Source organism: Fibrella musci (assembly GCF_041321105.1).
Lineage (GTDB): Bacteria > Bacteroidota > Bacteroidia > Cytophagales > Spirosomataceae > Fibrella > Fibrella musci.
This window is the reverse complement of the sequence record NZ_JBGGWD010000004.1, coordinates 1-115,343: the sequence shown is the minus strand read 5'-3', so window position 1 is coordinate 115,343 and position 115,343 is coordinate 1. Positions and strand designations below refer to the sequence as shown.

The window sequence follows — 115,343 nt, the reverse complement described above, 5'->3', positions numbered from 1 at the left end:
TGTCAAACGGTTGTTCCATGCGAAGGGATTATCAATTTACAACCCGACTCTCTGGTCAGGTCAGTTTATACGGTCAATTTGGTGTGCGCCGCCGCGTAGAACTGCTCGATGGCACCGTTGAGTCGGAGAAGGTCAAATTCAGTAATCGAAACGGCCTGTTGCGCCTGCACCAGCATCCGGACCAACTCCTGCACCTGATCGAGTGGAACGCCGCTCTTTCGGGTAAGCAATTCCGTAAAATCCGCATCGAGGGCCTGCGTGTTGAGCAAATACCGTTCGCGAATATCGGCCAGAAAGTACTGAATTTTCTTGCGGGCTACATTATCATGGTTGCCCTGCTGGAAATACATCCGCCCCACGGTCTGCGCAAATTCCAGCGACCGGTTTTTGGGCAACTCCACCACCGGAATAATGCGCTGGGTACGTTTCCCCGCAAAGAAAACGTACAGAATCAGCCCCCAGAGGCCAATCAGGTACGCCCAGTTGAGGGCAGGCTGCCGCTTGATGTAGCGCAACAGCGATTGTTCCTCTTCCCCAAAACGCCCCTGCTTCTGGTACTCGTCCCAGAAGGTAGGTTGAGCGGGCAGGAATGAAAACGCCTTGACCATGTAATCGCTGGAGGCGTCTTGCAGCACATAATAATTGGTGAACGCCAGCGGCAGGTTATGGATGTAGAACGTACCCCGACCGTGCGGAATCTTCAGGAAGACCGCCTCGTTGCGGGCATTGCGCGCCAGCACGGTAATGGCCGAGTTGGGCTTTTTTACAACCAGAAAGTTCCGGCCATCGTCGTGTTTGAAGCCATACCCTCCTTTACGAGCCAACGCGGGCAGCACAAAATTGGAGCGCAGCGTCGAATCGGCTCTGAGTGGATTTTTCAGGTCGGCTTTAAAGCCCAGCGCCCGGCTGAGGGTATCCGAAAATTCGTAGGCCGACAGGAAAGCCGTGTTGCCTTTGGCCACGTAACGCAGCAACTCACGGGTATCGAGCGCCCCCACGTTGAATGTCTGGCAAACGGCGACGTAGTTACTGCGGCCGGGCAGTTTGGTCTCCGTCAGCAGGTTGTAGGGCGGCAGACGGGTACTCTGCACCGACGCCTCCCGCATCAGGCTGGGTAACAGTTCAAAGGTAGCCTGCGCGCCAAACGGAATTTTGTCGTCGTTCCGGTACGTCGGGTTCCAGTCGATGGGTTTGGGTTTGTAGTATTCAAACAGCACAAACGCCACCACCGTAGCCAGCAGAATGACAATATATTTGTTAGGTCGCATAAGGGAAAGACGCTCGTAAGACGCATTCGAAGGCGGCACCGGCACGGTTGGCGGTCGTGCCCGAACGGAATTCGGCTCTACGAGTTAAATGCCTTGAATTCTTCCTGGATTCGGGTAAAGCGCGTTTCATCGACGGGAAAATCGCCATACCAGACGTACTCAAAATGGGTAGTCAACTGCTCGAAACCCAGCCGGGCAGGGTTGCCGGTGAGTTCGTAGGCATACTGCCGATTGGTTTTGTTGGGTTGCCAGCGAATCAGGCCATTATCGGTGAGGCGCTTGAGCGTTTGCAGGTACAGCAGCCTGACAGCCAGCCGATAGTTGCGCCCGCGCACGGCCTCGTCGATCCGGTCGGTGAAGTTGATGGCGTGGATGTCTTCTTCCAGCGTAGTGTAGTCGAGGCCCAGGTTACGGGCCCGGCCCGGAAACAACCGGTTGAGCACTTCGGCTTTATAAAGTAGCCAGATCACCAGCCCCGCAATGACCAGCATCAACACATATTGCCCCACACTCCGGTACGCCCGGGTTCGTAGCAACTCGCCTACCTTCATCCAAAACCAACCCCAGAACTGATCCCACAGGCTAGCCGTAGGCGGTACGTCGTCGCCGTAGCGATACTCGCGGCTGTTCTGCAATTTTTCCCGCAAATCCGTATCGACGGAACGTACCTGAACCGGCGCCTGATCATTAGCGGCGGCATAGGTTACCGTATCCTGAGGATTCTTGGCGTCTTCCGGGGTAATCACTACCTGTTTCCCCTGCGTCGGATCAACTTTCGTCGAATCCTGTGCCCATAACGGCAGTGCCGTCAGGCAAAGCAGGCAGCAGGCATAGCAGCGCAGATAGCGCGTTGCGGTTGGGTTGGCAATAGGCATTGTGGCTTGTCAAACAAGTGGCTTAATACTCGCCCTCTTCTTCAGCCGCCCGGCGCACTGAGGCGGGCAGGTCATTGGCCGATGAATTTGCAGGCTGACCGATGCGGTCGATGGCGCGGTCGAGGCTGCTTCCTTCTTTTTCTTCCATCAGGTTAAAGTACTGAACCGCCGCTGCCGTGGCCGACAACGATTGAAGAATGGCCGTACCTACTGAACCGAAAGCCGTGGTCAATGTGGCCAGCAACGTGGCCTCCTTAAGCAAACCAGCGCCAAACAGCCCACCCACAATGCCGGCCGGAATGGTAAACACCATGCCGATGATACCCGCTACGATACCCATAACCAGCAGCAGACCGGCCGTTGCCCACCAATTGTCGCTGATCAATTTAAAGCTACGGCTGATAGCCTGCCCCACGTCGGTCCGTTCGAACACCAGAATCGGTGTAGCGAGCGACAGCGCCACCATCACGTAGAACCCTGGCAGAATTAGCAATACAAACGCAACCGCCATAATAATAGACGACGCAATGGTGAGCATGATGCCCGACCCGATAAACCCTTGCACTTCGGCCCAGACCTCGCTCACGGTAATTGGCCGGTCGGGGTTTTTCCGGTACAGCTGAATGTATGAATACGTGACGAGGCTCACCAGCACGTACCCAACCAGTTGAAAAGCGAAACCGACCAGTGCCCCCCCCGAGAATATCCGGCCGTAGAATTCAATGATCTGGTCGGGGGTCTTAATTGACGTGGCCGATCCCAGCACGCCCGCCTGTGCGTAGCCCGAGATAATGCCACCCACCAGCGCTACCGGCCCCACAATGTAAAGCAGCGCCAGGCCTAACCCCCGGATGTTTTCGGTCAGGAACGAAAACGTAGTATTGATTTTCTCGCCAAAATCGCGGCGTTGTTCAAAGATGATCATGCGCAACAGGAATAGAGTGGTACGGAAGAAGTAAAGCGTGGTTCAAGGGATCTGTTGGATCGGCGTTTCGACACCTCTTTTATTCAGTTTAATGGGGTAAAGGATGAAATACCAGATAATAAACGCCGCCGACGTTCCAATAATCAACAAACTTAGGACAGGCGGCAAGGTGAGGCGGGTAACGAAGCTTTCCAGAAAGCCCGCCATGATGAAGATCGGCACTAGCCCAACCACAATTTTCAACCCCTGCTTGGCACCCCGCTTGAAAGATTCCATCCGGGTGAACGTACCTGGAAACAGCAGGCTGTTGCCCATCGTGAGGCCCGCGCAGCCCGCGATCACGATGGCCGATATTTCGAGGGTGCCATGAATCCAGATTTTCAGAAACGAGTCGAGCAGCAGACCGCGTTCGTAGAAAAAGGCCTGAAAAGCACCCAGCATCACCCCGTTGTAAAACAGCAACATCACCGTCCCGATGGAGGCCACAACCCCCGCGACAAACGCCCGGAACGATACACCAATGTTGTTGAGCGTAATCTGGAAAAACATCGACGATTGATCGCTCTTGCCGTAAACGCCCAGCGGATCACCTTTCTTGATGTTTTCGAGGGTCATGTTTACGTATTCGTCGCCCAGGATAAGCCGCACAAAGGTGGGATCGTTGAGCGCCGACAGCCACCCGATGAAGCAGGCTACCCCAAACAGAATGGCCGATACGGCCAGCAGCCGGTGCGACTGGTAGAAGAGCGTGGGTAACTCGCGCGTCCAGAAGGCCACAAACCGGCCCCGCTCTTCGCGCCGGTTCTGCATCAGCCCCCGGTGCATCTGCGCAGCCAGCCCGTTGAGGTAGCGCGTCACATTGGCGTTGGGGTAAAACGTGCGGGCATACGACAGGTCATCGGTCAGTTCCACATACCGGGCGGTCAGTTCGTCCGGATCGGTCGTCGGGTTCTGCTCAATCTCGGTCCACTTGTCGGTATTCCGTTTTACGAAAGCAGCTTCGCGCATGGTTGTAGTCGATTCTGAGGTTAATAGTACTGAAAAAAGGACGAAGTAGAAACAAAAACTTGTCGTTGGGCATTAGCTTCGCATCGTCGGTCCACAGGCCTGCAATGTCGTAAGCGTTGCGGCTGCGGTCAGTTGTCAGTTGCTTTCGGAGCTATTACCCATCCACCTATGGCCATTGCAATAAACACATCACAAAATGTACTGCTTGAGTATGAACCCGCCAGTATCGGCGACCGTATCCTGGCCACCGTCATTGATTATGTGGTTATTATCGGCTGGCTTTTGCTCACCGTCGCCCTCCCGGCCAGTTTAGGTTGGACGGGCCCAGGCAGGATGAGCATCGTATATTACATAGTGGTGGTTGGGTTGCCTGTCCTCTTCTACGATTTCCTGTGCGAGTGGCTCCTCAACGGGCAGAGCCTCGGCAAAATCGCGATGAAAATCCGGGTGGTGATGATGGACGGCACACAGCCGGGCATTGGGGCGTACCTGCTCCGTTGGCTGCTCCGCCTGATCGACACACGCATTTTCAGCGGGCTGGTCGCGGTTGTCTGCGTGGCGGCCAATGGTAAAGGGCAACGCCTCGGCGACATGGCAGCGGGCACGACGGTCATCCGTCTGAAACCCAAAGTCAACCTCAGCGACATTACGTATTCGCAATTACCCGAGAATTACCGCGTTACTTTTCCAGAAGCCGCTCAGCTGTCGGATCAGGACATTGGGGTTATCCGTGAAGTACTTCAGCGGGGCTCGTCGGATGCGGTCTTGCGGACGGCCGAAAAAATTAAAGACGTTCTTTCCATTAACAGTAGCCTGGATAGCTATCAACTGCTTCACGCCGTTGTCAACGATTACCAATACCTGGCTATGCAGGACTAAATCAATGCACAATGAATAATGTACGATGTACAATGGATAGTGCGGTTCGCATTAGTCATTCATTGTACATCGTACATTATTCATTGTGCATTAACTAACCATGCTTGACTCGATAAAATCGCTTTCCCAGCAATACGCCGCCGATGCGGTTCAGACCCGTCGGCACCTTCACGCCCACCCCGAGCTGTCGTTCAACGAACGCGAAACCGCCCGGTTTGTGGCCCGTGAGCTTACGGCCTTGGGCCTTGAGCCGCAGGAAGGCGTGGCCGATACGGGCGTGGTGGCGCTCATTACAGGTACGTTGCCCGGCAACCGTGAGCGGGTCGTAGGTCTGCGCGCCGACATGGACGCCCTGCCCATTCACGAAGCCAACGACGTACCCTACAAATCGACGGTCGAGGGGGTGATGCACGCCTGCGGCCACGACGTGCACACGGCTAGTTTGCTGGGTACGGCCCGCATTCTGACCCAATTACGCGATCAGTTTTCGGGAACAATCAAGCTGGTATTTCAGCCGGCCGAAGAGAAAGCCCCCGGTGGCGCTTCGCTGATGATTAAAGAAGGCGTGCTCGACAACCCACGGCCGGCGGGTATGATCGGTCAGCACGTGGCACCCAACGTACCTGTGGGCAAAATCGGGTTTCGGGAAGGCATGTACATGGCCAGTACCGACGAAATTTACATGACCGTACGCGGCAAAGGAGGCCACGCCGCCATGCCCGACAACCTTGTCGACCCGGTGCTGATTGCCTCGCACATCATTGTGGCCTTGCAGCAGATCATCAGCCGTAACCGGCCACCTGCCAGCCCGTCGGTGCTATCGTTTGGGCGGTTCATTGCCGATGGTGTCACCAACGTGATTCCCAACTACGTGGAGATCGAGGGTACGTTCCGGTGCATGAACGAAGAGTGGCGCGAGAAGGGCGCGGCGCAGATGCAGAAAATGGCTGAAACAATGGCCGAAGCGATGGGCGGCACCTGTGAGTTCACCCGCGTGAAAGGCTATCCGTTCCTGAAAAATCACCCCGAACTGACCCGTCGCCTACGTACCCAGGCCGAAGCCTACATGGGCCGCGAAAACGTGGTCGATCTGGATTTGTGGATGGCGGGCGAAGATTTTGCTTTCTACTCGCAGGTGGTTGACTCGTGCTTTTACCGCCTTGGCACCCGCAACGAAGCCCGTGGCATCACCAGCGGGGTTCACACGCCTACGTTCGATATCGACGAAAGTGCCCTTGCTATCGGTCCCGGCCTCATGGCCTGGCTCGCCGTGCAGGAGTTGCAGGGTTAATGAATAATGCACGATGTACAATGCACAATGGGCTGGCGCATCAATACAGCAGCGCCAGCCCATTGTGCATTGTACATCGTGCATTATTCATTACCAGCCTTCCCACTCAGCTTCTGGTGTAGCTGACTGCCGTCGCCGTAGAGAATATCGCCAATGCGCCAGTTGCCGTTTTCGTTCCGCAAAAGAAACGTGAACGTCTTCTTCGCGCCCAGGTTCGAAAATGTCACCTGCACTTCGGCTTCGTTGTTTTTGACCACGGCAGGTTGAATAATAAACTCCTTCACGTCCGTATCCTGCGCATCGTAGAGCGGATCGGCGTCGAGGCGACCCAACTCGCCCCGCGAGGTGCTTTTGGCGTCGCGCCAGATCAGGTTGGCCAGCTCACTGGTAAAATATTGCCGAATACGCGTACGACTTTCTGACTGATAAAAGGGGCTTTTCTGGGCATCGTGGGCCGCGTATAGCGCCGCCACCACATCCTGCGCCGAGCGCGTCGGCATAGGCGGGTTGGCCGAGTTCGTAACGGAAGGGGCTGTAGGAGCCGTTACCGAATCACTAACCGCCGATGCATTAGCCGCCCGGCTCACACTATCGGCCGCAGCCTGCTGGGCCTGTTCGTTTTGGGGCGATGAACAGGCCGCCATCCAACTTAGTCCAGCAATTACATAAAAAGCACGAAAACGGGGCATACAGGTCAATAAGGTGCTATACAAACATACAAGCCTGATTCATTTGTTCGGCGTTGCCGGCCAGCGTTGGGCATCCATTTACTCTACGGTGTGGGGCAAGCCAACCAACCCGCTACCCATTCGATAATAAATCTTCTTGATAATGTACCATAACTAACTCTTTGTTGTTATAATTGTACGCTAAACAATAATTGTTAAGCTAATTACCTTCATCAACAAATGAGCAGTGGCGGCATTGGAGTTGGTTAGCCTCCGATGCTGCCCGCTGCTCCCTCCGGTTATGGAAGCGATGCTTGTTTCGGACCCCGCCACCCAAGCGCTGGCCGTTGCCCAACACGATCAGCCCACAGCAGATTTTTTACCCCTTAACGGCACCGATTACGTCGAACTGTACGTAAGCAATGCCCGGCAGGCGGCCCACTACTTCCAGACCGCCTTCGGGTTTCAGCCGCTGGCGCATGCCGGGCTGTCGACTGGCCTCCGCGACCGCGAATCGTATGTGGTAGAGCAGGGCAAAATTCGGCTCGTACTCACATCACCCCTGCACGGCGGCACCGACATTGGCGCTCACCTCGACAAACACGGCGACGGCGTGCGCGTGGTAGCGTTCTGGGTCGATGATGCAACGGCGGCTTTCCGGGAAACGACTCAACGCGGGGCCGTTCCGTTTCTGAAACCGACCCGCGAGGAAGACCGCTTCGGGTACGTTGTCCGGTCGGGTATTCACACGTACGGCGATACGGTGCACCTATTTGTAGAGCGCACCGATTATGCGGGCGTTTTCCTGCCCGGTTACGAAGCGTGGCAGCCGACCTACCAACCTGCCTCAACAGGTTTGCTCTACGTAGATCATATGGTGGGCAATGTAGGCTGGAACGAGATGAATCAGTGGGTTAACTTCTACGCAAACGTTATGGGTTTCAGCCAGTTGGTTTCGTTCGACGATAAAGACATCTCGACCGACTACACGGCCCTGATGAGTAAGGTGATGAGCAACGGAAATGGCCGCGTGAAATTTCCGATCAACGAGCCCGCCGAAGGCAAGAAGAAATCGCAGATTGAAGAGTACATCGATTTCTATGGTGGGGCGGGTATTCAGCACATGGCCGTGGCAACCGACGATATCGTGGCGACCGTAACGGCCCTACGCGATCGGGGCGTCGAGTTTCTACGCGTGCCCGACACATACTACGACGACCTGAAGGAGCGTGTCGGCGAGATCGACGAGGAAATCGAAACGCTGCGTCCGCTGGGTATTCTGGTTGACCGCGACGAAGAAGGGTATCTGCTTCAGTTGTTCACGAAGCCCATCTGCCCGCGTCCCACGTTGTTTTTCGAGATTATTCAGCGCAAGGGAGCGCGCTCGTTTGGCAAAGGCAATTTCAAAGCCCTTTTCGAAGCCATCGAACGCGAACAGGAATTACGAGGTACGTTGTAAATTTTTAACGCAAAGACGCGAAGGTACACGCAAAGGGCGCGAAGGTATAAATGCTAATTGCCTTGGCGACCTTCGCGTACTCTTTGCGCCTTTGCGTTAACTTTTCTTTCCATGCATCAGGATTACGCTAAATACACCCCCGACGAGCAGGCGGTTTGGGAATTGCTCTTTACCCGGCAGATGGCCCAGTTGCCGGGGCGGGCGTCGCAGGCCTATATGGATGGGATTGTGGCGACGGGCTTCCCCAACAAGCGCATTCCCAACTTTGAGAAAGACCTGAACCCGCGCTTGCTGCCCCTGACCGGCTGGCGGGTGGTGGCCGTGCCGGGCCTGATTGGCAATCGTGAGTTTTTCGAGCTCATGGCCGACCGGCAGTTTCCGGCCACGACCTGGGTACGTTCGCGCGAACAGCTCGACTACCTGCCCGAGCCCGATATGTTTCACGACACCTTCGGGCACGTACCCGTGCTGACCAATCAGTCGTTCTGCGATTTTCTGGCCTCGCTGAGTCGGCTGGCCCTGAGCCATGTCGACAATGAAGAAGCCATTGAGATGATCGCCCGGCTCTACTGGTACACGGTGGAATTTGGCCTGATTCGGGAACGCGATGCGTCGGGCAACAGCCACCTGCGGATTTATGGCGGGGGGATTCTGTCGTCGCCCGGCGAGACCGTCTATGCCCTTGAAAGCAACGTACCCAAACGGCTTGACTACGATGTAACAACGCTCCTGCAAACGCCGTACATCATCGATCATTTTCAGGAACAATACTTCGTAATCGACTCCTACGAGCAGTTGTACGAATCAGTGCCGACGATTGAAATCCGGCTGGAAGAGCTACTGGCTGCCAAGGTCTAGGCGGCATCTAACGGGAAGAATGCCCATTTCTGCGTAATATTGGTCATTGTTCATTGTGCTTTGCCAATTGAAATGACGCACCCTTCCGACGAGCGCGCTTATTTTTTTAAGATTGATACCGCTATCAAGCGGATCCGGTACGCCCTGCAAAAACGCTTTACCGACGCGGGTTTCGACCTCACGGTCGACCAATGGGTGCTGATCGATCACCTGCATCGGAACCCCGGCATCAGCCAGAACCAGTTAGGCGAACTGACGACCAAAGACGCGCCCACCGTGACGCGCATCATCGACATCCTGACCAAAAAAGGCCTCGCCGAACGCCGGATGTCCGACGACGACCGCCGCAAATTCCTGATTTCATTGACGCCCTCTGGCGAAGGCATCTATGCGCAACTTCTGCCAATGGTGGTTGACATCAGGCGGCAGGGTTGGGGCGAACTTAGCGACGAAGATTACCAGCACTTTACGCGCATCATGGATTCGATTTATCGTAATTTTAGCGCATAACGTTACAACCAGCGCGCCTCTGTCGGGGTCATGGTGACGACGAACCAACTCTGCCTGTATGCGACGCCACTACCTGTATATCTTGCTGTTGCTTCTGACCGACTGTCTGCCATCGTGCACACCGGGTTGCGGCCCCGATGCCGACCAGGAACCGAGACTTACGATCTACTTCAGTTCAGCGTCGCAAAAGCCACTAACGGCGCGAAATGTAGTCACCAGCATTCAGGGCATTGACGGGGCACAGGAGTTGCGCGACCCAACCCGAACGCACCCCACAGATCTAGATCAGCCCACTAGCTCAGTGTCGTACAACGTACCGTATAGCCTGGCCGCTGACCAAACCCGCTACGTGCTGACGTCGGCTACCCGTTTCGATACGCTTACGGTCAACTACCGGCGCATATTTTCGTACAAAGACGACGATTGCGGCTACTGGGTCGACGTGCAACCACCCATTGGCTTTACGAATCCGGACCCAACGGGGCTTCCCACTACTGGCCTTGGTGCCCGATCGACCCTGGGTAAGGTTACCAGCGTATATTACGAAGGCACCCGCTTAGACCACAATGTCTTCAACAGCCGCTACACCAGAAGCGACATCACCGTCAGTATCACGCTGCCATGAAACAACGGGCTCTATTAGTCCTGGGTACGTTGCTGTTGGCGGTGACGACGCAGGCGCAGGATACCATTCCGCTGTATTCGGCGGCGCTGGCTCAGCAAAAAGCGAAGCTGGTCCAATCGCGTCGGCCGTGGATCGGTACCGATCTGTCGCGGGGCATCTGGTGGGCGTATTCGGCCCTCAATTGGCAGCAGACGCCGGTCTATTACCGACCGGTATCCGTGAGTTTGTACTGGCCCGTTCGGCCCCGTCAGCTCGAAGACCGGAACGCTTACGTAAGCGTTGGCTACGCAACCTATGCCGGTACGTTGCGCCGGACAGTTTATCAGCGTGGCCAAAGTGCACACCTGCGAGCGGGCATCGAAATCAGACGAAAGGGGCTTTTGCTAGGCTACGGAGCCATATTGGCGGGCTGGTCGGGCGATGGGTCGATTTTATTCAAAGGCCCGGCTTTCGGCGATTATCTGCAACCAACCGGCTCCCTGAGTGGGCTGGCGTTCGGTGGTGAGGCACACCTTGGGCGCGAAATTGAGTTGGGGCCCCGGCTGGCCCTGCGGCTGTCGTTACGCACGACGCTACTGGCTAAGACGAATAACGCACTCACCATTGAGCCCCCTTACCTGTCAGGCATCGACTGGCTCAAGATGGCTAAAACGGGCGGTATCGGTTTAAGCGCTGGTCTCAATCTGGTTTATCAGCTATGAAGTCGTTCGCCTACATCGGGACCCTGCTGCTGCTCAGCCAGTGCAACCCGCCCTGCGCCAACGAGTTGCCCCGTATCCGAGTCGATGTATCGGTCACCCCGGGTCGACGGGTAGAGCGTTGGCAGGCACTGGGCCAAAGAGAACCTTTTACCGTTTCTGGACCCGTTACCGGGCGGCAAGTGCTTGAATTACCGGTCGATCTGAACGCTACAGCCACCCGCTATACAGTACAGATCGACGGCAAGCCGGATACTCTGACGGTTCGCTATGCGGTTCAATTGAGTGATCCATCGGATAAATGCGGCTACAGCCTACGGCTGACACGCCCGACTCAGGAACTGGCGGCACAACGGGCGCTTGGCCCCGTCGAGGCCGTTTATTACGACGGCGATCCACTCCCGCCCAACCTGCCTGTGCAGTATGGTCAGCCGGGGTCTGTTCGGGTACAATTAAGCCTGTAGCCGCCACGCCCCGATGAAAAAAGCTGTTTACATAGCGCTCTGCCTGGCCCTGATCACGAACGTCTCCTGGGCGCAGTCTGCTTCGCCCGAAGCGCCAATCGCTCCGCGTCGGCTGCAACTTGGCCTCGATGTGGCAAAAATGCCTGTCTCCTGGATTGGGCGTATTCCCTCACAGCGGGAATCGTTCTACACCATCGAACCTCTCATTCGGCTGGAGCACCCCGACCGACGGCATTGGTGGCAAGGCCAACTGGGCGTCACCCGATACACGGGTGCGGTTTCTGGGCAAACGTACCTGAACCTGACGGGTGGCTTCCTGAAAGCGGGCGTGGAGTGGGTACATGGACCGAAATGGACACAGGCCGCTTTGTTGACAGCTTCGGTTTGGCAAACCAACGGCAACGTGCGCATTCCGGCCGGAACCTTCGGTGAAACAGTGATTCCTATCCCTACCGCAACAGGAGGCACTATAGGTGTAGAGGGCCAAACCAATCGCGACTTTGGCCTGGGTGAGCGGTGGCTGGTGCGCGTCTGCATCCATTACGGTCTGTTCCACAATCGCCTGCCAACGCAATCTATGCCTCCCCCCTACCTGCCAGGACTTGGGCGGTACGTTGGTTTTACTCAATCTGGCGAGCGCGCCGCACCGATTGCGCTGACGGGTGGTGTTGCCCTGAAACTGCTTTACTCGCTACCCTTACGTTGAACGTACCGGGCACAGCCCCAACAGCCTGTCGAATAGTTGTGTAGCTTTGTTAGCATGACAACCATTTCTGCCGATAGCCTGCCACAACTGGCTTTTTACCGCTACATGATCGGGTCGGTTGGCCCGCGCCCCATTGCGTTCGCCAGCACCATCAGCGCCGACGGGCATGTAAACCTCAGTCCGTTCAGCTTTTTCAATGTCGTTGGGTCCAACCCGCCGATGCTTATGTTCGTACCAAACCTCAACCGGCATGGGCACAAAAAGCACTCATTGCTGAACGTAGAAGAGGTGCCCGAAGTGGTCATCAACGTAGTGAGCCACCGCATGGTCGAGCAGATGTCGCTGGCTAGTGCCGAATACGATCGGCACGTCAATGAGTTTGTCAAAGCGGGTTTTACCGAAGTGCCGTCTGACCGGGTACGTCCGCCGCGCGTGGCCGAGTCGCCGGCCGCTTTTGAGTGCGTAGTTCGGCAGCTTATCCCGACGGGCGATAGCCCCGGTGCCGGTACGATCGTGCTGGCCGAAGTGCTGACGGCTCATTTTCACGACGACATTTTCACTGAAAACGGGCTGATCGACCCGCATAAGATCGATTTGGTTGGCCGCATGGGCGCCGACTGGTACTGCCGGGCCAATGGCGAGGCGCTGTTTGAAGTGGCGCGCCCCAAAGTCGGCATTGGCTACGATGGGCTGCCCGTCGCCATCCGTAACAGCCGCATCCTGACCGGTAATGACCTGGGCAAGCTTGGCAGTTACGAGGCCTTCCCGACACCCGACGAGATTCGTGACTATGGGCAAACGGAAGCGATTCGATCGCTCCGAGACGAAGCCAGCAACGGATGCCAGTACCTGCCCGATTTGCTGCACCACTGCGCCCATCAGTTGCTGCAACAGCATCAGGTTCGGGAGGCGTGGCTAACATTGCTACAATGATCAGGTACGTTGCCCCACCGGCGATTTGTCCACTTACCTAATAGTCTAAACATATCGCCTACTCATGACGTTTCGATGCTACCAACAAAACGTTATGAACATGAATAATTCTGCAACCCGAGCGGGCCTGGTCGGTATCACCACGGTCTGCCTGTTATTAGTGGCCATTGGCCTACTGACCGTGGTCACGAGTTGCTCAACCGACAGCACCGACAAAGTCAAGCAAGCTAACGACAAGCGCATCGACGCGCAGGCAGCAGTTTTCAGTGCCGAAGCCAAAGACGATGCCAAAAGCATGGCCGACAAGATGGTCGATCTGGCCAGTATGCAACAAACGGCCAATCAACTAAGCCAGGAAGCGGCGCGGCGGGCAACTAATCCGCAGGTGAAAGCCTATGCGCAACGGGTTATCTCTGCCAATCAACAGGCCGATAGCGACTTGCGCCGTCTGGCAAACGAACTTAAGATTGAGTTACCTGCGACGCTGTCCAACGAAGGCAAAGACCGGTTGACTGATTTACAGCATGCCGAGCCGGGTGTTGCGCTTGATCTGAAATACCTAGATGAAATGGGAAAAGTGGCGAAGAAATCGGCCAACGCAGCCGACGATCTGGCCGATGCGGGCACAACCGATGCGGTAAGAAGCTATGGCAAGAAGCTGAAGAAAACGCAGGAAGATGCCGACGATGCTATCAAGCAATTGAAAAACGTCATCAATTAGCAAACAAACAGCTTTTCAGCCTAGAACTGGAAGTAGATGAACTGATTCGACGTGAAGACGCCGAAGAAGTAGATCACCAGCACCAGCACGGTCATCAGCGCGAAAAATCGGGGCGTGCTGCGTGTCGGGATTGTCAGGTACGTTGATTCCTTCACCAGCAGAAAGGCAATCAGGGCTACGCTGAACCAAAGTTCGGCGCTGTTGAGCGGCGACGGAACCTCATTACCCGGCGAGAACCTGACAATCTTTTTCAGAATCAACACAGCTGACCGGACGCTGGTTGCCCGGAAGAATACCCAAGTCAGCATCACGAGTGCGAAGGTAATCAGCACGTTACCCACGTGCCACAGCCGCCCAGTGGGTGCAAAACCGGCTTGCTGAGTAATGGGCCGATCGCTTGCTTTGCCCAGCCATTTGTCGCGCAGACCAGCCCCGACCTGGTACGCCCCATGCAAACCACCCCAGATGACATAGGTCCAGTTGGCCCCGTGCCATAGACCCGACGCCAGAAACACGATCATCTGGTTCAGGTTTCGCCGAAACTCGCCTTTGCGGTTACCACCCAGTGGAATGTAAAGATAATCACGAAACCAGGTCGACAGAGACAGGTGCCACCGCCGCCAGAACTCGGTAATGGAATGAGCCACATACGGCGCTTTGAAGTTCTCCATCAGCGTGAAGCCCATCACCCGGGCCGTTCCGATCGCGATGTCGGAATAAGCCGAAAAGTCGCAATAGATCTGGAAAGTGTAAAAGAACGTGGCGATTAGCAGGCTCATCCCGCTGTGGCTCGCGGGGTCGGCATAGGCCGGGTCGACCATCATGGCGATTCGGTCGGCAATGACGCACTTCTTGAAAAAGCCAAAAGCCATGCGCATCAGCCCGGCTTTGATATTTTCGAAATCGTAGGCAAAATGTGTGTGGAACTGATGCAGCACGTTCTGTGGCCGCTCGATCGGCCCCGCCACCAACTGCGGATAGAACATCACATACAGCGCATAAATACCAAAATGTCGCTCGGCTTTCTGGTTACCCCGGTACACCTCGATGGTGTAGCTCATCGCCTGAAACGTATGGAATGATAAGCCAATAGGCAAAATCCCCATGTTGTCTTTATAGGACGACACACCGCTTTGCCCAAACACTTCGATTACTTTCAGAAACAGTCGGTTAGCCACGTGGGTAACGCGCTCGGCTAATACAGGCAAATCGAGGTGATTGAACACCCAGGCGATGTTTTCAGTAAAAAAACCCAGGTACTTGAAAAACGCCAGAATCCCGACGTTCGACAGCAGCGACAGAATCAGCAGCCATTTGCGCCCGCGCCCAACGGGTGTTTTTTCCAGCCAGATCCCCGCGATGTAGTCGATCACGATGGTCAGGAAAAGGATGAAAATGTAGGTAGGCTGAAAAACGGCGTAGAAGTAACAACTCGCAATCAGCAACAGTGACCACCGCCCATTGCCTTTTGGCAGGCTGTAATAGGTTAAGGTGACTACGGTGAAATAAAGAAGAAACTGAAGTGAATCAAACAGCATAGGTGGGACGTAGCTCGTTGGTCAGAGGCAGCGGTTCAGTGCTCGGGTACGTGACGCTGAATAGAGGTCGGTGCGGCTTGCCCAACCACTAGCTGCTTCACAGCCTGAATTGCAAATAACGTAAAACCGCTCACCAAAAAGATTTCTATTCCGTAATCGAGCAGGTACGTTGGTCGATCTATCTGGCGAAAGCTATAAAAGAAAGGCTGCCCGATTCGCCACCAGAACGACGAATGAACGGCGGCCAGCACGTTAAAGACAATCAGAGCGCCCATTACTCGCCCATTGGTAAGGTCAACCATCACGAACAGCAGTGGCAACATAGTCAGATAGGCGTAGTTGCTGATGGCGTTGTGCTGCACGACGGTCGTCCAACTAAAAATCAGGATGTAGAACAGGGCAACTGTATGCCGGGCATCGGTTTGTAATTGACCGAGCTGATGACGCCGGTAAAGCACGTAGCCCGTCAGGCCAACGGTGGTGAGCAAGCCCACATAACTTTCTACGTTCTGGAAACGGTTAATGGCTTCGCCGATAAAGGGAGCCAACACCGAACGCAGGTTGGGGGCTTTCAGGTAAGCGCCTTCTTCAAGCGGCTGTTGGATAAACAGCAGATCGGCTTTCCAGAAATAAAACAGCGCCACGGGCAGGCCAAGCAGTGCACAGGCCCCAACAAACTGCATTTTTTTTCGCGCCATAAAAAACAGCGGTACGCCCATCAGGACAAACAACGCCTTGGTCGACAGCAGCCCCAGGGCAAACCACAACCCGGCTCTGAACGACTGATTGTTGGCGAGAGCTTTCCCGGCCAGCAAGGCAAAAATCCACAGCACCACGTCTTCCTGCCCACTTGTTACACAGAACACGAACGACACGGGTAATAGATAATACATCAGACAACGGAACAGCCGGGCGGGTCGCTTTTCGGGGCTTAAAAGCTCGCGATACGTCAGCCAGACGGCCAGCAGTTCGAAGAGGGTCATAGCCAGCACGATCACTTTGGGGTCGCGCCATAACCAGACAAACGGGGCCAGCCAATAGCCAAATAGTGGGCTGTAGGGGCAAATCACATCGCGATACAGCATTTTCCCATACGCCGCAGCTTTGGCAATGGGATAGTAGTACCCGCGCACATCTGACTGAGGACTAAAGCCCTGCGACACATAAATGACCAGGAATGGCACTAGGCGCAGAACCAGCCAGAATACTGGTAACCAAGGTATATTGGGCCGTGCTAGCTCGCTTTCGATACGCTGCCGTTGCCAGAGAACAAGAACAAGAATCACCGCCAGTAGCAGTGAGGCAACCAATTTAGCGTAGAGTATAAACATAAAAAGCCTCACCAGCAATCGGGTCGCTGGCTATCGAGCAGCCGAAAAGATCGTCAATTCCTACAAAAATAGCGGATTCCCGACAGCAATACCCCCATCCTATCGTAAGGCCTTACTGATTATGTACTATGAACATTCTGTACAGTCACCTGTTATCTTTGCGCCCGCTATGATCGCTCACCGCTATGCAGTTGCGATCAATAGGCTTCTATGGAAGATAAAAAAAGCTTAGACAAGGTTTCCGCCGCTGGTTTACTGGTAGCCTTGGGCATCATCTATGGCGACATCGGTACGTCGCCTCTCTATACGCTTCGCGCCATTGTTGGTCCTACCAACGTCATTGATGCCGAAGTTGTCCGTGGAGCGCTCTCCTGCATTTTCTGGACGCTCACCCTTCAGACCACCGTTAAGTACGTAATCCTGATTCTGCGAGCCGATAACCGGGGCGAAGGTGGGATTTTCGCGCTCTACGCCCTGGTTCGCCGCCACGCCCGCTGGCTCACGTTGCCCGCCATCATCGGGGGGTCGGCGCTGCTGGCCGACGGGATCATCACCCCACCCATTTCCGTTACGTCGGCGGTGGAGGGGTTGCGTCAGCTGTATCCCACCATCACAGAGAGTCAGATCGTTACCATCGTTATTGGTATCCTGACGGTGCTCTTCCTGATTCAGGCCTTCGGCACAAGTGTAGTCGGAACGGCGTTTGGACCGGTTATGATGGTGTGGTTCGGTATGTTGGCGGTGCTGGGTATCGGCAGTATTGCGCAGGACCCAAGCATTTTTGTGTCGCTCAATCCCTACTATGCCTACGAACTGCTGGTCGAGTATCCGGGTGGTTTCTGGCTGCTGGGGTCGGTCTTTCTGTGTACGACCGGGGCCGAGGCGCTGTATTCCGACATGGGCCACTGCGGACGGGCCAATATCCGGGTAAGCTGGGCGTTTGTCAAAGTCTGCCTGCTGCTGAATTATTTGGGGCAGGGCGTCTGGCTTGTCAACCACGCCAACGAGAATCTCAACGAGCGTATTCCGTTCTTCCAGTTGATGCCCGGCTGGTTCCTGACTGTTGGGATTATCATCGCTACGTCGGCTACGGTTATCGCGTCTCAGGCCCTTATCAGCGGCTCATTTACACTTATCAGCGAAGCCATCCGGCTCAATTTCTGGCCTAAAGTTCGGCTCCGTTACCCGTCGGTTCAGAAAGGGCAGCTCTACGTACCCAGCATCAACCTGTTGCTTTGGTTGGGTTGTGTCGGTATCGTGCTTTATTTCCGCGAGTCGAGCAATATGGAAGCGGCTTACGGCCTGGCCATTACGCTCACCATGCTGATGACCACGATGCTGATGGCCTATTACCTCTATAGTAAGAAGTATCAGGCCTGGGGTGTGGTGCTGTTTCTATCGGTATATCTGGCCATCGAAGGCTCGTTTTTGGTGGCTAACCTCATCAAATTCCCGCATGGTGGGTACGTGTCGCTGCTGATCGGTGCTACGATTGCCGGTGTAATGTACATCTGGTTACAGGCCTTCCAGATCAAACTACGCCTGACCGAATACGTTCGGATTGATCATTACCTGCAATCGCTGAAAGAGCTGAGCCGCGATATCAGCATACCGAAATATGCCACGCACATCGTATTCATGAGCAACGCGGCGCGGCAGTCGGAGATCGAATCGAAGATTATTTACTCGATTTTTCAGAAACGCCCTAAACGCGCCGACATATACTGGTTTGTGCACGTCGACACCACTGACGACCCCTATACGATGGAGTATAAGGTAAACACGATTGCGCCCGACGATGCCTACAAAATCACGTTTAAGCTCGGCTTCCGGGTCGAGCAGCGCATCAACCTGTTTCTGCGCAAGGTAATCGAAGACATGGTGCGCAATAAGGAGGTAGACATTACCAGCCGCTACGAATCGCTCAACCGCCAGAACGTCATCGGCGACTTCCGGTTTGTGGTGCTCGAAAAATTCCTGTCGTTCGAAAACGACCTGCCTACCTTCGAGCGCCTCATTATGAATGCCTATTTCTCGATCAAAGGGTTCACAACACCAGAAGACCGCTGGTTTGGTCTTGACAGCAGTTCGGTGAAAGTCGAAAAAGTCCCGCTCGTGATCCGTCCCGTCGAGAACGTTACCCTGAAACGAATTCCATCGTAGAGACGCAACCCCTTGCGTCTCACTGGCGTCAGCAATTTGAAAAAGGCTGGCGCGGATTGAGACGCAAGGGGCGGTCCGCCGCTGCGGTTGCGTCTCTACATTACACACAATTATGAAGCTTCTTATCACCGGCGGGGCCGGATTTGTTGGGTCGTCGCTCGCCATTGCGCTGAAGAAAAACTACCCCGATTACACCATTTATTGCCTCGATAACCTCAAACGGCGCGGCTCAGAACTTAACATCTCGCGGTTGAAGCAGGCTGGTGTCGAGTTTGTACATGGCGATATTCGTAGCAAAGAAGATTTTGACGCCCTGCCTGCCGTCGATACCGTCATCGAAGCCTCAGCCGAGCCATCAGTACTGGCGGGCCTGGATGGTACGCCCGATTACCTCATCAATACCAATCTGTTTGGTACGGTCAACTGCCTCAATTACGCGCTGAAGCATAAGGCGGCCTTTATCTTCCTGTCGACCAGCCGGATTTATCCCATCAAAACGCTTGAAACGCTCAACTTTAACGAAGGCGATACGCGTTTTGAGCTAGTCGATGAGCAGCCGGTACCGGGTGTATCGGCCAAAGGCATTGCCGAGAATTTTCCGCTCGATGGCGCCCGGTCACTCTACGGCACCACCAAGCTGGCGTCGGAGCTGATTATTCAGGAGTATAACGAGTTTTACGGCCTCAAGACGGTCATTAACCGGTGCGGGGTGATTACCGGTCCCTGGCAGATGGGTAAGATCGATCAGGGCGTGATGGTGCTCTGGATCGCCAAGCACTATTTCGAGCAGCAACTGGCGTACATCGGCTATGGCGGAACGGGCAAACAAACCCGCGACATGTTGCATGTGGATGACCTGTATCGTCTAATCGACTGGCAACTACACAACCTCGATACCGTCAACGGCGAGATTCTGAATGCAGGTGGCGGGGTCGAATGCAGCGCCTCGTTGCAGGAACTGACCAAGATTTGCCAAGATGTAACCGGCAAGACCATTCCTATCCGGCAGGTGACCGAAAACCGAGCCGCCGACATTCGCCTATACATCACCGACAACACAAAGGTAACCGCCCTGACCGGCTGGAAACCCGAAAAGACGATGCAGGATATCGTCTCTGATATCCACGTTTGGCTCGACGAAAACCGGGCCGCGCTGGAGCCTATACTCAAATAGCTACTGCGCTTTATAAGCGGTAAACTAGCCTGAAAGCAGGTCTATTAGACAATCCTCGTGTTGCCTGATAGACCTGCTTTTTTTGTGGAAAACGTACCCAGCCACGCTTCCATGTCCCCTCTTACTTTCGTATATTAGGGTATCCTTCCTGACTACTAAACCTTCCAACGTATGAAAACCATTTCGCTGCTCGTCTACGAAGATGCGGTGTTGGCCTCTGTCTCGGGCGTGATCGATCTGCTCATGGCTACCAATCAATTCGTTCAGCAGTTGGGCCGCCCCGCCCCGTTCCGACTGGAACTGGTCAGCGAAAAAGGGCATCCGATTCAGTTGGCCGTACCAGCTCAATTCCTCTGCTCGTGCACCCTCGACGAAGCCACCGACAGCGAGCTCATCATCGTGCCGGCCTTTTATATGGATCCAGAAGCGGCCATCGCTCGTAACAGAGCCCTCATCGATTGGCTGGCCGCGCGGTATGCCGCTGGCACCGAAATCGCCAGCATGTGCGTAGGAAGTTTCTTTCTGGCCGAGGCCGGTTTGCTCACGGGCAAAACCTGTGCCTCGCACTGGAAATCGGTTGATGAGATGCGGCAGCGTTACCCCGATGTGCAGGTCCTTACCGACACGGTCATGACCGATCACGATCGGATTTATACCAGTGGTGGTGCGCTGCTGTCGTGGAACTTGGTGCTGTATCTGATCGAGAAATTCTGCGGCCGCGATGTATGCATCGGCATTAGTCGCCTTTTTAACATCGATCTTGATCGGGTCAGTCAGTCGTACTTTGCGGTGTTTCAGGGACAGCGGCAACATGAAGACGAAGGCATATTGCGGGCTCAGACGTTTATCGAGACCCATTTCCACCTGCCGCTCACGGTCGATCAAATCGCCGAACAGGCCAATATGAGTAAGCGTAACTTCATTCGGCGGTTTAAGCAGGCCACGCAAAATACGCCGCAGGAATATCTGCAACGGGTGAAGGTCGAATCGGCCAAGAAAGCACTGGAAAAAGACACAAACGACATCACTACGGTTATGTATGACGTAGGTTACAACGATGCCAAAACATTCAGAAAAGTATTTCGGCAAGTAACAGGCCTTACTCCACAGGCTTATCGTCGTAAATACAACCGAACCGGGCTGGCTGTCGCCTGACGTTTTCCACTGACTCGCGCAGGTTCAACAGCCTGCCACACTGCTGCTTATCAATGACTATTTACTGCCACGTGCATCTAGCCGATTCTGACAAAGAATCATTGCTCAACGCTCTATCGCCTACCGATCAGTGCTTTTTCGCTCAAGATCTATCCCCCGCCGAACAGCAGGTACGTTGTGGAGAAGCTGAGGTTATTTTTGGTAACGTACCTACAGATTGGCTGACCGACAACGCCAACCTACGCTGGCTCCAATTGAATTCAGCAGGCCTTAATCCCTACAACCGGTTCGATTGGTCGCAACTTCCTGAGGTAACCGTAACGAATCTGCACGGCTTTTTTGGGCAATCCTGTGCCGAAACGGCATTGGCGGGCATTCTGGCGTTGTATCGCGGGATCGCGCCGCTAGTCGACTACCAACGCGATCACGAATGGGTAGGCAGTAAACTCCGTCCGTCGCTACATGTCTTGTCGGGTAAACGAGCGTTGGTGTTGGGGGCGGGTGCCATAGGCCAGACAACGGGGCGGTTGCTGGAAGCGTTTGGCTGCGCAGTTACCTATGTACGCCGTACTGAAGCGCCTACGTTTGCGGATCTGGACGCGCTATTGCCCAAAGCGGATCTGGTGGTAGGTACGTTGCCCGAAACAGCCGAAACCATCAATATGCTCGATGCCACACGGCTAGGCCTGATGAAACGGGGAAGCGTGCTGGTGAATGTCGGCCGCGGGTCGCTATTAGACGAACGGGCTTTAATCGACCTGCTCACGCATGGTTATCTGGCTGGTGCTGTGCTTGACGTGACCGCCGTGGAACCCCTGCCTGCAGATCACCCACTTTGGGATCTGCCAAACGTTATCTTAACCCAGCATACAAGCGGTGGGTACGCCGACGAAAAACGCGATATGGTGGGTGTTTTTATTAATAACCTTCACGCCTATAAATCAGGACAGCCTTTGGCTAATGAAGTTGACTTTAGCCGCGGCTATTGAAACGATACCGGCAAAACGGACGTACCTAGAGTATAAATAAAAAGGCCAGTCTGACAGCAGACTGGCCTTTTCTATTGCGTTACGCTAACGATTTATACCGTCTGGCGTTTTTTGCTTTTGGTGAATTGCTCGCGCGATTCGGTGATCGTTTCGAGTTCTTCCTGCGAACCGACAATGGCACTCTGGTAACGACGTACCCCCGTACCGGCCGGGATCAGGTGACCTACGATTACGTTCTCTTTCAGGCCTTCGAGGTTGTCCTGCTTGCCACGAATCGAGGCTTCGCTCAACACTTTCGTCGTTTCCTGGAATGAAGCCGCCGAGATGAAGCTGTCGGTACCCAGCGATGCCTGCGTAATACCTTGCAGAATCGGCTGTGATACGGCTGCCATGGCATCCCGCACCGTTGCGATCTTCATGTCGCGACGTTTCAGGCTTGAGTTCTCGTCACGCAGGCGACGGGCTGAAATGATCTGACCGGGTTTCAGGCTTTCTGAATCACCAGCATCAGTTACCACTTTCGCATCCATCATCTTGTCGTTTTCCTGACGGAACAACCATTTGTCGACAACCTGATTTTCGAGGAAGTTGGTATCGCCTGAATCGGTGATCTCAACTTTCTGCATCATCTGCCGAACAATCGACTCGATGTGCTTATCGTTAATTTTCACCCCTTGCAGACGGTATACTTCCTGAATCTCGTTCACGAGGTATTCCTGCACAGCCGTTGGGCCTTTAATCGCCAGAATGTCGCTTGGCGTAATGGCACCATCCGACAGCGGCGCACCAGCCCGTACGAAGTCATTTTCCTGTACAAGGATAAACTTCGACAGAGGCACCAGATACTTCTTCCGCGTGCCGTCTTTCGATTCGATGAAGATCTCGCGGTTACCACGTTTAATAGCGCCGTATGATACGATACCATCGATCTCCGATACGACCGCCGGGTTCGACGGGTTACGGGCTTCGAACAGTTCCGTTACACGCGGCAGACCACCCGTAATATCGCGGGTTTTACCCACGTTACGCGGAATCTTCGCCAGTGGCTGACCAGCGATGATCGACTGACCACTCTTCACAACCAGACGTGAGCCTACGGGTAGGTTATAACCTTTCTCCGTCGTGTCGTCCAGCAGGGTAGTCGTGCCGTTCACCACAATGGCCGGGTTCTTCGCCTTGTCACGGGTTTCGATGATAACCATCTCCTGGAAGCCAGTCTGTTCGTCAAACTCTTCGCGGTAGGTGATACCTTCCTCGATAGCGTCAAACGAAATTGAACCGGTCAGTTCTGACAGAATCACGGCGTTGTACGGATCCCAGGCGCACAGTTCGTCGCCTTTTTTCACCATATCGCCCTCTTTCACCCGCAGGAACGCGCCATACGGTACGTTGTTGCTGATGAACACCAGGTTCGGATCAGTCGGCGAAACGATTTTGATTTCACCCGAACGACCCATTACGACCGTCTGGGGATTGCCTTCGTTATCCTGCGACTCAACCGTCCGCATTTCTTCGAACTGAATCATCCCGTCGAATTTCGCCTTCAAGGCGGCATCAACGGCAATGTTCGACGCCGTACCACCTACGTGGAACGTACGGAGCGTCAGCTGTGTACCCGGCTCACCGATCGACTGCGAGGCAATTACACCCACAGCTTCACCGATGTCGACCATCCGACCTGTTGCCAGGTTGCGGCCGTAGCACTTGGCACATACACCTACTTTCGCCTCACACGTCAGCACCGACCGGATTTCAACCATCTCGATGCTCGTTTCGTCGATCTCAGCGGCAATTTCTTCCGTGATCAACTCACCGGCACCAACCAGCAGCAACGGTTCGCCTTCTTCGTTTTTCTTCAGCGGATCGTAGATATCGTGTACCGAGGTACGTCCCAGAATCCGTTCCGACAGCGGTTCAACGATATCTTCGTTGTCCTTGAGGGCCTGAATCTGAATACCACGCAACGTACCACAGTCATTCTCACTGACGATTACGTCCTGGGCTACGTCGTGCAGACGACGCGTCAGGTAACCGGCATCGGCCGTTTTCAAGGCGGTATCAGCCAGACCTTTCCGGGCACCGTGCGTCGAGATAAAGTACTCCAATACGTCGAGGCCTTCTTTGAAGTTCGACAGAATCGGGTTTTCGATAATCTCGCCGACTGACCCTTGCAGGTTTTTCTGTGGCTTGGCCATCAGACCCCGCATACCACCCAACTGACGAATCTGCTCCCGCGAACCACGCGCTCCCGAGTGCATCATCATGTAGATGGAGTTGAAGCCCTGCTGATCGGCCTCCAACTGTTTCATCAGCGTTTCGGTCACGCGTGAGTTTACGCGCGTCCAGATGTCGATGACCTGGTTATACCGTTCGTTTTCCGTGATGAGACCCATCAGGTAGTTGTCCCATACGCCTTGCACGGCTTGCTTGGCCTCGTCGACCAGTTCCTGCTTGGCATCCGGAATCTTCACATCGCTCAGACCGATCGACAGACCGCCCCGGAAGGCCATCTGGAAACCGAGTTCTTTGATATCATCAAGGAATGCCGCCGTTTTGGCCACACCCGCGATTTTGAAGATCAGAGCAATGATCTGCTGGAGTTTCTTCTTCGTCAACAGTTCGTTGATGAAGCCTACTTCTTCAGGTACGTGCTGGTTGAAAAGCACCCGACCGGCTACGGTCTCGATGACTTTCGACTCCAGCTCGCCCAACTCGTTGCGGACATTCACCCGGCACTTGATGTTGGCGTGCTTCGACAGTTTGCCTTCGTTGACCGCGATAACTACCTCTTCGGGGCCGTAGAAGGTCATGCCTTCACCACCCACGGGGTATTCTTCGGTCGCCTTACGGCCTTTCGTTACGTAATATAGGCCCAACACCATGTCCTGCGAGGGTACCGTGATCGGCGCGCCGTTGGCAGGGTTCAGGATGTTGTGCGAAGCCAGCATCAGCAGCGACGCTTCCAGTACGGCTTCCTGACCCAGTGGCACGTGAACAGCCATCTGGTCACCGTCAAAGTCAGCGTTGAAGGCTGTTGTTACCAGCGGGTGCAATTGAATAGCTTTACCCTCGATCAGCTTCGGCTGGAACGCCTGAATACCCAGACGGTGCAGGGTCGGCGCCCGGTTGAGGAGTACAGGGTGACCTTTCAGCACGTTTTCCAGAATGTCCCAGATAACAGGATCTTTCCGGTCAACGATTTTCTTGGCCGATTTCACCGTTTTCACGATGCCCCGCTCGATCAACTTACGGATAATGAACGGTTTGAACAGCTCGGCAGCCATGTCTTTCGGCAGGCCGCACTCGTGCATTTTCAATTCCGGACCTACCACAATGACCGAACGACCCGAGTAGTCAACACGCTTACCGAGCAGGTTTTGCCGGAAACGACCCTGCTTACCCTTCAACATGTCGGACAGTGACTTCAGCGCACGGTTACCCTCCGAACGAACGGCGTTTACCTTACGTGAGTTGTCAAACAGTGAATCGACGGCTTCCTGAAGCATCCGCTTCTCGTTCCGCAGAATTACCTCAGGCGCTTTGATCTCGATCAGGCGCTTCAGACGGTTGTTCCGGATGATTACCCGACGATACAGATCATTCAGATCGGACGTAGCAAACCGGCCACCATCAAGGGGGACAAGCGGGCGTAGTTCGGGCGGAATCACCGGCACCATGCGGATGATCATCCACTCGGGGCGGTTTTCAACCCGACCGTTAGCCTCCCGGAACGCTTCAACGACTTTCAGACGCTTCAACGCCTCTGCTTTCCGCTGTTGCGACGTATCCGTAGCGGCAGCGTGGCGGAGGTTATACGACAGCGAATCCAGTTCAAGGCGCGACAGCAGCATTTCCAGCGCGTCGGCACCCATCTTAGCGATAAACTTATTCGGGTCTTTGTCGTCGAGGTGTTGGTTGGTCGCCGGCAGCTTGTCGATGATGTCGAGGTACTCGTCTTCCGTCAGGAAATCGAGTTCATTGATGCCATCAGCGGCTTTGATACCAGCCTGCACGACCACATACCGCTCGTAATAAATGATCTGATCGAGCTTCTTGGTAGACAGCCCGAGCAGGTAACCAATCTTGTTGGGAAGGCTACGGAAATACCAGATGTGCGCTACGGGCACCACCAGTTCGATGTGGCCCATACGCTCCCGGCGTACTTTCTTCTCCGTTACTTCCACACCGCAGCGATCACAGATAATGCCTTTATAGCGAATCCGCTTGTACTTACCGCAGTGGCACTCCCAGTCTTTCACCGGCCCGAAGATCCGCTCGCAGAACAACCCGCCCATTTCAGGCTTGTAGGTCCGGTAGTTGATCGTCTCGGGCTGAGTGACTTCGCCGTATGAACTCTCCAGAATGGACTCGGGCGACGCCAGGCTGATCGTTACGCTGGAGAAGTCGCTGTTGAGCTTCTTGTTCTTTTTGAAAGACATTGGTTGGAGATTTAACTGTTTCTGTTGTCAGTCCTCAGTCCACTGTCTTCTGTTACGCTACGTCAGAACGAAGCAACAGAAAACAGTGGACTGAGGACTTTTCAACTATTTACTCTAAAGTGATTTCCAGTGCCAGACCACGCAACTCGTGAACGAGTACGTTGAATGATTCCGGGATGTTTGGTTTCGGCAGGTTCTCGCCTTTCACGATGGCTTCGTATGCCTTGGCACGGCCTACTACGTCATCGGATTTAACGGTCAGGATTTCCTGTAGGATGTTCGACGCCCCAAAGGCCTCCAACGCCCACACTTCCATCTCGCCGAAGCGCTGACCACCAAACTGTGCCTTACCACCCAGCGGCTGCTGCGTAATGAGCGAGTAGGGCCCAATCGAACGGGCGTGCATCTTGTCATCAACCAGGTGACCCAGTTTCAGCATGTAGATGATACCTACCGTTACTTTCTGATCGAAGCGCTCGCCCGTCAGACCGTTGTACAGGTACGTCCGGCCAAATTCAGGCAACCCGGCTTCCGTCAGTTCGTCGGCAACCTGCTGCTCGGTAGCACCGTCGAAAATCGGCGTAGCGTATTTGCGGTTCAGTTTCTGACCCGCCCAGGCCAATACCGTTTCGTAGATCTGCCCGAGGTTCATCCGGGAAGGTACACCCAATGGGTTCAGCACGATGTCGACCGGCGTCCCATCTTCCAGGAACGGCATGTCTTCATCCCGCACGATCCGGGCAACTACCCCTTTGTTACCGTGGCGACCAGCCATTTTATCACCCACTTTCAGCTTACGCTTCTTGGCGATATATACTTTGGCCAGTTTCACGATACCTGCTGGCAGTTCGTCACCCACTTCAAGGGTAAACCGTTCGCGTTTGAAGCGACCCGTGATCTCGTTGCGGCGCGTGTTATAGTTTTTCACTAATCGCACTAGCAACTCGTTCGTCTCAGCGTCGTCGGTCCAGTTTTCCAGTACCAGATCGCCCAGCAGGTTCACCTCTTCAGGCACCGCGTAACCGCTTTCGTCGCGGTACGGGTTTTTGTCGGGGAACAGGTTGTCGGTGATGTTCTTCCGGCTGAACTTCGTGCCTTTGCTGATGATCTCATCACCGAAGCGATGTTTCACGCCAGCACTGGTTTTGCCGTCGAGCAGTTCAACCAGTTTGTCGATCCCCCGCGAACGGAAGGCCGTCAGATCCCGGCTGTACTTCTTCATCAGCACTTTCAACTCTTCCTTGTGCTTACCCCGATCTTCTTTCGAGGGACGTGAGAACAGTTTAGTGTCGATAACAACCCCTTTCAACGACGGCGGTGCCTTTTTCGAAGCATCCTTCACGTCGCCGGCTTTATCGCCAAAAATGGCGCGGAGCAGTTTCTCTTCCGGCGTCGGATCGCTCTCCCCTTTCGGCGTAATCTTGCCGATCAGGATATCACCTTCCTTCACCTCCGTACCCACACGCACGATACCGTTCTCATCGAGGTTCCGCACTGTTTCTTCCGAAACGTTCGGGATCTCCGAGGTCAGTTCTTCTTCACCACGTTTGGTGTCACGTACCTCCAGTTCAAACTCTTCAATGTGGATCGACGTGAAAATGTCTTCGCGCACAACGCGCTCCGAAATCACGATGGCATCCTCGAAGTTGTAACCCTGCCAAGGCATGAAGGCAACCTTCATGTTGCGGCCCAGCGCCAGTTCGCCCGTCTGAGTGGCGTACCCTTCGCAGAGCACTTCCCCTTTTTTCACCTTCTGTCCTTTCAGAACGATCGGCTTCAGGTTGATGCAGGTATCCTGGTTGGTCCGGCGGAATTTGATGAGGTTGTACGTTTTCACGTCTTCATCAAACGTCACCAGGCTGGTGTCTTTATCCAGGTTGTACCGAACAACGATCTTGGTCGAATCAACAAAGTCAATTACCCCGTCCGTTTCAGCCACAACCAATGCCCGCGAGTCAACGGCAACCCGGCCTTCCAGACCCGTACCCACGATGGGGGCTTCGGGACGGAGCAGGGGCACCGCCTGACGTTGCATGTTCGATCCCATCAGGGCACGGTTGGCGTCATCGTGCTCCAGGAACGGAATCATCGACGCCGCCACCGACACAATCTGGTTAGGGGCAATATCCATGAACGATACGCTCGTCGGCTCCGACATCGGGAAGTCACCTTCAAAACGGGCTTTCAGGCGATCCACTTTAAAGTTGCCTTTATTGTCGACAGCCGAGCTTGCCTGCGCGATGTAATGTGAATCTTCCTCTTCAGCCGTGAGGTACATCACCGGCTTATCGGGCACTTTACCGTTTTCAACAATCCGGTAAGGCGTTTCGATGAAGCCCATGCTGTTCACTTTGGCGTATACGCAAAGCGATGAGATCAGCCCGATGTTCGGTCCTTCTGGCGTTTCGATCGTACACAGGCGACCGTAGTGCGTATAGTGTACGTCACGTACCTCGAAACCAGCCCGTTCGCGAGACAGACCGCCTGGCCCGAGTGCCGACATCCGACGCTTGTGCGTCACCTCAGCCAACGGGTTGGTTTGGTCCATAAACTGCGACAGCTGATTGGTACCGAAGAACGAGTTAATCACCGACGACAGCGTCCGGGCGTTGATCAGATCAACCGGCTTGAAGTCTTCGTTATCGCGCACGTTCATCCGCTCTTTGATTGTCCGGGCCATACGAGCCAGACCGACACCAAATTGCGCATACAATTGCTCACCAACGGTACGTACCCGACGGTTGCTCAAGTGGTCAATATCATCGACAACCGCTTTGGCGTTGATCAGACCGATGAGGTATTTCACGATTGAGACAATGTCTTCAGTCGTCAATACTTTCGTGTCGATCGCTACGTCCAGACCGAGTTTCTTGTTGATCCGATATCGGCCAACATCACCCAGGTCATAGCGTTTATCCGAGAAGAACAGGCTTTGGATCACCTCCCGTGCCGACTGTTCGTCGGGCGCTTCGGTGTTCCGCAGTTGCCGATAGATCTGCTCAACGGCTTCTTTCTCCGAGTTCGAGCTATCCTTCTGGAGCGTATTATAAATGATGTTGTAATCGGCCACGTTCATATCTTCCTTGTGCAGGATGATTGATTTCTGGCCCGATTCAACAATCGTATCAATGTCATCAGCACCGATCACCGAGTCGCGCTCCATGAGCACTTCGTTCCGGCTAATCGATACTACCTCACCCGTATCTTCATCAACGAAGTCTTCGGTCCAGGTACGTAGCACCCGTGCCGCCAGCCGACGACCAATGGCCTTCTTCAGCGTATTGGGGGTAGCGTTAATCTCTTCCGACAGCCCAAACAGATCCAGAATGTCTTTATCTGATCCAAAGCCGATAGCCCGCAACAACGTCGTCACCGGGAATTTCTTTTTCCGGTCGATGTACGCATACATCACGTTGTTTACGTCGGTCGAGAATTCAATCCAGGACCCCTTAAATGGAATGATCCGGGCTGAATACAGTTTAGTGCCGTTAGTGTGTTTGCTCATCGAGAAAAACACGCCCGGCGAACGGTGCAACTGCGAAACAATGACCCGCTCGGCTCCGTTTATCACAAACGACGCCTTCTCGGTCATGTACGGGATGTTGCCCAAAAACACGTCCTGCTCGATGGTCTCGAAGTCTTCGTTGTCGGGGTCACTGTTCGACAGCCGTAGTTTCGCCTTCAGCGGAACGGAATAGGTCAGCCCCCGGTCGATACACTCATCAACAGAGTATTTCGGCGGATCAACTGAGTAATCAATAAATTCCAGCGTGAAATTTTCGCGCGAATCCGAGATTGGGAAATTTTCCTGGAATACCTTGTACAACCCTTCCTGCGAACGGCTGTCTGAAGGTGTGTCCAACTGAAAGAAGTCACGGAATGATTTCAGCTGAATATCCAGAAAGTCGGGATAGTCAACTACAGGCTGAATCGTCGCAAAGTTCTTGCGTGTGTTGGTGTTTTTAGCGTTTGTAGCCAAGGCTCTTCTGCGTTTAGTTGAGCGACTGATTCTGTACTAAAAAACCCCCTTCCAATACGAAATCTGGTAACGTATATAAAAGGGCGTAAAAAAGCAACACCGCCCGCCAAAAATTAGTTTTAACGGGGCGACGTATGTAGATAAAAAGTCTCCAAGCAGAAAAAGACCTGACAGTTTGCCAGGCCTTTTCTGCTTGGAGTATGGTAGATCGGCTGTATGCTTACTTAACTTCTACTTCAGCACCAGCTTCTTCCAATTGCTTACGGAGTGCTTCGGCTTCGTCCTTAGCAACACCTTCTTTAACCGGCTTCGGCGCACCGTCAACCAGTTCTTTTGCCTCTTTCAGGCCCAGACCCGTCAGGTCTTTCACCAGCTTCACAACGGCCAGTTTACCGGCGCCGGGAGCTTTCAGAATCACGTCGAAAGAGGTTTTTTCTGCAGCAGCAGGAGCGGCATCACCAGCACCAGCACCACCACCGGCTACCATAACGGGAGCTGCGGCTGCGGGCTCAATGCCATACTCATCTTTCAGGATAGCAGCCAGCTCGTTTACTTCTTTAACCGTCAGGTTAACAAGCTGCTCAGCGAATGCTTTCAAATCTGCCATTTTCGTATTGGAAAATTAAGTTGTTACAAGATTGATTGAAAAAATGAAACGTCGGGCTTATTGTTCGTCGCGCTCCGACAGCGTCTTCAGGATACCAGCCAGTTTGCCGCCACCGCTCGAAAGGGCCGAAACCACATTCTTCGCAGGTGATTGCAAGAGGCCAATGATGTCGCCGATAAGCTCGGTACGGCTCTTCAGGTTGATGAGCGTGTCGAGTTGATCAGCCCCTACGAACACGCTGTAGTCAACCGAAGCACCCTTCAGTTTCAGCTTGTCGTTGGTCTTGCGGAACTCCTTGATGAGCTTAGCGGCTGCTTTACCATTCTCCGGGTGAAACATCACGCCTGAGAATCCTTTCAGCACTTCGCCGTCAAAAGGAGTATAATCTGTGCTTGTTACCGTTTCGAGCGCCTTCTTGATCAAGGTGTTCTTTACCACCACGTATTCGATACCATTCTCGAAACATTTCCGACGCAGGTCGTTGGTTTCGGCAACCGACATGCCAGAGGCGTCGGTGATGTAGAAATACGGGATTGACTGGAACTTCTGACTCAGCTCGTCGATGATCGCGCCTTTTTCTTCTCTTGTCATTGTTTACAGCCCGGCAACGGTAGTTTTGTCAATGCTAACACTCGGACTCATCGTGCTCGACAGATAGATCGTCTGCACATAAGTACCTTTTGATGAAGAGGGCTTCAGGCGCAGCAGCGTGGCGATGATCTCCTGAGCGTTCTCAGCGATCTTCTCCGGCGTGAATGATACTTTGCCGATGCTCGTGTGGATGATGCCGGTTTTGTCGACTTTGAAATCGATTTTACCAGCTTTCACTTCCGTCACGGCTTTCCCTACTTCCAACGTAACCGTACCCGATTTAGGGTTCGGCATCAGACCACGAGGACCCAGTACACGACCCAGACGACCAACTTTAGCCATCACCGTCGGCATCGTGATAATCACGTCAACGTCGGTCCAGCCTTGCTCGATTTTCTGGATGTAATCGTCCAAGCCTACATAATCTGCTCCGGCTTCTTTGGCCTCTGCTTCCTTGTCAGGTGTGCAGAGAACCAGAACCCGTACCGTTTTGCCTGTGCCGTGTGGCAGCGTTGCTACCCCCCGAACCATTTGGTCCGCTTTACGCGGATCAACACCCAGGCGAACGTCGATGTCTACAGAAGCGTCGAATTTAGTGTACGAAATTTCTTTCAGGATTTCAGCCGCTTTCTCAAGCGAGTAAACCTGCGTAGCATCGTACTTAGACTGCGCTTCTTTTTGTTTCTTTGTCAACTTTGCCATAATTCGTTAAGATGCCTAAGGCAAGTTTGCTACGCCTCCCAAGGGGCCGTTCCCGTTACCGTGATACCCATGCTACGAGCCGTACCCGCAACCTGTTTCATGGCCGACTCGACCGTAAAGCAGTTCAAATCGGGCATTTTAGTCTCGGCAATGGTACGTACCTGATCCCAGTTCACCGAACCTACTTTGTTCCGGTTAGGCTGTGCCGATCCACCTTTCAGTTTAGCGGCCTCAAGCAACATAATCGGCGCGGGCGGGGTCTTGATGACGAAGTCAAACGACTTGTCTTTGTAGTACGTAATGAGTACCGGCAAAACCATACCCATCTTGTCCTGCGTCCGACCGTTGAACTGCTTGCAGAATTCCATGATATTCAAACCCTTGGAACCCAGCGCAGGACCGATTGGAGGAGACGGGTTGGCTTGGCCACCCTTTACCTGCAACTTAACGTAGCCAGCTACTTCTTTTGCCATTGTTAGTACTTAGTTAATCAGTCGTATCAGGTACGTTGGCCTCGAGTAGTGTCATAGCCTAATCGGGGAGTCGGCGCCTGCCAGCGGACTGTTGTGGTGTCTTATCGCCTCGAATGGAAGCCTCGGCGGCAAAACGTGAGAACCAACGACTGTTAGCTCTCTTTATCAACTTGTGCGTAACTCAATTCAACAGGGGTACTCCGACCGAAGATCTTCACGACAACGTTCAGTTTCTTCCGATCATCAAACACCTCTTCAACGGTACCAATGAAGCCGCTAAACGGCCCATCGACTACCTTCACCGACTCACCTTTCAGGTAAGCGACCGTCGGCGTAGCTGCCTCCTGGGTTTCTTCTTCTACTTTGCCCAGAATGCGTTTCACTTCGGCTTCGCGCAGTGGAACCGGGATCTTCGAGTTCCCCGAACCAGTGTTCCCCAAAAAGCCGATTACCCCCGGCATGTTGGTAATCAGATCGAGCGCGCGGGCATTGCCCAAGTCGGCCGAAATCAGGATATAGCCAGGAAAGAACGACTTCTCGCGAATCCGTTTTTTGCCATTCCGCATTTCGTATACCTTCTCGGAAGGAATTAATACCTGCGGAATCACTTCCGACAGATTCTGCCGGTGGATTTCGTTGTCGAGATACGACTTAACCTTTTTCTCCTGCCCGGATACTGCCCGAATGACGTACCAGTTGATGCCAGTGCCCATGCTAAATGGTGGTAATTAAAATGACTGGTAGAAGAGGTTGAGTACGTTCTCAAAAACGTAGTCGACCAGTCCGACCATAAGCGCGAAAATCAGCGAAGCCACCAGTACCAGCGTCGAACTGCCCTGTAATTCGCTGAATTTCGGCCAAGTCACATTGTGTTGAACTTCTTCCCAAGACAACTTGAGGAAGGATGTCACCTTGTCCATTGTATGTAAGGATTGGCACGGGTGGAGAGATTCGAACTCCCATCAACGGTTTTGGAGACCGCTATTCTACCCTTGAACTACACCCGTGTATTGTATGCCCCGCCGAAACGGACTGCAAAGATCGGAAATTCTTATCAAAAAACAAGTGCACTCCCTTGCGGAAATGCACTTGTTTATGATTCAATCGATTAGTCGAGGATTTCCGTTACCTGACCGGCACCTACGGTACGGCCACCTTCACGAATAGCGAAGCGAAGACCTTTCTCCATAGCGATTTTGTTGATCAGGGTAACTTCGATAGTGATGTTATCACCAGGCATTACCATCTCAACGCCAGCAGGCAGTACGATTTCGCCCGTTACGTCCGTGGTGCGGAAGTAGAACTGCGGACGGTACTTGTTGAAGAACGGCGTGTGACGGCCACCTTCTTCTTTCGACAGTACGTACACCTCAGCCTTAAATTTGGCGTGGGGCGTTACTGAGCCGGGCTTGCAAATAACCATACCACGACGGATATCGGTTTTTTCAATACCACGGAGCAGCAGACCTACGTTGTCACCGGCTTCGCCACGGTCCAGAATTTTCCGGAACATTTCTACACCTGTTACAACTGACTTCAGGTTTTCGGCACCCATCCCGAGGATTTCAACCGGCTCACCTGAGTTGATCACACCACGCTCGATACGACCCGTGGCAACCGTACCACGACCTGTGATCGAGAATACGTCTTCCACCGGCATCAGGAACGGCAGATCGGTCTGACGCGGAGGCAGGGGAATGAATGAGTCTACCGAGTCCATCAATTCTTCGATAGTTTTCACCCACTTCTCGTCGCCATTCAAGCCACCCAGTGCAGAACCCTGGATAACAGGAATGTTGTCGCCGTCGAAGTTATAGAAGCTCAACAGCTCGCGGATTTCCATCTCAACGAGTTCGAGGAGTTCAGGATCATCAACCATATCCACCTTGTTCATGAAAACAACAAGCTGGGGTACACCTACCTGACGGGCGAGCAGGATGTGCTCACGAGTCTGGGGCATGGGACCGTCGGTTGCAGCTACTACCAGAATGGCACCGTCCATCTGAGCGGCACCCGTTACCATGTTCTTCACATAGTCAGCGTGGCCTGGGCAGTCAACGTGTGCATAGTGGCGGTTAGCCGTTGCATATTCTACGTGTGAGGTGTTGATCGTGATACCACGCTCTTTTTCCTCAGGGGCATTATCAATCGACGAGAAGTCCCGCATTGCAGCCAGGCCCTTTCCGGCGAGTACTTTCGTAATGGCTGCCGTCAGCGTCGTCTTGCCGTGGTCAACGTGACCAATCGTACCGATGTTGACGTGCGGTTTCGAGCGGTCAAAATTCTCCTTTGCCATGTCTAAAAACGCTTAGATTAACTATTGTTAGTGTTAGTTGATTTGCCCTTACGCAAAAGGTGCCCCCAAAGAAGCACCCTTCTAAAGCTACCCCAACAGAGCAATATTTGGCAGCTTAGAGCCTTCTATCGGATTTGAACCGACGACCTCTTCCTTACCAAGGAAGTGCTCTACCACTGAGCTAAGAAGGCAGTTACTTTGTGACCCTCTATCGGATTAGAACCGATGTCCTTCCCGCCAGGCGGGATGCTCTACCACTGAGCTAAGAAGGCAAACTTTGGTAATTCACTGAGCGGGAGACGAGGTTCGAACTCGCGACCTATAGCTTGGAAGGCTATCGCTCTACCAACTGAGCTACTCCCGCAACACTTCATCAGTTTAGAAGTCTTCGGTTTACAGTTACCAACAAACGTTTTCACTGTAAACTGAAGACTTCTAAACTGACAACTTTTTTGTGGGGAGTGGAGGATTCGAACCTCCGAAGGCGTACGCCAGCAGATTTACAGTCTGATCCATTTGGCCACTCTGGAAACTCCCCAAGTCAATCAATAAAGAACGATTCCTAGCCGTTTCCCGGTTTGGAGTTGCAAAAGTACGACGATTTTGGCCGTTGTCAACAGGTCGCGCAAAAATTCTTTAACACTTCTGCAAAACAAAGCCGCAGCATACCTGCTACGGCTTTGTTTTGGCTAACCTCATCCAAAGATATTAGATGGTGATGCCGAAGCTAAGTGGCCGCAAACTAGGCCCCCGGTTGTCCTGAAACGTATTGGTAAGGTGGTATTTGACGAAGAAGTTCAGGCCTGCTACGCCGATATTTCCCTGTAACCCATACTGCAGGTTGTTGAGGAAATAGCTGTTATGATCGCGGATCACATCGTTGTTTTCCAGCTTGATTTTGGTGTAACTATCGAGCCGGTAACCAATGAAGCCCCCGAAGCCAATACTGAAAGCCCGTTTGCGGCTGTTATTGTAGATTGAGAACTGCGGCACCACCGGAATTTCCAGATTACAGATGGTGAGCTTGCTCTTTTCTAGTTGGGCTGGGTACGTTTGGAAAGCCACATTGTTGGCTTCACGCTCGAGCCTCACGTTCTGCTGAAACATGAAGTTGTTCCAGGCGAACTGCAACCCATAGCGCACGCTGATACGGATATGATCATTCCTGACGATAGACGGGTTCTGGGTAAGGCTGATGGCGAAGTAGCGCGATCCAAGCGGGCTCAGTTCAAACGAACCACCGTTGTAGAGGGCGTCTGTTGGCCCATTGAGCCACGTGTTCAGGCCAATGTGGAAATCGGTATTTACTTTCCAGTTGGAGCGAGACGAATAGGTACGTGTGGTACGCGTCCGCGAATTGCGTTCCCGCTGGTAGTCGGTCGACGAATCATTGCCATTGTCCTCATCGTTTTTAACACTGATCGTTACGTTGCCGCCTGACTTTTGCACTACGATCAGTGTATCGCGCAGATAACGTTTGCCATTCTGTTCATTGATAGCGTAGACCTGGCCTTCAGGCACGGAGTCGAGCTTGCTGACCATTTCTCTAACAATCTGGTTCAGATCGTATTGTGTGATCTTTTTCAACTCTTCCTTGGTTGGCGCGTAGATGGCCACGCGAGACGATGAACCAAACCGAATAATGAGTGAATCGGCGGGCATGGCCAGCGCTTTCTGGGCGATGGCCATGAAGCAGCATAGTGTGAATAAAGTTCTCATGGTTCTAAACTGTTTTCGTTGCGAAGACTTTCCCGTACGCCATTGACCAGTCGGCCCAGACCGGTTCTGGGTTCGGCCGCCGGCCGCGTGGGGGTAGCGCGGGCAAACACCTCGCCACTTTTTATCTGTTTCACTTTATCAAAGAATTGGCTCAGGTTGGGCGTGTTCTGAACTGCGTCCGTTTTTGTCGGTTGTACCGTTGCCAGCTTAACCGGTTCTGGGTCTGCGATGGTAAGCACGACCGTCCGGCCTGTCGGCACTTTTTCTACTTCGACAGTTGGCTGGATTTTCTCCGTTTTTGCAACAATCGGTGCTTCCACAGGAGTTACGGACACCGTCTCAGGTACATTATCCGTAACAGGAGCTTTTGGCGTGGGCTGTTCGGTGGGCTTACTATTCTCCCGGCTTGTGTTCGCCTGCGCTACGTATTCGGCGGTTTTTGCAGGACGCGTAGTTCTCTCAGTTGCCTGAGTCGTTTCTGGCGAAGCATCGGCGCCGGTGGTTAACGCATCCGTTTGTGCGCCTGTGGGCTGTGACTCACTGTTCCGGGCTGTTGGCTGAACCGCTGAATTTCCGGCCCGAGCAACTTGGTGGCCCATCGGCTTGACGGTATCGCCAACGCGAGACCAGCTTAACCAAGCGATACTCAGCAAAACGCTGGCAGCTACGCCATACCACCAGCCTGCCAGTCTGCGTTTGGGCGCGGCCACAGGCAGTGGAGTTGCATTCATTCGGGTTTGCAAACGACCGAATACATCGGCACCGGGTGCTACCTCGGCATCGCGAAGCTTCCGGGCGAAAAGGTCATCAACTGGCTGCTTTTCCATAGTGGTTAGCTGGCTTATAGTCTATCTCCAGACGCCGGATTTTATCCTGCAACAAAGCCCGCGCTCTGGATAATTGTGATTTTGAGGTGCCTTCGCTGATTCCCGTCAGTTCGGCTATTTCAGCGTGACTATACCCTTCGATGGCATACAGGTTAAACACGGTACGGTACCCGTCGGGTAATTGGGCAACCAGTCGAATCAGGGCCTCAGCGTCGAGGTTCGCGTCGGCCAGTTCGTAGTCGGGTTCACCGCCCAAATCGTCCAGCGGAACCTCCTGCCGCCACGCTTTATTCTTGCGGAGATACATCAGCGATTCGGTCACCATCACTCGACGTACCCAGCCTTCAAAACTTCCCTCTTTCCTGAACTGGTCAATCCGTTCAAACACGCGCATAAACCCTTCGATCAACACGTCCTCGGCATCGTCGCGGTTGGCAACGTACCTGAGGCAAACGGCCATCATACGAGCCGCATACTTCTCGTAGGCTATTTTCTGCGCGCGGGCCTCCCTCTGTTGCAACGCAACCACTAGCTCATTCTCCGAGAAGTAGTATGGTATAGACGAGGCCATGATTCCCTTGTTTGTAGCGAAGATGCATTTGGTTTGGGCTCTGGTTGCATGAGGCTCAATAAAAAATCCCAACCTTTTCAGATCGGGATTTAAAAACTTGATAGGCTCGTCTTAATCAAGTCGGTGCTCACAGGTTCGGATCGTACCGGATGCCAGCCACATAATGCAACCATACAACACGCGACAGACGAAAATTGATGGCGGAAATAAGGATCACACCCAGTGATACGACCAATGCGTATACCCAGCCGGGCGGATTGTCGAGCAGGTAAAACAGGGTGAACCCGAGTACCAGCGCCAGCCCCCCTGAAAAGGCGTAGCTGACATACATGGCTCCGATGAAATAGCCCGGTTCGACTTCGAATCGTAATCCGCAATGCGGACAGAATTCATTCATTTCACCAAACCCAAACGGTGCATATAACGGGGTTTTGAAAATTTTACCCTGTCTACACCTAGGACATAGCCCGGCGGACACGGCTTGCAATTTCGAGACGTTGGCCATGCTCTTTTTTACTGGTGCGATACCAGAGATAGCTAACAACGGCTACGATGAGGTAGGGCGCTGCCAGCAAGTACAAGATTCCTACATTCAGATCAGACGCGACTACGCTCCGACCGTTGCTTACGGTGCTTTCTACCACACTCCGGCACATAGCACATTGTGCCATCAGATCAGTTTGGCCGAGTAAGCCCAAGCCAAGCATTAACGCCCAACTCCATGTTTTCATCGTTCCAAGTCGTTTTAATGGGTGTAATAAGGACGAATCATCAGATAGACGATTACGCCGGTTGTACTCACATAAAACCAGATAGGCAGCGCCCAGCGAGTCATTTGCTTATGCAGAACAAATTGCTTGGTCCAGGCAAAATACACGGCTCTCAACACAAACCACAAGACCACAACCGACAACACAATGTGTGAGATCAGCAAAAAGTAATAGACAGGACGTACCCAGCCTTGTCCACCATACGGCGTTGACTCGTTCGACATATGGTAGAGTACGTAGCTCACCAAAAAGACTGCTCCCAGCGAGAACGCCATTGTCATAGCGGCACGGTGCGCAGGTACGTTCTTCTGACGAATAAAGTAGTAACCTACCAATAGCAACACCGATGTAATGGAATTGATTACTCCGTTGATGTGTGGTAGGTACGTTGTCCAGGCACCCAGATCCACTTTCTGGCGAATACCCAGTAAGATCGCCACCACAATCGGTATAGCCACCGAAATGACGTTGATCAGTCGGTTGGCACTTTTCTCTTTTTTTATCAGCGTGGAGGTTTCCATAGGTTACGCTTCCTTCTTGTAGATATCGAGCAAGACACGAATCTCGGCGATCAGCCGTTCAATGTCTTCTTTGTTGGTGCCATCGTAGAAGCCCCTGATAATGCCCTGTTTATCCACTAAAACCAACTTTTCGCTGTGGATAAAAGTTTCGTCTGGTTTGCCATAGCTAACGCCATGATCGACCACTGGCAGAAAGTAGCCTCGCTGCGCCAGATTGTAGATCACGCCCTTGTCACCCGTCAGGAAATACCATTTGCCTGGTATCGCCCCGTAACGCTGAGCGTATGCCTTTAACTCCTTGGGCTGATCGTTCACCGGATCGACCGAATAGGATAGGAAGACGATGTCGGAGTTGTCTTTGAACAGCTCCTGCACTCGCGTCAGGTTCGACTGTATTTTAGGGCAGATGGTGCCACAACGCGTGAAGAAGAAATCAGCGATGTGAATCTTGTTCTTTGCCAGCGCTTCCGTTGCAGGCTTACCGTCCTGATCAATTAGTGTGAACGGCGGAATGGTTCGGAAGAGCGTATCTTCCCGTTTGTTGCCGTCGGCATCAGCCACGGTGTGCATAACAGGCACACCCCGTGTCGAGTCGATTACCGGAATGAATCGGGGTAACGTGTAATGGTTTTGCGTACACGCTCTAAGCAGTATATACGCAAAAGCCGGGGCCATCAACGTTACGAGGAGGGTCCCGGCTTTCTGGTACTTAGTCATTCTGTTTTATCGAAGCTCGAAGATCGAACCACCTTCATACATGAGGGCTAACAGCAACCAGCAGATAAAGATGATCGGAAGCAGAATCGCCCAGATCAGGCTCTTCACTTCGTGTTTAAGATGCATAAACTCGCCCACGATGTAGAACGCTTTTACGATCGTCATCCCTACGAAAATGGCAACCCGAAGGTGGTTGGCAGGCAGCGTAAAGGCAATCAAAAATTCAAAGCCGGTAATGATCGACAGGATAATGAATGTCCGCCAGATCGCTTTGGTATTAGCGGGCGGTGGCGCTACGTCAGTACCACCGTGGTTATCCGAGTAAGGTGTATTTGCCATGTTTGCAAAGAGAATAGCGATTTCAACAGTCGTTTAAACCAGGTAGAAGAAGGTAAACACGAACACCCAGACGAGATCGACAAAGTGCCAGTACAGACCTACTTTCTCAACCATCTCATAGTGACCACGACGTGCATACATACCAGTCGCCGTCCGGTAGAAGATAAGAATGTTCAGTACCACTCCTGAGAACACGTGCGTACCGTGGAACCCTGTGATGAAGAAAAACAGGTCAGCAAAGGCCGGGGGGCCATACTGATTTTCGGTTAGGTTGGCACCAAAAATTGTGCGCGATACCCATTCGCCACCGATCAGTTCGCGGAAGGTTGAGCCTTGCTCTGTACCGTGGATAAAGTGTGACCATTCCCAAGCCTGGCTACTCAGGAAAGCAAAGCCGCCCAGAATTGTCCAGAGCATGTATTTCTCCACATCGGCCTGATCGCGACGGTGCCCAGCTTCAACGGCAAGTACCATCGTTACCGACGAGAAGATGAGAATAAAGGTCATGATACCCACAAATATCAAGGGTGCATTCATTCCGTGCAGGAATGGAAGCGCATTGAATACTTGGTCGGGAACCGGCCAATACATATTCGAGAAATGGAACGGCACCCCATGGATGGCCGGGTCGTATGCCGGGTAGCTGTAACGAATGAGTCCGTAGGTTACGAGCAGTGCCGAGAACGTGAAGGTATCCGAGATGAGGAAGAACCACATCATCAATTTACCATAGCTGGCGTTCATGGGTTCTACCCCACCCATCCAGGCTTTCTTATCAAATAGTACCGACTCGTCGGTTGTTGTCGCTGTAGCCGCCATGCGTACCGAAGCAGATTAATGGAAATAGAGTAAAAAGAAATATAAGTAAAGCCAAAGGGCATCCAGAAAATGCCAGTACGTCGTTGCAATCTGAATTTGATCCAGTGCTTTGGCGTGTATCCGAAACCGGTACGCCGCTACCAGTGCAAACACCAGTACAATAAGCCCTGAGATCAAATGGAAACCGTGCATTCCTGTAAACACATAAATGAACGAGCCTGCCGGGTTACCTACAAAGTAAACATTGTTGCGCACCAGCTCGACCCATCCCTGAAACTGCATGTACAGGAAGACCATTCCGAGCGCAAAAGTAATAGATATCGCTATCCTCAGTGCGTTGAAATTGTCTTTTTTGGCGGCAAAGTAGGCCCAATGCATCGTTAAACTACTCACAAGTAGTACAACTGTGCTATAACCAAACACAGCTGGCACTGTAAACTCGAGCCAGTTACCTTCTGCCCGACGAACCAGATAGGCACTGGTAAAGGAGGCAAAAAGCATGACTATACTCACAATGAACAACCACAGTATAAACTTACGCGGGTTCACCGAGAGCGTTTCTTCCGGCTCTTCTTCGAGCCATTTTATATCTTCAGTTTCTTCCTGCATGTTAAAGTCGGTCTAACACAAACGCGATCTGCACTATAGGTAAATACGCAAACGCCGCAAACATCAGCCGTTTAGCTGCACCAATAGATGGATTGGTTACCAGCATACCATTCAGAACAGTTAGCCCAACGGCTGAACCCAATGCAATCCATGCGGAGGCGGCGCCAATGAAGCCCCAACTATGCGCATACCAGCCCAAAGGCAGCAACCACACGGTGAAAGCCAGTATGACAAGTGCTGTGCTGGCAGTGGCTGGCCGTTTCAGCGGTAACAACTTGAATCCTGCTTTTCCGTAATCTTCATCAAGGACCCAGGCCACAGCCCAGAAATGGGTAAACTGCCAGATAAACTGCACTGCAAATAACCACCACGCTTCAGGCGATAACGTACCTGCGGCGGCTACCCAGCCAATCAGTGGAGGCAAGCCACCTGGAATAGCCCCTACATATACCGCGATAGAGCCAACTCGCTTCAGCGGGGTATATACGAAGCCATACAACAAAAATGAAACAAATGAGATACCAGCTGTCAGTGGGTTAAACCACAGAGTTTGCATGAAAAGCCCGGCAAACAACAGCACGGCCACAAACACCAGCGCTTTCTGTTTACTGATTCGTCCAGACGGCAGCGGTCTACCGCCCGTACGCTTCATTAAGCGATCAAACTCCACTTCCAGAACCTGATTGACAGCATTAGCCGCACCCGTAATCAGCAAGCCACTCAGCGTAAACAGCAGAATTGCACCGACATCATAGGGTCGTGGGGCCGCCATCATGTAACCCAGCGCGGCGGAAAACCCAACCAACAACGAAAGCCGCAACTTCGTGAGGGCCAGATAATCTTTCCAGGTAGCCGCTTTCGGTCGAAGACGGGGGGAATCGAGTGTGGGGTGATCTGTTTGATTCATAACGTGGTGTTGCTATACCTGCTCATACCGAACTTCCGAACGGGCTGAATTGATTAGCAACGTCTCCTTCTTTACAAACAGAATGACCAAGAACTGAATTCCAAGTGCCACTACAGCTAACGTTAAATGTACTGGCTGCGCCCAGGCGGGTATTGCCCAATAAGCCATAACGACCCCGGTCAATATCTCCACAAAGATTAACAGCACCATAGCTGTACCAAATGACCTTAGTAAGCTTCCAGTTGGCAACTTCTTTGTAGGCCAGATCCAAACTATCTGTGTAGCTAACACTACCAGCGAAAAACTTCGGTGGATGTAAAAGCGAATCCCTAATTCGTCGATCCAGCGAAAACGCTGTTGGGCTCCTAACTGATCTGCCACTTCATCTACCATTTCACGTACCTGCGTACCAAGCAGTATTTGAAGCAATAGCAGAACGGAGCTAATCAACAACCAACGTTGGCCCGTTTCAGACAGCGTTGTACGATCGTCAACCAACAAGCTTGCGCGGCTGCGCGCCATTACATACATAAGCACGCCAACAATAACGATGGCCAGCAACATATGTAAGGTAATCAACCAGGTCGCCAGCACACTCGAAACGACTTTCGCGCCTAACCAGCCCTGAAAGCCCACCAGCAAAAGGGCCAAAAAACTATAGCCTACGATGGCGCGATCTTTACGCCAGTAGGCTACAGTAGAGGCTATGAATGTCAGGAAGATAAAAACGCCGATTAAGGCCCCCAGTAGCCGGTTCAGGTACTCTGTCCACGTTTTTACTACGTTGAACTCAGTGTCTGCATAACCCCGGTGACTGTATATCTCCTGATAGTTTGCTGGCAACTCATTGACGTTGGTTGGAGGAACCCACTGACCGAAGCACTTAGGCCAATCGGGACACCCCATTCCGGAGCCGGTACTCCTGACGACGCCACCTACCAAAATTAATAAGTAGACTGCTATTACCGTCAGGAGTGCCAGCCGCCGAAACGAACGCTCATTAATGAGGTTGCTTAAACTGGTCATTGAAGTTTTGGGCTTCAATCGCTTTCTCCAGTGAAATCAATTCATTCTCATGCGGAAGATTTGATTCAGGGGTTTGCGAGTACGGTACGTTCTGCGGAATGAAATCGTCATTCGCACCAGGCTTGCTGTAATCATACGGCCAACGGTACACAGCAGGAATTTCGCCCGGCCAGTTACCATGACCCGGAATAACCGGTGTTGTCCACTCCAGCGTGTTCGACTTCCAGGGGTTCTGAGACGCTTTACGTCCTTTGAACAGGCTATAAACGAAGTTGAACAAGAAGATAAACTGCGCCGAGAATGTCAGAATAGCCGCAATACTGATGAAGGCGTTCATATCCTGGAAAATGTTCTTGGTAAAGTCGTAGCTCGTGAACGCGTAGTAACGACGGGGGAAACCAGCGATACCGATGTAGTGCATCGGGAAGAACACGCAGTAGATTCCAATGAACGTCATCCAGAAGTGAACGTACCCAAGCTTGTCGTTCATCATCCGACCAAACATTTTGGGGAACCAGTGGTAAACACCCGCCAGCAGACCAAAAGCAGAAGAGGCTCCCATTACCAAGTGGAAGTGAGCCACTACGAAGTAGGTATCGTGCAATTGAATATCCAGCGCAGAGTTACCAAGAATCAGACCTGTCACCCCACCTGAAATGAAGAAGGATACAAGACCAATTGAGAACAACATAGCGGGTGTAAACCGGATGTTACCACGCCATAAGGTTGTAATGTAGTTAAACGCTTTCACTGCCGAAGGAACGGCGATAATCAGCGTCAGGAACATAAACACCGATCCAAGGAAGGGGTTCATACCCGTTACGAACATGTGGTGAGCCCACACGATGAACGCCAGGAAGGCAATCCCCATCATTGACGCAATCATGGCACGGTAGCCAAAGATTGGCTTACGCGAGTTCGTAGCAATGATTTCAGAAGTGATACCCAAGGCGGGCAGCATCACAATGTATACCTCAGGGTGACCCAGGAACCAGAACAAGTGCTGGAACAAAATAGGGCTACCACCAACGTTCGGAAGCGCCTCTCCACCAATGTAAATGTCAGACAAGTAGAAGCTCGTACCGAAGCTCCGATCGAAGATCAGCAATAGAGCTGCTGACAGCAGAACGGGGAACGAGATCAGACCAAGCACAGCTGTCAGGAAGAATGCCCAAATTGTCAGTGGCAATTTGCTAAACGACATACCCCGCGTACGCAGGTTAATTACCGTTGTGATGTAGTTAATACCACCTAGCAACTGCGACACAATGAACAGCGCCATACTTGCAAGCCAAAGCGTCATACCAGCCTGAGAACCCATATGGGCTTGGGGAAGAGCGCTAAGCGGCGGGTAAACTACCCACCCACCAGCTGCAGGACCTGTTTCCAAGAAAAGCGAAACGAACATTACCAGACTGGCCATAAAGAAGAACCAGTATGAGAGCATGTTCAGAAAGCCCGATGCCATGTCACGAGCACCTACCTGTAGGGGAATCAAAAAGTTAGAGAACGTACCGCTCAAACCAGCTGTCAATACGAAGAACACCATGATAGTGCCATGCATCGTAACAAGAGCAAGATAAAAGTCTGGCGATAGCTTTCCTGTCTCATCAATCCAGTTCCCGATCAATGGGCGCAGAAATTCCATCTTCATGGCAGGGAAGCCTAGCTGAAGGCGGAAGATTACGGAGAAGCTGATGCCGATGATTGCCCAGAGAATACCTGTAATCAAATACTGCTTGGCAATTGTCTTGTGGTCTTCGGCGAAAACGTACTTTCTCCAAAAGTTCAGTTCGTGGTCGTGGTGATCGTGCTCAGCCACTTGAACCGCAGTCGTAGAAAGTGCTCCTGTAGTTGCCATAGATTAGTAGCTTTTGTTGTTTTGAAGAAATTAACGTAATGCCGCGCTTCCTGTACCACCAACGCCCGCTGCTGAAGCTGTTGTTGTGCTATCCGTCTGTGCAGGCAAATATTTGGCCGCTTTCGCTTTCAGGTTCGCCGGAATGCGTGACGCATATTCTGGGTACGTTGTCAGCAAAGGCTTTTGCTCAGCACACCACTTTTTCCATGAAGCTTCATCCTCAACAATCAGATTCATCTTCATTGAGAAGTGACCACGACCACACACCTCGGTGCAGGCAATTTCATATTTGAAATTCTGATCGCCTGTTTCGTTGCGCATTTGCTCCGTCGTTTTCTCAGGCTTAAACCAGAAACGAGTAGGCATGCCCGGTACGGCATCCATTTTCACCCGCATGTGCGGAATGAATACGCTATGCAATACGTCACGAGCGCGAATCTTAATCAACACCGGCTTACCAACAGGAATGTGCAACTCATTACCCGTGAAGTCGTCGAATGCAGCTTCATCTGAGTAATCAATTCCTACTTCATTGTTGTTGTCGGTTAGCTTGTAGTTGAACGCGCCCAGTTTATTATTGTCTACGCCAGGATAGCGGGCAATCCAGTTGAATTGCTTACCAACCAATTCAACTTCTTGAGCGCCTTCGGGAGCCTCCGACATAATATCACGCCAGGCCTGCCAGCCGGTAAACACCATTACCGCCATAACAACAGCCGGTACAACCGTCCAGATCAACTCAAGCTTGTGGTTTTCAGGATAATAAGTGGCCCGCTTTCCGTTTTTGTACTGGTACTTCCACGCAAATACGAAAAGCAAAACATTGGTGACCAGTGCCGCCAACGTGACGATGGCCATTGACAACCAGAAGAGCGTATCCGTCCGGCGGCCATGTTCCGATGCAGCTTCCGGCAAGAAGTATTGCGTCGAATGAATAAAAGACCAGGTTGCAGCAGTAATACCACCGATCAGGAACACGATGAACATGATCCCGTTGATCTTGTTACTGGTGCCGCCGTAGTTTTCTACCTCCTCGCCGCCATTAACGCCTTTAAGCACGCTGGTCAACCGGCCAAACACCATAAAGGCAAGGGCCAGAAACACGAGCGACAACAGTGCTACGATGTAAATCATAAGAGTAAGATTTAGATAAAGTCTAAATGTCGTGGTGCAACGCTTCTTCTAGTAGCGGATGATTCTTAGCAATCAAATTAGCCTTTGCCAACTGCGTAGACACCGACCAGATAAAAGCACAAGCGAAGATGAGGATCATGCCAAACTCAACCGGGCCAAATCCACCGTGTTCGCCAACCGTTCCTGGCATGATGTTATTGTAGAAGTCGAAGTAGTGACCAACAAGCACACCCCAGCAAGCAACCTTCAAAATGAGCGTCGTGCGCTTTGCATCCCGTGTCATGAGAACAAGGAACGGAAATACAAAGTTTAGGAACAAGTTAACAAAGAATGGAGCTAAGTAGATCTCATTATAGCCGCTGAAACGCTCACGATAATAGATCGTTTCTTCCGGAAGGTTGGCATAGTAGATCAACATGAACTGCGCAAACCAAACGTAGGTCCAGAAGATACTGAAAGCGAATACAAATTTGCCCAGATCATGAAGATGGCTATTGTTGACTGCTTTCAGATAACCTTGTTCTTTCAGCATCACTACAGTCAGCGTCATGGTTGCCAAGCCTGCTACGTGCCAGCTTGCCAGCGTGTACCAGCCAAACATGGTACTGAACCAGTGGGTATCGATTGACATGATCAAATCCCAAGCGGCAGTTGATGAGGTTACGGCAAACACAACCAGGAAGGCCGTGCCATACTTCATGCTCTTGTAATAGTACTCCGTACCACCATAGAGATCTTCCTGCAATGACAGATTACGCAGGATACGCCACAGCATATACCAGGCAACAAAATAGAAAACGACGCGGATTAAAAAGAATGGCGTATTCAGGAAGCCATGTTTGCCAGCAATTACCGGATCGTAGTCGTGGCTTGCCTTGTCATAAAGTCCTTCATGCGTCCAGTGAAAGATGTCGTGGCCGGCAATGAAGAAAACAACCAGCAAAATCACGCCGGTTACGGGCAAAAAGGCGGGCATTGCTTCTGGCACGCGTTTGATCACCGACGACCAACCAGCCTGAGCCAGATAATTGTAAGAAATAAAGAATACGCCAGCGACTGAGATACCGGTGAAGTAAACGGCGTTGACCCACAGGTTGGCCCAGATGCGGGTGATCCATTTGTAGTGACCGTGTGCGCCTTCGTGACCTTCGCTTAGGCCATGTCCCTGTACTGCCTCATGGGCATGCTCACCAACTCCAGACGCAAGCAGGAATGCACCAAGCGCGACTAATGCCACGCCAACGGCTCCACCAATAATTAGCCGCCGCTTCGACTCAGCCGTAAATTCATACTGCTCGTCTAAAGAAGGTATTGCGTGTACTGATGCCATTATTGACTGATTAAAAGATGATGCACAAGCCTGCTTAGCTCAGGTCTGTGCGTTGTTTAGCGGTTTAACCTTGCTGAAGTTTGTGAACGTACATGACGATCTTCCAGCGTTCTTCAGGCGTCATCTGCGAGCCGTGAGGCCACATCCGACCTTTGCCGTGGGTGATGACGTGGAAGATATGTCCATCGTTCATCGTCTTGTAGGCATCAGCTGAGTAGTTGGGTACGCCTGCGTACATTTTTCCTACCAGCCCGTCTCCTTTACCACCTTCACCGTGGCAGTGAACACAATACCGTCCGTAGAGTATCTTGCCTTCTTCTAAACTAGCCTCTGTGGCCGGAATCGGATTCGACAAGGTACGTTCAGCAATAGAAATGCTGTCTTTGGGAATGTTGTACACCATCAGATCCGTAACTGCGCTGTCTCCCTTGCCAAACGTAGTGTGGTAATTCCGTCTTGAAACGGTACCACGGGCCGGGTCGCGCATATTCAATCCATAGGGATTGATACGGTTTGAATCAATCTGTTTGTAGGCTTCATAGCCAACGGGATCGTACATCTGCGGTGCGAACTGAACCCCAGTCGAATTGTGATTATCACCACAAGCGGTCATCAGTAAAGCAACGGCAAATCCGATGGTTGGCAGAGCTATATGCTTAAATTTCATATTCGGCGAATTAGAACTGCTTGACGTTGACTTCAGCAGCACCCGACTGCTTTAAGATCGATTCGATATCTGCTTCCGACAGCTTATTCTTTTCCATGTCGATTGCCATGGCGAATTTATTGTCGGTTGTCCGCAGATCGAACATCAGCGGCTTAACAGTTGGCCCCATACCGTTTGAGATAACAAAGGTTGCTACCATGCCCAAGGCTGTGAATAGAACCGTCAACTCAAATGTGATAGGAATATAAACGGGGAAAGAGAAGGAGTCTTTACCGCCTACAACCATCGGCCAGTCAAATTTTTCCGTGTAAGACATCAGTGCCAGTGCACAGAGACAACCCGTAAGACCGAACATGAAAGCGACAATACCCAGACGAGAACGAGGATGACCCAGTGCCACGTCCAGCCCGTGAACCGGGAACGGCGTGTATACTTCGTGGATCCGAACGCCTGCTTCCCGAACTTCTTTGACAGCTTTCATGACCACATCGTCGTCATCAAAGATGCCTACCAAAAAGCGACTATTAACTGGCGATGCCATATACAATTGGAATGAGGTGGTTAATCAGCGTTTTTATTGAACGTAGGGCTGGTAATGCGCTCGCCTTTTGCCACGCCTGATACCGATTTCGGCAACTTTTCAGACGATGACTTGATGATCGCTTTCACTTCAGCCATGTTAACGACTGGCAGGAACTTGGCGAACAACAGGAAGAGCGTGAAGAACAGACCAAACGAGAAAATGTAATCGCTGATGTCGAACAATGTTGGGTGGAACATGGCCCAGCTTGAAGGCAAGTAATCGCGGTGCAACGAGGTCACGATAATTACGAAGCGTTCGAACCACATACCGATGTTCACAATCACTGACAATACGAACGTCCAAACCACACTGCGGCGAATAGTCGCGCTCCAGAAGAGCTGCGGTGAAATTACGTTACAGGTCATCATCGCCCAGTAAGCCCACCAGTAAGGACCCGTTGCCCGGTTGATGAAGGCGTAGGCTTCAAACTCAACGCCTGAGTACCAAGCGATAAAGAATTCGGTCAGGTACGCGACCCCTACAATTGAGCCCGTCAGCGTGATGATTTTATTCATCGACTCGATGTGCTCCGTTGTGATGTAGTCTTCCAGTTTGAATACGACCCGGGTGATCAGCATCAGGTTTTGTACCATGGCAAAACCCGAGAAGATAGCACCAGCTACGAAGTAAGGCGGGAAGATGGTGGTATGCCAGCCGGGAATTACCGACGTAGCAAAGTCCATACTTACGATCGTGTGTACTGACAACACGAGTGGCGTCGAAATACCAGCCAGAATGAGGCTCATGTATTCGTAACGAGCCCACGTCTTCGCCGAACCATTCCAGCCCAGCGAAAAGGCACCGTATACGTACCGGCTCACTTTGCTACGGGCACGGTCACGGATGGTGGCCAAGTCAGGCACCAAACCCATGTACCAGAACACCAGCGATACAGTAAAATAGGTGCTGATGGCAAATACGTCCCAAACCAGTGGCGATTTGAAGTTCACCCACAGAGAGCCAAAGGTGTTAGGCAGTGGCAGAGCCCAGTATCCTAGCCAAGGGCGCCCCATGTGCATGAAGATGAATGACGCGGCACAGAGTACGGCGAAGATCGTCATAGCTTCGGCGGCCCGGTTAATCGACGTCCGCCATTTCTGACGGAACAGCAGCAGAATAGCCGAGATCAACGTACCTGCGTGACCAATACCTACCCACCATACGAAGTTGGTAATATCCCACGCCCAGCCTACTGTTTTATTGAGACCCCATACGCCCAGGCCTTCCCACCATGTGTAAAATACACAGGCAGTGCCGTAGACCAGTACGATGGCCGAGATTGTGAAGGCAATCGTCCACTCGCGGGTGGGTTTGCCTTCAACCTGCTTGCAAACGTCTTCCGTAACGTCTGCATAGGTTTTACCACCTGAAACAAGTGGCGTGCGTACGGCTGAAGTAATATGCATTGCTTTCTAATTTGCTAAAGGGTACGTTGATCTACGCCTGAGAATGCTGGGTTGACTCCTGCTTCGGACCTTCCTCTTTGTTACGGATCTTCGTCAGATACGCGATTTGAGGACGGACGTTGATTTCTTCCAAAACGTGGAAGGCGCGTTCGTTCAATTCAGTAGCCAACACCTTCGAGATAGTGCTTTCAGGATTGTTCATATCACCGAAGATAATCGCATCCGTTGGGCAGGCCTGCGCACAAGCCGACTGGATTTCGTCGGGTAGCGGACGACGACGTTCTTTTTTCGCCGTCAGCTTTCCTTCCTGAATCCGCTGTACGCAGAATGAGCACTTCTCGATCACACCGCGGGCACGAACCGTTACGTCTGGGTTGATGACCATCTTGCCCAGATCGTTGTTGAATTGGTAGTCAAACTTGTCTTCGTCGTGGTATTTGAACCAGTTGAAGCGGCGTACTTTATACGGGCAGTTGTTGGCGCAATAGCGAGTACCAATGCAACGGTTGTACACCATTTGGTTGAGGCCTTCCGTGCTGTGCGTAGTCGCCAGTACCGGGCATACTGTTTCGCACGGTGCGTTGCTGCAATGCTGGCAAAGCATAGGCTGGAACGTAACCTCGGGGTTAGCTGATGCTTTCTCCAGCGCCGTGTAGTCGCCTTCTTCCGCATCACTGCTGTAATACCGGTCGATCCGCATCCAGTGCATTTCCCGACGAGCCAGTACTTCTTCGCGGCCAACCGTCGGGGTATTGTTCTCTGAAATACAACCAACTACGCAGGCACCACAACCGATACATGAGTTCAGGTCAATGACCATACCCCATGAGTGGTTAGGCTTGCCGTAGCCATGCCAGAGCGTGATATCAGTTGGCGTAACGGGGCCCTCTGATGTTTCTACTTTGGGGAAATAGCGGCCTTCTTTGGGGTCCTTTTTGTAACGCGCCAGAATACCCTCTTGCAGAACAGCCCGACGGCCCATCACCGTTTCGTGCGTTTGCGTTTGTGCAATTTCATGGCGGCCGCCGGCTTTGCTTACCGAAGCCGTGTAAGCAGCCATCGAAATCGTTCCGCCTACGATAGAAGCAAGCTGATAAGCATTCTGACCAACACCATCGGCACATTTACCGGCTTTTGAACGTCCGTAACCAATGGCAACTGCCACCGTATTATCGGCTTGTCCTGGTTGGATCAGCGCAGGCAGTTCAATTGACCTGCCTGCAACCTCAATCTTCAGTAGCTCATCTTGCTCAACACCCATATCGGTTGCTGTCTTCTGCGAAATAGCAGCGTAGTTGTCCCAGCAAGCTTTCGATACAGGATCAGGGAATTCCTGAATCCACGGGTTGTTGGCCTGTGAGCCAGTACCCATACCAACTTTTTCGTAGATGACAACCTCCATGCCCGTCGTGGGCTTGTACCGTTGTGCGATACCCGCCGCCGCAGCCGCCGTATTGCCGGCGAAGGTTACAGCCGATGGAGCAACAGCCGTTGCCGTCTCGAAAACGCCATCATGCAACACCTTAATCCAGTACTCATCGAAGCTGGCATACCCTGTTGCGTTGGGGAACATGTTAGCGCGCCAGTAGCTCCGCACATATTCTTGGAAGTCGTTGTTACGGCCCGCCCACGTCAGCAGGCTTGACTGCATTTGACGTGTTTTGAAGATATGCGTGATAGCCGGCTGCGTCAGGCTGTAGAAGCCAGTTTTAGGCTCAGCATCGTTCCAGCACTCTAGGAAGTGAGGTGCCGGTGTAATGTATTTTGTGAGTGAGCCAGTTTCATCAGCGCGATCGCCGAAATACACCGACAGAGCAGCCTTAGACAGGGCTTCTGCGATTTCAGCACCACGGGGATGATCATATACGGGGTTAGCCATGTGGAACATCACAGCTTTTACCTGACCACCTTTCAACTCATTGATGAAGGCGTTCATTTGCTGATCATTCCCTTGACGGTAGTTAACCGGCGTATTCAGATTGATCGTCGATGCATAGCTACCCAGCAGGCTATTCAACGCGTTAACGACAATCTGAACGTTTGGATCGTTTGAACCCGCAACAACAACAGCCTGTCCACGCGAAGCAACCAGATCAGCAGCGGCTTTGTCCAGATACTGTACTTCAACGGCCGAAGCGCTGATTGCCTGTCCACCGAGTTTGGCAGCTACTTTATTGTAAAGGCTAGCGACAACGAGGCCTTCCTGCGACGGTTTATACGTACCCCGGTAATCGGCGTTTGATCCAGTCATCGACAGAATCGTCTCAAACTGGTAATGCCGCGACATTTCTTTGTTACCACCGCCAACGGCGCCGATCTTGCGCGTTTTGGCGTAGGGCATGGCGTGGTCGAGCGGAGCAATCCACGTACCCAGGAAGTCTGCACCGATGCTGACGATCGTGCGGGCTTTGCTGAAATCGTACGATGGGATAACGGCTTTACCAAACGAAGCCTGGTTGGCCTGAATGATGCCCGACGCCGAGTTAGCGTCGTACATAATGTGGCGAGCCGTTGGATACTTCGCTACAAAGTCAGCGATAACTGCTTTCGTAGAGGGGCTTACGATTGATGACGTAACCAGGCGGATGGCTCCACCCTGTGCCGCAATCGTAGTCAGCTGGCTGATGATTTCTTTGTCAGCTATGTCCCACGTAATATCCTGCTCACCCCGTTTCGGTCCGCGCAGTTTCTCGTTGTCGTATAACGACAAAAGCGAGGCCTGAACCCGCGCAGTTGTACCCCCTTTCGACAGGCTCGACAACGGGTTACCTTCGATTTTGATGGGGCGACCTTCCCGCGTTTCGACTAGAATGCTGGCGTAATCGCCACCGTCCGTATACGTAGACGCATAGTAATCAGAGATGCTGGGGAATGTGCCTTCCGGCTTATTTAAATAAGGAATGGCTTTGCGCACCGGAGCTTCGCAGGCGGCAAGCGATACCGCTGCCATACCAAAGCCCAGTGTTTTCAAAAAATCACGGCGGGGGGCGTTGGTGCCATCCAGCAGATTCTGGAGATCATTCCCAGTTGGCTCCGCAAATTCCGATTGCGCGTTCTTAACAAACGTAGCATCGTTGCGTAGCTCCTCAACACCCTTCCAATACCGTTTGGTTACTTGTTCCATATATTGATTCAAGCAGCGAGCCGATCTTTGGCTGATACTTCGTAGAGATTGAGAGAATTAATAGTGACACTTTGAACACTCCAGACCACCAATATTGGCAACCTTCAGGGGCTCGCGTGACTCTTTGCTGTGTAGGGCAACGAGCTTGTCGTAATAAGCGTTGTCTTTGGTATTTACCTCCGTCTTGCGGTGACAGTCGATACACCAGCCCATGGTAAGTGATGAGCGCTGCTCAACTACCTCCATCTTTTCGATTTCGCCGTGGCAGCTCTGGCATTGTACGTTACCTACGTTTACGTGCTGAGCATGGTTGAAATAAGCCAGATCAGGCAGGTTGTGCACCCGAATCCATTCGATGGGCTTATTTTCTTCGATAGCTGTGTAAATCTTCTGAATCTCCGGCGACTCTTTCTTGATTACGCCGTGGCAGTTCATACAGATGTTTGCTGAAGGGATCGTTGCCGACTTGCCTTTGTTTACGCCTGTATGGCAGTAATTACAGTCAATTTTGTACTGACCAGCGTGCAGTTTGTGCGAGTAAGCGATAGGCTGCTTGGGAGCGTATCCTTGCTGAATGCCTACTGAGTACAAGCCGTCGAACGACATCTTGGTGGCTACCAGAATGAACAACCAGATAGCTACTGAGCGAACCGTCGAGTTATTAACCGTGTTAAGCAGCCCAGCTCGTAGCTTTTGTACAAAGGGTTGTGCCTGCGTACCGGTTTCACCGTCAGCTTGCGGGTTAACCGCTTTCGACAGGATGGTCACGATCACGAACAGCACGCCCAATACCAGCAGCATTACGACCAGTAGCGCAATCAACACAAACGTAAACAATTCAGACGGACCCGACGACGTTGATGAGGAAGCAGCGGCCGTAGAAGCTTTTGAGCCACCAGCCTGATTGTCGCCGGCAGTTGCTTGAGCGGCACCACCTGCGTTTTCCGAATCAATGTAATCCAGGATGCCTTTGATGTCACCATCCGTCAGATTCGGAAATGACGACATCTGCGTCTTGTTGTACTGATTGAAGATCTTCACTGCGTATGCATCACCAGAAGCGATGACAGCCGACGAGTTCCGAATCCATTTTTGTAGCCAGGCGTCGCCGGGGGTACGTTGGCGAACGCCTTTCAAACCGGGGCCAACCAGCGCCACCTCATTGGTGTTGTGACACTGTTGACAATTGTTGGTGAAGAGTTCTTTACCCTTCGCCACGTCGCCACCACCAGCGGCGGCAGCGGGAGCTGGAGTGGCCGGGCCACCCCCACCTTGTGCGGCTGATGAGTCTTGTCCGTAGGTAAGGCCACCACTCAACAGCAAGGTCGTTGACAGAGCCACCACTCCGTAAAGCTTCGTTAAACGGCTCATAACGAATGATTTATAAATAATTTTAGAGAGCATACTCACCACTGATTTCCATTGGCGCACAAAAGTACGGTAGGAACGTTAATTACGAAAGGGGCTTTTGCGCTATTTTAAGTACTAAATCGCTTGTCTGGAAAGGTTCTAAATCAATCCTACAGCTACATGGCTGACCACCTCGGTTGCGATTAGGCGTTTCCCTAAACATAAAAAAAAAGCCGCCAGAAAATAAAAATCTGACGGCTTTCTAAGGAGAGGTTCCGAGCGGATTCGAACCGCTGTAGCAGCTTTTGCAGAGCTGAGCCTAGCCTCTCGGCCACGGAACCCTGTGTGTTTGGACTGCAAATATAAGCCTTTATTGATAAGGACGTACTGACTCGCCGACAACTTTAAAAATTTACGTTTTTAGGTGAGTTGGCTTTCCAACCAGCTAGCCATGAATTGCAGTACGTCTCGTTGTTCGGGCTCATTGTGCAATTCATGGTAAAGTCCCGGCCATGACTTAAACGTCAACGAACGACCTCCTTTGGCTACCAGATCGACTGACCCGCTGTGCGCCGCCAACCGGTCTTCGGTTCCATGCATAACGAGCGTAGGTACGTTAATTTGGTCAGCATGGCTTATGGCATACTCCTGCGCCTCGAAAGCGCCAAAAAACCAGCCGGGCGTAATCTTGTCATGCACCAGCGGATCGGCTTTGTAAGCTGCTACAACAGCTGGATCGCGGGAAATTGACGCCGGGTCAAGTTTTGACGATACCTGAATTGATGGGTAGATATACCGCATCGTTTTGGCAAGCCAAATTTCCAGCTTAGGTGGAGCATATGGTATTCGCAGCCAAGGAGCCTGTACAACAGCGGCCTGAATAGCTGGCTTGCGACGAATCAGAAAATTAGCGAGGATATTCCCACCCATCGAATGCCCAAATAGAAATATAGGTAAGTTGGGATGGCGCTCCCGTGTAAACTGCAAAAACGCAGCAACACTAGCGAGCAATACCTCATAGTTAGCTACATGTCCCCGTTTACCGGATGTTCTGCCATGCCCCGGCAGATCGTAGCTTGTGACAGCAAAACCCCGTTCATTGAGAAAACCGGCGACGTGCTTATAGCGTCCCGAGTGTTCGCCGAAGCCATGAATAACACCGACAACCGCTTTAGGCTGTTTCACAGGCCAATCAGTAGCAAACAGATTTCCTTCGTTAAATGGAATGGCTAACTCAAGAGCAGACATATAGGTAATGTGTGTTTAGGATCGAGTGTTACCAAAGTACCTAAAAAGAAAGCGCCCCTGCATCTTGACGATGCAGGGGCGCTTTACGAATTGGAGCGAACGCTTAGTTCTTGCTTTCCATCTGCTCTTTCAACGCAGCAAGGGCGTCGAGGTCACCGAGGGTAGCACCGCGCTCAGGTTGCGATGAACCAGACTGCGTAGACTTGGCAGCTTTGGGTTTCGCTTCCTTAACCGGCTCGTTTTTCTCCTGCCAGGTACGTGTGTGCGACAGCATAATGCGCTTGTCTTCTTTCGAAAACTCTGTCACTTTGAAGTCGAGCGACTCACCTACTTCGGCAACTGAACCATCTTCTTTGGCCAGGTTCCGCAGGGTGCAGAAACCTTCGATGCCATAGGGAAGTTCGAGGGTCGCCATCTTGTCGTTTTTCGACAGGATGGTGCAACGATGAACTGAACCAACGGTAAACGTATCTTCAAACGTATCCCAAGGGTTCTCTTCGAGTTGCTTGTGACCCAGAGCCAGACGACGGTTGTCGACGTCAAGTTCAAGCACAACTACGTCGAGGTTTTCACCAGCTTTGGTAAAGTCTGACGGATGCTTGATCTTCTTCGTCCACGACAGATCCGATACGTGTACCAGACCATCGATACCCTCTTCCAGTTCGAGGAAGAGACCGAAGTTGGTCAGGTTGCGTACGATACCCGTGTGGCGCGTGCCAACAGCGTATTTGCTGGTCAGGTCGGGGCGCGTCCAGGGGTCGGCGGTCAGTTGCTTGATACCAAGCGACATCTTGCGATCCTGGCGGTCGAGCGTCAGCACAACGGCTTCTACCTCGTCGCCAACTTTCAGGAACTCCTGCGGGTTGCGCAGGTGCTGCGACCATGACATTTCTGATACGTGGATCAGGCCTTCTACGCCCGGCATGATTTCGAGGAACGCACCGTAGTCGGCAACGTTTACAATCTTGCCTTTTACTTTCGAGCCAACCTGGATGTCTTCGGTCAGGGCATCCCAAGGATGAGCCTGGAGTTGCTTCATACCGAGTGAAATCCGCTTCTTGTCTTCGTCGAAGTCGAGAACAACCACGTTGACGCGCTGATCGAGGTTGAGCACTTCCGACGGGTGGCTGATACGGCCCCACGAGATGTCGGTAATGTGCAGCAGACCATCCACACCACCCAGATCGATGAAGACACCGAAATTGGTCATGTTCTTGATCACGCCTTCCAGTACTTGACCTTTCTCGAGGTTGTTGAGGATCTGAGCGCGTTGGGCTTCCAGATCTTTCTCGATGAGGACTTTGTGCGAAACAACTACGTTATCGTTGGTGTAGTTGATTTTCACCACTTTCACTTCCATCTTCTTGCCTACATAGATGTCGAAGTCGCGGATGGGCTTCACATCAATTTGCGAACCGGGCAGGAAGGCTTCAATGCTATAAATATCGACAATCAGACCGCCCTTGGTCCGACGTTTCACGAACCCGTCAATAACGAGATCTTCGTCGAGAGCTTTCTGGATATTTTTCCAGGCAGTAATTACTTTGGCTTTCTTACGTGACAGAATCAGCTGACCGTTGGGGTCTTCCTGGTTCTCGATGTACACGTCAATCTGATCGCCAACTTTCAGGTCAGGCAGATCCCGGAATTCGGATGAGGGCACGAGGCCGTCCGACTTAAAGCCGATGTTCAACAGGATTTCGCGGTCTGTAATCCCTACAACCGTTCCTACTACGACATCTTTCTCGTTTACTTCGGTCAGAGTACCATCGTACATCTGTTCCATACGTTCCCGCTCAGCGGCGGAATAGCCACTACCGAACCCTTTGTTGTCTGCCCGATCCCAATCAAATTCGGGCAAGTTTGCAGACTGCTGCGATTTGCTCATAAAATGGTTTAACTCGACCCATCCAGTACATCAGTTCGCCGGGTCGAAACGAGCTGACTTTTGTGTTAGACATGCGTTTTGTCAAGTACCCACATAGGTAGCCTGACACACTCCTCTCTGAAAAAGGAGTGCAAAGATAGCAATTGCAGTTGGGATTTAGTTCACGTACCTGACAATCAAGCGTTGCAAGTTCAACGCATGCGCAAACCACATGCGTTGAACATCAACCGACGTACCTAGTCGTAGATCCGTTCCCGCTTCGTTGTCAGGAAGGGCATCCAGCTATCGTCAATCACGCCCGAGAAATCGCGGAGGAAAACGATAAACGACGGCTTGAAGGGTTTGTGACGCATTTTCAGGTTTGCTTCCTCCGGCGTGAAATCGCCCTTGCGCGAATTGCAGCGTTTGCAGGCCGTCAGCAGGTTGTCCCAGTTTGTTTTGCCCCCGCGTGATTTTGGGATGACGTGGTCGAGGGTCAAATCTTCGGTCGTGCCACAGTACTGGCATTGATGACCATCCCGCCGGAAGATGTTCTGGCGGGTCAACATCACCCCTTTGTAGGGTAGATGAACGTACCGATGCAGTCGGATAACGGTGGGCATCGGAAATTCCTTGTCAACAGTACGGAGATACAAGGCCTCTGACTCGGCCACTAATTCGGCTTTGCTCAGGTAAACCAACAGAAACGCTTTGGGTACAGAGCAAATGCTAAGTGCACTATAATCTGAATTTAAGACTAAGACTTTCCTGCCCATACAATCGGTTGTAAATCCTCTGTTTGCAAGCAATTTACGTAATAATTTACGATGTACGGTGGAGTTATTCCGATTTATGAGGGCCTGATAAGTGCTATTTTAGCGTATAGCCCTCCTACCGATCAATCATCATAATTGCCCCGTTGCAGGTTGCGGGTCGTGTCGCGCTCTTTGATGCTTTCGCGCTTGTCATACAGTTTCTTACCCTTAGCCAGCGCAATATCCAGTTTGGCAAACCCACGCGGGTTGGTGTACAATCGCACCGGCACGATCGTTAGGCCCTGATCTTTCAGATTTTCGGTGAGTTTCCGGAGTTCGCGTTTGGTCAGCAGGAGCTTCCGGTCGCGGAGGGGTTCGTGGTTGTTGTAAGTGCCTTCAGTGTACGTCGAGATGCTCATCTGCCGGATATACAACTCATCGCCTAGGAAGAGGCAATAGGCATCCTGCAAATTCACTTTTCCCTGCCGAATCGACTTGATTTCGGTACCGGTCAGTACCAGTCCGGCGGTGTAAGTTTCCAGAAACGCGTATTCAAAAGAAGCACGTCGATTTCGGATATCGACCTGCTTCACAATCGTAGTACTAGCCATCTATGTTCGCAGAAAAATAGGGTTTACTCGCTGGCTAACAGACAGATCCATCCGTTCTGTTTCCCGCCAACTCACGACCAAACGCCGGGTCATCAACCTTAGGCGAAAACCGTAGTAACAAGGAAAACCCCAGCCGAGTGACTGGGGTTCGGAAAATTACTTATTTGCCTAACAAAATAGAATAAAAGGAGAGACGCCCGGCTGGCCAACGTTTCATAACTGAGCAGAACCCAGTTACGGCATTGAAGCCACAGCCTCAGGACCCAATACGGCATCGACCAGCCAGAGCGATGTTATCAGCCAGCAGTTGTGTAACTGCGGACAGGAGGCAATTAATGAGTAGACAAAAACAGTGCCTAATCAGCTAACAGGCCTCCTTTTATAGTATAGTTTATTTGATAAATACAAAACAAACTATGCACCCCATCGCAAATCGGGCCAATCTGATTACCATTGGGCCATCCTCAAAGCTTGTGCCAAAAAAACAGCCAACCCGACTAGGATTGGCTGTTTCAGCAAAATGGATGTGATATCTATTTTTTGGTAGCTGCCTGTTTGGCTGCATACTCCTTGTTCAGGCCATCGATCACGCGCTTGGTAGCATCGCTTCCGCCATCCGCAAACAGGATGTTTCCGCCTTTCTGATACCCCAGTACCATTTCGTACTTGTTCTGCGTGTTAACTTTTTTCAGGTAGTCGAAAATCTGGTTATAGAGTTCTTCGTCTTTCTTAGCTTTCTCGACCGCTAGCCCTTGAGCAGCACGTTCGCGGTACGCCATCAGGTCCTGCTCTTCTTTCTGCAACTGAGCCTGCGCGGCACGACCCTGCTCCATGGTCATGGTCTGTGCACGCTGCTGGAAAAACGCCAGTTTGTTTTGCAGGTTACGCCCCCGGTTCTGAATATCGTTCTCCAGCTGAAACTGCTTGCTTTCGAGCACTTTGCGCGTGTCTTTGAAGTAGTCGTAATTGGTTGCCAGCGAGTCGATGTTGACATACACAATTTTGCGGCCTTCCACGACTTTTGGCGCGGCCTTGGTGTCTTCGGCAGGTTGCTGTGATTTGAAGTGCAGGTAGTACAATACGGCTACGGCGATGGCGAGCACGGCGTTGATCGCCAGAGAAACATTTTTCACGTGGTAACGGATGATTATGAATTGATTTTCACAAAGGTAAATCTTTAAACTCGTAAGTGGCTTACGGCTTCACTGCTTTACGTACCCAGTAACCAGCCATTCCGCCGAAGCCAGCGACAAGCCCCCCCAGCACGGGTGTCAGTACGAGTAAAAAAACAGGGTTGGGTGGCAATTTGAGCACCTCACTCATCCGGCCGGTGAGGATACCACCCGATTGCAGGTGCTGCATAAAGGCATAGGCCAGCCACACGATACCCACGCCAATAAAACTGTAGAGGAAAGCCCGGCCACTACTTAATGGACGGCCAAAGCAAAAAGCAAACGCGACTAGCGCAACACTCCACCACGGTAATACCAGTTGGGCAACCAGGCTAAGAAGGGCAATCAGCAGAATGGGAATCATGTTTAGTTGATGGTTTATCCTTTAGGTACGTTGCACGAATCTCTTGGCAACGTACCTGAAGCAGTTATTTCAGCGTCCAGCGAACGCCTTGTTTCGTGTCAGCGGGCGATTGAAGAAACTGGAGAGCCGTAAGCTGCCCTTTGCGCCAAGGTTCGAGCATATTGAGGTAGTAATGGCTCCCCGGATTGCCCGACTGCCCACCCGGCAAAGCAGCATAGCCTTTCGGCGTTGGGCCCAACGCCACGACCAGTCGCCACGACGGCCCGGTACGGGTGGTGGTCGCGTTCACGACGGTGCTGCCCCCGCCTACCTGCACATTCATGGCGCTCAACGCATCCAGTCGCGCCAGGTGCGCAATGCGCGTAGCTTTGGTGGTAGCCCACTGCCAAGCGTTACCCTGTGACCCATGCCGACGCGTGAGCGTATCGACCGTTGCCCGAAAACTCAGGGTAACAATGTCGGCCAGGGTTTCACGGGCGGGAGTACGTACATCATCGACCCAACGGGCAGTGGGAGTCTCGGTAACGAGTTGCAACGTCCGGTCGGCAGACGGTTTACGCAGCGGTAGGCTATCCGTTTCGGGCAGGTCGTCGGCCCAGAGGGCGTCCATGAACCGCTTTTCCCATTCGGTGAAGATAGTAGGCCCAATCTCACCCGTCGCATTGTTGTAGCGCCACGCCTGAACCGTCGCCAGCGCCTGCTTCTCGGCAGCACTAAGGCCACTGGCACGTACCTGAGGCAGCAGCTTCGGCAGCATGTTGGCGGCGCGCAGGTTGTAATTGTCGTACTGCAACTGACCAATGCTATCGACCGTGGCCCGCTGCATGGCCGTCAGCCGCTGATTGATGCGCATGCCGCGTTCGGGCGGCGCAAACTGCCAGTTGAGGTAGTATGGGTACGTTGGATCGGTCGAAAACTGGTTAGCCGAACTCACAAAACCCCGTGACGGATTCTTCACATGCGGGTTATGTTCTGCCGGGATAAATGCCCGCCAGTCGTCGTTGGGGTCGGTGCCGTCGAGCAGAAATTTACCCTGTCCTTTCTTTTTCAGGGGAAAACGGCCATTCGGCGCGATAGCGATGTCTTTGTTGACATCGGCAAAAACAAAGTTCTGCGCGGGTGCTCCGTAGTACGTCAGCGCATCGCGATAATCGGCGTGGTTTTGGGCGCGGTTGAGCAGATAGAAGCAAAGCAGTTCGTTTGACGCGTCGTGCGCCACCCACCGTACAGCATAGCCCACCGGAAAGTTTTTGGCAAACGACTTCATACCCGGCGTATACATGACGGGCCCGTGGTGCGTATACAGCACCGTATCGATCACGTCGGGCTTGCCTTTCACTTTAATGGTTTCAATTCGGCGGGTTACCTTCTTCCACTGCCCACCATGCCAGTATTCCTGCCGACTGTTGTCTTTGAATTTGATCTTGTAGAAATCGAGTACATCCGAGCCTACATTGGTCTCCCCCCAGGCAATGTGCTGGTTGAACCCGCCAATTACGCCCGGCGAACCCGGCATCGACGCGCCCATCACATTGAGCGTGGGGGTATGCAGTTGAATCAAATACCAGATCGACGGCAGGTTGAGCGATAAGTGTGGATCGTTGGCCAGAATCGGGTAGCCCGTAGCCGATTTCTGCGCCCCAATTGCCCAGTTGTTGGAGCCAATAGCCGGGTCGTGGCGAGGCCAGCCACCATCGGGCCAGTTAGTAACGTACCCCTGGTTGGAAGGTTTCGGGTTCAGCGGCGATTTGAGGTAGTAAACGGGCAAGAAATCCCACTTCGTCCCGACCGGAATAATAGGATCTTCATGGCTAGGATAGTTCGGAAACAGGTCGTTGGTAACCTCCGGCCCGTACTTCGCCAGAATGTTGGTCATGGCCACATCATCGGCGCCAAGAGCCAGCACACCCGACATGTATTTAAGGAAGTACGCGCACTTGATGGGCTGCCAGGGTTCAGGTGCGTAGCCCAGCAATTTGTACTCAAGCGGGTAGTGAGCCGGTTTGAGCTGCGCGATATAAGCATTGATACCCGCCGTGTAGGCCTCCACGCAGGCTTTGGTACGGGGGTCGTTCATCATGAACTCGACCGACTGTTCGGCGGCATAGCCCATGCCGAGGCGACGATTGTAGCGGTCGAGTTCAATCGCTTTCTCGCCGACTATTTCCGACACTCGCCCGGCGGCGGCGTGGGTCTGAAACTCCATCTGCCAGAGCCGGTCGCGGGCCGTCAGATACCCCTGCGCAAAATAGGCGTCGTGGTCGTTCTGGGCGAATACGTGCGGAATATGCAGGCTGTCGAACACGACCTCGACGGGCTGTTGAGTGCCTTCGATGTCGATCTCCTGTGCCTGAAGCTGATCGGGTTTTTCGGCATTTTGCCAGAAACCGGTAAAGGGACTTAGGAGCGGACCAAAGGCAGGAACTTGTCCCCAGCTTCGGTTAAGGGCGTACACCAGCGCAATGGTAACAACGGTGGTGAACAGGGCTAAAACGTATCGCATGAACCTGTAAACAATTACGGGCTCAAATTGCACATTCTTACGATATATTCCTTGCGACCATTACGCCGTCTGTACGCGACCCGTCGGATTTGGTTGCCGATTTTTCTGCCCATTGGCCACACGGTACAACGACGCCAGAAATAAACCGCTGACCCGGCTATGCCATTGCTGAAACCGCTTTTGCAGGCCTTTATCGTAACTTGGAACGTACCCAAGCAGCCCCGACAGGTCGAATGTATCAGCGGCCACACCTGCCCCGGCACGCTGCCCATCGAGCGCATTACAGGCCTGCTCGTAGTGATTGGGCTGCGGCATCATGAGGACGGGTTTGCCCAGAAACATGGCCTCGCAGACCGATTCAAACCCCGCCGTGGTAGCCACCGCCGAGCAACGGGCCATATCGGCCAGAAACCGTTGGCCATCGAGGCTGCATTCGGTAAGCGTCTTGTCTATGACTTCTTCCGCCTGTTTCACTCCGGCGTGGTAATAGCGCAACGCCTGATCAGGCTGCTGCTGATGGGCCGCCCGAACCACCGAACGCAAGCCCGGCTGGGTGGTATACGCCAGTATGAAGGGTTCCTGAGTCGGCTTCAGCGCGGCCAGTTCCTGCCGAAGCAGCGGCGGCACCACACGCAGGCGACGGCCAGGTACGTCGGACTGCTGATCGAACGACAACCCCAGTACCTCCGACGAGCCGATGGCGTTAAGCCGGATCAACCCCAGAAACGACCACTTGTCGATCCATTTTTTGGGTGGAAACGGGAAATCGGGGTGCAACGCCATAAACTGATGCGCCACACTGATAACCGGAGCCGCCGGGCGGTAGAACGCATAGGTGAGGCCACAAAGCAGTTCAAAGAAATTCACGACCACATCGGGTTTATGCGTCTCAATCGCCTCGTGCAACTGCTGCATACTCCGCCGGAACGTACCCAGCTTGCTCAGTACGCGCTTCACTGTGGGGCCAAGCAACAACTGATTGGTGCGTGGGCAGTAAACCAGTTCGGGCGTGGTTACGGGCTTAAACGGGGCGGGAAACTGCTCGGCAAAAAACGCCGGAATGGGGCGGTCGGCGGCCAGTCCGACCTGCGCTTCTATGACTTCGTGGCCGGCCGCCTGCACCATCTGGGCGAGTGAAATAGCCTGCGTGAGGTGGCCCCGCCCTTCACCCTGAATAATGAATAAGAAACGCATGCGTTAGCTGGCTTATTGACTGCTAAGGATTTCACTAATGATATGCTGCTCGATGGGCTCGGTTGATGGCACCGCCACCTCGGGTAGGTCGGATTCCGCTTCTTCGTCGGGCGTTGCCATATCGGCCGAATAGTAGAGCAGGTGCCATTGGCCGTCGTGATCTTCGACCAGGGCGCTCAAGGACTCCACCCAATCGCCTGAGTTCATGTAGGTCAGGCCGTTGATATCGCGGATGGCGGGCTGATGGATATGCCCGCAGATGATGCCGTCGGCATGGCGGGCGCGGGCCAGTTCGGTGAGTTTCTCTTCGAAATCAGAGATGTAATTCACGGCCTGCTTGATCCGCAGCTTCACCGTCTGCGATAGGGAATAGTAGGGCAACCCGCGCCAGGCCCGATATTGATTGTAGAACTTGTTAACCCACAGCAATAGCGTATACCCCAGATCTCCGAGATAGGCCAGCCATTTCATGTGCGACGTGATCGAGTCGAACACATCGCCATGCGTCACGTAGAAGGTACGCTTACCCGATTTATGCAGGTAATCGCGCTGAATGCTGAAATTCTTGCCGACCTGCAACGGCAATACCTGATCGAGAAAATCGTCGTGGTTACCCCGTAGGTAAATCACCTTCGTGTTGTACTGAACGATTTGCTTCAAAACCACCTTAAAAAAGGCGGTGTGCTTTTTCTTCCAGAGGCCATGCTGTCGGAGCTGCCAGCCGTCGATGATATCGCCGTTGAGGATCAGTTTATGACACGAATGGTGTTTCAGGAAGTCGGCAGCTTCTTTGGCCTTCGACCCCGCCGTGCCGAGGTGAAGGTCCGATAGCACAATGGTCTTGAACAGTGTAGCCTGTTTCATGACCCAAAGGTGCAGTCCACATATGAAGTGGATTTTATCGGTTGATTATCAAAATAAGAAGAATGTACAATTGACAATGAACGATATACAATACCTGTGCTCTAACAAGGGTCAGTCATTCAGCGTAAGCATTGTACATCGCTCCTTGTCAATTGTACATTGATTGTCTATGGAAAACCCAGTATTGATTTTCGGGGCGGGAAGCCTCGGCCTGACGGCTCTCGATATTTTTCAGCGGAATGATGTGGTCGTTTACGGCTTACTCGACGACAACAAAGCGCTCCACGGGCAGGAGTTTGGCGACGTGACCGTGCTCGGCGACACCGACGATGACGGTTTTCTGAAACTGATTGGCGCTAACTCGGCCAAGAGCTGCGAGGCCTGCATCGCCATTGGCGACGGGCGTGTCCGGAAACAGCTGGTGAAGCTGCTCAACGACCGCCGGAAAGTGCAGCCCGTCAATGCCATCCACGACACAGCCGTCATTTCGACGCTTGCCAGCCTGGGACACGGTAACCTCATTGCCGCCCGCGCCGTGATCAACCCAATGGCGACGATCGGTCAGCACTGCCTTGTGCTGACAGGGGCGATCATTGATAGCCGTGCCCAGATCGGCGATTTCGTGCAGATTGGACCGGGGGCTGTGGTCAATAGCGGCGTTACCATCGAAGAAGGCGCTTACATCGGTACGGGGGCCATATTGGTGGCGGGCATCACCGTTGGCAAAAATGCCCGCATCGGAGCCGGTTCGGTTGTTGTCGAGAACGTACCTGCCGGAGCCACTGTCTTTGGCAATCCCGCAAAAGGATTGTAGGGCATTAGGAACTATGCATGCTGAACAATGAACTTGGGCCCAGAATAGGCATTCGCCCCCGTTCATCGTTCAGCATTTTTGTTTCTGCATGCGCTTCTCCTCTCCTACCCTATTGCTCGCCATCCTGCTGGTAGCCTGCCAGCGCGAACACAGCAACGTACCCAGCTACAGCGAGTTGTCGCGTCAATACCTCGACGCCTACTATGCCAGCAATCCCGAAGAAGCCGTTTACCTGGGCAAACACGATTACGATGGTCAGTTGCCCATTCCTACCAAAACCTGGTGGCAGCAGCAACGTACCCAGCTGGCTCATTTCGATTCGGCCTTTGCTCAACTCGATACGGCTCAGCTGACGTTCGACGAGCAGATCGACTACCGGCTCATTCGGGCTAACATTCTCGGTGACCTCAACGACATCGACAGCCTGCGCGCGCCCGAAGACCCGTATTCATACAGCGTCGATTTCAGCACATACGTCGAACGCACCTTCGGAACACCGGAGGGCCGCATGCAATCGCTGATCAACAAAGCCCGGCTTGTGCCTGATTACGTAACGGCGTTGAAAGAAAATCTCGGGACCAACCCTGCCCCCGAGCACGTTCAGGTCAGCATCGATGTCTTCAACGGCACGGCCGACTATCTGCTGGGCGACGTTCGCACGGCTTTTCGTCAGGTCGGCAATCCGGGGCAACAGGCCGAGCTCCAGTCGGCTACTAAACTCGCCGCCGACGCCCTGCGTGGGCTGGCAACGTACCTGAAAACAAACGTACTCCCTACTGCTAAGGGCTCTTTCGCCATCGGGGCGGGCAATTTCCGGCGTATGCTTCTGCATAACGAGCAACTCACAGCCAACCCCGACAGTCTGTTGCAGGTAGGACTGACCCAACTGAAGCGTGAGCAGATCGAGTTTGCCAACGCCGCCCGCATTATAGACCCCGACCGGTCGGCCATCGAGGTGTTCCGACGCATTCAGACCGACCACCCGACCGCCGATAAACTCGTCAGTAGCACGCAGGCCCATTGCGAAGCTATCCGGCAGTTTCTGCTCGACAAACAGTTGATCTCCATTCCGTCGGCGGTGCGGGCTACCGTCACCAAAACCCCGGAGTTTATGGTTGGGGCTACCGCTGCCATGAACACGCCGGGACCGTTCGAGAAGGAAGCCACGCAGGCTTATTATTACGTTACACTACCCAAAACCAGCTGGTCGGCCAAACAGCAGGAAGAATGGCTCACGCAATACAACAGGTACGTTGCCGAGGTGATCTCCATTCATGAAGCATACCCCGGCCATTATGTACAGTTTTTGCACCTCAACGCCTCCAAGGTAAGTGAGGTTAGGAAGGTGTTTAGCAGCTATGCCTTTGTGGAAGGATGGGCGCACTACACCGAGCAGATGATGCTCGAAGAAGGCTATCCCGGCGGCGACGTGTGGCGCGACCCCAAAACAGCCGCCAAGTACGAAATGGCCCAGTTGTCGGAGTCGTTGCTGCGGTATTGCCGCCTGGTTTGCGCCATCAACCTGCACACCCACGGCTGGACCGTCGATCAGGCCACGCGATTCATCCAGGCCAATTGTTATTACGAAGAAAAACCAGCCCGCGAAGAGGCTCTACGCGGCACCTACGACCCTGGCTACCTCTCCTATTCGCTCGGCAAGCTGCAACTGCTGGCGCTGCGCGACCAATACCGGCAAAAAATGGGTAAAAAGGCCAGCCTGCGCGGTTTTCATGATGCGGTGCTGGCGCAGGGTATGCTGCCCGTGAGCCAATCGGCCCGAGTGCTCCTGCGCTGACACAAGCTGGCCACCAACGGATGAGATACGATTGCTAACGTACCCGTCGTTCTATCCCCGGGCCTCGGAGACGGGTGATTTACAAGCCTTTTCTCCTTCCTATTTCGTCTTAGAATTGTGTATATTTGTCTGAATTACGATCTCTTAACAAAACCTATTATGAACAGACGCGACGCCCTTTTGCGGGTGGCCACGATGGTCGGAGCAACCATGACGTTGCCCGGCTTTGGTTCATCCGCACTGGCCGATACGCTTGAAGCTTCGGCCGCTCAACGTGTGGCTACGGGCAAACCCGTTCTTTTCACTGCCGATCAGGACGCACTGGTAGCCGAACTGGCCGATGTGATTATTCCCACCACCAAAACACCCGGTGCCAAAGCCGCCAAAGTCAACGAAATCATCGACGTGGTGCTGAAAGACTGCTACAAACAGCCTGATCAGCAGCGTTTCATCGACGGGCTGACGCAGGTGCAGAAAATGAGCCAGGATGCCTACGGGAAATCGTATGCGCAACTCGACAACACGCAGAAGATCGACATCATGAAGAAGCTGGAAGCCGAAGCCAAGCAGCAGCGTGCCGAAATGGCTCGTAAGGTGGAAGGCCAGCAGGATGTGCAGATTCCGCAGGCAAAACGCAACGCCACGCCGTTCTTCGTGATGCTCAAAGACCTGACGCTCATGGGTTATTTCACGTCTGAGATCGGTGCCACGCAGGCCCTCGAATACGTGGCTATACCCGGCCGTTACGACGGCTGCGTTCCCCTGAAACCCGGCCAGAAAGCCTGGGCTATCTAAACAAGTTTATCGTTTCGCGTTTGAGGTTCATCGGTGCCCGACAGATTTTATCTGCTACACGACCATAGCTGAAAACGGCAAACTGAAAACTGAAAAACTTACTCTACAATGAATCTCAACATTGACGCCCAGAAAGACATGACCTACGATGCGATCGTGGTCGGATCGGGCATATCAGGTGGCTGGGCCGCAAAAGAACTGACCCAAAAAGGGTTGAAAGTGCTGATGCTGGAACGGGGCCGCGACATTAAACACGTTGAAGGCTATGTAACGGCCACCAACAATCCCTGGGACTTCCCCCACCGTGGGCGCATTACCACGCAGGCGGCCGAAGAGTATTGGGCTAACATGCGGACGGGCTACACCGCCAACGAAGAGTGGCGCCACCACTTCGAAAACGATTCGCTGAACCCCTACATCGAGAAACGCCCGATGGACTGGATCCGCGGGTATCACGTGGGCGGCCGCTCGCTGATGTGGGGTCGGCAGAGCTACCGCTGGAACGAGGAAGACTTCATGGCCAACCTCAAAGAAGGCGTAGGTGTCGATTGGCCGATCCGGTACAAAGACCTGGCTCCTTGGTATAGCTACGTGGAGGGATTCGCTGGCATCAGCGGCAACAAAGACGGCCTCAGCGTATTGCCCGACGGCAACTTCCTGCCCCCCATGGAGCTCAACTGCGTGGAGAAGGAGGTGAAAGCACGGGTTGAAAAAGCGTTTGGCAAACGGCGCATCACCATTGGCCGCGTGGCACACCTCACCGACCCCAAAGCGATGCACACGGATCTGGGCCGGGCAGCCTGCCAATACCGCAACCAGTGTATGCGGGGTTGTCCGTTCGGTGCCTACTTCAGCACGCAGGCCGCTACGCTGCCCGCTGCCATGAAAACGGGCCGCCTGACGCTTCGCCCCGATTCGATCGTAGCCGAAGTATTGTATGATGAGAAAAAAGGCCGCGCTACGGGCGTTCGGGTTATCGACCAGAACACGAAAGACGTGCGCGAGTACTTTGCCAAGATTATCTTCCTTAACGCCTCAGCCTTCGGATCGACGTCGATCCTGATGAACTCAAAATCGAACCGGTTCCCCAACGGGATGGGCAACGAGTCTGATCAGCTGGGTCGTAACATCATGGACCATCACCTTGCGGTAGGTGCGTCGGGTGATTTCGACGGCATGGAAGACAAATATTACTACGGCCGCCGCGCCAACGGTGTCTACGTACCCCGTTACCGGAACTGGGACGGCGATAAGCGCGACTACCTCCGTGGCTTTGGCTATCAAGGCGGCGCGAGCCGTGGTGGCTGGAACCGGGGCAACGGCATGGAGGGCTTTGGGGCCGATTTCAAGGAAAGCCTCACTACTCCTGGTCCGTGGACAATGGGCCTTGGTGGTTTTGGCGAAGTACTGCCCAATCCCGATAACCGCTTTACCCTTTCGCCCGACCAAAAAGACCGTTGGGGTCTGCCGCAGCTTGTGTTCGATGCCGCTTACGGCGAAAACGAGAAGAAGATGCGGAAGGACATGATGAACGATGCTGTCGAAATGCTCGAAGCGGCTGGTCTGAAAAACGTCCGCGGCTATAACGACGAATCGAAACACCTCGGCATCGGTATTCATGAGATGGGTACTGCCCGTATGGGTCGCGATCCGAAAACGTCGGTGCTGAACGCCAACAACCAGGTGCACTCGGTGAAGAACGTGTTCGTTACCGATGGCGCTGCCATGACGTCGGCTTCGTGCGTAAACCCGTCGCTTACGTACATGGCCCTCACGGCTCGCGCTGCCGATTTCGCTGTGAAAGAGTTGAAAAAGCAAAACCTCTAAGATTCCTTTTCGTCTTAGCAAAAGGCCCCGGCTGTCCTCTGATAGCCGGGGCCTTTTTGCATGGGCAACAGTTTGGCAACACGTACCCACAAAAAAGCCCTCGACTCAGGTCGTGGGCTTCAGATTCAATCAGGTGTAGTCTGTAACCGGAAAGGCCGCTAGGCCGCAACGCCCACCTGCTGTTCGTTTTCGAGGTATTCCAGCACGCCCTTAAGCGTCACCAGCTTGGGGTAATCTTCATCAGGAATACGAATGCCGAAAGTCTGCTCCAGATGCATGATCAAATCGACCGTATCCAGACTGTCGAGACCGAGGTCACGGGTGAAGTGTACGGTATCGGTCAGCTCGGATTCCCGGATGCCAAAATTTTTCAGAATATCAACAACTTGTTCTTTCATAACCATTGTATCGTCTTCGAGCTGAATTGTTGTGTTTTGAGGATGGTGTTTACTAGGTCAACTCCCAATCCGCTGATTTTGTTGCATCTGTGAATTAACAAAAAGATAAATTTTATGATTTTTTAGGGAAAGGCTCAACCACTTCAGAGTACGAGTTACAACCTGGCATCGGCTGGATTTTAGCTACGCCACTGTTCGGTAACTCGTACTCTGCAAAAATCAGAGGGTTTCGCCCAGCAACCGCTTGAGTTCTAGTTGATTCAGCAATAATTGGTACTGAAACGCCAATTGAGCCAGTTGAGCCTCCTCAATACCCGTTTCGGCACTTTCCAGTTCTACCGTCGTGATGACGCCATTACGCAAACGGGTTTGGGCCAGTTCGAGCGCTTTACGGGCTTGTAATACCTGCGTGTTCAGGTTTTGTAACCGGGTCTGGTTGGCCACAATATCGGCGTTGAGCTGTGTGAGTTGCTGACGCAGTTGCGCGTTGGCATTCTCAACGGCATACCGGTTGGCGTTCAGGTTCAGCTTCGCCACCTGATTTTGCAGCCGGTAACGCCGCCCAGCGTAGATCGGCATCGAAAAGGCGACTCCTGCCGCCACGTTAAACTTGGGCGTATTCACGTCAGGTACGTACCCGTTGCGGAAACCGGTTGAGCCTTGCAAAACCAGATTAGGTCTCCCAGACAGCTCGTCGATCCGAATCTCCGTTTCGGCCAGCTTTACCCGATCCTGAGCGGCCAGTATGTCTTTATTGCCGACCAGCGCCGTCTGGAGCTGCCCTTCCAGCACAAACGGTTGAATAGGATCACCAAACTGCTGAGACGCCGCGCTCACCGCTGGTTCAGCGCTGCCGGTCAGGTACGTTAGCAACGCCCGTTGCCGATCTAGCTGGTTTTGCAGATCGATTTTGCGGTTTTGTGCCGTTTTCAAACGTACCTGCTGCGTGATCACGTCATACTGCAAGGCGTCGCCATTGCGCAGCCGAGCCGACAGCACATTCACGTTGTCGCCCGCCGTGCGAATAACTGAATCCTGCACCACGATGCTCCGTTGCAGAAAACCGATGCCATAATACGCCGCTGCCACCTGATAGGTCAGGTTGTGGCGCGTCAGCTCCTGCTGCCGTTGCTGAATGCGCAGATTATCGCCCGCCCGCTGCACGGCGGCACTGGTCCGCCCAAAATCATAGAGCGACTGCGAGATGGCGACGTTGGCATTTACGTTATGATTTGGCTGAAACTGCAACGTCACATCGCGCCCATTGACGGGTAGAGTCGCTTTCGGAACGGGGTCGATGTACTGGTATGAACCGTTCAGCCCGATTTGAGGGCGGAGGGCCGTGCGAGCCAGATCGGCCTGCAACGCGGTCGCCTGAATCTGTTGTTCCTGCTGTTTTAGAAGCGGAAAATTGGCCGAAGCCTGTTGCACCAATGCCCGCAGGTCGTCGGGGAGCGTCGGGGATTGCTGCGCCAGCGCCAATCCGGGCAGCAATGCCAGTATAGAAAGTAGTGAAAATCGCATGTTGTGGAATGATTCGGCGATTTTTGTCGGCACCTTGCCTAGGTACGTTACGAGCCTAGGCAAGGTGCCGACGACAACCGTTGAATGCGTTTTAGTGAGCGGCGTCGGCAGCGGCTTTGGCGGCTTCGGCAGACATCTTTTTGGATTTCAGGAGGAACAGCAGCGGAAACGATACCACGAAGAACAACCCCGCCAACCGGAACGTGTCGAGGTAGGACAGCATCAGCGCCTGTTTCTGTATGATCAGGTCAAGGTTTCGGTAAGCACCCGACATGGCCTCGAAAGCGTTTACCCCGCGCGACATCAGCCCTTGCGACATCGCGTTGAGGCGGTCGGTGAGAAGCGGGTCGCCGGGTTGTAGGTGGCTCACCAGATCGCCCCGGTGCACGGCCGAACGCTGCGTTACGTAGGTGTTGGTGATGGCTACGCCGAACGCCCCGCCAAGCTGACGCATCATGTTGACGATGGCGATACCCGTGGGCAGTTGTCTTGGCTCAAGGGTCGACACCGACTGATTGATGAGCGGCACGTTAACCAGCGCCAACCCGATTCCCCGAATAATGAGCGCCCAGATGAAATAGCTGTTGGTGGCGTCCATGTTGTAGGTCGACATGATGAAACAGAACGTACCGAACGCGATGTAGCCGGCAATCGCGATGTTACGCGGCGATACACCTTTAGCCAGCAGTCGGCCCGAGATGGCAAACATCGGTAAGGTCACGAAGCCACCCGGAATCAGCAATAGGCCCGTTTGCGTGGCCGTAAGCCCCACAATCCGCTGCGCAAACAACGGGAAGAGCAGCACCGACGTAAATAGCCCATAGCCCACGATGGTGATTAGAATGGCACCGAGCGTGAGGTTCCGGTTTTTCAGTACGCGCAGGTCGACCACGGGTTCGTTGGTGCCGCGCAACTCCCACCAGACAAATAAGGGCACTGAAATGGCCGTAGCAATCGTCAGATACCGGATAGCGAGACTATCAAACCAGTCGTCGGCTTCGCCCCGCTCCAGTACATATTGCAGGCTCCCGACCCCGACGGCCAGCAGCACAATCCCCAGCGTATCGATTCGGATACTGCCCCGATCGATATTGAGTTCGTCGGGCTTCTTGTCGATGAAGGTGACGCTCAGGTACGTTGCCAGCAACCCAATGGGTACGTTGATGTAGAACATCCAGCTCCAATGGTAATTGTCGATGATATAGCCACCGAGCGTGGGGCCGAGGGTTGGTCCCAACACGATACCGGCCCCGAAAATGGCCGCCGCCGTTGGGCGCTGCGATAGCGGAAAGGCGTCGTAGATCAACCCCTGCGAGGTCGACAGCAACGCGCCGCCGCCTACCCCCTGCAAGAACCGAAACAGCACAAGCATCGGCAGGTTGGTGGCCAGGCCACAACCGTAAGAAGCCAGCGCAAACAGCACGATAGAGCCGATATAGTAGTTTTTTCGACCAAAATACCGTTGCAAAAAGCCGGTCATCGGAATCACGATCACGTTGGCGATGGCGTAGGCCGTTACCACCCACGATACGTCTTCGATGGTGACGCCGAGGTTACCCGCGATATCATTCAGCCCCACGTTGACAATCGAGATGTCGATCAGTTCAACGATGGCGGCCGTAATAGCCGTAATGACGATGATCCACTTCTTGAATCCTGTAGGCAGGGCTGGCTGAGCCGCAACAGGTGGCGAAGCAAGGGCTGTTTCTGCCATGATTAGTTGGCTACCCGAACGGCCGCATCAACGCTGAGGCCGGCGCGTAGTTTGTCCTTGAGTTGATCGGGGTTCAGAATCTCGATTTTCACCGGTACACGCTGTGTGATCTTCACGAAGTTGCCAGAGGCGTTATCGGGAGGCAGCAGCGCCGTTTTAGCCCCGGTTGATTCAGACAGCGATGCCACGCGTCCTTTCACGTCCAGATCGGGGTAGGCATCGAGCTTAATCTCAACATCCTGCCCAACCTGCATCTTCTCCAGTTGGGTTTCTTTGAAATTGGCGACCACCCAGAACGTGCTGTTGTTGACGATCGTCATGAGCGTCTGGCCGGGCTGCACATACTGGCCAACCACCGCGGTTTTCTTGCCGATTTTTCCGTCGATAGGCGCCGTCAGCTTAGCGTAGCCCAGCCGCAATTTGGCATTCTGAACAGCCGCCGCCTTTACTTTCAACATGGCCTGCATTTTCTGAATATTGGCCTGGGTACGTTGGATACCCGCCTGCGCTTTCAGAATACCGGCCTGCGCTACGCCCTGCTGCGACCGTGCCAGCGCAATCTGTTCTTCACTAGACCGATAGGTACGTTCCTGCACGTCGAGGTTGTTCTTCGAGTCGTCGAGTTGCTTGCGCGTCAGCGACTGATCGTTGAACAGGTTCTGGTCGCGTTGCAAATCGGCCTGGGCTTTGCTGCGGCGAGCCGCCTGCACTTCGGCATTCGACTGCGTTACCCGGAGGCTCTGCTGGGTGTTGCGTGAGTTGGCCTGCGCCGTAGCCAGGTCGGCCTGCGCATTGCGGATATCGGCCTGCGCTGTGCGAATGTCGGCCAAAGTCGATTCGTAGTCGGCCTCCGCCTGTTGCAGGGCTACCTCATATTCCTGCGGATCGATCGTGAGCAGGGGCTGTCCCCGTTTAACAGTTGCATAGTCATCGACATTCACGTCCTGAACGTACCCAGCCACTCGGGCCAGTACGGGTGCGGTGCTGCCTTCGATCTGCGCATTGTCCGTCGATTCGTATTGCTGACCGTGACGATACGCTGTGAAACCCCAATACGCAGCGGCGATCAACACGATCAGACCCAGCACACGGGGTAGATAGGTTTTCAGCGTAGACGATTCAGTTGCCATAGGTTACTATAATTTGGTTGTTATCGCTGTGAATGCTGGCAGATAGTATCATCAATCTGTCAGGCTAATGAGCCAAAGGTAAACCAGGTTGACTATAAAAGTCAAGCAAGTTGACTATATTTGTAAGTCAGTTTTTGTTTAACTGGTTTCAACTTTTTGTTTTCTTGCCGTAAAAAATGGAATTGAGCAACAAAACCTTTGATTACGCCCAAATGCGGGATATGCGCAGCCGTTCGCTGGGGCGATTGGCCTGGCGTTTCAAGCGGTTTATGGATGAGTTTATGGAGCCTCGCCTGCATCAGCGTGGCTTTGCCGATTTCAAGCTTAGTTACCTGCGGCTGATTGCCAACATTGAGGAAAACGGCATTACCAACAACGAACTCGCCCGCAAAGCCGATGTAACCAAGCAGATGATGAGCAAGGTGGTCAACCTGCTGGAGCGCGAAGGGTACATTTATACCAAACGCGACGAGCAGGACTCACGGGCCAGCCGCATCTTTTTGAGTGAACGCGGTTTCTCGCTGCTTTTTGCCGTTTCGGAGTGCATGCAGGAAGCCAACAATCATTTCAGCAGCATCATTGGGCCGGAACGTTTGCAGAACCTGATCATCGACATGCGTGATCTGGTCGATGGCCTGGATGGGGGCCGGTGCCGTTAATCAGGCCCAAACCATACTGAGTACGCCCATCATCATAATAAGCTTACACAGATTGCTGAGGTACGCAAAGTTGCGGCGGGTATCGGCCATAACGAGGCGATAAACCAGCCAGGCTACCGGAATCAGCAGCAACATAAAAATCCAGCCGAGGCGCGGGTTATTCAGCGAGTCGGCCATCAGGAAAAGCGTCATGATGAACGACGCGATAATAATATAGAGCAGGTACTTAGTCCGGCGCAGGCCCCAGATGATCGGCAGTGTACGACAGCCATAACGAGCATCACCCCGAATATCCTCCATGTCTTTGATGATCTCCCGCACCAGCGTCACGATAAACGAAAACGACGCGTAGACCATCAACAAATCGACGCGCTGCTTATAATAAACGGCCAGAACAATGAGCGAAAGGGCCGTCAGAAAGGCTACGACAAGGTTGCCGATGAACGGTTGCCGTTTGAGGTTAGCCGAATAAAACCAGAGCAGCGATACCGACAATACATCGACCACGAATACCCAGCGGCTCAGCAACAACCCCAGCAAGCAACCCACCACGTTGAGCACCTGATGCAACGTAATGGCCCAGCGGCGTTTCAGGTACCGCCCGATCACAACCCGTTCCGGCTTATTGATGATGTCGATCTTGACATCGAAATAATCATTGATGATATAGCCCGCCGCCGCAATACAGACCGTCGAAAGGGTGAGGATAAACAACTGAGGTTCAAGCAGGAGGCGGGGCCAGTCGCTGCGGGGGCCAATCAGCGCTACCCGCGCCAGATATTGTGTACCGACCACGATCAGCAGATTCTGCACCCGTACCAGCCGCAGAAATCCTTTGACAAATTCGGAAAAGGGTATGGGTCGGGTCATGAGTACGTTGTTGTCTCGGTAGCCACGAAAATTCGCTAGACTACACGTCTCACAAACTTACGACTCCCAGCGTTGAAAACAGGTAGGTATCCCAGTAAGTGGGCATTGGTTACCTCAACGCCAGTTGGCAAGGTCGTGTCGGTATAGCGAATGCATTCGTCGGGATGAACCCAGAATCGTTGAGGGGGCGTGTCGCTGACAGCCTCGAAGCCCAGTTTGCGGTAGCTCGCTCCGTCCGACCAGTCACGATCGGCATACGTCATCAGATCGTCGGCCGGGTGGTTGCGCAGGTACGTTGCCAACAGTTTATCCAGCCCCCCCACGACGGTAAATCCCACCCGATTGGCAAACCGCAATAATTCCGCCGAGCGGTAGGGTTGTTCTGCCTGCATCATCTGCCGGGGCTGCGCAAACGTCGCCACCGCCAACAGGAGCTCTTCTACCCCACCCGGGGCGGTCCCGCGTCCGGGTGGGGTCGGCAATACTCGGTAGTAGCGACTAGGCAGGAAGAGCCCATACCGCACTTTGCCGGGCAGCGGCACCTGTAAGTGATGGTCTGTCAGAAACGCCATTGCCGTCGCTTTGTCGATCCGACGTACCTGTGTAAGTCGCCCCGGCACCCGAATCGACTCACCCTGTAGGGCTGCCAGCCGCGAGGCTACGATGGCCGGTTTCTGCCGCTCCACATCGCTCCACAAATGCACAACCCGCTGCCCCTGCTCGGATAGCTGGTTGGTTAGTTCCTGGAAGAAGAACGTCGGGTCGGGTCCCTGCGCCAGCCAGTAAGCATACGTATCCAGGTCGATCTGGTGGAGCGACAAGGTTGGTGTAAGTGGAGTCAGCGTAAAGGGGGTAAGCATTCGACAAAGGTCATACCGGGCTCTGCCCGGTGCAAGCAGATGCTTCGCCCAGCGTCAACCTTTAGACTTAAGGTTATGCTTCATAGTAGCATATCCAGACAATTGGTTCTGTGCGCGATAAGTGGTCGCTTCGGCGAAGCACCTACTTGCACCGGACAAAGCCCGGTATGACCCAAGCCTTCGTACCTTTGTGAAATGGAAATCACTTCATTTGAGGACTTTGCGCTGAATCGGCAGTTGCTCAACGCAGTCGCCGACGCGGGGTATACCGAACCCACGCCCATTCAGCAAAAGGCCATTCCGGTTGTGCTGGGGAACCACGACGTGCTGGGTATCGCCCAGACCGGTACGGGCAAAACCGCCGCCTACGTGCTGCCGCTGTTGATGCGCATCAAGTTCGCGCAGGGAACGGCCCCGCGCGCGCTGATCCTCGCCCCTACCCGTGAACTGGTTATGCAGATCAACGAGGCCATCGGGCAGTTGGCTGTGCATACCGACATCCGGCACGTCGCTATTTATGGTGGCTTAGGTCCCAAAACGCAGATTGAGCGGCTACAGGCCGGCGTCGATATTATCGTGGCCACGCCGGGTCGCTTCAACGACCTCTACCGCCTGGGCGAGATCGTGACCAAAGACCTGAAAGTAATGGTCCTCGACGAGGCCGATAAGATGATGGACATGGGTTTCATGCCGCAGATTCGGGCCATTCTGGAAGTGATCCCGCGCAAACGGCAGAACCTGCTGTTCTCGGCGACTTTTCCCGATAAAGTCGAGCGGCTATCGTCGGAGTTTCTGGAAGCGCCGATCCGGATTGAAGTAACCCCCCAGGCGTCTACGGCTCAGATGGTTGAGCAGATCATTTACGACGTACCCAACTTCCGCACGAAAATCAACCTGCTCAACTACCTCATTTTGCAGGAATCCTTTCAGCGCGTCATCGTCTTCACCCGCACTAAAACCAATGCCGAAAACGTCTACAAGTTTCTGGCTCGAAAAGTGATAGAAGCTGGGAACGTGCGCGTTATTCACGCCAACAAAGGTCAGAATACGCGCATCAACTCCATGGAGGCGTTCAAGGAAGGTAATGTGCGGGTACTAGTAGCCACCGACGTGGCCGCGCGCGGCATCGACGTGGCTGAGGTTTCACACGTGATCAACTTCGACGTACCGCTGATCTACGAAGATTATGTGCACCGCATCGGACGTACCGGCCGCGCCAACCATACGGGCGAGGCCATTACGTTCGTAACGATGTCCGAAGAATACCACGTCGCTAAAATTGAGAAAATCATTCGGATGACCATTCCGCGGCGGCCCATTCCAAACGAAGTTGAGCAAACAGAGACGCCTTTCGACGAAAAGCAGGATATGCTCCGCGAAATCGACGAGCAGCGACGCAAAGATGACCCAACGTTTCTGGGTGCTTTTCACGAAAAGAAAAACCCGTTTGCGGCACGGGCCACCAAGCGGTCGGCGGGTGGCCGTGGGAGCAGCGCCAAAGCAAAATCGGGTGCTGCGGGTAGCCCCGGTGGTGGATTAAAAAAGCGGGCTACGAGCGGCGGCCCCAAATCGTCAAGTCGCTCAGCGTCAGCGAATCGAGGTGGTAAAAAACCACGATCGGGCCGACGATAATCGGTAACTACGTACTAACTTGGTTGTCCTATCGTTCTACGATAGCTATGCATCACAAGGCTTATCCTCATAACGGACCATCCAAAACCGCTGGGGGCCTCTCGCAGGTTCTCATGTGGGGCTGGCTGTTGTTACCTGCGCTAGCCCACGCGCAGGCACGTACCCCGGTGATGGTGAAAGCAACCCGTTCGGCGGCAAAACCGGCTGGCTCGGCAACGAAAACGCCACCGGTAGCCGAATCGGCAGTAGCCCATCTCGTGCAACCCGCTCCCCCGGCCCCGGCAGAAACGACCACCGTTCGTGAAGTCGACGTTCGCATTTTGCCCCTGTTCGGCGGGCGCTCTAAATCGGCGCAGCAGATCGAAGACGAGATCCGGTTCCTGAACGAGTGTGATCAGAATTTCAACTCGCGGGAAGAAGCCAGTCAGTTTTTTGCGGCGCGCGGCTGGGAATATGTCAGCGAAGCGCAACTGGACACGGCCGCTTATCGGTTCAATCTGGCCAATCTGCTCAACGATAAAAACGGCGATGCTTTCTGGGGACTTGGGGTGGTATGTTACCAGCGAAATCAGCTCTCCGATGCCATTAACATGCTGAAACGCGGAGCGGCACTGGCCGATACCAACGCCGTTTTGCTGACTGATCTGGCTACTGTCGAGTTGGAGTACTATCAGGCGAAGCACGATACAACCAGCCTCACCGACGCCCGCGATCATCTTCAGAAAGCTATTTTCCTGAATCCGTCGCACGCCACTGCCTTTGCTCGCCTTTCGCAGATCAGCTACCAGCAGGGCGAATACCGCAACGCCTGGGCATATTTGCACAAAGCCTACAAGATCGACCTATCTTCCATCGATCTCGTCTACATCCAGGAACTACTGGCCAAAGAGCCAGACCCGATCGGGTTGTTTAAATAATGGCACCTTGTATCAGCGGGGGTTTAAACCGCCCGCTGATACAAGGTTTCTACTCTGTCTCTTCCTCAGCGTCAACCTCTTTGTCTTTCGGGCGTTCGTAGGTGATTTTGCCCTTTTCATCCCACTCCGTTAGCGTGTAGGAATCAAACGGCACTTCCCAGCGGTCGCGGCTGTACTGCGTTGTTCGCTTACGGAATCGGCGAGTGGCATTGGGGTAATATTCCGTCCAGCGACCAACCTTCACCCCGCTGTCATATCGCCCTTCTTCGGCTAGTTGGCCGTTGGGATGAAACGCCAGGTACGTTCCTTTCAGCTTACCGTACTCATAGGGCATCACTTCTTTGATTTTGGTATGGGCTGAATCGTAATAAGTGATCTGTGCCTCGGCCGGGAAGCCCCGATGATAACGTACCTTGTCGACAAGCATGAACTTGGGATCGTATTTCTCCCAGCGCCCATCTTTGGTACCGACATAATAGTATCCCTCTTCGACCAGATCGCCATTCTGATAGCGTTTGTAGGGGCCATGAAGCAGATACACGTTGTCCAGGTCCTTATTCAGTACCTTGATCCGGCTTTCTTTAGGGTTGTAGCCGTAAACCTCACGAGCATACTTGTTGGGATCCTGCCATTCGCGCAGGACATGGAACTCCTCTACGATGGTTCGATCGCCGCTACCGATCTTGATAAACTGACGAACCATAGCCAGCCCTTCGTAGTCGGTTTTCGAGGCTTTCTTCTTCGCCCGTTTGTCGTCCTTCTTTTTGGTAAACGATTTAATCTTCAGGCCAAGGTCGACCATGTCAGACCCCAGTACATTGCTCAACATGCTTCCGGTCGAGTCCTTCTTCGGAATGGCTGGTAAGCCGTAAGCCGTAGTCGAGAGCGGATCGCTGACCACACTGGCGGGCACACCGGCCTGCTCGGCCACTTTTTTCAAGAAACCGCCTTTTTGCTTGGCAGGCACCGCTACCGGCGGGCCGCCCGCGGTGGTTAGGGCAGAGGGGGCCGTAGTTTGAGCCACCAATACCGTAACCGGGATACAGCATATGCTAAGTAAAAGAAATACGCGAAACATAGAGCTAATGAGACCGCACGAAACAGGTTTAATGGGTATCTGAGTAGGTGGGAATCGTTGGGCCGATGAAGTTTGTTAGTTTTGTATCGTTGCGCAACCGATATATGGTGGTGCAACGCATTTATACAGAAACGGATTCACAAAAAAAGGGCCACGCCGAAACGGGCAAACGGCTATCTCACTTCAGCAGTGGAAAAAGACGCAAAAATTTATGTAGCTGGTCACCGCGGCATGGTCGGTTCAGCAATTGTCCGTTACCTCAACGCTCATGGTTATCAAAACATTGTAGCCCGCACCTCATCTGAGCTGGACCTGCGCAATCAGGAAGCGGTGGCAACGTTTTTCGCCGATGAAAAACCTGACTATGTCTTTCTGGCGGCGGCCAAAGTAGGCGGCATTCTGGCCAACAATATTTACCGGGCCGAATTTCTGTACGACAACCTGATCATCGAAGCCAACATCATTCATAGCGCTTATCAGAATGGTGTAAAAAAGCTGCTGTTTCTGGGTTCGTCGTGTATCTACCCGAAACTGGCACCTCAGCCGCTGAAGGAAGACTACCTGCTGAGCGGTTTTCTGGAGCCTACCAATGAGCCCTACGCCATTGCTAAAATTGCGGGGATTAAGCTATGTGAGGCCTACCGGAGCCAATACGACGCCAATTTCATTTCGGCGATGCCTACCAACCTGTATGGCCCTAACGACAACTACGACCTGCAAGGCTCGCACGTGTTGCCGGCGCTGATACGGAAGTTTCACGAAGCGAAGGTGAACAACCAAGAGTTTGTGGAAGTTTGGGGTACAGGGTCACCTTTTCGCGAATTTATGCACGCTGACGACCTTGCCGAGGCCTGCGTGTACCTGATGAATAATTATGATGGCGAACAGTTCGTTAACGTTGGTACGGGCGACGAAGTAACCATTAAAGAATTGGCCGAATTAGTGAAAGAAACGGTCGGTTTCGAAGGCGAACTCCGCTGGAATACCGACAAGCCCGATGGCACGCCCCGTAAGTTGATGGACGTATCGCGCCTCCACGACATGGGCTACAAGCATCGTATTGGCCTGCGCGAAGGTCTCGCTGCCACTTACCAGGACTTCCTCAAGAATGAGGAAGTGTATGTGAGCTAATTTTTGTTTGACGTCTAACGTTCAACGTGGCATGGCCCAACGACTGGCGTGGGTGCGTGACACAACTTTAGACTTTGGACATGACCCGTTGAACGTTTATTTATGACAGCATCCCTCAATTCGGAGAATATCCATTTAAAGGAGTATGGTAGCAGCATCCAGAAAATGGTGAACTACCTGCTCACTATCGACGACCGCGAAAAACGGACGCGGCAGGCTTACGTGCTGATCGAACTGATGCGGCAGTTGCATCCGGCTATGAAGGATGGGCAGGACTACAGCAACAAGCTGTGGGATGACCTCTACCTGATGTCGGGCTTTCAGCTCGATGTCGACAGCCCGTTTCCGCCGCCATCGCCCGACGCGCTGGGCCAAAAGCCTAAAAAAGTCGATTACAAGTACCGGAATCTCAAATACAAGCACTTTGGGCAGAACGTGAACTTGCTGGTGCAGCGGGCTATCGACACCGATGACGCCGAAGAGCGCCGCGGGTTCGTATCGTATCTGGTACGGCTCATGAAAAACTTCTACACCACCTGGAATAAGGAGAACGTAGAAGATGAGACCATCTACCAGAGCCTGCTCGATATTTCGCGGGGGATGCTGGCCCCCGATATCTCGCTCATCCGGTCGGAAGGCCTGATTGAGTCAAACCCGCGCGAAGGCGAAGACGAACAGCCACAGCGGCTGGGTCGGAATGGCCGTCAGCCCAACAATAACTTCCCGACCAAGCAGAACCAGGGCCGCAACCGCAACGCAGGCGGACACCGTAACTTCCGGGGCAACAACAGTGGCGGGAGCAGTGGCAATGGCAACAGCAATCGCAACAACTTCCGGGGCAACACCAATAACAACAACCGGCGCAGAGGCCGGTAGAATGTACAATGAATAATGTACAATGAGCCTATCTCACTCACTGTACATTATTCATTGTACTGGAGCGGTAAACCGCAGTGTTCATTCTTCATTGTACATTTCTAAAATGGCTTCATTCAAAATTACTGGCGGGCGGAAGCTACAGGGCGAACTGGTACCGCAGGGGGCAAAAAACGAAGCCCTCCAAATCCTGTGCGCCGTGCTGCTGACCAAAGAGCCGGTCACCATTCACAATATTCCGAACATCCGCGACGTCAATCAGCTCATCGACCTACTGGGCGATATGGGCGTGTGGGTTACCAAACTCAAAGAAGGATCGTACCGGTTTGTGGCCTCCGATGTGAATCTGGAGTACCTCGACACACCGGCTTACAAGAGCAAAGCGGCGGCCCTGCGGGGTTCGGTGATGCTGCTGGGGCCTATGCTGGCTCGCTACAAACAGGGACGCATTCCCCGGCCGGGCGGCGACAAAATTGGCCGTCGGCGGCTCGATACGCACTTCCTGGGCTTCGAGAAACTCGGGGCCAAATTCCACTACGACGGCGACTTTTACCGTGTTGAAGGAGAAGCCCTTAAAGGAGCTTACATGCTGCTCGACGAGGCGTCGGTAACGGGCACAGCCAACGTATTGATGGCCGCCGTGATGGCCGAGGGTACTACCACCATCTACAACGCCGCCTGCGAGCCGTATTTGCAGCAGCTGAGCAAAATGCTCAATCGCATGGGGGCCAAGATCTCCGGCGTGGGCTCTAACCTACTCATCATTGAGGGGGTTTCGGAACTACAGGGCACCGAGCATACCATGCTGCCCGATATGATCGAGATCGGTTCGTTTATTGGCCTGGCCGCCATGACGCAGTCGGAAATCACGATCAAAAATTGTCAGATTCCAGAACTGGGCATTATCCCCGACGTATTCAAGCGGCTGGGTATTCAGATGGAGTTCCGTGGCGACGATATTCATATCCCGTCGCAGGAGCTGTATGAAGTTGAAACCTTCCTCGACGGTGGTATGATGACCGTGGCCGATTCGCCCTGGCCCGGTTTCACCCCCGATCTGCTCAGCATTGTGCTGGTGACGGCTATTCAGGCGAGTGGCACCGTGCTCATTCATCAGAAAATGTTTGAAAGCCGCTTGTTCTTCGTCGATAAACTCATCGAAATGGGCGCGCAGATTATCCTCTGCGATCCGCACCGGGCTACAGTTGTCGGGTTGGGTCGGCATCAGCAACTGCGTGGCATCCGTATGTCGTCGCCTGATATTCGGGCCGGCGTGTCGCTTCTGATTGCCGCCCTGTCAGCCAATGGCACAAGCATCATCGACAACATCGAGCAAATCGACCGGGGCTACCAGAACATCGACACCCGCCTCAACGCCATCGGCGCCGAGATCACGCGGTTGTAATTTTTTTAAACGCGAAGGCGTCAAGGTGTCGCAAAGAACGCAAAGCTTTTCTTTACCAAGATTTGTACTTAGCGCCCTTTGCAACACCTTGGCGCCTTCGCGTTTAAACGTAATACCATGAAAGCTGTTCTCTGCCGCCAGTATGGCCCGCCTGAAAGCCTCGTTGTTGACCAGATCGACGTACCCAGCGCCTCACCGGGCAACGTGGTGATCGATGTGAAAGCCTGTGGCGTCAACTTTCCTGATACACTTATTATCGAAGGCAAGTACCAGTTCAACCCCCCGTTTCCGTTTTCGCCAGGCGGTGAAGTGGCAGGCGTTGTGCGCGCCGTGGGTGAGGGCATAACGTACCTGAAGCCGGGCGACAACGTATTTGCGCTGACAGGCTGGGGCGGTTTTGCCGAAAGCGTACTGGCCGATGGGTTCAAAACGTTTCCGATGCCAGCGGGGATGGACTACACCACGGCCGCCTCGCTCATGTATACCTACGGTACCTCCTACCACGCGCTGAAACAACGAGCGCAGGTACGTTCCGGCGAGACATTGTTAGTGCTGGGCGCAGCCGGTGGCGTGGGGCTGGCAGCGGTTACGCTCGCTAAACTGATGGGAGCACGAGTAATCGCTGCTGCCTCGACCGACGAAAAGCTTGCCCTCTGCCGCCAATACGGCGCCGACGAGACTATCAATTATACCACGCAAAACCTCCGTGACCGCCTAAATGAATTGACCGGCAAGCGCGGCGTCGATGTCGTATACGACCCGGTTGGGGGCGATCTTGCTGAACCGGCCTTGCGCTCGATGGCCTGGGGCGGGCGCTATCTGGTGGTTGGTTTTGCCGCGGGACCTATTCCGGCCTTACCTTTTAATCTGCCACTGCTGAAAGGCTGTTCGGTGGTGGGGGTCTTCTGGGGCGCTTTCGCCGAACGTCAGCCCAAAGACAATGCGCAGAACGTGCGCGAGCTACTCGACTTCTGGCAACAGGGACACCTCGTCCCTCACATCCACGCTACGTACCCGCTTGACGGTGCCGCCGACGCACTTAACGAAATGCTTGGCCGAAAATTGATGGGTAAGGTATTGATTGTACCGTAAGACCTCCTGTATATATCTGTGACGGTTTTTTTGAATTTCGTCGATATTATTATATTTATGAAATGGTATTGGGGACAGCTTGGATAACTATCTTCTTTCTTCAATACCTTTAACAAATTGAACGCTTCAACAATGTTACAACAATTCAATATCTCAAACCCAAAAAGATCTCCTAAAGAATATAGTCGAACTAACTGGTTTCCATATTACGCAGGGTTTTCGTCAGAATTCATATATAACATATTGTGTAATATCGAGAACAGACAAGCTTTCTGTATTGCTGACCCTTGGAATGGTGGGGGGACTACCACAACAATGGCAAATGCTTTTGGTTTCGAAAGCAAAGGAGTTGACTTAAATCCTATAATGTTAATAGCTGCAAAGGCTTGCTTACTAAACGTTTTAGATATTCCGAGCATAGTACCTATAACAAATGATATTGTTAAAAAATCACATAAAAAATATACAATAGAATTAAAAAATGACCCGCTCGGTCTATGGCTGAATGATTCATCTGTGAAGTGCTTCAGAAATTTAGAGTTAGCTATAAAGCATTTACTAATCAGCCCAGAAAATCACAATCTAATTATCAATCTAGAAGATTCATCAGGAGAAGGAATATCCTGCATAGCTTGCTTTTTTTACATATGCTTGTTCAGAACATTAAGAGGTATATTAAAGAATTTTTTAGGTTCTAACCCAACTTGGGTTAAGATTGCAAAAAACGAAAATTCTAGGATTGACCTGAATAGCAAAGTTTTAATTAATCTATTTCAACAAGAAATAGATATTATGTTGAATAAGATGAGTTATGATGTATTATATAGTGGAATCACTAACGCAAGAACAAACTTTTCTGTTGCGTCCTCTGAATTACTGCCTTGGCAATCAGAATCTATCGATTTAATAATTACATCACCTCCATATTGCACAAGAATAGATTATGCCGTAGCAACAATGCCAGAATTAGCTATACTAGGAATTGGCAACGAATCAGGATTTTCTAATTTGAGAAGAAATTTAATCGGCACAACTACTGTTCCAAAAAATCCTATTGATATTAGCTCCAATTGGGGAGACACATGCACTTCCTTTCTGAATAAAGTTTATAATCATTCTTCAAGGGCGTCAAAAACTTATTATTATAAATCTCACACGAGTTATTTTAATTCAATATTTCTTTCCTTAAACGAAATCAATAGAGTTTTAAAGAAGAACGGAAACTGTATTATTGTAGTTCAAGATTCATATTACAAAGATATTCATAATAACTTGCCCCAAATATTAATTGAGATGTCGCAACATAAGGGTCTTAAGATTAAGTTGAGAAAAGACTTCAGATCTAACACTGCGATCTCATCAATTAATCCTAGAGTAAAAAAATACAGATCAAGCACTTTAGCGACTGAAAGTGTAATTTGTCTCGAAAAAATTAACGATTAAAAAAATGGCAATGACTAAGAAAACTGATACAGTGGTTCATCTAATAAATACATTAGAGGATAAGTTAACCAAAGTCCACACCCAGAGTTTAGATTTATCATTTAACGAACTATTGGACATGAAAATGAGCGGGGAGCTTAACATCAGTCCAGAATTTCAGCGTCTTTTTAGATGGACTGAAGGTGCTCGTTCGAGGTTTATAGAATCTCTATTGCTGGAGATGCCTGTGCCGCCTATATATGTTATTGAAGAAAACGATGGCAGTTATATGCTAATAGATGGACTACAAAGAATATCTTCCTATCTACATTTAAGAGGAGAATTGGAAGCTAAACATCTGAAACCACCAGTACAGATTGGCGAGAAGTTAATTTTAAGCGATTGCGATATTGTTCCTGAACTCAATGGTAATACTTGGGATGATTTAGGAACAGCTTTACAAATAAAATTAAAAAGAGCATTCGTAAGAGTTGAAGTGGTTAGGAAAGGGAGTGATCCTAAATTTAAATATCATATGTTTAAAAGATTAAATACAGGAGGCGAATTACTATCAGAACAGCAAGTACGTAATTGTACAATTAGGCTTTTAGACCCTGAATTTAATAATTTTATTATTAAGCTTAGTAATTATTCTGAATTCTCAAGCTGTGTAACGCAAATTATTACGTACGAACAAATCCTGAAAGCTTTTGATCAAGAATTAGTTTTAAGATTTTTTGCTTTCAAAAATGCTCTAAATAATTTCAAACATGATGTAGCAGATTATTTGACAGAATATATGGAATCTGTTTCTGATCCAGAAAATCCTGCTCAATTTGATTACATTTACGAAGAAGCAGTTTTCAAAAAAACGTTTACCATATTCGAAAAAACCTTAGGAGACAAATCATTTGGAAATGTCAACAAAAATTCTACAGCTATTAATCGCGCCTTTGGCGTATACCACTATGAAGCTCTCACAATTGGGATACAACCTTTTTTATCTTCTATAGATATTAACGACTCTAAACAGATCGAAAAACTAAAAGATATTTTCAACAAAATTAAGACAGACACTAAGTTTGTAAATATGGTTACAGGAGGTGGCAAAAACTCATCAGGCCAGCTAAAATCTAGAGTATCTTTTGTCAAAGATGTAATCCAAGATAGTCTATGAACATATCGACTATTTATGCCCAGATAGAATCTGAACTAGATTGGCGTCAAGGTGAGATTAGGTTTTTTCAAAATATTTTCTCAAAAAACCTGAATTCAGAAGATCAGTTAGAGCAGGCAAGAAGGTCCCTCATTCCGCTATTGTATGCCCACTTTGAAGGGTTTGTTAAATTTACCCTCTTGCTTTATATAAATATTATAAATAACGAAAAGGTAAAATGCAAAGTGGCAAACTCTTCTATTGTAGCTGCATCACTTTATCATGTTTTTCAGGAATTAAGAAATCCTGAAAAAAAGAATGCTACATTCAAAAAGGACTTACCTGACGATACTCCGCTTCACAGGTTTGCAAGAGATAAAGAGTTTATTGAAAAAGTAAATTCTTTTGACGAAACTATCGTCATTATACCAGATGGCGTAGTTGACATGGAATCAAATTTGAAGCCAGTAGTATTAAAGAAAAATTTATATAAGCTTGGACTAGATTATAACGAAATAACGAAAGTTGAAGGTGATATACACAAGTTGCTAAATTTCAGAAACAGTATAGCACACGGATCTATGAGGGAAGGTATAAAGAGAAAAGATTATGAAGATCTAGTAAGCAGTACTTATAAAACTATGTATTTTGTTAAAGACTTAGTTTTAAAGTCGTGTAGGTCAAAAAGTTTTATTAAATAATTTTTGAGTAGTTATCTATATTTCATTAATTCACAGCTTAAAAAGTACCAATATACAGACACATTTCAAGCTGTGAATTAACCTATTGATCCGTGAATTAGTCCGTAAAGTCTTGCTACATCCATTTGGTAATTGGGCTCGACAATGGCCTTAGCTACTTTACCTGACTTTACAGACTTACTCACGGATCAATAAATCCTCACGCTTTCAAATCGATAGTCCGGCCGGTTTCGGCGGCGCGGTAGATCGCCTGTAGCAAGCGCACGTCACGCAGGCCCTCTTCGCCGGTGATGTGGTCGGGTAGTTTTTTACCGTCGATCAAGTCTTTACAAACGCCATCCATGTGCGCTGCCTGGTGGTTGACAACGGGCTTGTCGATAGGCCCTTTGCTGGTGCGGCCTTTCAGTGGGCCGTAGCCAAACGCGGGGCTCAGTTCAAACCAACCATCCTGACAGGAGGCGTACAGCCGCTCGACGCTCGCGGCATAGCTTGTGGTCGAGTTGCTGACGGCCCCGCTCGGAAAACGAAACTGCCAGAACATCGTCTCTTCGACCTCTTTAAATTTCTGCGGGTCGGTTTTGGGCGAAAACTGCGCCGTTACCGAGATGGGTTCTTCGCCGGTAACGTACCTAGCGCCCTGCACGGCGTAGATACCCACGTCCATCAGGGGGCCGCCACCGGCCATGGCTTTCTTCAAGCGCCACTGATTCGGGTCGCCCGAGCGAAACCCGTCGCTGCTTTCGATGAATTTGACCGGTCCGAACACCTTTTGCTGACCCAGCCGCATCACCTCCTGCGTGAAGGGCTCGTAATGAAGCCGATACCCAATGGCTAGTTGCCGATTGGCCTTTTTACAGGCATCGATCATAGCCTGACAATCGGCGACAGTGATGGCCATGGGTTTTTCGCAGATCACGTGCTTTCCCGCCTGCGCCGCCCGCACCACAAACTCACGGTGCATGTTGTTGGGCAGCACCACGTAGACCACATCAATGTCTTTGTTGTCGATGATGCGGTCGAAGGTTTTGTAGTCGTAGACGTTTGCCTGCGGAATGTTGTATTTCTGCTTCCACTCCTCGGCCTTTACCGGTGTGCCCGTCACGATACCGGCCAGCCGACAATGCTGCGTCTGTTGCAGGGCCGGTGCCAGCAGATTTTTGCTGTAATAGCCCAGCCCAACGAGCGCAATGCCCAGCTTTCGGCCTGGTTGTCCCGATTCTGTCTGAAGGGGACGGCCCAGCACATCGGTGAGCGTGGGAAGCGTAAGTGCCGAAGCGCCGACCGTAGTCAGAAAGCGCCGCCGCGATTGACTGAGCGAGTTAGTCATATGGCTGAAAACTGGAAAGGTTCACGGCCAAAAGCGCCGTCGGCAATCGCTTTACCCGTTGTCTGAGCATGAAAACAGGAACGTACCCAACTCATTCAGGTACGTTCGCTGCTGTTTACTGTTCAAGCAAATACGCCTTGATGAATCCGTCGAGGTCGCCATCCAGCACAGCTTCTGTGTTAGACGTCTGGAAGCCGGTGCGGTGATCTTTTACGCGGCGGTCGTCGAGTACGTAGCTCCGGATCTGCGACCCCCACTCGATCTTCTTCTTGCTGGCTTCGATTTCGGCACGGGCCGCGTTGCGCTTCTCGACCTCGATCTGGTAGAGTTTCGATTTCAGCAGCCGAATGGCTACCTCCTTATTCTGCAACTGGCTTCGCTCCTGCTGACATTCGATGATGATCCCCGACGGTTTGTGTCGCAGCCGCACGGCCGTTTCCACCTTGTTCACGTTCTGCCCACCGGCTCCACCCGACCGGAATGTATCCCAATCGATGTCGGCCGGGTTTACGTCGATTTCGATCGTATCATCAACCAGCGGATACGCATAGACCGATGCAAACGACGTGTGCCGCCGGGCGTTGGAATCGAACGGCGAAATACGCACAAGCCGGTGCACCCCATTTTCCGATTTCAGGTAACCATAGGCCAACGGGCCATCGATTTCGATCGTGGCCGATTTGATACCCGCCGTATCGCCATCCTGGTAATCGACTTGTTTGACGCCATAACCATGTTTTTCGGCCCAGCGCATGTACATTCGGTAGAGCATATCGGCCCAGTCCTGGCTTTCGGTACCACCCGCTCCGGAATTAATTTCGAGCACCGCCGAGAGTTGATCCTCTTCGTTGCTGAGCATTTTCTTCAGTTCCAACTCGTCGAGCGTCACCTGAAGTTTGCGGCCCTCCGCGTCGACTTCGTCTTCGCTCACTTCGCCAGCGTCGTAGAACTCGTACAGCGTTTCCAGATCGCCAAATTCAGACAGGAGCTTGTCATACCCGCTGATCCAGCCTTTCAGACCACGTACCTGTTTCATTACCCCTTCGGCGCGGTCGGCATCGGTCCAGAATTCGGGCTGAAACGTCTGCTGTTCCAGTTCGCCCAATTGTTGCTTCTTATTATCGTAATCCAGATACCCACGCAACGCCTCAACACGGCTCCGCAGGTCTTGTAATTGTTCAGTCGTCATGTATATCGGATGGGAACGCGGATTAGGCGGATGGAGCGGAGCCCCACGAATGTTGATGCCAGTTGCCAGCTAACAATCCGCGAAGATCCATTCCATCCGCCCAATCCGCGTTCCAATTGCTACTACAAAAATAGAACAAAAGCGGGCGGGCGTTGGGTTTGGCCCCGGCTCAACTTTTAAACATACCTTTGTGTTGATAAAACAGGGCATTGCTTGTCATTCGTCGTCATTTGTAGTCATTCACCGTGGCTCGCAATTGACTCTACCGAATGACGACAAATGGCCATAAATGACTCATTTTATTCTAAATAGATGGCTTCGCAATACGATCTAATCGTGGTAGGAAGCGGACCGGGCGGCTATGTAGCGGCTATCCGGGCTTCGCAGTTAGGCTTGAAAACAGCCGTTATTGAACGTGAAAGTCTGGGCGGTATCTGCCTCAACTGGGGCTGTATTCCCACAAAAGCCCTGCTCAAAAGCGCACAGGTTTTTGAATACATCAAGCACTCGAAAGACTACGGCATCACCGTAGGCGACTCGTCGGCCGATTTCAGCGCGGTGATCAAACGCAGCCGTGGCGTGGCCGATAGCATGAGCAAGGGGGTTCAGTTCCTGATGAAAAAGAATAAAATCGACGTCATCAGCGGCACTGGCAAAGTGAAACCCGGCAAGAAAGTCGACGTGACCGATAAAGACGGCAAAACGACCGAATATGCCGCCAAGCATATTATCATCGCCACGGGTGGCCGGGCTCGGCAACTACCCGCTGTACCCATCGACGGCACGAAGGTGATTGAATACCGGAAAGCGATGTCACTCGAGAAACGGCCCGATACGATGCTAATCATCGGTTCGGGGGCCATCGGCGTTGAATTTGCCTACGTATACGCCAGCATGGGCACTAAGGTGACCATCATCGAGTTTTTGCCTAACATCGTGCCGGTTGAAGACGAAGACGTATCGAAAGAGTTGCTACGCCAGTACAAGAAGCTGGGCGTCGATATTTATACGAACTCGGAAGTAACGAAGGTCGACACGAGCGGAAAAGGCTGTAAAGTGTCGGTGAAAACTCCCGACGGCGAGAAGTCGTTCGACGCCGACGTGGTTCTGTCGGCTGCGGGTGTGGTGGCTAATATCGAGAACATCGGCCTCGAAGAAACCGGCATCAAAACCGACCGGGGCAAGATTGTTACCGACGATTTTTACAAAACCAACGTAGACGGTTATTACGCCATTGGCGACGTAACGAAGGGGCAGGCACTGGCGCACGTAGCCTCGGCCGAAGCCATCATCTGCGTGGAGAAAATCGCCGGATTGCCGCACGTTGAACCGCTGAATTACAACAATATTCCGGGCTGTACGTATTGTACCCCCGAAATTGCCTCGGTTGGTTTCACCGAGAAAGCAGCCCGCGAAGCTGGCTATGAGTTGAAAGTGGGTAAGTTCCCGTTCTCGGCATCGGGCAAAGCCAAAGCATCGGGTGCCTCTGAAGGCTTTGTAAAAGTGATTTTCGACGCGAAGTATGGCGAATTCTTGGGTGCTCATTTTATCGGCAACAACGTAACCGAGATGATCGCCGAAGTCGTTGCGGCCCGCCGACTGGAGACGACCGGTCATGAAATTTTGAAAGCCGTTCACCCGCACCCAACCATGTCGGAAGCGATAAAGGATGCTACCGAAGCAGCTTATGGTGAGGCCATTCACTTGTAGGCGTATAAGTTACCAGTTGCTTTAGTAGTAGATCATATGAAAGCCCAATTAGGTTATTATACCCAATTGGGCTTTTTTGTTAATATATTATTTAAATAACTGACTATTAAATGACTAGCTGATACAAAAACAAGCCTTTAACAAAAAAGCATGAGTATAACGGCGGAAAATCACCCATCTATCAAGTAATTTAGCGTATACTTATCCATAAATTTGGCCGTAACCTGCGTACTTTCAATCTGTTTACATCATGTCAGCAACTAACGACGATCAGCCCTCTTCTTTTCAGGCTAAACGTGGTTTATTAATTGGTGGCCTGCTCCTTTTTCTGGCAGGCGGTCTGTATTGGTTTTATACTACCTCTGTCTCAACGCTTCATACACCAGCATCAGGTTCCATTACAAAATCGGCAGAAAAGGCGGCCGAAGCGACTCAAGCTACCACGCCTGAGGTGAAAACGGCCCAAGAATTGCCCGAAGTAGCCAAAAATAGTGTCGAGACGGAGGCGGAAGAGGCAGCTACAGTAGTCAGGTATAAAGCCGCCCCGCGGGAGCGAACGGCCAAGCGTTCAGTCAACACAAACCCGGATGACCTAGAGCTGGCTGGAAAATCAGCTAGTGTTGTCGCTGCGCCTGTTGTTATTCCTGCGCCCGTCGAGAAGCCCGTTGTCGTTGCTGCACCGCCCGTTGCCCCTACGATGAAGCCCGAGGTTACCCCCGCTACAAAGCCGGCTGCCATTGCCGCGGCTCCGGCGAACAAACCAGCGCCCTCCGTGCCTACTGCCAAACCTAAAGCTGGCGTTCCCGGCGAACTGAAACCCGTTGCTCAACCTGCCCCACCTCCCGTTACGGTGAGCGCAGCCCCTATACTTAAGCGCAAGGCCAAAAATGACGAAGATGTTGACGTCGACTTTTAGTAGACTGACCCTTCGCTAATACTTATACAACCACCTAACGATTTGTTGCTCTACCCAATGTATACCTCACCTTTGCGTCGTTTCATTTGGTTCATCCTGCTTTGCTTAAGCACCAGTGCAGTATGGGCCCAGGAAGTGCAGGCGCCGATCGTCTACGATGGCTATCGGGGCGGTTTTGATATTGGTTCTCAAGGCGTTAAGCTGTCCATCATTGGCTTTTACCACCGAGAAGGTAAGCTAAAATACAAGCTCGTCTACGACCGGCAGGAAACGGTGGGGCTGGTAAAAGGCATGGAGCTAAACAACGGAAAGCTTCGGGCGGCAGATATTCAGGATGCTGTAGCGACAGTACAGGAAATGCTGAAAGACGCCAGCGAAACCTATGGGATGGCCCCGCGCGATTTTATCATCTATACGTCGTCGGGGGTCAACCTCGCCAGCAACGTTGCCGATGTCGACGCGCTGACCCAAAAGGTTTTGGGTATTCCCACAACCACCAACATGCCAACTAAGGTTGAAGCTACATACAGCGTACGGGCGGGATTGGCTCGTGAAGACTTCGATAAGGCGATCCTGATTGACGTGGGAGGCGGAAACCTGAAAGGTGGCATTTTGCAGCCCTACATCAGTGCTTCGGGATCAACCCGCTACACGTTTAAAGCCTACACCATCGAGCATGGTGCCCGTCGGGTTTCTGAGCGGGTTTTGTTGCGCCAGAATGACCCGGTCAAGTATCAAAGCGAACTACGGACGATGGTAGAAGACTCCATTGCCCCGTTGATCCGGATGTCGCTGAACGATAACCCGGAGATCAAGACGGTAACCCGTTCTATTGTTTATCTGACAGGCGGCGCGGCTTACCAATTTATTACCTGGCGTTTTCCGGAGAAAGTGCAGGAAGAGATTGTCGAGTTTACGATGAACGATTTCAACCAGTTTCTCGACATGCTCAACTCGCCGACGGGTTGGCTCGATTGGCAGAGTCGTACTTTCACCAAGGTAGAAGATCCCAAACTGCGGGAGTTGATGGAGCGCGACCACGCCAAAGCCACCAAAAAGGTGTATAACCGCGAAGGCTGTCTGGCAGGTACGTTACTGGCTCAGCAACTATTCCGCGAGATTGGCAACCTGAACACCAAGATGTTCTACTTCACCCGAGACGCTTACTGGATCAATGCGCTAGTCTTCGACACGTACAAGGGGGAATTCAAGAAGTAACGTACCCAGAAATAGGGAGCAGCCGTCTGATCGGGAAGTCATCGCAACTCCCAGATCAGACGGCCTTTTTATTTACAACTCAATACCAATGGCTGCCATCAGTTGACTGGCGTTGAAGCTCTGACAGATACCGGGGCGCAGTGTATAGTCGAATGTAACCTGCCCATCGTGAATGTCCGACCGGAAGTGATAGTTCTGTACGTAATCAACGGCATCGCCCATCTGCCCTAATTCGAGGTCGTGCGTGGATACAAAACCAAGGGCACTTGTGCGATGAAGCTGCCGGATCAGCGCTTCTGCACCTTTGTGCCGATCTGTTGAGTTGGTTCCTTTCAGAATTTCATCCAGAAAATACAGCACCGGTAGCGGCGACACGTTGGCGTTTTTCGGATCGGTTAGTTCAAGCAGGGTACGTAGACGCTTCAATTCGGCGTAGAACGACGAGGTGTTTTCTTCCAGCGAATCCTGCGTACGCATGCTGGTATACACCTGTACGGGCGCACACGTAAGCCGCCTTGCGGCCACTACGCTCCCCGCCTGCGCCAACACTACATTCAGGGCTACCGTCCGCAGAAACGTGCTTTTCCCCGACATATTCGAACCTGTGATGAGCACTGTTTGCCCGGAGCCGCTCACCGCCAGCGAATTGGTTACCGCTCGTTGGGGCGCGATGAGCGGGTGGGCCATCTCGGAGGCTTCCAGCACCGGGTAAGTCTCGTCTACCAGATCAGGGTGAGCGTAGTCGGGGTGGGCGTAGGCAAAGCCGGCCAAGCTGTTGAGGCTTTCTGCCTCAGCCAGGGTAGCCAGCCAGGTAGCCAGTTGAGGCCCATGTTTGGCTCGCCAGCGGTTCAAAGCGACCAGATAATGAACATCCCAGAGCGTGGGCAGGCCAACAAACAGGTAGAAATAGGCATTCTGGCGGAAATTGAAATTTTCGACCAGGCGAGCCAATTGAGCAATGGCTGTTGACGCATGCCCCTGTTCGACCTGAAGCCGCTGCTTCAGATCGCGAATCAGCAAAGCGTCGCCGGGCATGTTCTCCACAAAGCGGAACAAGTCAGCAAAATCGGTCAGGGCACTGGCGATGTCGGCGGTCTGGGTGCTCACCTGTTTAGTCGTGTCCTGCAATGGGCTAAGCACCGCCCCGTGCAACCCCAAAGCCGCCAAAACAACCCAGCCAGGTACGTTGCCCAACAGCCAGAGTCCAAACACACTCAGTGTAAGTAGCGGCAACACAAACCGAGCAGCATTGGCCCAGCCTGGCAGCGGTGTCTGCCCGGTAGCCCATGCACGCAACCCTTCCGGCGACAGCCCGATACGCTCGTTCAGTTTGGCCGTAGCCTCCAGTTCCTGCCGCCAGTCGATGTGTGGTTTTAGCGCCGCTACGGCTTGCTGACGCAGAAAGATGTGCTCAGGGCGAGCCGGTTGTAGCAGGTAATGGGCCAGCCGGGCGGCACCTTCGTGCGTGTGGGTGCGGTTGAGCAGGCGATACAGGGAGTGTTGGCCAAACAAGTCTAGATCCTGCGCGTAGGCATGGTTAGCCGGCGCGTAGTTGAGGCCAGTTTCGGGGCGCGTATACTGCCGGTTGAGTCGCCCTGCTTCGTCGGCGTTGATGGTGGCTAGATTCAGGTGGAGATCCCGACGACGACGCACGGCCCGGTGCCAGACCATCAGGCGGGCAAACACAACCAGCCCGACCACAGCGACAATGAATCCCCAACTGGATTGGCCGTTGGTCCACAACAACCAACACGTACCCAGCATACCAAAAAACCAAATAAGCCGACCAATGGCTAGCCTATTGTGCTGCTTCTGGGCCTCGGCAGCGACCGTTTCAAACTGATGTTGACGTTGAGTAAAAGGGAGCATACGGTGGGCCAACGCTCCAGCGCTGGTATAGACGGCTACGTAATGTGGCTATTTCCAACGCTGGAGCATTGGGTACGCTATTTCTCACAATCGGGGCAAACTCCCTGAATCAGCAGGTTTGTTTCCTGACGTTGATACCCGTTGGGCAAGGCAATGGTTGGAATGCGCACGTCGTCGAGGCAGGTGGTCTGTCCACACTGATGACATTTGAAATGAACGTGGTCGTGGTGGTGATCATCTTTACCGCAACTATGCCGACAGAGCGCGTATTTGGGGTCGCCGGCGTCGTCGAGCACCCGGTGCACGATGCCTTTGTCGACAAAGGTTCGTAGCGTCCGGTAAATCGTTACGCGGTCGTGGTCGGGGCCAAGGCGCGACTCAATGTCGCCATGCGCCAGCGCATGGTCGCTCTGCATGAACAGATCGAGCATTTCCACCCGATTGGTTGTGTGGCGGAGGTCGTGTTCCTTCAGCGTCTGTGCGGCGGTCATAGAAGAAATGTCATTGATCTTCGCCGTCATAAATAGTCAGTCATTGTCATTTGTAGCAAAAAACCATAAATGACTACTAATGACGGCGAAGCTCAATGACCATTAATGACGTTGTTTACGTTTTCAAACTGCAATTTAACCAGATTCGCATACAGACCGTCAGGTACGTTGGTCAGTTGCTCGTGGGTACCCTGCTCGGCAATCAGGCCGTCGCGCAGGACGTAAATCTGGTCTACGCTACGGATTGTCGCGAGCCGGTGTGCGATGATTAGTGTGGTACGGTTGTGCATCAGTTCATCGAGGGCTTCCTGCACCAGCCGCTCCGATTCGGCATCGAGCGACGACGTGGCTTCATCCAGAATCAGAATGGCCGGATCTTTCAGGATGGCGCGAGCAATGGCTATGCGCTGCCGCTGACCACCCGAGAGCTTCACGCCCCGCTCGCCGACGATGGTTTGCATACCGTCGGGGAACGAATCGATAAAGCCCAACGCGTTGGCCCGCCGGGCAGCGTCACGCACATCGGCCTCCGTGGCGTTGGGTTTGCCATAACGGATGTTTTCTTCGATGGTACCCCCAAACAGCATTACTTCCTGCGGCACCACGGCAATGTGCTGTCGGAGCGTCGTGACGTCGAGCGTGTTAATGGGCCGACCATCGATTGTGATCTGACCACCGGCCAGCGGATAATACCGCATAAGCAACTGCACAATGGTCGATTTACCAGCCCCACTCTGCCCTACCAGCGCGATCTTCTTCCCGGAATCGACGCGTAATGAAATGCCTTTCAGCACCGGCATATCGGGCCGGGCCGGGTAAGAGAACGTGACGTCGGTAAAGGCCACATCGCCGGTGATGGGCGCAGCCAATACAGGCTGTGCCTGATCGACATCGACCTCCGACTCTTCGTCCAGAATATCCAGAATACGCTCCGAGGCACCGATTGTGCGTTGAATTTGGGCGTACATATCGCCCATACCGGCCACCGAGCCACCGATAAAAGCGGTGTAGAAAATAAACGACAGCAGGTCGGCAAAGGCGATCTCGTTGCTCTGCACCAGATTCCCGCCGTACCAGACAATGGCCATGATGGCACCAAACATGGTCGTGATCACAAATGAGACAAACAACCCCCGGAATTTGGCCGTCCGGAGCGCCGTATTGACCATCTTCACCAGCGCACCACTGTACCGGCTAATCTCGAACCGTTCGTTGGTAAATGCCTTCACCACGTTGATCGACTGCAACGTTTCTTCCACAATCACACTCGCCGCCGCCAGTTGATCCTGCGACTCTTTCGACAGCTTACGGATAAACCGACCAAACACGATGGCCGCGACTACAATCACCGGGAACGTACCCAGCATGAAGAGCGTCAGTTTCCACGACACGTAGAGAATAAAGGCCGTACCGCCCAATAGTGTGGCAATCTGCCGGAAAAACTCGGCCAGTGTAATCGAGAGTACGTCCTGTAGCTGCGACACGTCGGCCGAGAGGCGGCTGGTCAGTTCACCCACGCGCCGCTTTTCCATAAACGGAATGGGTAGTGTGATGATCTTGGCGTAAACGGCACGCCGCACGTCGGCCATAGCCCGCTCGCTGACCTGCGCCGAAAAGAAAATCCGGAAAAAGGAAAAGATAGCCTGTAACACCAGCACGCCGCCAAACAGCCCAATCACTTGATTGAGCGTGAACGGCGATTTGCCCTCGATTACTTTGGTTACTTGCCCAATCAGCGCCGGAAACACCAGCGTCGATGCTGTCGACAGCGCCAGAAAAACGCACATCAGCACAAACTGCGTGCGGTAGGGCCGCACAAACCGGAACATCCGGAGGGTACGTTTCAGGCTGTCGCCCGTAATCTTCTTCTTGTCTTCTTCCGGCGTTTCCTCACCGAAACCTCGTCCTCGTTTTGCCATTCCTTTTTGGAATGTACAATGCACAATGTACAATGCGGTCCGCCGCTGCGGTATAATGGCTCCGCTCATCGGACCCCTAGGGTCATTAGCAACGCACCATTATCATTGTCCATTGTAGATCATACATTCAATCTTCGTCTTTTTGCCCTTTGTAGCCCGACTGTTCGAAAATTTGTCGGGCGTTGGCATTCTGCATTAATTCCTGAATGGATAACTTCTTTTCGTCGAAATATCGACTCACGATGCGCCAGCCGAGCCAGTCGCCAATGCGGCCGGGGCAGCGGCTACCGATCTCGGCCGTAAAGGGGCGCTCGCCCATGTACCGCTTTTTGATCTCACCGTTCGTATTGTACAACAGTTGATTGTCGATAAAATGTGCCCAAACCACGTCCTGCATATTAAACGTTTCGGTTAGTTGGCGGTCTGAGTAACCAATGAGTAAACTATCGGGGGTTTCGGGTAGCATGGTCCGCGTAAAAACCAGACTTTTACCGTTATAGACCATGTCGGCCAGCAATGTCTGATCGGCGCGGTCTGAGGCGTTGTACCGATCGGCAATCAACCGCACGATCGTTGGCACAATGTAAGCCTGCTGGTAACGGCGCAACACGTATTGTGGAAACTCTTCACCAACGGGCCGGTATTTGGCTTTCGGTCCGGCGAAGTAGTCAAGCCCAATCACGATGAGGCTGTCGGTCACGAGCAGATCGGGGCCCATGAAACCCGTAATCATCGTGGCCACGCGGGGCGGTTTGAAGTCGGGGAAGTCGCGGCTGATGTTGGTGAACGCTTCGGTAAGGCGATCGCGCAACAGGGCGGCATCGTCGCCAAATTCGGCCTGCGTCTGCTGGTACAGCAGGTTCAGCTCGGGGTTATTAACGCGGGTGATCAGTTCGGCGACGAGGGCAGTATCGCCAGCGGGGCCTTGGGGCGACTCACCCACGTTAAAGTACAATTCGGCGACTGTTCGATTTTTGGTCAGAAACGCCTGCATGGCTGCGGACGATTTTGCCGAGAACAGGGCTTGATCGAGCCGGTCAATCGTAACCGGTTCACGTTTGGTACAGGAATTGAAGAACAAAACACAAATAAGGCTCAGACAGCCTATCAACCCATAGGTACGTCTGACTGAGCTGACCCTAACTCCCATGCGGATGGCGCTTTAGCTATCTTGAAAACGTACAAAATTATGCAAAAAGTTGCAGTAGCTGGCCTGATGCTGAGTTGTGTGCTAAGTCTGAGCACCTTGTTACCGGCAGAAGCGCAGGTTCGGCGGAAAATAGTCAAACCCAAATTCTCGACTCAGTCAGACGTTGACCGGGCCAACGCCGAGTACCTGCGCGAACGGCAGGCCCGCAACGGTAACCCTGATTACCAGAACCCCGCCCGCCTGATTGAGATGACGTTCCGGTTTGCGCCCAGTATTTCGTTCAACACCGTTGAGGGGTCGGGGGCGTATTCGCAGTTCGATGCCAATGGCGTGGGAGCACGCATGAGTATTGGCCCTTCGCTCGATTATTTCTTCTTCAAAGATCGCTACGCCTTCGGCACGGGGCTCTGGTATACGGTCAAACGGTCGGCGTTTACGGTACCGGGCTCGTTTGGGCAGGAACGTTTTGTGCCGGGCCGCCCCACAGGCGAGTCGGTGTATAATCTGCAATACCTGCAAATTCCGCTGACGGTGAAAATGTACGCCAACAACATCGGCCCTAATCTGCGTGGGTACGTTCAATGTGGCGGGCTGATGGACATTAAACTCGCCGAGAAAGCACTCGACAAAACAGCCAACGCGCTTTATAAATATGCGATGGCGAGCGGCAGCTACGAGCGGCAATACACCCTGCTAGACCTGGGCGTGTTGCTTAGCGCCGGGGTTCAGTACAAAATCAATACGGTCAACGCGCTGAATCTGGGACTCAGTTACCAGCGTGGCCTTACCAGCGTCATGCGCGACGCCAACCTCGATGCCCGCAACAACACAGTTGCCGTAGAACTGGGCTTTAAGTTCTGAGTCACTCCCCCTATTCGTCAAACAAAAAGCCCCGAACGGTACGTTCGGGGCTTTTTGTTGCGGTTTCTATGTATCAACCTTAGTGCGTTGCAGGTACGTCGACTGATTGGTTCTCGAGGTTGAACAGGTCGTTCAAAACGTCGATAAGCGTTTCGGCTTCGCCCCGTTTGCAAGCGGCTTTCAGTTGCAGTACGGGTAGTTTCAGCACTTTTTGCATGATACCGCGGGTGATCTTATCGACTTTCTCCGACTCGTCGGTTGAGAGGTGCTTCATGTGCCGGGCAATCTCTTCCTTACGGATCTGCTCCAGCGCATTTTTCAGCTTGTTGATCGTTGGCGATACCATCATCTCCTTCGACCAGTCGCCAAACTCAGCCACCGATTGGCCAATGATCACTTCGACCTGCGGAATCGAGGCGAGGCGGCGGCTCAGTGCTTCGTCGGTCCTGTTGCGGATATGGTCAATGTTGTACACCAACACACCCGGAATCTGCTCCACAGCGGCGTCGATGCTGCGCGGCACCGAGAGGTCGATGAAGTATTTGTAGGTCAGCACGGTGATGTCGCGCAGTAGCGTCGGCGTGAACAGCGGTTCGTCGCGCTGCACAGCCGAAATAATCACATCGGCTTTCTGCACTTCGGTAGCGAGCCGGTCGAAAGCGGCAAAGCCCAGGTTCAGTTCCTGTGCCAGTTCTTCAGCCTTCGAGCGGGTCCGGTTGCAGAGTACCACGTTTTTGATACCCCGGTTCACCAGATTCCGGCACACATCGGCACCAATCTCGCCGAGGCCAACGACCAGTACAGCCGGAGCAGAACGCTCGCCAACCAGTTCGTCGATCAGTTCAACGGCCGCATACGATACCGAGGCAGCTCCATCGCGAAACGACGTTTCCTGCGCTACCCGTTTGTTGGTAAAGAAAATGGTGTGCATCAGCCGGTGAATGAACGGCCCGGCCAGATCGAGATCGGCCGACCATTGGTACGACTGCTTCACCTGATTGGGGATCTGCATGTCGCCAATAACCTGCGAGTGCAGCCCCACGCACACTTCAAACAAATGCCGAACGGCCTCGGCGTGCTCCGGCAATTGCTGGAAATAAGGCAGGTACGTATCAGTATCGGTGAGTCCTTTTTCGATCAATAACAAACGGGCAATTGCCTCGTTCTGATCTTGGGCACTGGTATAGTATACTTCGGTCCGGTTGCAGGTTGAGACAACCAGCAACTCCGACAGCCCGAAGAAGTCGCGCAGGCGGTGCATTAGCCGCTTGGCTTCATCTTCGTTGAGTGCAATTAGCTCACGCACAGCCAGTGGGGCCGTCTTGTGAGATAAACTAATAGCTTTGAAAATGTCAAACATAGCCTAAACGCTTAGCCAACAACCAAACGCGGGTACAAAATTACAGTACAGAACTAGTAGAGTAAACCAGAATTAATGGATCAAGCCTATTTAGAATCAGTACAAACTAATACCTGAATTCTTGGCTAAATCCAACTTGTTTGATTATCCTGAAAACACCCGGCTATACGGATCAGTTCTGAGTTTCGTTGCTTAGATAGCGACAGAACGAGTAAATTGTAATTAATAGCCATCGAAACGTCAATTCTGGTCAATGAAGCGACGGCCGGTGTCTATTGTCCGCCTTCATGCTCAAATCGTTCGATATATATAATCAGAATAACGTACTGAAAATTATTGTGGCTGTAAACCTGCTGCTGGTTGGCACGGCGTCGTTGCTTTTCACGAACCGGATCATCAACAAGCTGGAACAGCGCGAGATGCAGTACGTGCAGTTATACGCCAAAGCGCTGGGGTACGTGATCCAGCAGGCCGACAAGCTGGAAGACGTCAACTTCGTGGTCACGGATATTATCCAGACCAACGAAGCCAACGCCATCCCGACGATCTACGTTGACGAGCACAACGAACCCGCCCAGCACCGAAACATCGACTTCCCGGCCAACCTGACCGACTCACAAAAACACGACTTTCTGACGGAGCAGGTGAAACAGATGCGGCTCGATCATTACCCGATCCGGGTCGATATGGATAAGGGCAATTTCGGGCTGATCTATTACAGCAACTCGCGGCTCCTTCGCCAGCTGAACTACTTCCCCTATGCGCTGCTGGCCATTCTGGGTGCGTTGAGCATCCTGGCGTACCTGTCGTTCAGCTCGTCGCGGCGGGCCGAACAGAACCGGGTCTGGGTTGGGCTGGCAAAAGAAACGGCGCATCAGCTGGGTACGCCGCTCTCCTCGCTGTTGGCCTGGGTCGATTACATGCGCACCGATCCCGACCATTATGAGCCCGAAGTGACCGACGAGATTGAGAAAGACATCAAACGCCTCGAAACTATCACGGCACGCTTCTCGAGCATCGGGTCGATTCCAACGCTTAAAGAGGAAAACCTCGACGAGGTGGTTACGCAGTTTACCGATTACCTCGCCCGCCGCATCTCGACCAAGGTAAAGATGAGCGTGGAAAGCAACCTGCCCGCCACGCTGACCGTGCGTATCAACCGGCTGCTGTTTGAATGGGTGATCGAAAATATCTGCAAAAACGCCGTCGACGCGATGGCTGGCGTAGGCGAGCTACGCCTGCGGATGTTGCCTCTCCCCCATGATGAAGTCGCGATCGACATTACCGATACGGGCAAAGGCATGACCAAAGCCAACATGGCCAAGGTGTTTACGGCGGGCTTCAGCACCAAAAAACGGGGCTGGGGCCTGGGTCTTACCCTCGCCAAACGCATCGTGGAAGAATACCACAATGGGCGACTGTTTGTAAAAAGCTCGGAGTTGGGCAAGGGTACCACGTTCCGAATCGTCCTCAAGCGCGAGCCGGGTACGTTGCCCGAAGTGGCCGTTCCGCGCAAAAAAAGGCCCTCACTGCTCACGCTGCGAGGGCCGAAGAAAGCGGCGTAACCGTCAAGCTTATTCTATCGCGCACTGATCGGTACGTTGATGGTATCCGTTTCGACGACGTTGCTGACGCGTAGGCCCCGATCCCGAATCCGGATCTGGAATTTGGCAGGCACCATCCGAAACGGTCGAACGTAAGGGAATGTCTGGCTAAAATCCAAGTTGCCTTCGATGGCTCCGCGTTGCCCGTCGCGGGTCATGCGGGGGAAGTACAATTTCTGGTTTACTGAAGCAGGCTGCTCCACGTATTTGCCGTCGAGCAGATAGAACGTGCGCAATTCATAATTACCCCAGGTTTCTTTGCCGAAAAGCGACCGGATACGGGCCGTATCGAGCGTGTTCTCGCCCATATCGCCCGTGCCATCCTGAAACCGAATCGACAGGATGACGGAATCGCGTTTGGACGCGCCAACGCCCGTGCCGGCTTCCAGCTCATACTTGATAGGCGGCCCAACGACACTGATCTCTGGTGTATCGCTGTAATCGGGCTCCACATAACAGGCAGCTACGGCCACCCCAAGGGTGCACACCAGGGCAAGTTGCTGAATTAGTTGTTTACGCATCGTGTTCTAAACCTACTGCTTATAGTTTTCAGGTTAATCGTCTCCAGTTCTCGGTTGTGTATTGACCCTTCCGGCGCTCATTGCGTTGCCCCAGAACGACCACTCAACGCTGAAAACTAAAAAACTTTTGTCTCGTGTCTTCTTCTTTATCTGGCGAACGTACCCAATTGCGCGACCGCATCCGGCAGGTTACCGACACTGATTTCGAGGCCGTAGCGCTCGATCTGTTTCAGTATCAGGCCCGCAACAATCCGGTCTACAATGCTTACCTGCATCACCTGCGCCGCAACCCGGCCAATGTACAGACGTTGGCCGACGTTCCGTTTCTGCCAATCAGCTTTTTTAAAACACAACGTGTGCTGATCGGCGAAACCAACCACCAGACAACCGCTTTTGCCAGCAGCGGCACCACCGGCGCAACCACCAGCCGCCATTGGGTACCCGATTTGGCCCTCTACGACGACGTGTCGATCCGGTTATTTGAGGCCCGTTACGGCCCGCTCGCCAATTACCATATTCTGGCATTGCTGCCGTCGTACCTTGAACGAAATAACTCGTCGCTGGTGTATATGGTTCAGCGGTTTATGGAGCGATCGGGCTCCGATTTGTCGGGTTTTTATCTGCACGATACCGCCGCGCTGACCAATCACCTGCGGGACCTTGCCGATGCTGCCACCCGTAGCAACGTACCCAGCCGCCGTGTGTTGCTGATTGGTGTTACGTTTGGCTTGCTCGATTGGGTCGAAGCCACGCCCGACCTTCGTTTTTTGGCCGACCTACCGGGATTGGTGGTCATGGAAACGGGGGGCATGAAAGGCCGGCGCCGCGAACTCCTGCGCGATGAAGTGCACGCCATCCTGACCGAGGCCATGGGCGTTCCGGCTATTCATTCCGAATATGGCATGACCGAACTGCTTTCGCAGGCGTATTCATCAGGGGCCGGGGTTTTCCAGCCGAGCGCCACGCTCCGCATCCGTTTGCGCGACCTCAACGATCCGTTTCATCTGTATGCGCTCCCCGACCCAGCCAGCCTTTCGCCGGAACGTACCCGGCAGACGGGCGGCGTCAATGTGATCGATCTGGCGAATCTGGATTCATGCGCGTTTATCGAGACGCAGGACCTGGGGCAGTACGTAGGTATCGATGGCTCGTTCCGCATTATGGGCCGCTTCGATAACAGCGACGTGCGGGGCTGTAACCTGCTGGTTCTGTGATGATATGCACTTACCAATGAGAAGGTTACGGGCCTGATCAATGATTTTTCTCTATACTCTATAGATATATAGGCTATTTGATAACTAACGGCAAACACTCCACATGAATCGGCGTTGATTGACTTGTAATCAACACAACGTCATGAAAAAAATAGCAGTGGGTATGAGCCTGATGATGGCTCTATGTGCGTCGGGAGTGGCGCAGGCCCAAAACCGCATGGACAACAATATGGTCGGTAAAATGAGCAAGACGGCTTTCGACCAAAAGAATAAAGAAGGAGCCGCGACCGTCTCGAGTATCACACCGACTAACACGCAGCTTTCATCGGCCGATCAGGACCTGATGATGCAGGTTGCCAAAGGCGGTATGATGCAGCTTGAAACAAGCAAAATTGCCGTTCAGAAAGCCTCAAGTCAGGAAGTACGCGAATTCGCCCAGGCTGAAGTCGACGAACAAACGGGGCTGTCCGATAAGCTGAAAGAAATTGCCGCAGCCAAAGGTGTCACGCTTCCGTCGGGGCCCGACGCTGAGTTGCAGGATATGCTCGCAAAGATGCAGAACATGTCGGGCGCGGAGTTAGACAAGCATTACATACAACAGCATGCCGTGAAAGGTCACGAAAAAATCGACCAGGTTATGTCGATGGTACGGAGCCAGGCTAAAGACAGCAACCTGAGCGCTATCGAAAAAGCAGCCCATCCGCTGGTGAAAACACACCTGAAAGTAGCCCGCGACATGCAAAGTAAAATGATGAGCAACAACGCCGGTTCGCGGTAAGCGCGCTTTGCCAACGTCCAGTAGCATTAACAGCCCCTTCAACGTCGTGTTGAAGGGGCTGCTTGGTTAAACGAACACCTAATCGTTCCAGTTAGAGTCAGCGGACACCAATTTGAATGTCCGTTACGCATTGTGAGGGACGTTCCAGATCAACAAGAGTGTACACTTCACGTAGGTTGCCCGAATAAGCATAGCCTTGCTGATAAAAAGCCGCGAACAGCACCTCATACATCGGCATGAACGTATCCCAGGCCCCAGCATACGTGAAGGTTGTGCTACGAAAGGCCGGGATAGTGGCAAACATAAACCCATCCGACAACGTACCTGGCTCGGGTTCATGAATTGGCAGGGCGATGGTGAGCGTAAACTCATTGGTATCGTCACCAGTAACGCCTTCGTAGATGTATTGAATCGGTCCGGCGATGGTGAGTCCAAGACGTGTAGCGTCATCATACAACTGAGGCGGTACGTACCCAAGTTGCGGCACTTGGGGCAACGTTGCTTTCGTTGTGAAGCACAGGGCGGCAAAGGCAGGTACGTCGATGACGCCGAGCGTGGGCATCGCAATAGGCTGGGTATCTGTTGTCATGGTCGAGCTTGATTTAAGCGAACCCCACAAAGGTCAGCGGGGCGGGTGACAACAGTATGTCAGGAGGGTAGTTGGTACATCCTACCTACGGGCAACCATCGCTAGCTCCAATGCGCCGCTGCCTCCTGCGCGTAGGCTTGTAGCTTGGCCCGCAACTCCAGCGGCGATTCGAGGCGGATGCCGTTACCAAACATGAGGAGCCATCGACAGAGCCCTTCCGTCGACATGGTCAGGAAACGCATACGTACCTGACCATCAAGCATTTCTTCATCAACGTACCCGTGATGGTACCGTTGCACCTGCGCGTGAAGCGCCATCGCCTCGTCAAAGCAAACAAGCACTTCGGTGAGCTGAGCCGTGAACTGCAACGTACCCAGATACTGACTGAGCGATAGCCGGTCGCGAGCCGGAAACGGTTGGCCGGTGTCTGTAAGGCGCACAATCCGGTCGGTTCGGAAATCGCGGTAGGCCTGCCGGAGGTGGCACCAGGCAATGAGGTGCCAGCCAACGCCGTAGTGGAGCAGACCGATGGGCTCGATCTCGCGCTCGGTGTCGGCTTTCGCATAGGGCCGCTGGTAAACCATCCGAAGCCGGTGCCGGGTCACAATGGCCGCCTGAATAGTTGATAGCATCCCACCATCACCCGGCAGCCTAATTGCCGCCCGCTGCACGGCAATCTGCCCCGAAAGATCGTCGATATGGTCTTTCTCGCCGCGTTTCAGGACTGACTTGATCTTGTACAGCGCCGATTCGAACGCTTCGCGCACCGAGCCGTCGGTATACTGATCGACCAGTTTGGCGCCGAAGAGCAGAGCACTCGCTTCGTTTTGGCTGAACATCACCGGCGGTAAGTGGTAATCTTCCAGAAAATAGCCCACACCCGCCTCAGCCCCGATTGGCACGCCGGCTTCTTCCAGCGAGCGCACATCCCGGTAAATGGTGCGCAGGCTTACATTGAACCGGTCGGCAAGTTCCTGTGCCTTCACTACCCGTTTGGTTTGGAGGTGAATCAGAATGGCCGTTAGGCGATCGAGGCGGGGCATGAAAACGAGTTTTGGTACTACATCAAAGCAACTATGGGCGTCTGGCAGTCACGCCCCCCTATTTATTCAGAATCGCTTCCTGAGCAGACAAGCCAGTTGGGGCAAGTATACACAATCGCCGTCAGCCCTTTCCTGTCCTGATTCAGGAACATGACACCGGTTCGACGTACCCCGTTTACATAGAACGAATTGGCAGCGAGCTCCGTACCTACGTAGTTTCAGCAAAAAGATTAGGTAGGCAGTTGTTTCCTTACTTCTAAACCGCGTATTTCGATTGCCTGAAAAAAGAGGGAAGCGCGCAACAGGTTACTAAATAAGTGCCCTCGCCAACTAAATAATCGTTACATCGAATACAGTTTTACAATTTATGGCCAAACTCATCATCATTGATGACGAAAAGAGCATTCGGTCCGCTCTCCGCGACATCTTAGAGTATGAAGGCTATGAGGTTGACGAAGCCCGAGATGGTGAAGAAGGCCTGGACATGGTGCTTAAACACCGGTACGACGTAGCCCTCTGCGACATTAAGATGCCCAAAATGGACGGGCTGGAAATGCTTCTGAAAGCCACCGAGGCCGAACGCGGTACGCAGTTCATCATGATTTCGGCGTTCGGCAACGTGGAAAATGCCGTCGAGGCAACCAAGCGTGGCGCGTTCGACTTCATCACGAAGCCACCCGATCTGAACCGTCTGCTGGTAACCGTGCGGAACGCCATCGAGAAATCGAAGCTCGTGGCCGAGACCAAAACGCTTAAAAAGCGGATCTACAAGATCAATGAGATCGTGGGCGAGTCAGACCCAATTCGGAAAGTTAAGGAAACCATCAACCGCGTGGCTGCCACAGAGGCACGCGTGCTCGTGACCGGCCCCAACGGGTCGGGTAAAGAGATGGTCGCCAAAGGCATTCACGAAAAAGGCAACCGGGCCAGCATGTCGTTGGTGGAAGTAAACTGCGCGGCAATTCCGGGCGAACTGATCGAAAGCGAACTGTTTGGCCACGAAAAAGGCGCCTTCACGGGAGCCGCAGCCCGCCGCATTGGCAAGTTTGAACAGGCCGACGGCGGTACGTTGTTTCTGGATGAAATTGGCGATATGAGCCTGTCGGCGCAAGCCAAAGTGCTGCGGGCCTTGCAGGAAAGCAAAATCACCCGCGTGGGTGGCGACAAGGAAATCAAGGTCAACGTGCGCGTGATTGCGGCAACGAACAAAGACCTGCGCAAAGAGATTGCCGACGGCAATTTCCGCGAAGACTTGTTCCACCGCCTCAGCGTCATTGTGATTCATGTGCCGCCCCTGGCCGAACGCCGCGAAGATATTCCGCTGCTGGCCGACAAGTTTCTGCACGACATCGGCAACGAATACAATTCGGCACCGAAAGAAATTGCCGACGACGCGATGGTCTACCTACAATCGATGCCCTGGACAGGTAACGTGCGCGAACTGCGGAACGTGATCGAACGGCTGGTCATCATGTGTGGCGACGTCATCACGCTCGACGACGTGAAAATGTACGCCTAGAAAATTCGTTAAAACGGACCGTGGTTCGTTGTCATTAGTGCGCCCAAAACGGGCAATCGATGACAACGAACCACGGTCCGTTTTTATGCCTTACCACTTAGTAAATTAAAACGGCATTAACTCAAGTAGAGACGAGAGTCGGCATGGGTAAGCCGGTAATTTGGGGGTTTCTCTTTCTATCCCCCTGTTTACTATGGTCAATCGTTTACTTGTACTTGGTCTGTTGCTCATCGGTTCAATGTTGTCGGCCGAGGCGCAGCAGAAACCGTATCAGTTGCTGATGCAGGACGAAAAAGTCCGCTACAGCGATGTCAAGAAGGCTTTCGAAAAAGCCCGCGAACTCGACGAACGAGCCAAGAAAAAAGCCGTGCGGCAAGCCCGCCGCAAAGGCCTCCCCGACCCGGTTTTCGAAGAGAATGAAGAAGAAGCCAAGTTTTATCGCTGGGAGCGCTGGCGGCTGCGGCACCTGGCGCCCGATGGCACCGAAGACGTAGCTGGCCCCGCGCAGGAATTCACCCGGTTCGAGGCACAACAGGCGTCGGCGAGCCGGGCAGCCTCGAAAAACGCCCGTCAGGCAGCCACACCGGCCTGGCGTGAGTTGGGTCCGTTCCAGACACAGACAACAGCCGCTTACAACAACGCAGCCCATTACCTCTACGGCTACAACGTGGGGCGGCTCGGAGCCGTAGCCTTTCACCCTACCGACGCCAACACCATCTACACGGCAGCGCCGGGACGCAACAGCATCAACAGCGGTGGCATCTGGAAAACCACCAACGGCGGCACAAGCTGGACTCCACTTTTCGATCAATACCCCAACATGATCGTGACCGACGTAGCGGTGTCGACCAAAACTCCGCAAACGGTGTATGCGACCGGCAACCTGTTTGCCGCGGCAACAGTAGGCGGCGGTCTGGCTGGCTACGGCATCGAAAAATCGACCGACGGGGGCAGTAGCTGGCAGCATATCCCCTTTCTGGTGCAGTATGAGACAAACACCAACGGCAGCAAAGCCTACGTGGGCCGGGCGCTGTCGATAGAAATCGACCCCGCCGACGATCAGCACCTGATCGCCACCACGCAACGGGCCATCGTGTATTCGACCAACGGCGGTCTTTTGTGGCAGAAAGCCACCACACCCGTAGCCGACCGCCTCGCCGACTACGTCGATATTGCCTTCAAGCCGGGCGACCCACAAACGGTTTACATTAGCGGAACAGGAAAAGAGCAGGTACTGCGATCCACCGACGGCGGCAAAACATTTACGCAGCTACCCCTACCCGACGCCGTAGAAGTAGGCACGGTGGGCCGGGTCGAACTGGCGGTGTCGGCCGCCCAGCCCGATTTCTTATATATGCTCACCACCATGGGTACCGAACGGCATGGGGGGCTGTATCGCCTCAACACCGCTACCGGTGAGTTGAGGACCATTGTAGCGCGCGGAAAAAGCTTTGCCTCCCAGCAGCAAACCCGCGACGACACCCAGTTGTACTACTGCCTTTCGCTGGCCGTATCGCCAACCGATACCAGCGAAATTCACGTGGGTATGGTGCCACTCATGTCGACCTTCGACGGGGGACGTACCTGGGAATACCGGCACAGCTGGGCAACCAGCCGGGCGGGCGATGTACACTCCGACGTGAGCAGCCTCGATTATCAGCCCGGAACAAACCGGTTGTTTGTTACCTCCGATGGCGGCCTGAATGCAGCCACGGGCAAGCGGGGGGCAACTTTCCGATTTTATGACAACATCGCCGTATCGCAGATCTATTTTCTGGCGCAACCCGCCAGCCTCTCCGACCGGATGGTTATTGGTTTGCAGGACAACGGCACCAAGATGTACGAAAATGGCCTCTGGAAACAGGTCGGCGGCGGTGACGGCATCAGCTGCCTGATTGACGATGCTAACCCGTCGGTGTATTACGTCACCTCGCAAAATGGCTATCTGCTTCGGTTTACCGGCCCTGCCAGTTCATCGTACATCACTCCCACAGGTGTTACCGACGAAAACACAAGCTTCTACACCCCCATTGATTACCATCAGGCGACGAAAACCCTCTTTATTGGGTCGAATACGCTCTGGCGAAAGAACGAGAACGCCTTTAGCTCGGCCTGGGAGCGGGTGAAAGATTTCGATAGTAAAGAGACGATTCAGGATGTGTTTGTAGCCCCGTCGGATGTCAAAACGATTTATGTCCGCACTTACAGCGCCACGACCAGTTACCGCCTCTACGTAACCACCGACGCCGGCCAAACCTGGGATAAGGTACTGGGCGATGGGTTCGATGCCTACATCACGGCGATGGCGATCCACCCGCAGGATGCCAAAACCATTTATGCCTCGCGCTACCGAACGGCTTCGCCCGCTGGCTATTTCATGATGAAATCGAGCGATTACGGACGTACCTGGACGGATATTACGGGCAATTTACCCAAAGTCTCGGGCAACGCCCTGACCGTGCAGGAAGGTACCGACGAAGGCATTTACGTGGCGATGGATCAGGGCGTTTATTACAAGGATAACACCATGAGTCAGTGGGTGCGGCACGGAACCGGACTACCGAATGCACCCGTGTACGACCTACGCGTCGATTACGCAGGCAGCAAACTAAAAGCCGCCTCCCACGGACGGGGCGTTTGGGAGGCCGCCTTGGCCGTCCCGGTTGGGCAGGTTACGTCGCTAACCACGGCTAAACGGGAAGTGTGTGCTGGTTCATCCATGGCTGTAAGTTATCAGGTTACGAAGGGCGCTACGGGCGTCAATACCTACGCCGTTCAGCTGTCTGATGCCAGCGGGTCGTTTGCTACGCCAACGCTACTCACCAGCACCACCGCAACAGCCATCGATGTAACGATTCCAGGTACGTTGGCGCGGGGCACAGGCTATCAGATTCGGGTGTTGCGCAACAGTAATATCGCCACGGCCGATACGTCCGATGCGTTTTCGGTATTGACATTGCCCAAAGCCACGCTTAACGGACCGGCGGAAGTCATCTACGGCAACCCTGCCAGCCTGACACTCAGTTTCGATGGGTCGGGTCCCTGGTCGTATCAGCTTACGGGCGATGGCCCCCGCACCACCACCACTACCCCCGTTGTTCAGTCAGTCAACCTAACCGAAGGCACTACTTACCAACTGACGAGCCTCAGCAATGTCTGCGGGGCGGGCACGGTGACCGGGATGCCGCGCGTTATGGTCATTCCAACGCTGGCGGTGCAAACTGTTAGTGCGACCGAACTGTGCGCGGGGCAGAGCAGCTCGCTCACCTTTGTGCAGGGCGGCAAGTTCAACGCCTCAACCAGCTATGTGGTACAACTCTCCGACGCGGCAGGAAACTTTACGACGCCCGTCAACGTGGGCGCGGGGGCACAATCGCCGCTCCCGTTCACGATCGGTGCTAGTCAGGCAATGGGTAGTGGTTACCGGCTACGCGTGGTAGGTAACGTAAATGAAAAGCTGGAACTCACCGCCAGCCCGGCCTTTGCGGTCGATGTAAAACCCACCGCCAGCATCGTAGCTGCGGGCGACTCAAGCGTTTTACAAACCTACGAAACCCGCCTCCGCCTAACCTTTACCGGAACGCCGCCCTACCAGTACACGCTTTCCAATGGCGTCACCGGCAGTTCGGCTACGGCCACGACCGAAGTCATAATCAAACCGGATCAGACCACTGTATACAGAGTCAATAATGTGTTGAACGGATGCGGTGTCGGCACCGTATCGGGGCAAGCCCGAATCACGGTCATTCCGTTGCTGGCGATCGAGCCCAACGCCCCACCGGTTGTGACCCTATTGCCTAACCCGGCGGCTGAACTGGTGCGCGTCGAGAGTAACCTCAGCGGCCCCCACGAGTTGGTGCTGTTTGATGTGAGCGGGCGCGAACAACTCCGCAAGTCGTTTCAACGCAACACGGAAGTCGCCGTTCGGGATTTGGGCAAAGGCATCCACGTCTACCAGATCATCACACCCAAAGGTGCCGTAGTCGGCCGCGTGCTGGTGGAATAAATGAGTTCAATGGTCAACGTCCAAGGTCCAACGTGGCTGACGCCTGAACAAATGCGCGTCAGCCACGTTGGACCTTGGAC

At 52.9% G+C, this 115,343-nt stretch carries 101 protein-coding genes and 6 tRNA genes (1 of these 107 running past the window's edge); 38 read left to right on the top strand and 69 right to left on the bottom strand.

Translation table 11 applies throughout. The annotated features are described in order from the left end of the window. From ACAW74_RS13650 to ACAW74_RS13630, 5 genes are all read right to left on the bottom strand, one after another. On the bottom strand, positions 1 to 19 hold the beginning of the coding sequence (locus ACAW74_RS13650; protein WP_370698761.1) for an AAA family ATPase. The gene continues 959 nt to the left of window position 1, outside the view; only the first 19 of its 978 coding nucleotides appear in the window; it begins with the start codon at positions 17 to 19; its stop codon lies beyond the left edge, outside the window. A gap of 46 nt (positions 20 to 65) precedes the next feature. Continuing rightward, the gene (locus tag ACAW74_RS13645) at positions 66 to 1,268 is read right to left on the bottom strand and encodes a DUF4350 domain-containing protein (RefSeq protein ID WP_370698760.1); all 1,203 of its coding nucleotides are present in this window, start codon (positions 1,266 to 1,268) and stop codon (positions 66 to 68) included. A gap of 77 nt (positions 1,269 to 1,345) precedes the next feature. Continuing rightward, the gene (locus ACAW74_RS13640; RefSeq protein WP_370698759.1) at positions 1,346 to 2,143 is read right to left on the bottom strand and encodes a DUF4129 domain-containing protein; all 798 of its coding nucleotides are present in this window, start codon (positions 2,141 to 2,143) and stop codon (positions 1,346 to 1,348) included. Positions 2,144 to 2,165: 22 nt separating this feature from the next. After that, the gene (locus ACAW74_RS13635; protein ID WP_370698758.1) at positions 2,166 to 3,068 is read right to left on the bottom strand and encodes a DUF7847 domain-containing protein; all 903 of its coding nucleotides are present in this window, start codon (positions 3,066 to 3,068) and stop codon (positions 2,166 to 2,168) included. Positions 3,069 to 3,110: 42 nt separating this feature from the next. After that, complete coding sequence (locus tag ACAW74_RS13630) at positions 3,111 to 4,076, bottom strand: stage II sporulation protein M (protein ID WP_370698757.1); 966 nt, start codon at positions 4,074 to 4,076, stop codon at positions 3,111 to 3,113. Between the two features lie 168 nt (positions 4,077 to 4,244). Here ACAW74_RS13630 and ACAW74_RS13625 point away from each other — a divergent pair, with 168 nt between their 5' ends. Beyond that, positions 4,245 to 4,955 (top strand): RDD family protein, encoded by a 711-nt coding sequence (locus ACAW74_RS13625; protein ID WP_370698756.1) that lies wholly within the window; start codon positions 4,245 to 4,247, stop codon positions 4,953 to 4,955. A gap of 100 nt (positions 4,956 to 5,055) precedes the next feature. Beyond that, the gene (locus ACAW74_RS13620) at positions 5,056 to 6,246 is read left to right on the top strand and encodes a M20 metallopeptidase family protein (RefSeq protein WP_370698755.1); all 1,191 of its coding nucleotides are present in this window, start codon (positions 5,056 to 5,058) and stop codon (positions 6,244 to 6,246) included. An 83-nt stretch (positions 6,247 to 6,329) separates the two neighbouring features. On the opposite strand, the gene ACAW74_RS13615 is transcribed toward ACAW74_RS13620, so the two are convergent. After that, on the bottom strand, positions 6,330 to 6,935 hold the full coding sequence (locus ACAW74_RS13615; protein WP_370698754.1) for a DUF3828 domain-containing protein: 606 nt from the start codon (positions 6,933 to 6,935) through the stop codon (positions 6,330 to 6,332). Positions 6,936 to 7,224: 289 nt separating this feature from the next. Here ACAW74_RS13615 and hppD point away from each other — a divergent pair, with 289 nt between their 5' ends. The 9 genes from hppD (at position 7,225) to ACAW74_RS13570 (ending at position 13,888) form a co-directional block, all read left to right on the top strand. Then, positions 7,225 to 8,373 carry a 4-hydroxyphenylpyruvate dioxygenase gene (gene hppD / locus ACAW74_RS13610; protein ID WP_370699280.1) on the top strand — a complete coding sequence of 383 codons (1,149 nt, stop codon included), beginning with the start codon at positions 7,225 to 7,227 and terminating at the stop codon, positions 8,371 to 8,373. 111 nt (positions 8,374 to 8,484) lie between these two features. Next, a complete protein-coding gene (gene phhA / locus ACAW74_RS13605) occupies positions 8,485 to 9,231 on the top strand; it encodes a phenylalanine 4-monooxygenase (RefSeq protein ID WP_370698753.1) in 747 nt (248 codons plus the stop codon). 72 nt (positions 9,232 to 9,303) lie between these two features. Further along, entirely contained in the window at positions 9,304 to 9,741 is a 438-nt protein-coding gene (locus ACAW74_RS13600; protein WP_370698752.1) for a MarR family winged helix-turn-helix transcriptional regulator, read from the top strand. 58 nt (positions 9,742 to 9,799) lie between these two features. Then, the gene (locus tag ACAW74_RS13595) at positions 9,800 to 10,366 is read left to right on the top strand and encodes a hypothetical protein (RefSeq protein ID WP_370698751.1); all 567 of its coding nucleotides are present in this window, start codon (positions 9,800 to 9,802) and stop codon (positions 10,364 to 10,366) included. Next, positions 10,363 to 11,067, top strand: coding sequence for a hypothetical protein (locus ACAW74_RS13590; RefSeq protein ID WP_370698750.1), 705 nt, complete (start codon positions 10,363 to 10,365; stop codon positions 11,065 to 11,067). The genes ACAW74_RS13595 and ACAW74_RS13590 overlap by 4 nt, the downstream gene beginning before the upstream one ends. After that, a complete protein-coding gene (locus tag ACAW74_RS13585) occupies positions 11,064 to 11,528 on the top strand; it encodes a hypothetical protein (protein WP_370698749.1) in 465 nt (154 codons plus the stop codon). The genes ACAW74_RS13590 and ACAW74_RS13585 overlap by 4 nt, the downstream gene beginning before the upstream one ends. A gap of 13 nt (positions 11,529 to 11,541) precedes the next feature. After that, on the top strand, positions 11,542 to 12,234 hold the full coding sequence (locus ACAW74_RS13580) for a hypothetical protein (protein ID WP_370698748.1): 693 nt from the start codon (positions 11,542 to 11,544) through the stop codon (positions 12,232 to 12,234). 54 nt (positions 12,235 to 12,288) lie between these two features. Further along, the gene (locus ACAW74_RS13575; RefSeq protein WP_370698747.1) at positions 12,289 to 13,167 is read left to right on the top strand and encodes a flavin reductase family protein; all 879 of its coding nucleotides are present in this window, start codon (positions 12,289 to 12,291) and stop codon (positions 13,165 to 13,167) included. A gap of 100 nt (positions 13,168 to 13,267) precedes the next feature. Further along, positions 13,268 to 13,888 (top strand): DUF4142 domain-containing protein, encoded by a 621-nt coding sequence (locus ACAW74_RS13570; RefSeq protein ID WP_370698746.1) that lies wholly within the window; start codon positions 13,268 to 13,270, stop codon positions 13,886 to 13,888. Between the two features lie 20 nt (positions 13,889 to 13,908). Here ACAW74_RS13570 and ACAW74_RS13565 read toward each other — a convergent pair whose 3' ends face one another. Together ACAW74_RS13565 and ACAW74_RS13560 are read right to left on the bottom strand one after the other, a co-directional pair. Continuing rightward, complete coding sequence (locus ACAW74_RS13565) at positions 13,909 to 15,426, bottom strand: MBOAT family O-acyltransferase (RefSeq protein ID WP_370698745.1); 1,518 nt, start codon at positions 15,424 to 15,426, stop codon at positions 13,909 to 13,911. 35 nt (positions 15,427 to 15,461) lie between these two features. Then, positions 15,462 to 16,757: a hypothetical protein gene (locus tag ACAW74_RS13560; RefSeq protein ID WP_370698744.1), complete on the bottom strand. Its 1,296-nt coding sequence runs from the start codon at positions 16,755 to 16,757 to the stop codon at positions 15,462 to 15,464. A 210-nt stretch (positions 16,758 to 16,967) separates the two neighbouring features. On the opposite strand from ACAW74_RS13560, the gene ACAW74_RS13555 reads away from it, so the two are divergent. From ACAW74_RS13555 to ACAW74_RS13540, 4 genes are all read left to right on the top strand, one after another. Further along, positions 16,968 to 18,920 (top strand): KUP/HAK/KT family potassium transporter, encoded by a 1,953-nt coding sequence (locus ACAW74_RS13555; protein ID WP_370698743.1) that lies wholly within the window; start codon positions 16,968 to 16,970, stop codon positions 18,918 to 18,920. 112 nt (positions 18,921 to 19,032) lie between these two features. Further along, positions 19,033 to 20,094: an NAD-dependent epimerase/dehydratase family protein gene (locus ACAW74_RS13550; protein WP_370698742.1), complete on the top strand. Its 1,062-nt coding sequence runs from the start codon at positions 19,033 to 19,035 to the stop codon at positions 20,092 to 20,094. Between the two features lie 171 nt (positions 20,095 to 20,265). Then, positions 20,266 to 21,249 (top strand): GlxA family transcriptional regulator, encoded by a 984-nt coding sequence (locus ACAW74_RS13545; protein ID WP_370698741.1) that lies wholly within the window; start codon positions 20,266 to 20,268, stop codon positions 21,247 to 21,249. Positions 21,250 to 21,302: 53 nt separating this feature from the next. Then, positions 21,303 to 22,238 (top strand): D-2-hydroxyacid dehydrogenase, encoded by a 936-nt coding sequence (locus tag ACAW74_RS13540; RefSeq protein ID WP_370698740.1) that lies wholly within the window; start codon positions 21,303 to 21,305, stop codon positions 22,236 to 22,238. Between the two features lie 92 nt (positions 22,239 to 22,330). Here the strand turns inward: ACAW74_RS13540 and rpoC are convergent, their stop codons facing one another. From rpoC to ACAW74_RS13325, 44 genes are all read right to left on the bottom strand, one after another. Continuing rightward, a complete protein-coding gene (gene rpoC, locus ACAW74_RS13535; protein WP_370698739.1) occupies positions 22,331 to 26,677 on the bottom strand; it encodes a DNA-directed RNA polymerase subunit beta' in 4,347 nt (1,448 codons plus the stop codon). Positions 26,678 to 26,786: 109 nt separating this feature from the next. Continuing rightward, positions 26,787 to 30,656, bottom strand: coding sequence for a DNA-directed RNA polymerase subunit beta (gene rpoB / locus ACAW74_RS13530; protein ID WP_370698737.1), 3,870 nt, complete (start codon positions 30,654 to 30,656; stop codon positions 26,787 to 26,789). Between the two features lie 220 nt (positions 30,657 to 30,876). Continuing rightward, positions 30,877 to 31,263 (bottom strand): 50S ribosomal protein L7/L12, encoded by a 387-nt coding sequence (gene rplL, locus ACAW74_RS13525; RefSeq protein ID WP_370698736.1) that lies wholly within the window; start codon positions 31,261 to 31,263, stop codon positions 30,877 to 30,879. Between the two features lie 57 nt (positions 31,264 to 31,320). Further along, positions 31,321 to 31,854, bottom strand: coding sequence for a 50S ribosomal protein L10 (gene rplJ, locus ACAW74_RS13520; protein WP_015330203.1), 534 nt, complete (start codon positions 31,852 to 31,854; stop codon positions 31,321 to 31,323). 3 nt (positions 31,855 to 31,857) lie between these two features. Then, entirely contained in the window at positions 31,858 to 32,556 is a 699-nt protein-coding gene (rplA, locus tag ACAW74_RS13515) for a 50S ribosomal protein L1 (RefSeq protein ID WP_015330202.1), read from the bottom strand. Positions 32,557 to 32,585: 29 nt separating this feature from the next. Next, complete coding sequence (rplK, locus tag ACAW74_RS13510) at positions 32,586 to 33,029, bottom strand: 50S ribosomal protein L11 (protein ID WP_015330201.1); 444 nt, start codon at positions 33,027 to 33,029, stop codon at positions 32,586 to 32,588. A 152-nt stretch (positions 33,030 to 33,181) separates the two neighbouring features. Beyond that, positions 33,182 to 33,742: a transcription termination/antitermination protein NusG gene (nusG, locus tag ACAW74_RS13505; RefSeq protein WP_015330200.1), complete on the bottom strand. Its 561-nt coding sequence runs from the start codon at positions 33,740 to 33,742 to the stop codon at positions 33,182 to 33,184. Positions 33,743 to 33,757: 15 nt separating this feature from the next. Continuing rightward, positions 33,758 to 33,949, bottom strand: a complete 192-nt coding sequence (gene secE / locus ACAW74_RS13500) for a preprotein translocase subunit SecE (protein WP_015330199.1) — start codon at positions 33,947 to 33,949, stop codon at positions 33,758 to 33,760. A 13-nt stretch (positions 33,950 to 33,962) separates the two neighbouring features. Then, positions 33,963 to 34,036, bottom strand: a tRNA-Trp gene (locus ACAW74_RS13495). A gap of 101 nt (positions 34,037 to 34,137) precedes the next feature. After that, entirely contained in the window at positions 34,138 to 35,325 is a 1,188-nt protein-coding gene (gene tuf / locus ACAW74_RS13490) for an elongation factor Tu (protein WP_370698735.1), read from the bottom strand. Between the two features lie 119 nt (positions 35,326 to 35,444). Beyond that, a tRNA-Thr gene (locus tag ACAW74_RS13485) sits at positions 35,445 to 35,516 on the bottom strand. Between the two features lie 11 nt (positions 35,517 to 35,527). Beyond that, positions 35,528 to 35,597, bottom strand: a tRNA-Gln gene (locus tag ACAW74_RS13480). A gap of 19 nt (positions 35,598 to 35,616) precedes the next feature. After that, positions 35,617 to 35,689 (bottom strand) — tRNA-Gly (locus ACAW74_RS13475). Between the two features lie 91 nt (positions 35,690 to 35,780). Then, positions 35,781 to 35,863: transfer RNA gene (locus tag ACAW74_RS13470), tRNA-Tyr, on the bottom strand. Positions 35,864 to 36,033: 170 nt separating this feature from the next. Further along, a complete protein-coding gene (locus ACAW74_RS13465) occupies positions 36,034 to 37,044 on the bottom strand; it encodes an outer membrane beta-barrel protein (protein ID WP_370698734.1) in 1,011 nt (336 codons plus the stop codon). Next, positions 37,041 to 37,871 (bottom strand): hypothetical protein, encoded by an 831-nt coding sequence (locus ACAW74_RS13460; protein WP_370698733.1) that lies wholly within the window; start codon positions 37,869 to 37,871, stop codon positions 37,041 to 37,043. Before ACAW74_RS13460 ends, ACAW74_RS13465 begins: the two co-directional genes overlap by 4 nt. Beyond that, complete coding sequence (locus ACAW74_RS13455; protein WP_370698732.1) at positions 37,852 to 38,442, bottom strand: RNA polymerase sigma factor; 591 nt, start codon at positions 38,440 to 38,442, stop codon at positions 37,852 to 37,854. The genes ACAW74_RS13460 and ACAW74_RS13455 overlap by 20 nt, the downstream gene beginning before the upstream one ends. A gap of 127 nt (positions 38,443 to 38,569) precedes the next feature. Then, a complete protein-coding gene (locus ACAW74_RS13450; protein ID WP_370698731.1) occupies positions 38,570 to 38,839 on the bottom strand; it encodes a DUF983 domain-containing protein in 270 nt (89 codons plus the stop codon). 58 nt (positions 38,840 to 38,897) lie between these two features. After that, positions 38,898 to 39,173: a CAMCR motif-containing small membrane protein gene (locus ACAW74_RS28705; protein ID WP_502918611.1), complete on the bottom strand. Its 276-nt coding sequence runs from the start codon at positions 39,171 to 39,173 to the stop codon at positions 38,898 to 38,900. A 14-nt stretch (positions 39,174 to 39,187) separates the two neighbouring features. Continuing rightward, on the bottom strand, positions 39,188 to 39,733 hold the full coding sequence (locus ACAW74_RS13445; protein WP_370698730.1) for a DUF420 domain-containing protein: 546 nt from the start codon (positions 39,731 to 39,733) through the stop codon (positions 39,188 to 39,190). Between the two features lie 3 nt (positions 39,734 to 39,736). Further along, on the bottom strand, positions 39,737 to 40,303 hold the full coding sequence (locus tag ACAW74_RS13440) for an SCO family protein (RefSeq protein ID WP_370698729.1): 567 nt from the start codon (positions 40,301 to 40,303) through the stop codon (positions 39,737 to 39,739). 153 nt (positions 40,304 to 40,456) lie between these two features. Beyond that, positions 40,457 to 40,789, bottom strand: coding sequence for a cytochrome C oxidase subunit IV family protein (locus ACAW74_RS13435; RefSeq protein ID WP_015330190.1), 333 nt, complete (start codon positions 40,787 to 40,789; stop codon positions 40,457 to 40,459). A gap of 33 nt (positions 40,790 to 40,822) precedes the next feature. Further along, positions 40,823 to 41,608: a cytochrome c oxidase subunit 3 gene (locus ACAW74_RS13430; protein ID WP_370698728.1), complete on the bottom strand. Its 786-nt coding sequence runs from the start codon at positions 41,606 to 41,608 to the stop codon at positions 40,823 to 40,825. A 15-nt stretch (positions 41,609 to 41,623) separates the two neighbouring features. Beyond that, positions 41,624 to 42,217 (bottom strand): cytochrome c oxidase subunit 3, encoded by a 594-nt coding sequence (locus ACAW74_RS13425; RefSeq protein WP_370698727.1) that lies wholly within the window; start codon positions 42,215 to 42,217, stop codon positions 41,624 to 41,626. A gap of 1 nt (position 42,218) precedes the next feature. Further along, positions 42,219 to 43,124: a heme o synthase gene (gene cyoE / locus ACAW74_RS13420; RefSeq protein ID WP_370698726.1), complete on the bottom strand. Its 906-nt coding sequence runs from the start codon at positions 43,122 to 43,124 to the stop codon at positions 42,219 to 42,221. 12 nt (positions 43,125 to 43,136) lie between these two features. Continuing rightward, positions 43,137 to 44,150 carry a COX15/CtaA family protein gene (locus ACAW74_RS13415; RefSeq protein WP_370698725.1) on the bottom strand — a complete coding sequence of 338 codons (1,014 nt, stop codon included), beginning with the start codon at positions 44,148 to 44,150 and terminating at the stop codon, positions 43,137 to 43,139. After that, positions 44,125 to 46,011, bottom strand: coding sequence for a cytochrome c oxidase subunit I (locus ACAW74_RS13410; RefSeq protein ID WP_370698724.1), 1,887 nt, complete (start codon positions 46,009 to 46,011; stop codon positions 44,125 to 44,127). The genes ACAW74_RS13415 and ACAW74_RS13410 overlap by 26 nt, the downstream gene beginning before the upstream one ends. Positions 46,012 to 46,041: 30 nt before the next feature. Further along, complete coding sequence (locus ACAW74_RS13405) at positions 46,042 to 47,145, bottom strand: cytochrome c oxidase subunit II (RefSeq protein WP_370698723.1); 1,104 nt, start codon at positions 47,143 to 47,145, stop codon at positions 46,042 to 46,044. A gap of 22 nt (positions 47,146 to 47,167) precedes the next feature. Beyond that, positions 47,168 to 48,475: a quinol:cytochrome C oxidoreductase gene (locus tag ACAW74_RS13400; protein WP_370698722.1), complete on the bottom strand. Its 1,308-nt coding sequence runs from the start codon at positions 48,473 to 48,475 to the stop codon at positions 47,168 to 47,170. A 64-nt stretch (positions 48,476 to 48,539) separates the two neighbouring features. Then, positions 48,540 to 49,142, bottom strand: coding sequence for a c-type cytochrome (locus tag ACAW74_RS13395; RefSeq protein ID WP_370698721.1), 603 nt, complete (start codon positions 49,140 to 49,142; stop codon positions 48,540 to 48,542). Positions 49,143 to 49,152: 10 nt separating this feature from the next. Continuing rightward, positions 49,153 to 49,683, bottom strand: coding sequence for a DUF3341 domain-containing protein (locus ACAW74_RS13390; protein WP_370698720.1), 531 nt, complete (start codon positions 49,681 to 49,683; stop codon positions 49,153 to 49,155). 20 nt (positions 49,684 to 49,703) lie between these two features. Further along, positions 49,704 to 51,131 (bottom strand): NrfD/PsrC family molybdoenzyme membrane anchor subunit, encoded by a 1,428-nt coding sequence (gene nrfD / locus ACAW74_RS13385; protein ID WP_370698719.1) that lies wholly within the window; start codon positions 51,129 to 51,131, stop codon positions 49,704 to 49,706. 31 nt (positions 51,132 to 51,162) lie between these two features. After that, on the bottom strand, positions 51,163 to 54,255 hold the full coding sequence (locus ACAW74_RS13380) for a TAT-variant-translocated molybdopterin oxidoreductase (RefSeq protein WP_370698718.1): 3,093 nt from the start codon (positions 54,253 to 54,255) through the stop codon (positions 51,163 to 51,165). Positions 54,256 to 54,312: 57 nt separating this feature from the next. Continuing rightward, positions 54,313 to 55,626, bottom strand: a complete 1,314-nt coding sequence (locus ACAW74_RS13375; RefSeq protein ID WP_370698717.1) for a c-type cytochrome — start codon at positions 55,624 to 55,626, stop codon at positions 54,313 to 54,315. Between the two features lie 249 nt (positions 55,627 to 55,875). Next, positions 55,876 to 55,946, bottom strand: a tRNA-Cys gene (locus ACAW74_RS13370). A 79-nt stretch (positions 55,947 to 56,025) separates the two neighbouring features. Further along, positions 56,026 to 56,853: an alpha/beta hydrolase gene (locus ACAW74_RS13365; RefSeq protein ID WP_370698716.1), complete on the bottom strand. Its 828-nt coding sequence runs from the start codon at positions 56,851 to 56,853 to the stop codon at positions 56,026 to 56,028. A 103-nt stretch (positions 56,854 to 56,956) separates the two neighbouring features. Next, complete coding sequence (gene rpsA / locus ACAW74_RS13360) at positions 56,957 to 58,741, bottom strand: 30S ribosomal protein S1 (RefSeq protein ID WP_370698715.1); 1,785 nt, start codon at positions 58,739 to 58,741, stop codon at positions 56,957 to 56,959. Positions 58,742 to 58,977: 236 nt separating this feature from the next. Beyond that, positions 58,978 to 59,496: an HNH endonuclease gene (locus ACAW74_RS13355; protein WP_370698714.1), complete on the bottom strand. Its 519-nt coding sequence runs from the start codon at positions 59,494 to 59,496 to the stop codon at positions 58,978 to 58,980. A 122-nt stretch (positions 59,497 to 59,618) separates the two neighbouring features. Beyond that, positions 59,619 to 60,086, bottom strand: coding sequence for an SsrA-binding protein SmpB (gene smpB, locus ACAW74_RS13350; RefSeq protein ID WP_370698713.1), 468 nt, complete (start codon positions 60,084 to 60,086; stop codon positions 59,619 to 59,621). A gap of 533 nt (positions 60,087 to 60,619) precedes the next feature. Further along, positions 60,620 to 61,219, bottom strand: a complete 600-nt coding sequence (locus tag ACAW74_RS13345) for an OmpH/Skp family outer membrane protein (RefSeq protein WP_370698712.1) — start codon at positions 61,217 to 61,219, stop codon at positions 60,620 to 60,622. Positions 61,220 to 61,280: 61 nt separating this feature from the next. Next, the gene (locus ACAW74_RS13340; RefSeq protein ID WP_370698711.1) at positions 61,281 to 61,622 is read right to left on the bottom strand and encodes a hypothetical protein; all 342 of its coding nucleotides are present in this window, start codon (positions 61,620 to 61,622) and stop codon (positions 61,281 to 61,283) included. Between the two features lie 64 nt (positions 61,623 to 61,686). Beyond that, the gene (locus ACAW74_RS13335) at positions 61,687 to 64,125 is read right to left on the bottom strand and encodes a penicillin acylase family protein (protein WP_370698710.1); all 2,439 of its coding nucleotides are present in this window, start codon (positions 64,123 to 64,125) and stop codon (positions 61,687 to 61,689) included. Positions 64,126 to 64,185: 60 nt separating this feature from the next. Beyond that, on the bottom strand, positions 64,186 to 65,319 hold the full coding sequence (locus ACAW74_RS13330; protein WP_370698709.1) for a glycosyltransferase family protein: 1,134 nt from the start codon (positions 65,317 to 65,319) through the stop codon (positions 64,186 to 64,188). 12 nt (positions 65,320 to 65,331) lie between these two features. Beyond that, on the bottom strand, positions 65,332 to 66,183 hold the full coding sequence (locus ACAW74_RS13325) for a UDP-2,3-diacylglucosamine diphosphatase (RefSeq protein ID WP_370698708.1): 852 nt from the start codon (positions 66,181 to 66,183) through the stop codon (positions 65,332 to 65,334). Between the two features lie 169 nt (positions 66,184 to 66,352). Here ACAW74_RS13325 and ACAW74_RS13320 point away from each other — a divergent pair, with 169 nt between their 5' ends. From ACAW74_RS13320 to ACAW74_RS13305, 4 genes are all read left to right on the top strand, one after another. Further along, the gene (locus ACAW74_RS13320; RefSeq protein WP_370698707.1) at positions 66,353 to 66,997 is read left to right on the top strand and encodes an acetyltransferase; all 645 of its coding nucleotides are present in this window, start codon (positions 66,353 to 66,355) and stop codon (positions 66,995 to 66,997) included. Between the two features lie 88 nt (positions 66,998 to 67,085). Continuing rightward, on the top strand, positions 67,086 to 68,792 hold the full coding sequence (locus tag ACAW74_RS13315) for a DUF885 domain-containing protein (RefSeq protein ID WP_370698706.1): 1,707 nt from the start codon (positions 67,086 to 67,088) through the stop codon (positions 68,790 to 68,792). Between the two features lie 159 nt (positions 68,793 to 68,951). Next, positions 68,952 to 69,587 carry a gluconate 2-dehydrogenase subunit 3 family protein gene (locus ACAW74_RS13310; RefSeq protein ID WP_370698705.1) on the top strand — a complete coding sequence of 212 codons (636 nt, stop codon included), beginning with the start codon at positions 68,952 to 68,954 and terminating at the stop codon, positions 69,585 to 69,587. A gap of 108 nt (positions 69,588 to 69,695) precedes the next feature. After that, positions 69,696 to 71,414 (top strand): GMC oxidoreductase, encoded by a 1,719-nt coding sequence (locus ACAW74_RS13305; protein WP_370698704.1) that lies wholly within the window; start codon positions 69,696 to 69,698, stop codon positions 71,412 to 71,414. A gap of 158 nt (positions 71,415 to 71,572) precedes the next feature. Here the strand turns inward: ACAW74_RS13305 and ACAW74_RS13300 are convergent, their stop codons facing one another. From ACAW74_RS13300 to ACAW74_RS13285, 4 genes are all read right to left on the bottom strand, one after another. Further along, positions 71,573 to 71,812 carry an acyl carrier protein gene (locus tag ACAW74_RS13300; protein ID WP_370698703.1) on the bottom strand — a complete coding sequence of 80 codons (240 nt, stop codon included), beginning with the start codon at positions 71,810 to 71,812 and terminating at the stop codon, positions 71,573 to 71,575. 219 nt (positions 71,813 to 72,031) lie between these two features. Next, a complete protein-coding gene (locus ACAW74_RS13295) occupies positions 72,032 to 73,336 on the bottom strand; it encodes a TolC family protein (protein WP_370698702.1) in 1,305 nt (434 codons plus the stop codon). A 91-nt stretch (positions 73,337 to 73,427) separates the two neighbouring features. Then, a complete protein-coding gene (locus tag ACAW74_RS13290) occupies positions 73,428 to 75,050 on the bottom strand; it encodes a DHA2 family efflux MFS transporter permease subunit (protein ID WP_370698701.1) in 1,623 nt (540 codons plus the stop codon). Positions 75,051 to 75,052: 2 nt separating this feature from the next. Further along, positions 75,053 to 76,180, bottom strand: a complete 1,128-nt coding sequence (locus ACAW74_RS13285; RefSeq protein WP_370698700.1) for an HlyD family secretion protein — start codon at positions 76,178 to 76,180, stop codon at positions 75,053 to 75,055. Positions 76,181 to 76,392: 212 nt separating this feature from the next. Between ACAW74_RS13285 and ACAW74_RS13280 the strand changes: the two genes are divergently transcribed. Next, a complete protein-coding gene (locus ACAW74_RS13280) occupies positions 76,393 to 76,839 on the top strand; it encodes a MarR family winged helix-turn-helix transcriptional regulator (protein ID WP_370698699.1) in 447 nt (148 codons plus the stop codon). Here ACAW74_RS13280 and ACAW74_RS13275 read toward each other — a convergent pair whose 3' ends face one another. Beyond that, a complete protein-coding gene (locus ACAW74_RS13275; protein ID WP_370698698.1) occupies positions 76,840 to 77,709 on the bottom strand; it encodes a geranylgeranylglycerol-phosphate geranylgeranyltransferase in 870 nt (289 codons plus the stop codon). A gap of 35 nt (positions 77,710 to 77,744) precedes the next feature. Next, positions 77,745 to 78,569, bottom strand: a complete 825-nt coding sequence (locus ACAW74_RS13270) for a hypothetical protein (protein ID WP_370698697.1) — start codon at positions 78,567 to 78,569, stop codon at positions 77,745 to 77,747. Positions 78,570 to 78,764: 195 nt separating this feature from the next. On the opposite strand from ACAW74_RS13270, the gene ACAW74_RS13265 reads away from it, so the two are divergent. Both ACAW74_RS13265 and ACAW74_RS13260 read left to right on the top strand, forming a co-directional pair. Next, positions 78,765 to 80,201: a DEAD/DEAH box helicase gene (locus tag ACAW74_RS13265; protein ID WP_370698696.1), complete on the top strand. Its 1,437-nt coding sequence runs from the start codon at positions 78,765 to 78,767 to the stop codon at positions 80,199 to 80,201. Between the two features lie 47 nt (positions 80,202 to 80,248). After that, on the top strand, positions 80,249 to 81,118 hold the full coding sequence (locus ACAW74_RS13260; protein ID WP_370698695.1) for a hypothetical protein: 870 nt from the start codon (positions 80,249 to 80,251) through the stop codon (positions 81,116 to 81,118). Between the two features lie 49 nt (positions 81,119 to 81,167). Here ACAW74_RS13260 and ACAW74_RS13255 read toward each other — a convergent pair whose 3' ends face one another. Further along, complete coding sequence (locus tag ACAW74_RS13255; protein WP_370698694.1) at positions 81,168 to 82,196, bottom strand: toxin-antitoxin system YwqK family antitoxin; 1,029 nt, start codon at positions 82,194 to 82,196, stop codon at positions 81,168 to 81,170. 189 nt (positions 82,197 to 82,385) lie between these two features. Between ACAW74_RS13255 and fcl the strand changes: the two genes are divergently transcribed. From fcl to ACAW74_RS13220, 7 genes are all read left to right on the top strand, one after another. Beyond that, positions 82,386 to 83,327 carry a GDP-L-fucose synthase gene (gene fcl, locus ACAW74_RS13250; protein ID WP_370698693.1) on the top strand — a complete coding sequence of 314 codons (942 nt, stop codon included), beginning with the start codon at positions 82,386 to 82,388 and terminating at the stop codon, positions 83,325 to 83,327. A gap of 102 nt (positions 83,328 to 83,429) precedes the next feature. Further along, positions 83,430 to 84,203, top strand: a complete 774-nt coding sequence (locus tag ACAW74_RS13245; protein ID WP_370698692.1) for a DUF4290 domain-containing protein — start codon at positions 83,430 to 83,432, stop codon at positions 84,201 to 84,203. Positions 84,204 to 84,309: 106 nt separating this feature from the next. Continuing rightward, positions 84,310 to 85,608, top strand: coding sequence for a UDP-N-acetylglucosamine 1-carboxyvinyltransferase (gene murA / locus ACAW74_RS13240; RefSeq protein ID WP_370698691.1), 1,299 nt, complete (start codon positions 84,310 to 84,312; stop codon positions 85,606 to 85,608). Positions 85,609 to 85,725: 117 nt separating this feature from the next. Then, entirely contained in the window at positions 85,726 to 86,700 is a 975-nt protein-coding gene (locus ACAW74_RS13235) for an NADPH:quinone oxidoreductase family protein (RefSeq protein WP_370698690.1), read from the top strand. Positions 86,701 to 86,832: 132 nt separating this feature from the next. Beyond that, entirely contained in the window at positions 86,833 to 88,143 is a 1,311-nt protein-coding gene (locus ACAW74_RS13230; protein ID WP_370698689.1) for a DNA methyltransferase, read from the top strand. 10 nt (positions 88,144 to 88,153) lie between these two features. After that, positions 88,154 to 89,299 carry a DUF262 domain-containing protein gene (locus ACAW74_RS13225; protein WP_370698688.1) on the top strand — a complete coding sequence of 382 codons (1,146 nt, stop codon included), beginning with the start codon at positions 88,154 to 88,156 and terminating at the stop codon, positions 89,297 to 89,299. Beyond that, positions 89,296 to 89,979: an MAE_28990/MAE_18760 family HEPN-like nuclease gene (locus ACAW74_RS13220; RefSeq protein WP_370698687.1), complete on the top strand. Its 684-nt coding sequence runs from the start codon at positions 89,296 to 89,298 to the stop codon at positions 89,977 to 89,979. Before ACAW74_RS13225 ends, ACAW74_RS13220 begins: the two co-directional genes overlap by 4 nt. A gap of 199 nt (positions 89,980 to 90,178) precedes the next feature. Here ACAW74_RS13220 and ACAW74_RS13215 read toward each other — a convergent pair whose 3' ends face one another. Both ACAW74_RS13215 and prfB read right to left on the bottom strand, forming a co-directional pair. Next, positions 90,179 to 91,306: a Gfo/Idh/MocA family protein gene (locus tag ACAW74_RS13215; protein WP_370698686.1), complete on the bottom strand. Its 1,128-nt coding sequence runs from the start codon at positions 91,304 to 91,306 to the stop codon at positions 90,179 to 90,181. Positions 91,307 to 91,421: 115 nt separating this feature from the next. After that, positions 91,422 to 92,495, bottom strand: a complete 1,074-nt coding sequence (prfB, locus tag ACAW74_RS13210) for a peptide chain release factor 2 (RefSeq protein ID WP_370698685.1) — start codon at positions 92,493 to 92,495, stop codon at positions 91,422 to 91,424. Between the two features lie 312 nt (positions 92,496 to 92,807). Here prfB and lpdA point away from each other — a divergent pair, with 312 nt between their 5' ends. From lpdA to ACAW74_RS13195, 3 genes are all read left to right on the top strand, one after another. Further along, positions 92,808 to 94,205 (top strand): dihydrolipoyl dehydrogenase, encoded by a 1,398-nt coding sequence (gene lpdA / locus ACAW74_RS13205; RefSeq protein ID WP_370698684.1) that lies wholly within the window; start codon positions 92,808 to 92,810, stop codon positions 94,203 to 94,205. A gap of 250 nt (positions 94,206 to 94,455) precedes the next feature. Beyond that, positions 94,456 to 95,121 carry a hypothetical protein gene (locus ACAW74_RS13200; RefSeq protein WP_370698683.1) on the top strand — a complete coding sequence of 222 codons (666 nt, stop codon included), beginning with the start codon at positions 94,456 to 94,458 and terminating at the stop codon, positions 95,119 to 95,121. A 72-nt stretch (positions 95,122 to 95,193) separates the two neighbouring features. Further along, positions 95,194 to 96,339, top strand: a complete 1,146-nt coding sequence (locus tag ACAW74_RS13195) for a hypothetical protein (RefSeq protein WP_370698682.1) — start codon at positions 95,194 to 95,196, stop codon at positions 96,337 to 96,339. Positions 96,340 to 96,411: 72 nt separating this feature from the next. Here the strand turns inward: ACAW74_RS13195 and ACAW74_RS13190 are convergent, their stop codons facing one another. The 4 genes from ACAW74_RS13190 to ACAW74_RS13175 all read right to left on the bottom strand — a co-directional run bounded on the left by ACAW74_RS13190 (position 96,412) and on the right by ACAW74_RS13175 (position 101,768). Then, the gene (locus ACAW74_RS13190) at positions 96,412 to 98,208 is read right to left on the bottom strand and encodes a MutS-related protein (RefSeq protein WP_370698681.1); all 1,797 of its coding nucleotides are present in this window, start codon (positions 98,206 to 98,208) and stop codon (positions 96,412 to 96,414) included. Between the two features lie 77 nt (positions 98,209 to 98,285). Further along, positions 98,286 to 98,699 (bottom strand): Fur family transcriptional regulator, encoded by a 414-nt coding sequence (locus tag ACAW74_RS13185; RefSeq protein WP_370698680.1) that lies wholly within the window; start codon positions 98,697 to 98,699, stop codon positions 98,286 to 98,288. 92 nt (positions 98,700 to 98,791) lie between these two features. Continuing rightward, a complete protein-coding gene (locus tag ACAW74_RS13180; protein WP_370698679.1) occupies positions 98,792 to 100,618 on the bottom strand; it encodes an ABC transporter ATP-binding protein in 1,827 nt (608 codons plus the stop codon). Between the two features lie 127 nt (positions 100,619 to 100,745). Continuing rightward, complete coding sequence (locus ACAW74_RS13175) at positions 100,746 to 101,768, bottom strand: gliding motility protein GldB-related protein (RefSeq protein ID WP_441656237.1); 1,023 nt, start codon at positions 101,766 to 101,768, stop codon at positions 100,746 to 100,748. Positions 101,769 to 101,807: 39 nt separating this feature from the next. On the opposite strand from ACAW74_RS13175, the gene ACAW74_RS13170 reads away from it, so the two are divergent. Beyond that, positions 101,808 to 102,629 carry a porin family protein gene (locus ACAW74_RS13170; RefSeq protein WP_370698677.1) on the top strand — a complete coding sequence of 274 codons (822 nt, stop codon included), beginning with the start codon at positions 101,808 to 101,810 and terminating at the stop codon, positions 102,627 to 102,629. A gap of 79 nt (positions 102,630 to 102,708) precedes the next feature. Here the strand turns inward: ACAW74_RS13170 and hemA are convergent, their stop codons facing one another. Further along, entirely contained in the window at positions 102,709 to 103,989 is a 1,281-nt protein-coding gene (gene hemA / locus ACAW74_RS13165; protein ID WP_370698676.1) for a glutamyl-tRNA reductase, read from the bottom strand. A 287-nt stretch (positions 103,990 to 104,276) separates the two neighbouring features. On the opposite strand from hemA, the gene ACAW74_RS13160 reads away from it, so the two are divergent. Continuing rightward, complete coding sequence (locus ACAW74_RS13160; protein ID WP_370698675.1) at positions 104,277 to 105,554, top strand: sensor histidine kinase; 1,278 nt, start codon at positions 104,277 to 104,279, stop codon at positions 105,552 to 105,554. A gap of 14 nt (positions 105,555 to 105,568) precedes the next feature. Here the strand turns inward: ACAW74_RS13160 and ACAW74_RS13155 are convergent, their stop codons facing one another. Beyond that, complete coding sequence (locus ACAW74_RS13155) at positions 105,569 to 106,114, bottom strand: hypothetical protein (RefSeq protein WP_370698674.1); 546 nt, start codon at positions 106,112 to 106,114, stop codon at positions 105,569 to 105,571. Positions 106,115 to 106,248: 134 nt separating this feature from the next. Between ACAW74_RS13155 and ACAW74_RS13150 the strand changes: the two genes are divergently transcribed. Next, entirely contained in the window at positions 106,249 to 107,328 is a 1,080-nt protein-coding gene (locus ACAW74_RS13150; protein WP_370698673.1) for an acyl transferase, read from the top strand. A 142-nt stretch (positions 107,329 to 107,470) separates the two neighbouring features. Continuing rightward, a complete protein-coding gene (locus ACAW74_RS13145) occupies positions 107,471 to 108,106 on the top strand; it encodes a DUF4142 domain-containing protein (protein WP_370698672.1) in 636 nt (211 codons plus the stop codon). Between the two features lie 97 nt (positions 108,107 to 108,203). Here the strand turns inward: ACAW74_RS13145 and ACAW74_RS13140 are convergent, their stop codons facing one another. Together ACAW74_RS13140 and ACAW74_RS13135 are read right to left on the bottom strand one after the other, a co-directional pair. Further along, on the bottom strand, positions 108,204 to 108,695 hold the full coding sequence (locus ACAW74_RS13140) for a GyrI-like domain-containing protein (RefSeq protein WP_370698671.1): 492 nt from the start codon (positions 108,693 to 108,695) through the stop codon (positions 108,204 to 108,206). Positions 108,696 to 108,796: 101 nt separating this feature from the next. Beyond that, positions 108,797 to 109,738: a helix-turn-helix transcriptional regulator gene (locus ACAW74_RS13135; protein WP_370698670.1), complete on the bottom strand. Its 942-nt coding sequence runs from the start codon at positions 109,736 to 109,738 to the stop codon at positions 108,797 to 108,799. Positions 109,739 to 110,105: 367 nt separating this feature from the next. On the opposite strand from ACAW74_RS13135, the gene ACAW74_RS13130 reads away from it, so the two are divergent. Beyond that, complete coding sequence (locus tag ACAW74_RS13130; RefSeq protein ID WP_370698669.1) at positions 110,106 to 111,257, top strand: sigma-54-dependent transcriptional regulator; 1,152 nt, start codon at positions 110,106 to 110,108, stop codon at positions 111,255 to 111,257. A gap of 193 nt (positions 111,258 to 111,450) precedes the next feature. Then, positions 111,451 to 115,263: a T9SS type A sorting domain-containing protein gene (locus ACAW74_RS13125; RefSeq protein WP_370698668.1), complete on the top strand. Its 3,813-nt coding sequence runs from the start codon at positions 111,451 to 111,453 to the stop codon at positions 115,261 to 115,263. The last annotated feature ends 80 nt before the right edge of the window (positions 115,264 to 115,343 follow it).

Excerpts from the sequence above, each read along its gene's own strand:
- ACAW74_RS13645 (WP_370698760.1), bottom strand. The coding sequence starts at position 1,268 with ATGCGACCTAACAAATATATTGTCATTCTGCTGGCTACGGTGGTGGCG.
- ACAW74_RS13640 (WP_370698759.1), bottom strand. The coding sequence starts at position 2,143 with ATGCCTATTGCCAACCCAACCGCAACGCGCTATCTGCGCTGCTATGCC.
- ACAW74_RS13635 (WP_370698758.1), bottom strand. The coding sequence starts at position 3,068 with ATGATCATCTTTGAACAACGCCGCGATTTTGGCGAGAAAATCAATACT.
- ACAW74_RS13630 (WP_370698757.1), bottom strand. The coding sequence starts at position 4,076 with ATGCGCGAAGCTGCTTTCGTAAAACGGAATACCGACAAGTGGACCGAG.
- ACAW74_RS13625 (WP_370698756.1), top strand. The coding sequence starts at position 4,245 with ATGGCCATTGCAATAAACACATCACAAAATGTACTGCTTGAGTATGAA.
- ACAW74_RS13620 (WP_370698755.1), top strand. The coding sequence starts at position 5,056 with ATGCTTGACTCGATAAAATCGCTTTCCCAGCAATACGCCGCCGATGCG.
- ACAW74_RS13615 (WP_370698754.1), bottom strand. The coding sequence starts at position 6,935 with ATGCCCCGTTTTCGTGCTTTTTATGTAATTGCTGGACTAAGTTGGATG.
- hppD (WP_370699280.1), top strand. The coding sequence starts at position 7,225 with ATGCTTGTTTCGGACCCCGCCACCCAAGCGCTGGCCGTTGCCCAACAC.
- phhA (WP_370698753.1), top strand. The coding sequence starts at position 8,485 with ATGCATCAGGATTACGCTAAATACACCCCCGACGAGCAGGCGGTTTGG.
- ACAW74_RS13600 (WP_370698752.1), top strand. The coding sequence starts at position 9,304 with ATGACGCACCCTTCCGACGAGCGCGCTTATTTTTTTAAGATTGATACC.
- ACAW74_RS13595 (WP_370698751.1), top strand. The coding sequence starts at position 9,800 with ATGCGACGCCACTACCTGTATATCTTGCTGTTGCTTCTGACCGACTGT.
- ACAW74_RS13590 (WP_370698750.1), top strand. The coding sequence starts at position 10,363 with ATGAAACAACGGGCTCTATTAGTCCTGGGTACGTTGCTGTTGGCGGTG.
- ACAW74_RS13585 (WP_370698749.1), top strand. The coding sequence starts at position 11,064 with ATGAAGTCGTTCGCCTACATCGGGACCCTGCTGCTGCTCAGCCAGTGC.
- ACAW74_RS13580 (WP_370698748.1), top strand. The coding sequence starts at position 11,542 with ATGAAAAAAGCTGTTTACATAGCGCTCTGCCTGGCCCTGATCACGAAC.
- ACAW74_RS13575 (WP_370698747.1), top strand. The coding sequence starts at position 12,289 with ATGACAACCATTTCTGCCGATAGCCTGCCACAACTGGCTTTTTACCGC.
- ACAW74_RS13570 (WP_370698746.1), top strand. The coding sequence starts at position 13,268 with ATGAATAATTCTGCAACCCGAGCGGGCCTGGTCGGTATCACCACGGTC.
- ACAW74_RS13565 (WP_370698745.1), bottom strand. The coding sequence starts at position 15,426 with ATGCTGTTTGATTCACTTCAGTTTCTTCTTTATTTCACCGTAGTCACC.
- ACAW74_RS13560 (WP_370698744.1), bottom strand. The coding sequence starts at position 16,757 with ATGTTTATACTCTACGCTAAATTGGTTGCCTCACTGCTACTGGCGGTG.
- ACAW74_RS13555 (WP_370698743.1), top strand. The coding sequence starts at position 16,968 with ATGGAAGATAAAAAAAGCTTAGACAAGGTTTCCGCCGCTGGTTTACTG.
- ACAW74_RS13550 (WP_370698742.1), top strand. The coding sequence starts at position 19,033 with ATGAAGCTTCTTATCACCGGCGGGGCCGGATTTGTTGGGTCGTCGCTC.
- ACAW74_RS13545 (WP_370698741.1), top strand. The coding sequence starts at position 20,266 with ATGAAAACCATTTCGCTGCTCGTCTACGAAGATGCGGTGTTGGCCTCT.
- ACAW74_RS13540 (WP_370698740.1), top strand. The coding sequence starts at position 21,303 with ATGACTATTTACTGCCACGTGCATCTAGCCGATTCTGACAAAGAATCA.
- rpoC (WP_370698739.1), bottom strand. The coding sequence starts at position 26,677 with ATGTCTTTCAAAAAGAACAAGAAGCTCAACAGCGACTTCTCCAGCGTA.
- rplL (WP_370698736.1), bottom strand. The coding sequence starts at position 31,263 with ATGGCAGATTTGAAAGCATTCGCTGAGCAGCTTGTTAACCTGACGGTT.
- rplJ (WP_015330203.1), bottom strand. The coding sequence starts at position 31,854 with ATGACAAGAGAAGAAAAAGGCGCGATCATCGACGAGCTGAGTCAGAAG.
- rplA (WP_015330202.1), bottom strand. The coding sequence starts at position 32,556 with ATGGCAAAGTTGACAAAGAAACAAAAAGAAGCGCAGTCTAAGTACGAT.
- rplK (WP_015330201.1), bottom strand. The coding sequence starts at position 33,029 with ATGGCAAAAGAAGTAGCTGGCTACGTTAAGTTGCAGGTAAAGGGTGGC.
- nusG (WP_015330200.1), bottom strand. The coding sequence starts at position 33,742 with ATGGGCACTGGCATCAACTGGTACGTCATTCGGGCAGTATCCGGGCAG.
- secE (WP_015330199.1), bottom strand. The coding sequence starts at position 33,949 with ATGGACAAGGTGACATCCTTCCTCAAGTTGTCTTGGGAAGAAGTTCAA.
- tuf (WP_370698735.1), bottom strand. The coding sequence starts at position 35,325 with ATGGCAAAGGAGAATTTTGACCGCTCGAAACCGCACGTCAACATCGGT.
- ACAW74_RS13465 (WP_370698734.1), bottom strand. The coding sequence starts at position 37,044 with ATGAGAACTTTATTCACACTATGCTGCTTCATGGCCATCGCCCAGAAA.
- ACAW74_RS13460 (WP_370698733.1), bottom strand. The coding sequence starts at position 37,871 with ATGGAAAAGCAGCCAGTTGATGACCTTTTCGCCCGGAAGCTTCGCGAT.
- ACAW74_RS13455 (WP_370698732.1), bottom strand. The coding sequence starts at position 38,442 with ATGGCCTCGTCTATACCATACTACTTCTCGGAGAATGAGCTAGTGGTT.
- ACAW74_RS13450 (WP_370698731.1), bottom strand. The coding sequence starts at position 38,839 with ATGAATGAATTCTGTCCGCATTGCGGATTACGATTCGAAGTCGAACCG.
- ACAW74_RS28705 (WP_502918611.1), bottom strand. The coding sequence starts at position 39,173 with ATGAAAACATGGAGTTGGGCGTTAATGCTTGGCTTGGGCTTACTCGGC.
- ACAW74_RS13445 (WP_370698730.1), bottom strand. The coding sequence starts at position 39,733 with ATGGAAACCTCCACGCTGATAAAAAAAGAGAAAAGTGCCAACCGACTG.
- ACAW74_RS13440 (WP_370698729.1), bottom strand. The coding sequence starts at position 40,303 with ATGCACACCGTGGCTGATGCCGACGGCAACAAACGGGAAGATACGCTC.
- ACAW74_RS13435 (WP_015330190.1), bottom strand. The coding sequence starts at position 40,789 with ATGGCAAATACACCTTACTCGGATAACCACGGTGGTACTGACGTAGCG.
- ACAW74_RS13430 (WP_370698728.1), bottom strand. The coding sequence starts at position 41,608 with ATGGCGGCTACAGCGACAACAACCGACGAGTCGGTACTATTTGATAAG.
- ACAW74_RS13425 (WP_370698727.1), bottom strand. The coding sequence starts at position 42,217 with ATGCAGGAAGAAACTGAAGATATAAAATGGCTCGAAGAAGAGCCGGAA.
- cyoE (WP_370698726.1), bottom strand. The coding sequence starts at position 43,124 with ATGAATCAAACAGATCACCCCACACTCGATTCCCCCCGTCTTCGACCG.
- ACAW74_RS13415 (WP_370698725.1), bottom strand. The coding sequence starts at position 44,150 with ATGACCAGTTTAAGCAACCTCATTAATGAGCGTTCGTTTCGGCGGCTG.
- ACAW74_RS13410 (WP_370698724.1), bottom strand. The coding sequence starts at position 46,011 with ATGGCAACTACAGGAGCACTTTCTACGACTGCGGTTCAAGTGGCTGAG.
- ACAW74_RS13405 (WP_370698723.1), bottom strand. The coding sequence starts at position 47,145 with ATGATTTACATCGTAGCACTGTTGTCGCTCGTGTTTCTGGCCCTTGCC.
- ACAW74_RS13400 (WP_370698722.1), bottom strand. The coding sequence starts at position 48,475 with ATGGCATCAGTACACGCAATACCTTCTTTAGACGAGCAGTATGAATTT.
- ACAW74_RS13395 (WP_370698721.1), bottom strand. The coding sequence starts at position 49,142 with ATGAAATTTAAGCATATAGCTCTGCCAACCATCGGATTTGCCGTTGCT.
- ACAW74_RS13390 (WP_370698720.1), bottom strand. The coding sequence starts at position 49,683 with ATGGCATCGCCAGTTAATAGTCGCTTTTTGGTAGGCATCTTTGATGAC.
- nrfD (WP_370698719.1), bottom strand. The coding sequence starts at position 51,131 with ATGCATATTACTTCAGCCGTACGCACGCCACTTGTTTCAGGTGGTAAA.
- ACAW74_RS13380 (WP_370698718.1), bottom strand. The coding sequence starts at position 54,255 with ATGGAACAAGTAACCAAACGGTATTGGAAGGGTGTTGAGGAGCTACGC.
- ACAW74_RS13375 (WP_370698717.1), bottom strand. The coding sequence starts at position 55,626 with ATGAGCCGTTTAACGAAGCTTTACGGAGTGGTGGCTCTGTCAACGACC.
- ACAW74_RS13365 (WP_370698716.1), bottom strand. The coding sequence starts at position 56,853 with ATGTCTGCTCTTGAGTTAGCCATTCCATTTAACGAAGGAAATCTGTTT.
- rpsA (WP_370698715.1), bottom strand. The coding sequence starts at position 58,741 with ATGAGCAAATCGCAGCAGTCTGCAAACTTGCCCGAATTTGATTGGGAT.
- ACAW74_RS13355 (WP_370698714.1), bottom strand. The coding sequence starts at position 59,496 with ATGGGCAGGAAAGTCTTAGTCTTAAATTCAGATTATAGTGCACTTAGC.
- smpB (WP_370698713.1), bottom strand. The coding sequence starts at position 60,086 with ATGGCTAGTACTACGATTGTGAAGCAGGTCGATATCCGAAATCGACGT.
- ACAW74_RS13340 (WP_370698711.1), bottom strand. The coding sequence starts at position 61,622 with ATGATTCCCATTCTGCTGATTGCCCTTCTTAGCCTGGTTGCCCAACTG.
- ACAW74_RS13335 (WP_370698710.1), bottom strand. The coding sequence starts at position 64,125 with ATGCGATACGTTTTAGCCCTGTTCACCACCGTTGTTACCATTGCGCTG.
- ACAW74_RS13330 (WP_370698709.1), bottom strand. The coding sequence starts at position 65,319 with ATGCGTTTCTTATTCATTATTCAGGGTGAAGGGCGGGGCCACCTCACG.
- ACAW74_RS13325 (WP_370698708.1), bottom strand. The coding sequence starts at position 66,183 with ATGAAACAGGCTACACTGTTCAAGACCATTGTGCTATCGGACCTTCAC.
- ACAW74_RS13320 (WP_370698707.1), top strand. The coding sequence starts at position 66,353 with ATGGAAAACCCAGTATTGATTTTCGGGGCGGGAAGCCTCGGCCTGACG.
- ACAW74_RS13315 (WP_370698706.1), top strand. The coding sequence starts at position 67,086 with ATGCGCTTCTCCTCTCCTACCCTATTGCTCGCCATCCTGCTGGTAGCC.
- ACAW74_RS13310 (WP_370698705.1), top strand. The coding sequence starts at position 68,952 with ATGAACAGACGCGACGCCCTTTTGCGGGTGGCCACGATGGTCGGAGCA.
- ACAW74_RS13305 (WP_370698704.1), top strand. The coding sequence starts at position 69,696 with ATGAATCTCAACATTGACGCCCAGAAAGACATGACCTACGATGCGATC.
- ACAW74_RS13300 (WP_370698703.1), bottom strand. The coding sequence starts at position 71,812 with ATGAAAGAACAAGTTGTTGATATTCTGAAAAATTTTGGCATCCGGGAA.
- ACAW74_RS13295 (WP_370698702.1), bottom strand. The coding sequence starts at position 73,336 with ATGCGATTTTCACTACTTTCTATACTGGCATTGCTGCCCGGATTGGCG.
- ACAW74_RS13290 (WP_370698701.1), bottom strand. The coding sequence starts at position 75,050 with ATGGCAGAAACAGCCCTTGCTTCGCCACCTGTTGCGGCTCAGCCAGCC.
- ACAW74_RS13285 (WP_370698700.1), bottom strand. The coding sequence starts at position 76,180 with ATGGCAACTGAATCGTCTACGCTGAAAACCTATCTACCCCGTGTGCTG.
- ACAW74_RS13280 (WP_370698699.1), top strand. The coding sequence starts at position 76,393 with ATGCGGGATATGCGCAGCCGTTCGCTGGGGCGATTGGCCTGGCGTTTC.
- ACAW74_RS13275 (WP_370698698.1), bottom strand. The coding sequence starts at position 77,709 with ATGACCCGACCCATACCCTTTTCCGAATTTGTCAAAGGATTTCTGCGG.
- ACAW74_RS13270 (WP_370698697.1), bottom strand. The coding sequence starts at position 78,569 with ATGCTTACCCCCTTTACGCTGACTCCACTTACACCAACCTTGTCGCTC.
- ACAW74_RS13265 (WP_370698696.1), top strand. The coding sequence starts at position 78,765 with ATGGAAATCACTTCATTTGAGGACTTTGCGCTGAATCGGCAGTTGCTC.
- ACAW74_RS13260 (WP_370698695.1), top strand. The coding sequence starts at position 80,249 with ATGCATCACAAGGCTTATCCTCATAACGGACCATCCAAAACCGCTGGG.
- ACAW74_RS13255 (WP_370698694.1), bottom strand. The coding sequence starts at position 82,196 with ATGTTTCGCGTATTTCTTTTACTTAGCATATGCTGTATCCCGGTTACG.
- ACAW74_RS13245 (WP_370698692.1), top strand. The coding sequence starts at position 83,430 with ATGACAGCATCCCTCAATTCGGAGAATATCCATTTAAAGGAGTATGGT.
- murA (WP_370698691.1), top strand. The coding sequence starts at position 84,310 with ATGGCTTCATTCAAAATTACTGGCGGGCGGAAGCTACAGGGCGAACTG.
- ACAW74_RS13235 (WP_370698690.1), top strand. The coding sequence starts at position 85,726 with ATGAAAGCTGTTCTCTGCCGCCAGTATGGCCCGCCTGAAAGCCTCGTT.
- ACAW74_RS13230 (WP_370698689.1), top strand. The coding sequence starts at position 86,833 with ATGTTACAACAATTCAATATCTCAAACCCAAAAAGATCTCCTAAAGAA.
- ACAW74_RS13225 (WP_370698688.1), top strand. The coding sequence starts at position 88,154 with ATGACTAAGAAAACTGATACAGTGGTTCATCTAATAAATACATTAGAG.
- ACAW74_RS13220 (WP_370698687.1), top strand. The coding sequence starts at position 89,296 with ATGAACATATCGACTATTTATGCCCAGATAGAATCTGAACTAGATTGG.
- ACAW74_RS13215 (WP_370698686.1), bottom strand. The coding sequence starts at position 91,306 with ATGACTAACTCGCTCAGTCAATCGCGGCGGCGCTTTCTGACTACGGTC.
- prfB (WP_370698685.1), bottom strand. The coding sequence starts at position 92,495 with ATGACGACTGAACAATTACAAGACCTGCGGAGCCGTGTTGAGGCGTTG.
- lpdA (WP_370698684.1), top strand. The coding sequence starts at position 92,808 with ATGGCTTCGCAATACGATCTAATCGTGGTAGGAAGCGGACCGGGCGGC.
- ACAW74_RS13200 (WP_370698683.1), top strand. The coding sequence starts at position 94,456 with ATGTCAGCAACTAACGACGATCAGCCCTCTTCTTTTCAGGCTAAACGT.
- ACAW74_RS13190 (WP_370698681.1), bottom strand. The coding sequence starts at position 98,208 with ATGCTCCCTTTTACTCAACGTCAACATCAGTTTGAAACGGTCGCTGCC.
- ACAW74_RS13185 (WP_370698680.1), bottom strand. The coding sequence starts at position 98,699 with ATGACCGCCGCACAGACGCTGAAGGAACACGACCTCCGCCACACAACC.
- ACAW74_RS13180 (WP_370698679.1), bottom strand. The coding sequence starts at position 100,618 with ATGGCAAAACGAGGACGAGGTTTCGGTGAGGAAACGCCGGAAGAAGAC.
- ACAW74_RS13175 (WP_441656237.1), bottom strand. The coding sequence starts at position 101,768 with ATGGGAGTTAGGGTCAGCTCAGTCAGACGTACCTATGGGTTGATAGGC.
- ACAW74_RS13170 (WP_370698677.1), top strand. The coding sequence starts at position 101,808 with ATGCAAAAAGTTGCAGTAGCTGGCCTGATGCTGAGTTGTGTGCTAAGT.
- hemA (WP_370698676.1), bottom strand. The coding sequence starts at position 103,989 with ATGTTTGACATTTTCAAAGCTATTAGTTTATCTCACAAGACGGCCCCA.
- ACAW74_RS13160 (WP_370698675.1), top strand. The coding sequence starts at position 104,277 with ATGCTCAAATCGTTCGATATATATAATCAGAATAACGTACTGAAAATT.
- ACAW74_RS13155 (WP_370698674.1), bottom strand. The coding sequence starts at position 106,114 with ATGCGTAAACAACTAATTCAGCAACTTGCCCTGGTGTGCACCCTTGGG.
- ACAW74_RS13145 (WP_370698672.1), top strand. The coding sequence starts at position 107,471 with ATGAAAAAAATAGCAGTGGGTATGAGCCTGATGATGGCTCTATGTGCG.
- ACAW74_RS13140 (WP_370698671.1), bottom strand. The coding sequence starts at position 108,695 with ATGACAACAGATACCCAGCCTATTGCGATGCCCACGCTCGGCGTCATC.
- ACAW74_RS13135 (WP_370698670.1), bottom strand. The coding sequence starts at position 109,738 with ATGCCCCGCCTCGATCGCCTAACGGCCATTCTGATTCACCTCCAAACC.
- ACAW74_RS13130 (WP_370698669.1), top strand. The coding sequence starts at position 110,106 with ATGGCCAAACTCATCATCATTGATGACGAAAAGAGCATTCGGTCCGCT.
- ACAW74_RS13125 (WP_370698668.1), top strand. The coding sequence starts at position 111,451 with ATGGTCAATCGTTTACTTGTACTTGGTCTGTTGCTCATCGGTTCAATG.